General features: G+C 62.8%; 90 protein-coding genes, 2 tRNA genes and 1 pseudogene (1 of these 93 only partly in view). 63 read left to right on the top strand and 30 right to left on the bottom strand.

The features are described from left to right. Positions 1-86: 86 nt before the first annotated feature. Positions 87-1034 carry a tyrosine-type recombinase/integrase gene (locus tag KOR34_RS18140; protein ID WP_197531556.1) on the top strand — a complete coding sequence of 316 codons (948 nt, stop codon included), beginning with the start codon at positions 87-89 and terminating at the stop codon, positions 1032-1034. 100 nt (positions 1035-1134) lie between these two features. On the opposite strand, the gene KOR34_RS18135 is transcribed toward KOR34_RS18140, so the two are convergent. Continuing rightward, positions 1135-1217: transfer RNA gene (locus KOR34_RS18135), tRNA-Ser, on the bottom strand. A gap of 327 nt (positions 1218-1544) precedes the next feature. Here KOR34_RS18135 and KOR34_RS18130 point away from each other — a divergent pair. After that, positions 1545-1844 carry a hypothetical protein gene (locus tag KOR34_RS18130; protein WP_146566794.1) on the top strand — a complete coding sequence of 100 codons (300 nt, stop codon included), beginning with the start codon at positions 1545-1547 and terminating at the stop codon, positions 1842-1844. A gap of 10 nt (positions 1845-1854) precedes the next feature. On the opposite strand, the gene KOR34_RS18125 is transcribed toward KOR34_RS18130, so the two are convergent. Beyond that, positions 1855-2439: a hypothetical protein gene (locus KOR34_RS18125; protein WP_146566792.1), complete on the bottom strand. Its 585-nt coding sequence runs from the start codon at positions 2437-2439 to the stop codon at positions 1855-1857. Between the two features lie 600 nt (positions 2440-3039). On the opposite strand from KOR34_RS18125, the gene KOR34_RS18120 reads away from it, so the two are divergent. Beyond that, complete coding sequence (locus KOR34_RS18120) at positions 3040-3375, top strand: histidine triad nucleotide-binding protein (protein ID WP_146566790.1); 336 nt, start codon at positions 3040-3042, stop codon at positions 3373-3375. Positions 3376-3413: 38 nt separating this feature from the next. Here KOR34_RS18120 and KOR34_RS26810 read toward each other — a convergent pair whose 3' ends face one another. Further along, on the bottom strand, positions 3414-3584 hold the full coding sequence (locus KOR34_RS26810) for a hypothetical protein (RefSeq protein ID WP_197531555.1): 171 nt from the start codon (positions 3582-3584) through the stop codon (positions 3414-3416). 336 nt (positions 3585-3920) lie between these two features. Between KOR34_RS26810 and pdxA the strand changes: the two genes are divergently transcribed. Both pdxA and KOR34_RS18110 read left to right on the top strand, forming a co-directional pair. Then, positions 3921-4946, top strand: a complete 1026-nt coding sequence (gene pdxA, locus KOR34_RS18115) for a 4-hydroxythreonine-4-phosphate dehydrogenase PdxA (protein WP_146566788.1) — start codon at positions 3921-3923, stop codon at positions 4944-4946. Positions 4947-5045: 99 nt separating this feature from the next. Further along, on the top strand, positions 5046-5693 hold the full coding sequence (locus KOR34_RS18110) for a histidine phosphatase family protein (protein ID WP_146566786.1): 648 nt from the start codon (positions 5046-5048) through the stop codon (positions 5691-5693). Here KOR34_RS18110 and KOR34_RS18105 read toward each other — a convergent pair. Next, positions 5668-6717 carry a hypothetical protein gene (locus tag KOR34_RS18105; RefSeq protein WP_146566784.1) on the bottom strand — a complete coding sequence of 350 codons (1050 nt, stop codon included), beginning with the start codon at positions 6715-6717 and terminating at the stop codon, positions 5668-5670. The two genes, KOR34_RS18110 and KOR34_RS18105, sit on opposite strands and share 26 nt — an antisense overlap. 282 nt (positions 6718-6999) lie before the next feature. Between KOR34_RS18105 and KOR34_RS18100 the strand changes: the two genes are divergently transcribed. The 9 genes from KOR34_RS18100 to KOR34_RS18065 all read left to right on the top strand — a co-directional run bounded on the left by KOR34_RS18100 (position 7000) and on the right by KOR34_RS18065 (position 17132). Next, on the top strand, positions 7000-8286 hold the full coding sequence (locus KOR34_RS18100) for a hypothetical protein (protein WP_146566782.1): 1287 nt from the start codon (positions 7000-7002) through the stop codon (positions 8284-8286). Between the two features lie 290 nt (positions 8287-8576). Further along, positions 8577-9149, top strand: a complete 573-nt coding sequence (locus KOR34_RS18095; RefSeq protein ID WP_146566780.1) for a hypothetical protein — start codon at positions 8577-8579, stop codon at positions 9147-9149. Beyond that, positions 9146-10255, top strand: coding sequence for a DUF11 domain-containing protein (locus tag KOR34_RS18090; protein ID WP_146566778.1), 1110 nt, complete (start codon positions 9146-9148; stop codon positions 10253-10255). Before KOR34_RS18095 ends, KOR34_RS18090 begins: the two co-directional genes overlap by 4 nt. 176 nt (positions 10256-10431) lie before the next feature. Further along, positions 10432-11421 carry a DMT family transporter gene (locus KOR34_RS18085; RefSeq protein ID WP_197531554.1) on the top strand — a complete coding sequence of 330 codons (990 nt, stop codon included), beginning with the start codon at positions 10432-10434 and terminating at the stop codon, positions 11419-11421. A gap of 82 nt (positions 11422-11503) precedes the next feature. Continuing rightward, a complete protein-coding gene (locus KOR34_RS18080) occupies positions 11504-12613 on the top strand; it encodes a pyridoxal phosphate-dependent aminotransferase (protein ID WP_146566774.1) in 1110 nt (369 codons plus the stop codon). A gap of 214 nt (positions 12614-12827) precedes the next feature. Then, positions 12828-13967, top strand: coding sequence for an endo-1,4-beta-xylanase (locus tag KOR34_RS18075; RefSeq protein ID WP_146566772.1), 1140 nt, complete (start codon positions 12828-12830; stop codon positions 13965-13967). A 144-nt stretch (positions 13968-14111) separates the two neighbouring features. Then, complete coding sequence (locus tag KOR34_RS27635) at positions 14112-14540, top strand: DUF7919 family protein (protein ID WP_449301098.1); 429 nt, start codon at positions 14112-14114, stop codon at positions 14538-14540. A gap of 45 nt (positions 14541-14585) precedes the next feature. Continuing rightward, positions 14586-15299 (top strand): hypothetical protein, encoded by a 714-nt coding sequence (locus KOR34_RS18070; RefSeq protein WP_146566770.1) that lies wholly within the window; start codon positions 14586-14588, stop codon positions 15297-15299. A gap of 306 nt (positions 15300-15605) precedes the next feature. Continuing rightward, a complete protein-coding gene (locus KOR34_RS18065; protein ID WP_197531553.1) occupies positions 15606-17132 on the top strand; it encodes an arylsulfatase in 1527 nt (508 codons plus the stop codon). A 62-nt stretch (positions 17133-17194) separates the two neighbouring features. On the opposite strand, the gene KOR34_RS18060 is transcribed toward KOR34_RS18065, so the two are convergent. After that, complete coding sequence (locus KOR34_RS18060) at positions 17195-18337, bottom strand: YceI family protein (RefSeq protein WP_146566768.1); 1143 nt, start codon at positions 18335-18337, stop codon at positions 17195-17197. Between the two features lie 239 nt (positions 18338-18576). Beyond that, positions 18577-20289 carry an amidase gene (locus KOR34_RS18055; RefSeq protein WP_197531552.1) on the bottom strand — a complete coding sequence of 571 codons (1713 nt, stop codon included), beginning with the start codon at positions 20287-20289 and terminating at the stop codon, positions 18577-18579. Positions 20290-20492: 203 nt separating this feature from the next. Between KOR34_RS18055 and KOR34_RS18050 the strand changes: the two genes are divergently transcribed. Continuing rightward, the gene (locus KOR34_RS18050; protein ID WP_197531551.1) at positions 20493-21626 is read left to right on the top strand and encodes a sialidase family protein; all 1134 of its coding nucleotides are present in this window, start codon (positions 20493-20495) and stop codon (positions 21624-21626) included. Positions 21627-21721: 95 nt separating this feature from the next. After that, positions 21722-22300, top strand: a complete 579-nt coding sequence (locus tag KOR34_RS18045) for a DUF998 domain-containing protein (RefSeq protein WP_146566763.1) — start codon at positions 21722-21724, stop codon at positions 22298-22300. A 6-nt stretch (positions 22301-22306) separates the two neighbouring features. Here KOR34_RS18045 and KOR34_RS18040 read toward each other — a convergent pair whose 3' ends face one another. From KOR34_RS18040 to KOR34_RS18000, 9 genes are all read right to left on the bottom strand, one after another. Then, complete coding sequence (locus tag KOR34_RS18040; RefSeq protein ID WP_146566761.1) at positions 22307-22501, bottom strand: hypothetical protein; 195 nt, start codon at positions 22499-22501, stop codon at positions 22307-22309. Between the two features lie 249 nt (positions 22502-22750). Beyond that, on the bottom strand, positions 22751-25141 hold the full coding sequence (locus KOR34_RS18035) for a M56 family metallopeptidase (RefSeq protein ID WP_146566759.1): 2391 nt from the start codon (positions 25139-25141) through the stop codon (positions 22751-22753). Then, positions 25138-25551: a BlaI/MecI/CopY family transcriptional regulator gene (locus KOR34_RS18030; protein ID WP_146566757.1), complete on the bottom strand. Its 414-nt coding sequence runs from the start codon at positions 25549-25551 to the stop codon at positions 25138-25140. Before KOR34_RS18030 ends, KOR34_RS18035 begins: the two co-directional genes overlap by 4 nt. Positions 25552-25744: 193 nt before the next feature. After that, a complete protein-coding gene (locus tag KOR34_RS18025) occupies positions 25745-27061 on the bottom strand; it encodes an NCS2 family permease (RefSeq protein WP_146566755.1) in 1317 nt (438 codons plus the stop codon). Positions 27062-27158: 97 nt separating this feature from the next. Continuing rightward, on the bottom strand, positions 27159-28391 hold the full coding sequence (locus tag KOR34_RS18020) for an Nramp family divalent metal transporter (RefSeq protein ID WP_146566753.1): 1233 nt from the start codon (positions 28389-28391) through the stop codon (positions 27159-27161). After that, positions 28388-29431, bottom strand: a complete 1044-nt coding sequence (locus tag KOR34_RS18015) for a DUF2891 domain-containing protein (protein WP_146567283.1) — start codon at positions 29429-29431, stop codon at positions 28388-28390. The genes KOR34_RS18020 and KOR34_RS18015 overlap by 4 nt, the downstream gene beginning before the upstream one ends. Positions 29432-29990: 559 nt before the next feature. Then, positions 29991-32357, bottom strand: a complete 2367-nt coding sequence (locus KOR34_RS18010) for an efflux RND transporter permease subunit (protein ID WP_146566751.1) — start codon at positions 32355-32357, stop codon at positions 29991-29993. Positions 32358-32437: 80 nt separating this feature from the next. Beyond that, positions 32438-34432 (bottom strand): redoxin domain-containing protein, encoded by a 1995-nt coding sequence (locus tag KOR34_RS18005; RefSeq protein WP_146566749.1) that lies wholly within the window; start codon positions 34430-34432, stop codon positions 32438-32440. Between the two features lie 255 nt (positions 34433-34687). Then, positions 34688-35854 (bottom strand): AraC family transcriptional regulator, encoded by a 1167-nt coding sequence (locus KOR34_RS18000; RefSeq protein ID WP_146566747.1) that lies wholly within the window; start codon positions 35852-35854, stop codon positions 34688-34690. A 192-nt stretch (positions 35855-36046) separates the two neighbouring features. On the opposite strand from KOR34_RS18000, the gene KOR34_RS17995 reads away from it, so the two are divergent. Continuing rightward, positions 36047-37348 carry an aspartate aminotransferase family protein gene (locus tag KOR34_RS17995; RefSeq protein WP_197531550.1) on the top strand — a complete coding sequence of 434 codons (1302 nt, stop codon included), beginning with the start codon at positions 36047-36049 and terminating at the stop codon, positions 37346-37348. A gap of 32 nt (positions 37349-37380) precedes the next feature. On the opposite strand, the gene phnX is transcribed toward KOR34_RS17995, so the two are convergent. The 3 genes from phnX to KOR34_RS17980 are packed head-to-tail and all read right to left on the bottom strand — an operon-like array spanning position 37381 to position 39970. Then, positions 37381-38202 (bottom strand): phosphonoacetaldehyde hydrolase, encoded by an 822-nt coding sequence (gene phnX, locus KOR34_RS17990; RefSeq protein ID WP_146566744.1) that lies wholly within the window; start codon positions 38200-38202, stop codon positions 37381-37383. Positions 38203-38227: 25 nt separating this feature from the next. Beyond that, positions 38228-39385 carry a TIGR03364 family FAD-dependent oxidoreductase gene (locus KOR34_RS17985; protein ID WP_146566742.1) on the bottom strand — a complete coding sequence of 386 codons (1158 nt, stop codon included), beginning with the start codon at positions 39383-39385 and terminating at the stop codon, positions 38228-38230. A gap of 9 nt (positions 39386-39394) precedes the next feature. Beyond that, on the bottom strand, positions 39395-39970 hold the full coding sequence (locus KOR34_RS17980) for a phosphonate degradation HD-domain oxygenase (RefSeq protein WP_146566740.1): 576 nt from the start codon (positions 39968-39970) through the stop codon (positions 39395-39397). A 373-nt stretch (positions 39971-40343) separates the two neighbouring features. Between KOR34_RS17980 and KOR34_RS17975 the strand changes: the two genes are divergently transcribed. The 5 genes from KOR34_RS17975 to KOR34_RS17955 all read left to right on the top strand — a co-directional run bounded on the left by KOR34_RS17975 (position 40344) and on the right by KOR34_RS17955 (position 51089). Then, on the top strand, positions 40344-41996 hold the full coding sequence (locus KOR34_RS17975) for a hypothetical protein (protein ID WP_146566739.1): 1653 nt from the start codon (positions 40344-40346) through the stop codon (positions 41994-41996). A 198-nt stretch (positions 41997-42194) separates the two neighbouring features. Continuing rightward, positions 42195-46562: a hypothetical protein gene (locus tag KOR34_RS17970; protein WP_228714691.1), complete on the top strand. Its 4368-nt coding sequence runs from the start codon at positions 42195-42197 to the stop codon at positions 46560-46562. A gap of 157 nt (positions 46563-46719) precedes the next feature. Then, positions 46720-47844 carry a DUF1559 domain-containing protein gene (locus KOR34_RS17965; RefSeq protein WP_146566737.1) on the top strand — a complete coding sequence of 375 codons (1125 nt, stop codon included), beginning with the start codon at positions 46720-46722 and terminating at the stop codon, positions 47842-47844. Between the two features lie 52 nt (positions 47845-47896). After that, positions 47897-49162: an alkaline phosphatase family protein gene (locus tag KOR34_RS17960; protein ID WP_197531549.1), complete on the top strand. Its 1266-nt coding sequence runs from the start codon at positions 47897-47899 to the stop codon at positions 49160-49162. Positions 49163-49175: 13 nt separating this feature from the next. After that, entirely contained in the window at positions 49176-51089 is a 1914-nt protein-coding gene (locus KOR34_RS17955) for a LamG-like jellyroll fold domain-containing protein (protein ID WP_228714690.1), read from the top strand. Between the two features lie 11 nt (positions 51090-51100). Here the strand turns inward: KOR34_RS17955 and KOR34_RS17950 are convergent, their stop codons facing one another. Then, complete coding sequence (locus KOR34_RS17950) at positions 51101-52306, bottom strand: phosphonoacetaldehyde reductase (protein WP_146566733.1); 1206 nt, start codon at positions 52304-52306, stop codon at positions 51101-51103. Between the two features lie 188 nt (positions 52307-52494). Between KOR34_RS17950 and KOR34_RS17945 the strand changes: the two genes are divergently transcribed. After that, positions 52495-53808, top strand: a complete 1314-nt coding sequence (locus tag KOR34_RS17945; protein ID WP_197531548.1) for a DUF5690 family protein — start codon at positions 52495-52497, stop codon at positions 53806-53808. 52 nt (positions 53809-53860) lie between these two features. On the opposite strand, the gene KOR34_RS26805 is transcribed toward KOR34_RS17945, so the two are convergent. Both KOR34_RS26805 and KOR34_RS17940 read right to left on the bottom strand, forming a co-directional pair. Next, positions 53861-53955 (bottom strand) — tRNA-OTHER (locus KOR34_RS26805). Positions 53956-54419: 464 nt separating this feature from the next. Further along, positions 54420-55241 carry a hypothetical protein gene (locus KOR34_RS17940; RefSeq protein WP_146566732.1) on the bottom strand — a complete coding sequence of 274 codons (822 nt, stop codon included), beginning with the start codon at positions 55239-55241 and terminating at the stop codon, positions 54420-54422. A gap of 363 nt (positions 55242-55604) precedes the next feature. Between KOR34_RS17940 and KOR34_RS17935 the strand changes: the two genes are divergently transcribed. The 4 genes from KOR34_RS17935 (at position 55605) to KOR34_RS17920 (ending at position 60568) form a co-directional block, all read left to right on the top strand. Further along, on the top strand, positions 55605-56696 hold the full coding sequence (locus KOR34_RS17935) for a hypothetical protein (RefSeq protein WP_146566730.1): 1092 nt from the start codon (positions 55605-55607) through the stop codon (positions 56694-56696). A 915-nt stretch (positions 56697-57611) separates the two neighbouring features. Next, on the top strand, positions 57612-58733 hold the full coding sequence (locus KOR34_RS17930) for an ABC transporter permease (RefSeq protein ID WP_146566728.1): 1122 nt from the start codon (positions 57612-57614) through the stop codon (positions 58731-58733). Between the two features lie 15 nt (positions 58734-58748). Beyond that, positions 58749-59489, top strand: coding sequence for an ABC transporter ATP-binding protein (locus KOR34_RS17925; protein ID WP_146566726.1), 741 nt, complete (start codon positions 58749-58751; stop codon positions 59487-59489). A 41-nt stretch (positions 59490-59530) separates the two neighbouring features. Continuing rightward, complete coding sequence (locus KOR34_RS17920; RefSeq protein WP_197531547.1) at positions 59531-60568, top strand: HlyD family secretion protein; 1038 nt, start codon at positions 59531-59533, stop codon at positions 60566-60568. Positions 60569-60581: 13 nt separating this feature from the next. Here KOR34_RS17920 and KOR34_RS17915 read toward each other — a convergent pair whose 3' ends face one another. Next, entirely contained in the window at positions 60582-61304 is a 723-nt protein-coding gene (locus tag KOR34_RS17915; protein WP_390620795.1) for an N-acyl amino acid synthase FeeM domain-containing protein, read from the bottom strand. Between the two features lie 572 nt (positions 61305-61876). Between KOR34_RS17915 and KOR34_RS17910 the strand changes: the two genes are divergently transcribed. Beyond that, entirely contained in the window at positions 61877-62755 is an 879-nt protein-coding gene (locus tag KOR34_RS17910) for a ThiF family adenylyltransferase (protein WP_197531545.1), read from the top strand. Then, positions 62736-63725, top strand: a complete 990-nt coding sequence (locus KOR34_RS17905) for a hypothetical protein (protein ID WP_146566718.1) — start codon at positions 62736-62738, stop codon at positions 63723-63725. The genes KOR34_RS17910 and KOR34_RS17905 overlap by 20 nt, the downstream gene beginning before the upstream one ends. Positions 63726-63829: 104 nt before the next feature. On the opposite strand, the gene KOR34_RS27555 is transcribed toward KOR34_RS17905, so the two are convergent. The 3 genes from KOR34_RS27555 to KOR34_RS17890 form a co-directional block, all read right to left on the bottom strand. Continuing rightward, positions 63830-63976, bottom strand: coding sequence for an integrase core domain-containing protein (locus KOR34_RS27555; RefSeq protein ID WP_146566716.1), 147 nt, complete (start codon positions 63974-63976; stop codon positions 63830-63832). Between the two features lie 6 nt (positions 63977-63982). Next, a complete protein-coding gene (locus KOR34_RS17895) occupies positions 63983-64297 on the bottom strand; it encodes a DDE-type integrase/transposase/recombinase (RefSeq protein WP_146566714.1) in 315 nt (104 codons plus the stop codon). Positions 64298-65494: 1197 nt separating this feature from the next. Beyond that, the gene (locus tag KOR34_RS17890) at positions 65495-66478 is read right to left on the bottom strand and encodes a hypothetical protein (protein ID WP_146566712.1); all 984 of its coding nucleotides are present in this window, start codon (positions 66476-66478) and stop codon (positions 65495-65497) included. A gap of 1086 nt (positions 66479-67564) precedes the next feature. Here KOR34_RS17890 and nusG point away from each other — a divergent pair. From nusG to KOR34_RS17825, 13 genes are all read left to right on the top strand, one after another. Then, entirely contained in the window at positions 67565-68254 is a 690-nt protein-coding gene (gene nusG, locus KOR34_RS17885; protein WP_146566710.1) for a transcription termination/antitermination protein NusG, read from the top strand. Between the two features lie 242 nt (positions 68255-68496). Then, positions 68497-69411: an exosortase/archaeosortase family protein gene (locus tag KOR34_RS17880; RefSeq protein WP_197531543.1), complete on the top strand. Its 915-nt coding sequence runs from the start codon at positions 68497-68499 to the stop codon at positions 69409-69411. A gap of 45 nt (positions 69412-69456) precedes the next feature. Continuing rightward, positions 69457-71739 (top strand): polysaccharide biosynthesis tyrosine autokinase, encoded by a 2283-nt coding sequence (locus tag KOR34_RS17875; RefSeq protein ID WP_146566706.1) that lies wholly within the window; start codon positions 69457-69459, stop codon positions 71737-71739. 109 nt (positions 71740-71848) lie between these two features. Further along, positions 71849-76429 carry a tetratricopeptide repeat protein gene (locus KOR34_RS17870; protein ID WP_197531542.1) on the top strand — a complete coding sequence of 1527 codons (4581 nt, stop codon included), beginning with the start codon at positions 71849-71851 and terminating at the stop codon, positions 76427-76429. Next, positions 76426-77109, top strand: coding sequence for an exosortase-associated EpsI family protein (locus tag KOR34_RS27550; protein WP_146566703.1), 684 nt, complete (start codon positions 76426-76428; stop codon positions 77107-77109). The genes KOR34_RS17870 and KOR34_RS27550 overlap by 4 nt, the downstream gene beginning before the upstream one ends. A gap of 34 nt (positions 77110-77143) precedes the next feature. After that, positions 77144-78019, top strand: a complete 876-nt coding sequence (locus tag KOR34_RS17860) for a sugar transferase (RefSeq protein WP_146566701.1) — start codon at positions 77144-77146, stop codon at positions 78017-78019. Positions 78020-78150: 131 nt separating this feature from the next. Continuing rightward, entirely contained in the window at positions 78151-79038 is an 888-nt protein-coding gene (locus KOR34_RS17855) for an XrtA system polysaccharide deacetylase (protein ID WP_197531541.1), read from the top strand. A gap of 11 nt (positions 79039-79049) precedes the next feature. Beyond that, a complete protein-coding gene (locus tag KOR34_RS17850; RefSeq protein WP_197531540.1) occupies positions 79050-80294 on the top strand; it encodes a TIGR03087 family PEP-CTERM/XrtA system glycosyltransferase in 1245 nt (414 codons plus the stop codon). A gap of 59 nt (positions 80295-80353) precedes the next feature. Continuing rightward, the gene (gene pelF / locus KOR34_RS17845; protein WP_228714689.1) at positions 80354-81472 is read left to right on the top strand and encodes a GT4 family glycosyltransferase PelF; all 1119 of its coding nucleotides are present in this window, start codon (positions 80354-80356) and stop codon (positions 81470-81472) included. A gap of 209 nt (positions 81473-81681) precedes the next feature. Next, positions 81682-82110, top strand: a complete 429-nt coding sequence (locus KOR34_RS17840) for a hypothetical protein (protein ID WP_197531539.1) — start codon at positions 81682-81684, stop codon at positions 82108-82110. Between the two features lie 6 nt (positions 82111-82116). Continuing rightward, positions 82117-83016, top strand: a complete 900-nt coding sequence (locus tag KOR34_RS17835; protein WP_146566694.1) for an ABC transporter permease — start codon at positions 82117-82119, stop codon at positions 83014-83016. Positions 83017-83053: 37 nt separating this feature from the next. Next, a complete protein-coding gene (locus tag KOR34_RS17830; RefSeq protein WP_197531538.1) occupies positions 83054-83842 on the top strand; it encodes a sulfotransferase family protein in 789 nt (262 codons plus the stop codon). A gap of 14 nt (positions 83843-83856) precedes the next feature. Beyond that, on the top strand, positions 83857-85161 hold the full coding sequence (locus KOR34_RS17825) for an ABC transporter ATP-binding protein (protein ID WP_146566690.1): 1305 nt from the start codon (positions 83857-83859) through the stop codon (positions 85159-85161). Positions 85162-85279: 118 nt separating this feature from the next. Here the strand turns inward: KOR34_RS17825 and KOR34_RS27185 are convergent, their stop codons facing one another. Next, on the bottom strand, positions 85280-85507 hold the full coding sequence (locus KOR34_RS27185) for a hypothetical protein (protein ID WP_228714688.1): 228 nt from the start codon (positions 85505-85507) through the stop codon (positions 85280-85282). On the opposite strand from KOR34_RS27185, the gene KOR34_RS27545 reads away from it, so the two are divergent. The 17 genes and pseudogenes from KOR34_RS27545 (at position 85457) to KOR34_RS17745 (ending at position 105245) form a co-directional block, all read left to right on the top strand. Then, positions 85457-85720, top strand: a complete 264-nt coding sequence (locus tag KOR34_RS27545; RefSeq protein WP_390620794.1) for a hypothetical protein — start codon at positions 85457-85459, stop codon at positions 85718-85720. The genes KOR34_RS27185 and KOR34_RS27545 overlap by 51 nt on opposite strands. Before the next feature lie 70 nt (positions 85721-85790). Further along, positions 85791-86582 carry an FkbM family methyltransferase gene (locus KOR34_RS27540; RefSeq protein ID WP_146566686.1) on the top strand — a complete coding sequence of 264 codons (792 nt, stop codon included), beginning with the start codon at positions 85791-85793 and terminating at the stop codon, positions 86580-86582. Positions 86583-86637: 55 nt separating this feature from the next. Beyond that, positions 86638-87648: a glycosyltransferase family 2 protein gene (locus KOR34_RS27535; protein ID WP_146566685.1), complete on the top strand. Its 1011-nt coding sequence runs from the start codon at positions 86638-86640 to the stop codon at positions 87646-87648. Continuing rightward, complete coding sequence (locus KOR34_RS17805) at positions 87543-88493, top strand: sulfotransferase family protein (RefSeq protein WP_315852864.1); 951 nt, start codon at positions 87543-87545, stop codon at positions 88491-88493. Before KOR34_RS27535 ends, KOR34_RS17805 begins: the two co-directional genes overlap by 106 nt. 499 nt (positions 88494-88992) lie before the next feature. After that, the gene (locus KOR34_RS27530; protein ID WP_146566681.1) at positions 88993-89934 is read left to right on the top strand and encodes a sulfotransferase family protein; all 942 of its coding nucleotides are present in this window, start codon (positions 88993-88995) and stop codon (positions 89932-89934) included. A gap of 42 nt (positions 89935-89976) precedes the next feature. Further along, on the top strand, positions 89977-91029 hold the full coding sequence (locus KOR34_RS17795) for a sulfotransferase (RefSeq protein WP_146566679.1): 1053 nt from the start codon (positions 89977-89979) through the stop codon (positions 91027-91029). Between the two features lie 42 nt (positions 91030-91071). Next, positions 91072-92304 carry an O-antigen ligase family protein gene (locus KOR34_RS17790; RefSeq protein WP_197531536.1) on the top strand — a complete coding sequence of 411 codons (1233 nt, stop codon included), beginning with the start codon at positions 91072-91074 and terminating at the stop codon, positions 92302-92304. Then, positions 92294-93508 (top strand): glycosyltransferase family 4 protein, encoded by a 1215-nt coding sequence (locus tag KOR34_RS27385; protein ID WP_146566675.1) that lies wholly within the window; start codon positions 92294-92296, stop codon positions 93506-93508. The genes KOR34_RS17790 and KOR34_RS27385 overlap by 11 nt, the downstream gene beginning before the upstream one ends. Before the next feature lie 194 nt (positions 93509-93702). After that, positions 93703-95265, top strand: a complete 1563-nt coding sequence (locus KOR34_RS17780; RefSeq protein ID WP_146566673.1) for a hypothetical protein — start codon at positions 93703-93705, stop codon at positions 95263-95265. 398 nt (positions 95266-95663) lie between these two features. Beyond that, on the top strand, positions 95664-96401 hold the full coding sequence (locus KOR34_RS27525) for a class I SAM-dependent methyltransferase (RefSeq protein WP_390620793.1): 738 nt from the start codon (positions 95664-95666) through the stop codon (positions 96399-96401). Positions 96402-96596: 195 nt separating this feature from the next. Further along, positions 96597-96839 (top strand): annotated as a pseudogene (locus KOR34_RS27520) (RIFT barrel domain-containing protein); the annotation flags it as partial. A 987-nt stretch (positions 96840-97826) separates the two neighbouring features. Then, complete coding sequence (locus tag KOR34_RS17770; RefSeq protein ID WP_146566668.1) at positions 97827-99176, top strand: hypothetical protein; 1350 nt, start codon at positions 97827-97829, stop codon at positions 99174-99176. A gap of 115 nt (positions 99177-99291) precedes the next feature. Next, positions 99292-100644 (top strand): phenylacetate--CoA ligase family protein, encoded by a 1353-nt coding sequence (locus KOR34_RS17765; protein ID WP_146566666.1) that lies wholly within the window; start codon positions 99292-99294, stop codon positions 100642-100644. A 3-nt stretch (positions 100645-100647) separates the two neighbouring features. Next, a complete protein-coding gene (locus tag KOR34_RS17760; protein WP_146566664.1) occupies positions 100648-101829 on the top strand; it encodes an aminotransferase class V-fold PLP-dependent enzyme in 1182 nt (393 codons plus the stop codon). A 293-nt stretch (positions 101830-102122) separates the two neighbouring features. Then, the gene (locus tag KOR34_RS17755) at positions 102123-103022 is read left to right on the top strand and encodes a glycosyltransferase (RefSeq protein ID WP_197531534.1); all 900 of its coding nucleotides are present in this window, start codon (positions 102123-102125) and stop codon (positions 103020-103022) included. Further along, the gene (locus KOR34_RS17750; protein WP_228714686.1) at positions 103016-104197 is read left to right on the top strand and encodes a glycosyltransferase family 4 protein; all 1182 of its coding nucleotides are present in this window, start codon (positions 103016-103018) and stop codon (positions 104195-104197) included. The genes KOR34_RS17755 and KOR34_RS17750 overlap by 7 nt, the downstream gene beginning before the upstream one ends. 25 nt (positions 104198-104222) lie before the next feature. Further along, a complete protein-coding gene (locus KOR34_RS17745) occupies positions 104223-105245 on the top strand; it encodes a GNAT family N-acetyltransferase (RefSeq protein WP_197531533.1) in 1023 nt (340 codons plus the stop codon). A gap of 305 nt (positions 105246-105550) precedes the next feature. Here the strand turns inward: KOR34_RS17745 and KOR34_RS17740 are convergent, their stop codons facing one another. Together KOR34_RS17740 and KOR34_RS17735 are read right to left on the bottom strand one after the other, a co-directional pair. Continuing rightward, positions 105551-106537 carry an NAD-dependent epimerase/dehydratase family protein gene (locus KOR34_RS17740; protein ID WP_146566658.1) on the bottom strand — a complete coding sequence of 329 codons (987 nt, stop codon included), beginning with the start codon at positions 106535-106537 and terminating at the stop codon, positions 105551-105553. A gap of 2181 nt (positions 106538-108718) precedes the next feature. Next, entirely contained in the window at positions 108719-109645 is a 927-nt protein-coding gene (locus tag KOR34_RS17735; RefSeq protein WP_197531532.1) for a polysaccharide biosynthesis/export family protein, read from the bottom strand. A 305-nt stretch (positions 109646-109950) separates the two neighbouring features. Between KOR34_RS17735 and KOR34_RS17730 the strand changes: the two genes are divergently transcribed. After that, positions 109951-110385: a hypothetical protein gene (locus KOR34_RS17730; protein ID WP_146566654.1), complete on the top strand. Its 435-nt coding sequence runs from the start codon at positions 109951-109953 to the stop codon at positions 110383-110385. A 136-nt stretch (positions 110386-110521) separates the two neighbouring features. Continuing rightward, positions 110522-110857 (top strand): hypothetical protein, encoded by a 336-nt coding sequence (locus tag KOR34_RS17725; protein ID WP_146566652.1) that lies wholly within the window; start codon positions 110522-110524, stop codon positions 110855-110857. A 22-nt stretch (positions 110858-110879) separates the two neighbouring features. On the opposite strand, the gene KOR34_RS17720 is transcribed toward KOR34_RS17725, so the two are convergent. Both KOR34_RS17720 and KOR34_RS17715 read right to left on the bottom strand, forming a co-directional pair. After that, a complete protein-coding gene (locus KOR34_RS17720; RefSeq protein ID WP_197531531.1) occupies positions 110880-112187 on the bottom strand; it encodes a TolC family protein in 1308 nt (435 codons plus the stop codon). Between the two features lie 132 nt (positions 112188-112319). Continuing rightward, on the bottom strand, positions 112320-113060 hold the full coding sequence (locus tag KOR34_RS17715) for an N-acyl amino acid synthase FeeM domain-containing protein (protein WP_146566648.1): 741 nt from the start codon (positions 113058-113060) through the stop codon (positions 112320-112322). A gap of 1717 nt (positions 113061-114777) precedes the next feature. On the opposite strand from KOR34_RS17715, the gene KOR34_RS27175 reads away from it, so the two are divergent. Together KOR34_RS27175 and KOR34_RS17710 are read left to right on the top strand one after the other, a co-directional pair. Beyond that, positions 114778-115050, top strand: a complete 273-nt coding sequence (locus tag KOR34_RS27175; RefSeq protein WP_228714685.1) for a helix-turn-helix transcriptional regulator — start codon at positions 114778-114780, stop codon at positions 115048-115050. Between the two features lie 64 nt (positions 115051-115114). Beyond that, positions 115115-115343, top strand: the beginning of a protein-coding gene (locus KOR34_RS17710) for a YfjI family protein (RefSeq protein WP_197531530.1). 1877 nt of this gene lie beyond the right edge of the window; the window shows 229 of its 2106 coding nt (coding positions 1-229); its start codon is at positions 115115-115117; the stop codon falls past the right edge of the window.

The raw sequence follows: 115343 nt of genomic DNA, 5'->3' as shown, positions 1-115343 counted from the left end.
TTCGTTGGAGGCGGGCCGATGGTTCGACCCGGGAACTGTCATCGGGATGCAAGCGCCGGCGCGACGCCGAGCGGGCTGCAGTCGAGTTGGAGATTGACCTCGCACAAAACGACCCGGACTCGCCGCGGCTATTGTGGTCGCTCTTCCGCGAGCGGTACGAGCAGGAGAAGCTGCCGCAGCTTTCGCGGAAGAGCGAGTCGCAGTGGGTGACCGCCGCCAATTGGCTGGAGCGGACGGTAGCGCCGACTCGGCTGAGCGACGTTAACAAGTCGATGCTCAGCCGGTTCACGGCGAAGCTGCGCGAGCGGGGGCTGTCCGAGTCCTCTATCCGGAGCTACCTCGCGACGCTGCTCGCCGCCTTGGGGTGGGCGTGCGACGTTGATCTCATCGAAACCGTGCCGCGGGTGCGTCTGCCACGCAAAGCCGGGGGGCAGAAGATGCGCTCGCGGCCAATTACTAGCGAGGAGTACGAACGCATCCTCATGACCGTCGCCAAGGTTCGTCCCCACGACGCGGAGGTATGGCGTCGCTTCTTGCAGGGGCTGTGGCACAGCGGGCTGCGAGTTGACGAACTGCGGCGGCTTTCATGGGAGCCGGCGGCGGAACTGTCGATCGACACCAGCCATGAGTTTCCGCTGATTCGGATGCTGGCCAGTGGGCACAAGTCCCGGCGGGATGAGTTTCAGCCAGTCACCCGCGAGTTCTGGAATCTGATCGCAACCGCCCCGCCGAATCGCCGGGGCTACGTCTTCCCCTTGCCAGGGCGGAAAGGTCAGATGCGGCCCAGCAATGTGGTTCGCGTGGTGTCCGAGATTGGCAAGGCCGCCGGAGTGATCACCGACCCCGTGAAGGGCAAGACCGCCACCAGCCACGACATCGGCCGGCGGGCTTTCCTGACCCGGATGGATCAGCTGCTGACGATTCCCGAGTTGCAGAAGTGGGCGCGTCACGCCTCGCCGGACACCACGATGGGCTACTACCACCACCGAACGGCTGTCGAACTCGGGCGGAAGGTCTGGACGGCGCCGTCGTGACGCAGAAGTGTTGCAGATCTGTTGCAACGCGTTGGGCGGCCCTCGGCGGGCTCGTTCTTTGGCGTGCTGTAAGCATCAGTTGCCAAAGAGCTTACGAGAGCGGAGGGCATGGGACTCGAACCCACAACCCCTTGCGGGGCGCCTGATTTCGAATCAGGTTCCTAGCCAATTCGGATACCCTCCTGGGAGACGCAGATTCTAGCCCGCCGGCGTGGCGCCGGCAAGAACGGGTGGGCGGGCCGGGGCGGTAAAAACTGCGGGTTGGTTCGGTTGGGGGCTGCGCCGGCCCGACAACCGCGCCGCCGGGGCCCAAATACCCTCACAGCCCGACCCGCGGCCGGCCGATTGCGCGGGCCCCGCGTTTCGGATCGGATGTGGGGTTTGCCGCGCCTGCCGCGGTTGCGACCGCCGAACGTCCCGGCGCTCGATTGCTAGCTGCCGGCGGGTCGATAGCTTGTGATGCCCCCTCGCGGCGGGCGCCTCCCTTCCTGTTTCCCGAGCTAACGACCGATGCCAGAGCAAACGATCCGGATTGTTACCCGCGGCGCCAACGGCGAGATCCGCAGCAAGGACTACTCCCACACCGACGCGGTGCTGAAGATGCACGCGCAGATCGGCGTGGACGACTGCAGCACCGACCTGGCGCTACGCGGCCTGCCGGTGTTCCGCGGCCTGATCGGCCCGATGCCGGACGGCAAGGGCGTGGTGCGGTACGAGTCGCCCGAGGTGTTCGAGACCCTCACCAAGGAGTGGGGCGCGCCGGCGCCGAAGCGGTCGCGCCGCCGCCGCACCTCCCGCCCCGCCACCTAGCTCGACGCGGCTAACGGTAACGCGACCCGCCGCCCCACGAGTTCGGTTGGTCCAGCCGTTGGCCGCCGATCTGACCGCCCGTTGGGCGCGTGGCGACCTGCACCTGGGGCTGCGTTGGCGTCGGGTTCAGCGCCGGCGCGGGGCCGACCGGCACGCGCGACACGATGGTGTCGTTGACGGTCTTGTAGGTGGCCACCGGCACCTGGGTGGTCCGCGTCTCCGGCACCCAGTTGGTGGTGCTCACCGGCACGTGCACGGTCGCGGGGCGGTGCTCCCAGCGGGTCACAGGCTCGATGGCGTGCGTCCAGTAGGGCTCGCGGAACGGGTTCCACCAGCCGCGTTGCCGCGACACCCAGCGGTGCTCGGTGACCGGCACTAATTGCGTCTGCTGGTAGGTCTGGTACTTGGTTGTGACCTGCGGCTTGTAGACGGTTTCTTCGCGGGTCTGGATCTCGGTTGCCATCACCGTCTTGGGCACCGAGGTGCGGGTGACGTTGTACAGCACCCCGTCGGCGCCGCGTTCCTGGGTGGTTTGGCCGAAGGCCGACGCCCCTGCGGGCAGAATCAGCGCGGCACAGCACAGAACAGCTCTCATGGCTCGAAGACCCTCCATGGTGTCCGAGTAGGGGGATGGACGTTCGTGTGACAAGCTCTCGGTCGCCGACGCGCGCACCACGAGCGGCTGACCCCGCCGGCAGACGCGTCTGGCCGGCGTGATCGAACGAGTGGTGGTTGGCGTCTAAAGTGTGGCGGCGTCCTCCAGATTCCCTTGCAACCGGTTATCGGCGACTCGCGTGGCCGGCAGACAGGCAATCTGTTGGTCGAAATTCGCCCAGGCGGCAACCCGTCCGGCAGCTGTCACCGGCGCCACGACCGCGGCGGGGTTTTGTCCCCTTCTGAAGCATCGATCCTTAGGGACAAAAGTCGGCCGGCGCCCCGGGCGCCGATGCGCGATTGGGACTGTATTTGTAGGGGCAGCCGATTCTGCGCCACCGGCGGCGGCGAGAGTTTTGTCCACTCGCGGGGTCAAAAGGGGACAAAACTCACCAGCGCTAGCATCGGTCGGGACTGCCGTTGGGAGCCCGCAGCTATAGACTATTGGAACCGTCGGCGCGGCCGGTTTCTACTTAAAACTCGGCGCCGGCATGCGTTTCACCGGATCCTCGTTGACCTTCCTTGCGGACGTCCCACCGACATGACCATCTTCGACAAGATCATCAGCAAAGAGATCCCCGCCGACATCCTGCACGAGGACGACCACTGCCTGGCGTTCCGCGACATCTCCCCGCAGGCGCCGACCCACTTCCTGGTGATCCCCAAGAAGCCGATCCAGAGCGTCGACCAGCTAGTAGACGACGACGCCGCCTTGATCGGCCGGATGTGGCTGGTCATCCGAGACCTGGCGCGCAAGCAGGGGCTAGCGGACGGCTACCGGGTGGTGGTGAACACCGGCGCCGACGGGGGCCAGTCGGTCGATCACCTGCACTACCACGTGCTGGGCGGGCGGGCGCTGACGTGGCCGCCGGGCTAACGCGAGAGAGGTCCGCTCAGGCGGGGCTCGAGGGCCTGCTAGCGGATATCGCGGAAGGCGTTGAAGCTCAGGTACCCCAGGATCAGCGAGCAGACCAGCATCCCGATGTCCATGGTCCCGCTGGCGGTCTGGAACGGCACGCCGATCACCAGGTCGAGGCCAAAGACCAGCGCGAACAGGCCAGCGACGACCATCCCTATAATCGTCATCACTTTGGCCATTCCGCTGTCCCGAGGAGATTGTAAGTCGTTGTTGCTCTGTCGTCGGGGCCGGGTCTCGTGAGCCGCGGCTCGGCTGGGGCCCCTCTAGCTTGGGCAACCCAATCACTCCAGTATAATTGCCCAGATTAACGTGTCACAGGTCCCCGAGGCCCTGTGGGCAAGAACTCATCGGTCTGGTCAGACCGGTTATTCCTGCAGCGCGTGTTGGCCGCCGGGCGGAGCGGGGCTGGCCGCCTCGCTGAGGCGCGGCGGCGGGGCTAGAATCGGCCTCTCTTCCAGGTTTTTCCCGTTTTCACACCGCCCTTGATCCCTGTGTCGGCTGTCATGCCCCCAATCTCCAACCCGCGGCCCCGGCTCCTAATCACGATGGGCGACCCCAGCGGGGTCGGGCCGGAGGTGGCGGCCGGGGCGTGGGCCGACCCGCGGCTGCACGCCGCCTGCCGGCCGGTGGTGATTGGGCGTCAGGAAGAGTTCGAGCGGGGGCTCGGGCTGCGGAAGGTCGCGGCGGAGGTCGTCCCGGTAGACGCCTGTGGCGAGGAGGTGTTCGACGCCGCCTCGCCGGAGCGCATGCCGTGCCTGGTGGTGGGCGGGCCCACGACCCCGCCGGGACAGGCCGCCTACCTGGCGATCGAGCAGGCCGCGCGGCTGGCCCTGGACGGGCGGATCGACGCTATGGTGACCGGCCCCATCAGCAAGGCGGCGTTGCAGGCGGCCGGCCACGACTACCCCGGCCACACCGAACTGCTGGCCGACCTGTGCGGCGTGGACGACTTCGCGATGATGCTGTACCTGCCGCCCCGCGTGGTGCCCCACACCGAACACGGCCTGGCGGTGGTGCACGTCACGCTGCACACCTCGCTGCGGAGCGTGTTCGACCAGCTGTCGGTCGAGGCGATAGCCGCCAAGTGCCGATTGGCCGATCGCGCGATGCGGGCGTTTGGCTGCAGCCGGCCGCGGATCGGCGTGGCGGCGCTCAACCCGCACGGCGGCGAGCAGGGGCTGTTCGGGGACGAGGAGTCGACCACCATCACCCCGGCGGTCGAGCTCGCCCAGCGCGAGGGGATCCACGCCAGCGGCCCGCACCCCACCGACACGCTGATGGTCCGCGCCCGGGACGGCGAGTTCGACGCGGTGGTGGCGATGTACCACGACCAGGGGCACATCGCGCTGAAGCTGCTCGGCATGCACCAGGCGGTCAACGTCACCCTCGGCCTGCCGATCATCCGCACCAGCGTCGCGCACGGCACGGCGCCCGACATCGCGTGGCAGGGCATCGCGGAAACGTCCGGCCTGCTGGCCGCCGCGGAGACCGCCGCCGACCTGGCGCGGCAGCGGAGCGGCAACGCGTGACACCGGCGCCCCGCCGCAATCCCACCCCCGGCGGTCTGGGCCAGGCAGCCAACGCCGCACGCGCCAACCACCACCCACAAGCCACCAACCACAACTGCCATGCCCTCCGTTATTGAGTTCCCCGCCGCCGACACCACGCTGGTCTACCTGATCCGCCACGGCGCCACGCCGCACAACATGATGACGCCGCCACGGCTGCAGGGGTCGGGCATCAACGAGTCGCTCACCGAACGCGGACGCGAGCAGGCCGGCCGCGCGGCCGACGCGTTGGCCAGCCGGCCCCTCGCGGCGGTCTACACCAGCCCGCTCAAGCGGGCCCACGAGACCGCCCAGATCATCGCTGGTCCGCACGGGCAGGACGCGCTGGTCGAGCCGGCGTTCCAGGAGATCAACGTCGGGCGGTGGGAGAACCGGACGTGGGCGGAGATCCAGGCCGAGGACGCGGACGCCTACGCGCTCTACCGGCAGAACCCCTACGTGCACGGCTACCCCGGCGGGGAGACCGGCCAGGGGCTGCTGGACCGCGTGACCGCTGGTCTGGAAGCGATTGTCGCCAGGCACGCGGGCAAGGAAGTCGCGGTCGTGGCCCACAGCGTGGTGAACCGGCTGTACGTGGGCACGACCCTCGGCATCCCGCCCGAGCAGTCCCACTGGACGCCGACCTCCAACTGCGGCATCAGCACGGTGCGTTACAAAGAGGGCAGGGCGAAGGTGCTGACGGTCAACGCGACCGCGCACCTGATGTAGCGCCGCCCGCCTGCGCCACCGCCACCTCCCGGCGCCGCCGCAGCATCTCCAACCGCTCGGTTGTGCGGTCCATCCAGTCGACGCCTTCGGGCAGTGTGTAGGCGAACGCCTCAGCTGGGATCGAAACGTCATACCGTGGCTGGACAAGGTCGAGCCGCAGCAGCGGCCGCCCGCTCTCGCCGTACCGCTTGTCGGCGGTCAGGCCCGCGGCGCTCAGTGGGTCGTCTGCGCCCCGGTACTCTACGCGGTAGGGGAACAGGTCCGAGGCGCCGATCGCCACCAGCACGTGGTGCGGGAGCCGGGAGGGGAGGCCCGTGTCCGCCGTGTCGGAGTCCTGCAGCAGGGTCTCCCGCTGGTCCTCGCGCCAGAAGCCGACCATCGCGTAGACCGGAGTCTTGCGGAGCAGCATCTGACGCGGCCGCTCGAAGCGGAAGTTGGCGTCGAGCGACTCCAGCAGCATCGGCAGGCCGCCCAGGCTGGCCCATAAGCCGGCGTCCAGGTTGTCGGCCGAGGCCTCGCCCGGACGGACCTGGTCGGACTGCGGGTCGCTAAGGTCCTTGCGCAGGCGGCGGAGGTCGACCCGCCAGATCTGCCGCAGCTGTACGTCGCTGGCTTCGCCCCAGCGGAGGTCGGTCCACAGGAACTTGCCGTTGGAAACCTGCAGCAGCCGCACCGGGTCGTCGGTGACCAGGCCCTGCAGCTTCAGCTGGAACTGTCGATCGCGCCCCTGGCCGAGCTGCCAGTAGTCGCCGGTGGACTCGACCGTGCGGCCCTCGATCACGCCGGTCTGCGAGGCCTTCGCCACCACCGACTCGCGGCGCTCGAGCGCGGCCAGCGCCTGCTGCAGGTACGCGTTCCCCTCGACGCCGGCCGGGCCGTTGGCCAGGGCGGGCGCCGTGGGCAGCGGCTTGGACTCACGGTCGCCAGACAGCAGCGCGTGCGCGACCGGGCCCGCGTAGTAGACCGCGAACCCCATCCCGACCAGCAGCAGGCCGTTTGTTAATTTGCGCAGGGTGCTCTTCATGTGACGGTTTTAGCGGTTTTGCCAAAGAATCGTCTTCTGCGGGGCCGACTCTTATCCCAGCAGGGAGGTCTCGTCTGTAGGACGCGATGGCCCTGCGCCGCGGACGCTCTTAGCGACGCGGATCGTAGCGGGCTTCTGCCGGCCGAGTCCACCGCATTTCGTGGTGCTGGCGCCGAGCAGAGCCTACCTAACGACGCAGTACATAGGGACTTCGGGCCTGACGCCCGACCGGCCGCTGGGCCTTTGCCCAGGGCTCAAGCCCATTTCGAGGGGGGGAATCCGATGCGCGTATCGACCTTGTTATTCAGCACGCTGGCAGCGGCCGGCCTGGCCGCGACGGGCTGCACCTGCGGCCCCGGCGGCTGCACCCAACCCGCCTACAACGCCCCTCCGGCGCAGCAGATGATGCACCCGGGCCCGGGCGTCGGAGGCCCCGGACCGGGCGTGCTGCCCGTCGGCGGCCAGATGACCATGGGCGGCGCCGGCATGGGGCCGACCTTCGGCCCCGGCGGCAACTCTGCTAGCGGCATCGAGCAGTGCCAGTATTGTCCCGATGGCGGCGCCGGCGCTGGCGGCGGGATGGGCATGATGGGCGCGGCGTCGCAGATCGCGTTCGTTGGCGAAGACGGCCTGCAGGTCTCTTGGGACGTCAGTGGCAGCGGCTTGTTCGACTCGTCGCCGCTGGTGGTGCCGGGCCGTCAGGACTTCCGCCAGGGCGCCATCTATCGCCTGAAGCTGACCAACATCCCGGGCCGCGAGGCGATCTCGCTGTACCCGACGCTGGAGGTGGCCCCGGTCACCCCGCGCACCGACGCCTACCTGGCCCACGCGCCGATCCCGGTGCAGTTCACCGAGGAAGACTTCGACCAGGTGATCAGCGGCAACTTTGTCACCAAGGTGATCTACCTGCCGGACCCCGAGTTCCAAGAGCTCGCGTTGGCCGGCGTGGAGACCCTGGTTAGCACGCGGCTGGACCCGGGCTGCGACCCGGTGGCCGAGGCCGACCGCCGCGGTTCGATCCTGGCGATCGTGCGGATTGGTAACAAGGACCTGGAGAACGCCAACCGCTACATGGGCGGCGTGACCCCGGCCGACTACGCGGGCTGCGAGCCGGGCGCCGCTGGCGCCGCCGGGGCTGGTGGTCCGATGCCGATGGGCATGCCGACCGCCGGCATGGCCCCGGCGCCGATGCCGCCGCACATGATGAACGCCATGGCCGGTCAGTACGGCATGCCGATCACCGGCACGCCGATCGGCATCCCCGGTCCTCCGCACATCCCACTGGGTGTGCCGGCCGGCCTGCGGAAGCACACCGTCACCAACCGCACCCGGGTGCACCTGCCGCCGCCGACGCACGAGTTCAACATCAGCGTCAAGCAGCGTCCCGGCATCAACTACCCGGCGCCGGTCAACTGCATGACCGTCGACGAGACCAACCGCGCCCCGCTGAAGTGCATCGGCGGCACGGTGCCTTGCCCGATCACGCAGATGAGCTGCTCGGGCGAGGACGACTGCCAGTGCGAGGGCTGCCTCGGCTACTGCGAGGACGGCGGTTGCTACACGGAGTAAACCTACCGGCCGCCGGGCGCCCGACCGCGGGCGCCCGGTGGTCTTTGAGTTGAAGCCTACACACTCTGCGAACTCTTCGAACCTATCCCATGACAACGGTCCGCCACCTCAGTCCTGCCCCCAAGCCGGGGAAGTTTGCCGCGGGCAATTTGGCGATGGCCGCGCTGGTCCTGCTGATGTCGGGAACGCCTCTCCTGGCTCAGCGACCAGACAGCCCTAGGCACTGGCTTCACGCCGGTGTCATGCCTCCGGGAGCGATTGGCGCCCAGCGGCTCCTGAGGGGCGGACCGTTGTTAGGGTATGTTCAGCCGGTCAAGGTCTTCGGCTCCGAGGGTCTGACCATCACCGCCGCCTCGGACCAGGGCTACGCCCAGAGCCACGAGGGCGCCCTGCTGGCCGGCCTGCAGGTGGGCGGGGTCTACGCGTTCTCGGTGACAAACCTGCCCAACCAGCCGGAGGCCCAGGTGTACGCCACGGTCGAGCTGATCGACCGCCTGCACCCGCCCTGCGGCAAGGAGCTGCGGTTCCCGGTGCCGGTCGAGCTGACCGACGAGGACCTGCGGCTGGCGGCCAACTCGTCGTTCGTGACGCGGGTCGTCTACGTCGAGGACCCCCGCATGGCGCTGCCCATCGCGGAGAAGGACTTCTCCGCCAACGGCAAGGGCCAGCAGTGGTTCGAGGCCGCCCCGGGCGACGACCCGCTGGTCACCGCCGACGTGCTGGGCCGCCCGATCGCCATTGTGCGGATCGGCAGCCGCATGCCGCCGCTGCCACAGCTGCCGATGCAGTTCTACGAGCACCACCAGACGCCCACCCAGGACGCCGACGTCGTCCAGACCTCGGCGACCGAGGAGGCCCGATGAGCACGCTCCTTCCCATGTGGTTCCGCGGTCTGCTGATCGCCATCGCGACGGTCATCATGTGCTCGTGCAGCGCGCCGGCCCAGTCGCAGGAGATCCAGCCGCAGCAGTGCTGCCCCGAGCACCAGGCGCCGTCCGGCTGCGACGCGTGCCGCGACGGCACGTGCGTGCCCCAGGGCGGCTGCCAGGCGTGCGGCATCCCCGGCCCGTGTGACGAGTACCTGTGCGACGGCGGCGACTACTACTCACCGGTGGGCGTCCGTTCCAATTGGAAGATCGACGGCCTGGAGCAGGAGGACACGGTCGCCCACTACGACACGCTCGGCGGCTGCGTGCTGGTCGAGCCGAGCAACCGCGTCTGCATCTACGCGCCCCGCTTCGGCGCGGTGCGGCGGGTCGTGACGCTGGTCGAGAAGCAGCAACGCAACTTTGTCGGAGTGGTGGAAGAAGACGCCTCGCTCGCGCTGGCCGCGGAGAACGAGAAGGCCACCACCACGCTGCAGAACCTGCAGCCGGTCGCCAGGATCGGCGACCTCCCGCCCAGCCTGCTCAAGGAACGCCAGCAGGCCGGCGAGATGGAGGCCCGCGTCGTCGTCCGCGAGCTGACCAACATGATCAAGCCGTACTGCGACTTCCAGGTGGTCCGCCTGGGCGTGATGGACAACGCCGAGAAGCCCTGGCTCGCCAAGAACGCGCTCGCCGCGTACACCTGGACCGGCGACCAGGAAGTGCAGGTGGTGATCGAGAAGAAGGCCACGTCCGTGCTGGCCAGCAGCCTGCAGCCCGGCGTGGTGTTCAACATCCCCGGCGGCAAGCCCTGCCTGCGGCTGATCAAGCTCGCCTCGGCCCGCGACGCGCTGCCCGGCGAGGAGATCGAGTTCACGCTCCGGTTCGACAACATCGGCACGGAGGAGATCGGCAACGTCACGATTGTCGACAACCTGGCCACCCGCCTGGAGTACGTTCCAGAGTCGGCCGAGTCGAGCATTGACGCAGACTTCTCCACCGAGGAGAACAGCGGCGGGTCGCTGATCCTGCGGTGGGAGATCAAGGAGCCCCTCGAGCCCAAGCAGGGCGGGGTTCTGCAATTCAAGGTGCGGGTCCGCTAGCGGGGCGAACCCGGGGCCGGCGGCGCGGGTCCGTCGTGCGGCCGGCGCTGCCGCGTGCTATGGGTCCATCTGCTATGGGCCCGCTTAGTACGGGCATGTGCAGACCGGCCGGCTAGGTTGCCCCTGGCGCGCCCGGTACAATGGGGGCGCCCGCCTCCCACCCCCCCGCCGCCCGCATGCCCTACGTCTTCTTCGGCATCATCTGCCTGGTCTTCGGCTCGAACTTCTACCTGATGAGCCTCGCGTCGTCGTACTACGGCCCGCTGGCCGTGGGCGCCGGCCGCCTGCTGGGCGGCGCCGCAATGCTGGTGCTCCTGTGGGGGCTGTCGGCCCGCCGCGAGTCGCTCACCAGGCGCCAGTTCGTGGCCGCCTCGCTGATCGGGTTTGTCGGGCACTCGTACCCGTACGCCATGCAGCCGGCGCTGATCGCCAACGGGCTGGAGCACAGCTTCATCGCGACGATGGTCTCGTTCACGCCGATGTCCATCATGCTGCTGTCGGTCCCCGTGCTCGGCGTGTGGCCCACCACGCGGCAGGTGGTCGGCGTGGTCGGCGGGCTGGCGTTCTTGTCGCTGCTGATGGTCGACGGCAGCTTCCGCGGCTATTCGCTCGGCGTGTTGTCGCTCGCCATCTCCGTGCCGCTCAGTTACGGGCTGGCCAACGCCTACCTCCGCAAGACGCTGCACGACGCGCCGCCGCTGGCGGTGACGCTGGTCATGCTCGGCTCGTCCGGGCTGCTGCTTGCGCCGCTGGCGGCGGCCGCGCCGCTGCTGCAGCCGCTGGGCCTCGCCCCGCCGTCGGGCGAGGGCGCCGCGGGCGTCGCCACGGCGGCCATGCTGATGCTCGGGCCGATCGGCACCGGGCTGATGATGTGGCTGTGGGTCCGCCTGGTCGCGACCCAGGGCCCGCTGTTCGCGGGCATGGTGACCTACGTGGTGCCGGTCGTGGCGATGATGTGGGGGCTGTTCGACGGCGAACGCGTCACGACCAACCAATTGGTGGCCATCGCCGGCGTGCTCGGCATGGTGGCCCTCGTGCAGTACGGCGCCGCGTCGAAACCGTCGGGCGAACCCGCGCCGGGGACGCCATCCGACCCCGAGCCAACCCCCGAGTGCCCGCACCCGCCCTGCGACCGGGAGCTTGCGTGCGCCGGCGCGTCGCGGTAGGAAGGGGCGTTCCCACCCCTGGCGGGTGGGCCGGCTGTTCTCGCGGCCTGTTCCAACTTCCAACCGCCAATTTCCAACCGCCATGCACCCCTGGCTCGCCCAACGCACCGAACTGTTCGACAGCTCCGGCATCCGCAAGGTGTTCGACCTCGCCGCGAAGCTCGAGAACCCGATCAACCTGTCGATCGGCCAGCCCGACTTCCCGGCGCCGCAGGAGGTCAAGCAGGCGGCCATCGACGCCATCAACGCCGACAAGAACGGCTACAGCCTGACCCAGGGCATCCCGCCACTCCGCGAGGCGCTCGAGCAGCAGGTTCGCGAGGACCTCGGCCAGCCGGACCGCAGGCTGATCGTCACCTCCGGCACCAGCGGCGCGCTGGCGTTGGCGCTGCTCGCCATGGTAGACCCCGGCGACGAGGTGATCGGCTTCGACCCGTACTTCGTCATGTACCCCGCGCTGACCGGCATGGCGGGCGGCGTGTTCGTGCCGATCGACACGTACCCCGACTTCCGCCTCGACCTGGCCAAGGTCGAGGCCGCCATCACCGACCGCACCAAGCTGATCCTGCTCAACTCGCCCAGCAACCCATCCGGTGTGGTGGCGACCGAGGACGAGGTCCGCGGCCTGGCCGAGCTGGCCGCCAAGCATAACGTCGCGCTGCTGTCCGACGAGATCTACCGCCCGTTCTGCTACGACGCGCCGCTCGCAAGCCCCGCCCGCTTCAACGACCAGACGCTGGTAGTCGACGCGTTCAGCAAGTCGCACGCGCTGACCGGCTGGCGGGTCGGCTGGGCGCACGGCCCGGCCGAGGTCATCGAGAAGATGACCATGCTGCAGCAGTACACGTTTGTCTGCGCCCCGCACCCGCTGCAGTGGGGCGCGCTGGCCGCGATGGACGTCAGCATCCAGCCCTACGCCGACAAGTACCGCGAGCGCCGCGACCACCTGGTCGCCGGCCTCCGCGACGCCGGCTACACGGTCCCCCAGCCCGGCGGGGCGTTCTACGCGTTCCCCAAGGTCCCCGCCAAGTACGCCAGCGCCACGGAGTTCGTCGCCCAGGCGATCGAGCGCGAGCTGCTGATCATCCCGGGCAATATCTTTAGCGCCCACGACTCGCACTTCCGCATCAGCTACGCCGCCGGCATGGAAACCATCGACCGCGGCCTGGAAGTGCTCCGCGAGCTGGCATAAGGCGGCTGGAGTCCACGCTTCAGCGTGCGCGTAAAAGTGAACGGTAGGGCGGCAGGCTGTAGCCTGAGCTCCAGCGGGCCCCGTCTTCGTGCCTTAGTGCCTTCGTGGTTCTCCCCCAGAGCCCACCTGAAACAGCGCCGGGTTTCGACTACAATAGGGCGATCCTGGCAATCTGGTGCTTCCCGTTCCTACCCCGTTTCGATTCAGGCCTACCATGCCCGCACCCCGTTGCCACGCCCGGCGCTTTGGCGCCGCGGCCCTCCTTGTCGTGTTGTCGCTGTCCACGCTCGCCCCCTCCGCGCCCGCCGGTGAGCGCTGGACCAAGGAGCAAGCCAACGCCTGGTACGCCAAGACCGGCTGGCTGGTCGGCTGCAACTTCAACCCCAGCACGGCCATGAACCAGCTGGAGATGTGGCAGGCCGACACCTTTGACCCCGAGACCATCAACCGCGAACTCGGCTGGGCCGAAGGCCTCGGCTTCAACTCGGTGCGCGTCTACCTGCACGACCTCTGCTGGAAGGAAGGCAGCGAAGCGTTCTGCCAGCGCATTGAGAGGTTCCTCAAGATCGCCGACAGCCACGGCATCGGCGTGATGTTCGTGCCGCTGGACGGCGTCTGGGACCCGTTCCCCAAGGCCGGCCCCCAACGCGACCCCAAGCCGCACACGCACAACTCTGGCTGGGTGCAGAGCCCCGGCGCCGAGATCCTCCGCGACCCCGCCCGGCACGACGAATTGAAGCCCTACATCCAGGGCCTGCTCACCCGCTTCAAGGACGACAAACGCATCCACGCGTGGGACCTGTTCAACGAGCCGGACAACCCCAACGTCAGCGCCTACGGCACGGTCGAGCTGCCCAACAAGGCCGAGATGGCCATGCTGCTGCTCGAGAAGGCCTTCGCCTGGGCCCGCGAGGTGAACCCCAGCCAGCCGCTCACCTCCGCCATGTGGTACGACGACTGGTCCGACCACGACGCCATGAAGCCGATGGACCGCTTCATGACCGAGCAGTCGGACATCATCACCTTCCACTGCTACGACCCGGCCGACGTGTTCGCCGCCAAGGTCGAGCAGCTAGAGCGGTACGGACGCCCCGTGCTGTGCACCGAGTACATGGCCCGCCCCCGCGGCAGCACCTTCGAGGCCATCCTGCCGATCTGCAAAGAGCACAAGGTCGGCGCGTACAACTGGGGATTCGTCGACGGCCGCAGCCAGACCATCTACCCGTGGGACAGCTGGAACCGCCCCTACACGGCCGAGCCCGAGCTCTGGTTCCACGATATCTTCCGCCCCGACGGCACGCCCTACCTGCCGGCCGAGGTGAAGCTGATCAAGCAGATGACGGGCGGGGAGTAGCGGTTGGTGGGTGGCAGCCTAGGTGTTGAGACGCAGGGGAAGCCGAGTACCCCAGTTGGCAACGCAACGGCTTGATCTGGAGAGCCTACTGAGCTTACAAATCCACCCGCCCTGCGAACTCACCATACAGAAAGAGTGGTGTGGATGGCCGCTGTAGTGGACTTAGAGCCTTGCTCATGCCTACCCGTGGGAGGCGTGCACATTCTAGCGGTAGGCTGGCTGGGAGCTTCCTCGCCGATTCCTACGGGCCCGACGCCTAAAGACGTGTATCAACGGCTGAAGGAGTTCTTGGTCAATCCATGGCAGCCGTTTGTCTCCATGGGCGTCCATGAGTGCGAGTTGTGCCAATTCGAAGGGGAAGCCGTGGGGAACGCGAACCTCTTCATACCGTACGACCAACGGATCTACGTCTGTCCGGCAATGATTTCACACTACATTAACGCCCACCGCTACCAGCCGCCGAGCGTGTTCATGGAGGCAGTGCGGGCGTGCCCTCCAATGCATTCGATGGAGTACAAAAAGCTGCTGGTGCAATGCAACGGGCGGATACTCTGGCAGGATGGCACCAGCTAGTTGAACAGGGGCGATGCGTACCTGACGAAGCCCTCCGCCCCTCCCATGACCACAAACCCCTACCAGTCCCCCCAGCACGACTGCTCGCGTGGCGCCTTGCCGGCGGCGGCCGGGCGGTACGCCGGCGGGTGGGGCTCGGGCGTGGTCGACCGCGACCAGCGGGACAAACTCTCGCGGGACCTCCGCCGGCTGGTCACGGGGCGGATGACCAACGACGACTTCGACGACCTCTACTTCGACGCCTACGAAGACTCGCCCGACGACGCGGTCCGCGAGATCGCCAGGTTCGGCTGGGGCCTGTACAGCAGCGACGTGTTGATGCCCTACCGGCTAAAGGGCCGCCACCGCGTCAACGGCGATGAAAAGCAGGCGGCCGCCCGGTGCGTGCTGTTCTTGCGGACCGACCGCCCCTACCAGTGGCCGCCCCCGCCGAGCGAACCCGCCCGCCGCGCCGCCTGGGCGTTGGCGCTCAACCTCGGCCTGCCGGGATCAATCGCGATGCTCGTTATCTGCCTGCCGCTGCTGCTGTTCGGCAATGACTGGCTGTTCGCCTCGGTGCTGGTCGTCCCCAGCGCAGCGGTGCTGGTGCTGAGCCTGTGGGTGCTGATCTACCAGTCCCGCGTCGAGTCACCCGCCTTGCAAGCCTGGAGACTCGCCGGCGACTGGCACGCCTGGCCGTTCCTAAGAGAGGAGGACCTAGCGGCCGAACGAATCGGCGCGACCATCGCAGATCAAACACGAGCGGCCGGTAGCGACTAAGCGGACTTCAGGAGTTTGGTCCGAGAGGATTGCTTCTCACACAGGGTCTTCCGCTTGCTGCTCTCATAGCAGAGCGAGGGAGCCCGCGAGCCTGATGTGGGCGCCCGAAGTCACTGTTTGCGGTATCGGTATTCAGCCCTGCATCGAGCGGGCAGGGCGGTTTCGGCAGGCAAGAGATTTCTGGGATCTTGCAGGTGCTCAGGACACCCCACGCCGCGGATTTAGCCTACAATACGGGTCTCATCTCCGGGCGGTTCGCCCGACGCGCGGCTTCCTCGACGACACATCTCAGAGAGCACCTGTCCCGTGAATACAGCCAGCCGATTTGCGTTTACCGTACTTACCTGCATCGTGGCCTGCGGTGGCGCCGGCGCCGCCGACAAGCCGAACATCGTTTTCATCATGGCGGACGACGTTGGGTGGTCGAATCCCAGTTGTTACCACCACGGGGTGATGAGCAGCCGCACCCCGAACATCGATCGTATTGCCAAGGAAGGGATGCGTTTGACGGACTACTACGCCCAGCCAAGCTGCACGGCGGGGCGTTCTGCGTTCTTGACCGGGCAGTTCCCAGCCCGCAACGGCCTGCACACGGTGGGCCTGCCGGGCGATCCCGCGCGGCTGAGCGACGACGACCCCACGGTCGCGGCGCTGCTTAAGAAGCTCGGGTACGCGACCGGGCAGTTTGGCAAGAACCATCTGGGGGACACCGACGCGGCGCTGCCGACCATGCATGGCTTCGACGAGTACTGGGGCTGGCTGTACCACCTGAACGCGATGGAGTACACGGCCGACTACGACTTCCCAACCGGCCCTGAGGGGGAGGCCTTCGCGCCGCGGAACGTGGTTGACTGCGTGGCCACCGAGGGCGGTGGGCAGGAGGTCAAGGACGACGGCCCCTGCCCGCCGGAGCGGATGAAGACGCTCGACGACGAGGTTACCCGTCGCACCCTCGATTTCATCGAGCGGCAAGCGGACGCGGACAAGCCGTTCTTCTGCTGGATGTGCCCCGCGCGGGCGCACATCTACACCCACCTTTCCGAGGAGTACGAGAAGCTCCTTGGCAAAGACGGGATGGGCCTGCAAGAAGTGGTGATGAAGGAGCTGGACGACAACGTCGGCAAGGTGCTCGGCAAGCTTGACGAGCTCGGGATAGCCGACAACACGATCGTCGTGTTCACGTCCGACAACGGGCCGGAGATCATGACCTGGCCCGACGGCGGCATGACCCCGTTCCACGGCGAGAAGGGCACCACCTGGGAGGGCGGTTTCCGCGTCCCGATGGTGGTCCGCTGGCCCGGCCATGTGCCCGCCGGCGCGGTGAACAACGAGCTGTTCGCCGGCCTCGACTTCTTGCCGACGCTTGTCGCGGCCGCGGGAGGGCCAGACGACCTCCCGGCCAGGCTCCTCGACGGCTACGGGGGTTACAAGGTGCATCTGGACGGCTACAACCAGCTAGACCTGCTCACGGGCAAGGGGCCGTCCAAACGCCACGAGATCATCTACTACGAGGGGTCGACCCTCCAGGCGGTCCGCTACAACGACTGGAAGGCCCACTTCATCGTGCAGAACGAGGGCTGGTTCGGCCCGAAGGAGAAGCTGGGGGCGCCGCTGCTGTTCAACCTCCGCCGTGACCCGTTCGAGAAGGCGGCCGAGGAGTCGGGCAACTACATGGAGTTCCTCGGCAAGAATATGTGGGCGTTCGGCCCGGCGAAGCGGATCGTGCAGCAGCACCTGGCGACCTTCCAGGACTTCCCTTCGCGCAGGGAGTCGGCCAACTCCAATGCGTCAGAGATTGGCGAGCGGGCCAGTGAAGACGAGCTGGGGCAGTAGCGCGGAACCAGGTCTGCCTACACTTCGGCTGCGCAGGTCGCCCAGCGCATGGTGTACGGCCGCTACTGCAGCACCGCGTCAACGGCTTGCGGCAGCTTGTCCGGGTCCTCGGCCACGTCCAGGTTGTTGAAGTTCGCCGTGACCGTGTAGTCCTTGTAGACCATCACCGTGTTCTCGACGGACGGGTCGATCTTGTACTTCTCGAGGTCCGCCTCGCGGGTCTTGGGCGCGAGGTAGCAGAGCGAGGTCAGCCGCAGCCGCGAGCCGTTCGCCATGCTGGTGACCATCACCGGCGGCGCGTCGAGCACCACGACAAACGCCTTCAGCTTGTCGTCGCTGTGCTTGGCGAGCAGCTGCTCCAGCTGCGTGAGCATCTGCTGGGTCTTGTCGCCAGACTTGGCGAACGCGACCACCGCGGGCGCCTTCATGTAGGTGCAGACCGGGCAGGCCTGCGTGCCCTTGTGGGGGCCGGACACGTGCACCGGCTCCCACGGCTCGACCTCGCCGCCGACCGGCAGACCAGAGACCGGCGCCGCCGATGTCTTGGACGAAGCGGCCTGCGCGGCGGTCGGCTTGCCGCCGCGCGTCGACGGCTGACCCACCACCACGCTCAGCTTGACCAGCCGCTCAACGCCGCCCTCGTGGCCGGCGATGCCGTGCGTGATGCGGTCGAAGTCAAACTCGCTGGTCAGCACCACGCCGCTCTTATCGACGGTGACCTTGGCGGGGAAGGTGAGCGGCTTGGTCGTGCCCATGAAGGTCAGCTTGCCGGAGATCTCGACCGTGCCCGCCTGCTTGCCGGGCTTGATCTGGGTGCTCTGGAAGCTGGCGGTGGGGTGCTCGGCGGTGTGGAAGAAGTCCGCCGCGTTGAGGTGGGTGGTGAGCTTGTCGAACTCGGTCCAGATGGAGGTGGTGTCGATCTTGACGGTCACCGACTTCAGCTTGCCGTCTTCCACGCCGAGCGAGCCTTCCCACTTCGCGAAGCCGCCCAGCCGCGGCTTGGGGTCGTCGCCCACGTGCAGGCCGATGAACTCGATCTGCGTGTTGGCGGGCGAGATCTTGGCGGCGCCGTCGGCGACCGGGACCGGCTTGATCTTCGCCTTGTCCTTGCTGAACTCCTGGGCGTGCGCCGACGGGGCGCCGCCGAGCAGCAGGGCAGCGGAGAGCACGGTCAGGGCGTAGCGGTAGAGGTTGGGGGCGTGCATCGTTGCCTTTCGAGGGACCGGTGGGAGGTGAGGGCAGGGCGGCCGCGTGGTTCCCAACGCGGCGCCCCGGCATTCTACCCAACCCGCGAGGCCCCCCAAGGTATCGCCGCATACAACCGCAGCCGTTTGCCCGCAGGCTGGCGGCAGGGCGTGCTGGTTGGACGCCAGCAGAGCAGGCGGCCGGCGCTTGCCTTGGTGGCGACACCGTACACGAGCAGCAGAGGCCACCCACGAGAGCGTCACTCGGGCGGGTCGGCAGGTGCTTGTTTGTCCTGCTCAGCGGCGGCCCGGCGCTCGGCTTCCTGCTGCTCGGCCAGGAACCGCTCGACGGGCGGGCGCTCCAGATGCCAGCCGGTCGCCTGCTGGTAGGCGTGCGCGACCGACAGCAGCTCGCTCTCGCCGAATAACCGGCCGGTGAATTTCAGGGCGCGGGGCGTGCGTCGCGCGCCGCGCTCGCGGAAGCCGCTGGGCACGCGCACGCTGGGGTGCCCGGTGAGGTTGGTGATGGCCAGGTCGTCGCCCTCCACGTACAGGTCGACCGTCTGCATCAGAATTTCCATCCGGTCGAGCAGCTTCGTCCGCAGGCGCGCCGCGCGGAGGTACTCGACCGCGGGCGTGAACTGGTGCCGCCGGAAAGTCGCTGGCCAGAGGTTCAGCCCCTCCTCAACGCCCGTGCGGGCGAACTCATCGAATGCCGCGGTGGCCTCGACGTTGAGCATCACGGTCATCGGCCAGACCGGCAGGTCGTCCGGCAGCGAGATCTCAACCAGCTGCACCCCCATGCGGCGGAGGACGTCCATCTCTGGGCGGTCGGCCCGCTCCTTGAAGTAGCCGACCCGCAGCGAGCGGAGGTCGCGCGTGGGCGGCCACGTGAACGGCTGATCCACCGCGGTGGGGTCGCGACGGTCGCTCCCGTGGATGGCGTTGAGCACCAACGCGGCGTCTTCCACCGAGCGGGTGATCGGCCCGATCTTGTCCATCGTCCAGGAAAGCGTCATGCAGCCGTCCCGGCTCACGCGGCCGAAGGTCGGCCGCAGCCCCGTGACGCCGCAGCGCTCGGCGGGCGACAGGATGCTGCCGAGCGTTTCGCTTCCCAACGCGAAGGGGACCAGGCCCGCGGCGACCGCGCTGGCGGAACCGGCAGACGATCCGCTGGAGCCCTGCTCGGGGTCCCACGGGTTGCGGGTGAACTGGTCGTACCAGTGGTCGCCCTGGGCGAGCGCGCCGAGCGTAAGCTTGGCCACCAGCACCGCGCCGGCGTCGTCCAGCCGGCGGGCGACGGTGGCCGTGTCGCGGAGCACGCGGTCCTTGAACATCGGCGCGCCCCAGGTCGTGGGGTGCCCGTCCACGGCGATCAGGTCCTTCGCGCCCCACGGCACGCCGTGCAGCGGCCCGCGGTAGCGCCCAGCGGCGATCTCGCGGTCGGCCTGATCGGCCTGGCGGAGGGCGAGCTCCTCGGTGATTGTCATCACGCAGCGGAGCAGCGGGTTGAAGCGTTTGAGCCGCGCGAGCGACAGCTTGGTCAGCTTGCGCGACGTCACGCGCCGCGTGCGGAGCAGCGCGGCGAGTTCGGTCACCGGGAGGAACGCCAGCTGCTCGTCGGTCAGAGGGAGCTCGGGCGGCGCCGCATCGGTGGGCTGCGCGTCACGCACGATCCGTGCGGCAGGTTTGAGGTACGGCGCCGGATTGAACTGCAGCGCGGGCGCCGTGGAGTAGTCGATGTCGACCTGGCGGAGGGCCTCGAAATCTCGGAGGCTACGCCGCAGAGACTCCGCGAGCTCTTCCCGCTGTTCATCGGTGTACTCGATGCCGGCGATCCACTCGGCCTGGCGGACCATCTCGGCGTTGACCGCGGCGCCGGACTCGAGCTGGGCCGCGAGCGCCCGCTGCATCACGGCGGGAATCGCGGCCGCGCCGGCAACCAGGCGCAGCAAACCACGGCGGTGCAGCATATGGGTACTCTCGGCAGATAGTTCGGGGGAGCGCCTGCGGGCTACCATTATGGCCACGCCGCCCGCCGCTAGTCCAATCGGCGGCCGGCGCCAATGGGTGGCTCGGCTTGTGATAGACTGCGGCAGGTTTGCCTGGCGTGCGGGCGGCCGGCCCCAATATGTTGACGGACGCTCACTCTAGTGAAAGTAGCGGAGTGGTGATGATGACCTGCGTGCGGAGAGCTCTGCTCGCCCTGTTGTGCTTTAATGTGCTGACTGCTGACGTCAGTAGGGCGCAGGACACGCGGCCGAGCGGTAGGCCGGATCTGCTCAGCTCGACCGACCTGTTCGTGTCCGGCGCCGGCGGCGTTCACACCTACCGGATCCCGGCGCTGATCACCGCGCCAAACGGTGACCTCCTCGCCTGCTGCGACGCCCGCCGGGCCAATCCCCACGACCTTATCGGCTCGCGGGACATCGACATCGTTCTGAGACGCAGCAAGGACAGCGGCGAGACGTGGACCGATATCGAAGTGGTCTGCGACTTCGGCGACGGCAGGCCCGCGTCGGACCCGTCGTTGATCGTCGACAGCACGACGGGCGTCGTGTTCTGCTTCTACAATGTCATGGATCAGGACCAGGCGCCCGGGGAGTTCAGGCTGTACGTGCAGCGCAGCGCAGACAGCGGAGCTAGCTGGCAGGCCCCCATTGATATCACCGATGACCTCACTCCGCCCGACTGGAAGAAGGACTTCAAGTTCATCACTTCGGGGCGCGGCATCCAGCGGAGCAACGGCGACCTGCTGCACACGCTGGTCAACCTGAAACGCGGAGTGCGGCTGTTCGGCAGTCGCGACCATGGCGAGACTTGGTTCCTCAACGACGCAGCCATCTCGCCCGGCGACGAGTCGAAGGTGGTCGAGTTGTCCGACGGCGCTCTGATGGTGAACTCGCGGGTCAACGGCAAGTCTGTGCGGTGGGTCCACCGCTCGCACGACAACGGGCGGACGTGGGCGTCGGCGGCGGATCCGCGGTTGGTGGACCCCGCGTGCAACGCCAGCCTCCTCCGCTACCGGTCCAGATCTGACGGGCGAAAGCCGGAGCGGCTACTATTCTGCAACGCGAACTCGCCGCGTGGCCGGAAGAACCTCACGCTGCGGATCAGCTACGACGATGGCCAGACCTGGAGCGACGGCAAGGTCATCGACCCCGGCCCTGCGGCGTACTCCAGCATGACCGTCTGCCCGGACGGCGGTATCGGCGTCCTCTACGAGCGCGGTGCCCAGGGCCTGCGGTTCGTCAGGCTCACGCTCTCGGAACTGACCGACAGGGCGGATAGACTAGACGACGATCGGTAGGGGGCTCAGGGCAGCAAGAGGCCTTTGATCTCGCCCTAACAGCGTTTGCGGCGCCAGCCCTTCTCTCTCCTCCACGCTCTGCTCACAGACAGCTAATGCGACTCACCTGCGCCGCGTCCGGTCTTGCTTCGGTTGTCGTCTTCGTGGCGGCGCTGCTGGTCATCGCTAGCCTGACGCCTGGGTTTGACGCCTGGCAGAGCTATGTCAGCGAGTTGGGCGCCGACGGCCAGCCTTACGCCGTATGCTGGAACGTTATTGGCTTCCTGGGCGTGGGGCTCGCGTTGACGATTTTCGGCTGGTGCTACGGCCGGCTGCTGGGCGACCGGTGGGTTTCGTCGCTGCTGGCGACGTTCGGCGTCGGTTTCGCGGTGGCGGCGTTGCCGATCGAGTCGACCGACTCGCAGACGCCGCTGACCAAGACGCACATCGTAGCGATCTGCCTGTCGCTGGCAGGGTGGTCGTTGGGGCTGGCTCGGATAGCGGGGAATCGGAGCCTCGACCACTTGACCCTCCGTCGCGCCAACCTGGCCGCAGTGCTGATGGTGGCGGCGATGCTGGGCGGCGCGGTTGGGGTGTGGTCGATGCCGGTGGCCCACCGGCTGGTGTTCGCGGTGGTGTTTGGCTGGGTGGCCGTCACTTCCATCGCCGTAGTGGCCGGCCGCGGCGCCATCTAGGCCCACTTAGGCGGTCTCAACATGGCATTGGCGGCACCAGATCGCGTTGGAAACGATGATCGCGCTCTTGGCGGTTTGGGTGAAGTACTTGGGCGCCGCGCCGCTGCGGTACTCACGCTGCGAGGCGCACTCGCCGCACACGGCGCGCCCGCAGAACTTGCATACCGCCTGGGCGTCGGTGTTGCAGATCGCACACTTCATGAACGTTGCTTTCCGGTTGGAGGCGCCGGGTTGTTCGCAACCCGGTGGGGACGCTCGCTTATTCGTTGCCCGCGCGTGCTTCTTGCCGCGGCCGTGGGAATATACGGCGCGAACCACAAGCAAGTCTCATGACACCCGGTTCGCCAACGTGAACGACGGGAAACTTCCGATCCGCACGCGCCAGGCCTGGCGCCGTGGACGTCTCGGCATGCGGTGTGCTGAGGATCGTCGCCATCGACCGGCGGCTCTCTACTCCCGCGTCACGAGCAGGTAGAGGTCATCAGCGTCGGACTCGGGCTCCTCCTGACGAAGACGCATCAAGCACGACTGACCCTCCGCGAGGGCGAACGCCGTGTCGAGCTGCTGCTTGCGCTCATCAATTTCCACAGTCGCGTGCGCCCGAAAGATCACCTGGGCGCCGCTGTGGCGGTTCTGTAGCTCCACGCTTATTTGCTTGATCGGCGCCTCGTCGGTTTGGATAGCGAATTGCCCCGTCTGACCATTGAGAGCCATGATTCGAGGCCGGGCGAGCACCTTTACCAGGCCGTTCTTAGTGAGCACATCGACAAGGCCCTCGACCAGCGTTGAGTCGCTGACGACCAGGTCGTCAGCCGCGAGCCCGCCCACCCCGCGGAGGTTCTTGTGAGGGTCGGTCACTACCCGGAGCTTGGCATTGATAACCCGGTTGTCGCCCTCAGTGGTCGGCGGGGCGGTGTCGTGGGTCGATGGGGGGAGCATGCGTGGCAAACGGGCGCCGTACGCCTCCGGCGCCCGCGCCGGTGGGGCGGCTTGCGGTTTAGCCGCCGGTGGCGATGGGTAGTCAATGAACAGCCGATCCCCAGGCCACAGCCGATAGTTAGTGGAGCTATCGCCTTGCTTGATCGCCTGGTAGTCCACCGGTTTAACGAGTCTTCTCTTCCCTTGATTGTCCGTGGCACGGTCGACCCAGATCTTGGCGTCCCGCCTGAGCCCGCCGATTGACGCGAGGGCGTCGAGCACGGTCTCGTTGCCCGTGACCGGCATCGCGGTAACGGTATCGCCGGACGGCGATTCGTTGATGATGAAATACTTCTTGCTATTGTAGGCAAAGACGTCCACCGCCACTTCGGGGGTGACCAGCAGCTCCGATAGCTTCTCCTCGATAGCCTTTTTGGCCTGTTCGATCGTCAGGCCGGTCACGTAGACCGATCCATACGCTCCCAGGTTGACCCGCCCGTCGGGGGCGACGAGGTGCTCGCCAACAATCTGCTGGGCGCCGGAGGAGAACCCAAGCGACACGCTGACCCGCGGGTCCTCAAACATCTCGCTCAGATGGTCGTGCACGGCTTCCTGGGCCTCCTCGATCCGCAGCCCGATCACCTTCACCTTGCCGTACGTGGGACCGAGGTCGACCGTGCCCTCGGGGCTGACGGCGAAGGCGTCGCCGATCGGCTCGTTCGCGTTGGTTACGCGGATCAGCAGGCCGTCGAACGGCTCGATCTTGTGGGGCGGTTTGGGGACGATCTTGAGGAGGTTGACCAGCAGCACGTCCGGCGGCTCGATAACATAGGGCTCGTCGAAGCTCCATTGTGGCTCGGGGGGATCGGCCGCGGGCGGCGCGGCGGCGGTCGGAGCAATCTGGGGTGGCTGCTCGACGGCGGCCACGCGTTCGATGCGGACGATCTGCATCAGGCCAACGATCGTCAGCAGCAACGGCAACATGATTGCTTTCATCTCGCTGGTTTCCTTCTTGGGGGATTGAAGCAGGCGTGTAACGCGCCGGGACAGCTCTCCGCCGGCTGCTCCGACGGCGCCGCCCGGGACCCGTGTGGCGAAGTCAGCGACCCGCAGCAGCGTCCCAGCGTAGTCGGTCGAGGGCTCGGCCTGCGCGCCGGCAACCCGGTCGTCGCAGGCCCACTCGCCGGCTTCGTCGAACCGCCGCACCGCGAGCCACACGAGCGGGTTGAACCATTGCGGCAACGCGAGGACCCGCACCGCCAGGTTCTTCCACAGGTCGCCACGCTCGCAGTGCGCCAGCTCGTGACGGAGTATGGAGACCCGGTCGGCCGACGTGAGCCGCGACCAAAGCTCTGTTGGCGCCAGCACCAGGTACTCCCAGGGCGCCCAGCAGACCAGCGGCCCCAGGTCATCGGTGGTGCGGAATTCGGCGGAGGCGGCGAGCGGGCTTGCGGCCCGCACCTCGCGCCACTCAGCCAGCCACTGCTGGTTGTCGGGCGACCCGCCCGGCTTGCCGTGCACAAACAGGCCGACGTAGCGGGCCAGGCCAATGGTCGCCAACGCCGCGACGCCCAAGGCCCAGGCAGCTAGGGCTGCTTTCATGGCGGCGCCGAACAGGTCAAAAGGCCGCGGCGAGGGCGTGGTCGGTCTCGTGGGGAAGTCGGGGATCGAGAGATCCGAGGCGACCGCTTCTACCGGCGCCAAGGGTGGCGGGGCGACTTGTGGCTTGTCGACCTCAACCCGCCACGTGAACGGCGCCAGCAGGCACCCCTGCGCCACGACCAGCGCCCACGCCAGCCGATGCAGCTTGGGGCTGCGGACCCGCAGCACGGCGAGCAGCATTATTGCCAAGACCGCGGACACGCTGGTGACGAGCGTCGCTCGGAGGATGCCACTGGCGAGCGTTTCCAGCAACGTGTTCATCGCTTGCCTCCCTTGGGTTTGGACTCGCGCGACCGCTGCTCGGCCTGTTCGATCAAGGCCTTTAGCTCCGCGATCTCGTCGGGAGAGATGTCGCGGCTGTTGATCAGGTGCGCCACCAACGGCGCCACCCGACCGCTGCTCACGCGCTCCACCAGCGTCTCTAGCTCACGCTCCCGCACCTCTTCGGGCGTGACCGCGGCAGAGTACTGGGCGGGGCGTTCAGCGGAACGCGACACCAAGCCTTTATCCACCAATCGGTTCAGACGCGTCTGCACCGTGGTGTAGCCGATCGGCTGCCCGAGCGCCTTTTGCGCCGCCTGGATCGTGACGGACGATTCACGCCAGAGCATCTCGAGGATCTGGATCTCCCCCTCCGGCAGGCGGGGAACCTTTCCGCGTCGTTTCGCCATCGCTGCGTCCTTGAGTGGTTGACGGCGTGCAGTATTACTACATGTGTAGTAAATTGCAAGAGAGATGTTCGATAAGGATTTTGCTGCTGCGAATCCAGAGCGGCGTGCGGAGGCGGCGGGGCGGTTTGTCGGATCGACGACTCACCGGTTCTGGTGAGCAGCCAGTCAGGCAAACGTGCTTCCCTCCGCCACCTCAACCGGCAAGCCAGAAGTAAGCCCCGAACGCCGCGGCGACGCCGACCATCAGCAGGCTCAGGTCGCCGACGCGGCCGGTCAGTAGCTTGATCAGCACGTACGACAGGAACCCGTAGCCGATGCCGTGGGCGATGGAAAACGTCATGGGGATGGTCAGCAGCGTCAGGAAGGCGGGGATCGCTTCGTCCAGGCGGTCGAAGTCCAGCTCGGACAGCTGACGCAGCATCAGGAAGCCGACCAGGATCAGCGCGGGCGCCGTCGCGCAGGCGGGGACCACCGCCGCCAGCGGAGCGAGGAATACCGCCAGCAGGAACAACAGCCCGACGAACACCGAGTGAAGGCCGGTGCGGGCGCCCTCGGCCACGCCGGCGGCGGACTCGATGTAGCAGGTCACGCTGCTGACGCCCAGCAGGCCGCCGATCGACGCACTCAGCGAGTCGACAATCAGCAGCCGCCGCGCGCCGGGGATGCGGTCTTGGTCGTCGATCAGTCCGCCCTCCTCGGCGATCGCGGTGGCGGTGCCGAGCGTGTCGAAGAAGTCGACCATCATCACCGCAAACAGCAGCGGGACCAGCTCCCACTTCAACGCGGCTAGAACGTCGGCCTGCAGGGCTACTTCGAACGAGGGCCAGCTCCAGCCCGTGGGCCAGGCGACCTGCCCAGCCGCCGCGGCGATGGCGGTTGCAGCGACAATGCCCAGCAGCAGCGACCCTTTCACTCGCCAGGCCATCAACGCGGCGGTGATCACGAGCCCGGCGAGGGCGACGGCGGTGGTTGGCTGGTGCACGACGCCGGGGGCCAGCAGCGGGCCGGCCGGCGGAGCGGGCACGCCCTGCACGACGATCCCGGCGTTCGACAGGCCGATCAGGGCGATGAACAACCCGATGCCGGCGCCGATCGCCAGCCGCAGCGAGCGGGGGATGGCGGCCAGCACCGCCTCGCGCAGGCCGAGCAGCACCAGCGCCAGGATCACGAGCCCCTCAATCACCACCAGCCCCATCGCCGCCTGCCAGCCGCCGGCCGCGGACGCGACGTTGAACGCAATCAACGCGTTGAGCCCCATGCCGCTGGCCAGCGCGATCGGCACGTTGGCCGTTAGGCCCATCAGCAGGCAGCAGACGCCGGCGGCAAGTGCGGTGCAGGCGACCAGCGAGCCGGTCGCCTGCTCGCCGACCACAGCCGCCAGGATGCCGGCGTTTACCGGCAAGATGTAGGCCATGGTGAGGAACGTTGCGCCGGCGCCACGCAGCTCGGAGCCGACGGTGGTCGGGCGGCCGAGGTTGTCCTTGAGGAGGTAGCCGAGTTGCTCTCGCATGCGTCTGATCGGGTTCCTGCCGCCTGGGAGGATGGGGGATGCGATTCTCGCATGGATCGGCGAGCGCGGGAATCGGAGTCTCCCACGGGTCGCGGCATCAACCGAGCAGCGGCGCGAGCGTCTTGGCGCCTAGCGCGAACGCGGTCAGCACCACCGCCACGCCGATCGCGTTGAGCAGCGGGCCGTTACGGTGCTCGCCCAGCAGGTCGCGGCGGTTCATGGCCGCCAGCAGGAACGCCGCCACCAGCGGCAGCAGCAGGCCATTCGCCGCCTGGGCCGCGACGATTGTTTCGGTGGGGCTCTTGCCGAGGGTGTACGCGAGCCCCGCGCCGACTAACGCGACCGCCACCGCCGTGCCCCGGGTGAGCCGCTCGCGCGCTGCTTGGCTGGCCGACGCGGGGAGCGCGCCGGCCGCGGTGAAGCCGGCGGCCAGCGGCGCCGTGACCGCGCTGGTCAGCCCGGCCGCCGCCAGGCCCGCCGCGAACAGCCGTCGGCCCCACGCGCCGAAGACGCCGGTAAGCTGCTCGGCGAACTCGCTCGGGCTGTTCGGCCGGGCGTCGGCCGTGAAGAAAGCAGCGGCAGCGGTCACAACGATCGCCATGGTGACCACGCCGCCCAGCCCAATCGCTGCGGCTGAGTCGAGCCTGGCCGACCGCAGCGCCCGCCGCAGGTCCTCACTGGCGGGCCAGCGGCGTTGGACCGCCGAGGCGTGCAGGAACAGGTTGTACGGCACGACGGTGGTGCCGATCAGCGCGAGCGCGGTCAGCGTCGAGCCTTGTGGCAACGATGGAACCAGCGCGCCGCGGGCGATGCCCGCGGGGTTGGGTGCGGCGGCCGCGGCGGTGAGCAGGAACGCCGTGCTCATCGCGAGCACAATGGCCATCAGCCCGCCGATCACGATCCGCCCCGACCCACCGACCGCGATCAGGATTCCGACGCCCACGCCGAGCGCCGCTGCGGCCGGTTGAGTCGCCGCCCCCGTCAGCACCGAGACGCCCGCGCCGGCGCCAATCAGGTTGCCGGTCTGGTACGCGGTGTTGCCGAGCACGATCGCAGTAAGCACCAGCCCAACCGACGCCCAGCGGAGCCACGCCGGTTGGATCGAGTCGCGTATCGCCTCGGCCAGGCCGCGGCGGGTGACCAGTCCGAGCCGCGCGGCCATCTCCTGCAGCGCGATGGTCGCCGCAACCGCCAACAGCAGCGCCCACAGCAGTTGGAAACCGAACTGCGCGCCAGCCCGGCTCGCCGTGGCGACCGTGCCGGGGCCGATGAACGCGGCGGCGACCAGCAGGCCAGGCCCGGGTCGCCAGCCGCGGGCGGGGTCGCTCATTGGGGCAGGCCGCTTTCGGTCAGCAGGTACACGGCGAACGTCGCGAGCCAGTGCTCGCCCTCGTAGTGCCCGCTGAAGACGTAGTCGAGACCGGACTTGGTGTGTGCGACGATCGACGCCCGCAACGCTTCGCGGCGCGGGTCGTCCGCCGGCAGGCTGGCCAGCACACCGTTCTGTGTCCACGCCCGCGACAGGTTCAGCCCGGCCAGGTGGACAATCTTAGGGTCGGTCACGTCTGACACCACGGCCGGCGTGAGGAGCGACGCGGCCGCCGAGTCAGCGCTCTCGATCCCCGGCAGGAACCGCTCGAGCCAGTCGGCGAACTCCACCTGGCTCAGCACCCGCCGCATCAGGTCGGCCTCGTTCCACGCCGGCGAGAAGAAGTCCTCGCCGGAGGGCTCGAAGCGTCCGGGGTAATCGCGGTCCGACTGGTACTTCGCCTTGGCGAACTCGACGATCTGCTGCTCGAGCCCCGCATCGCCGACCGCGCGGGCGTAGTCGAGGATCTGCGCCAGCGCGAACGCCGTGTCCGGGTGCACGCCGGTGCGGACCGGGTAGGTGAGCCGCGGCAGGTAGCCGCGGGTGAGCTCAACGATCCTCTCCTCGAGCGGGCGGAGGTTCTTGGCCCAGCGCTGGGCGGCCGGGTCGTCCCAGGTGCGGAGTTCGGCAGCCAGCCGCAGCGTCCACGCCCAGCCGTACATCCGCTCGAAGCTGTGGTTCATTTTTTCATCGAAGTAGGCCGCCTCGGCGGCGAGGCCCTCGGCGGTGAGCTGCTGGTCGAGCAGGCCGCGGGCTTTGGCGACGACCGGCGCCTGGGGCGCCGCCTTCGCCAGTCGCACGAGCATCCAGTGCCCGTGCACGGACGAGTGCCAGTCGAAACAGCCGTAGAACACCGGGTGCATCTCACGCGGGCCGAGCACGTTGTCGGGTCCGGTGATCACGTTCGAGGGCTTGTTGGGGAACTCGCGTGGGATGCCCTCGATCGCCAGTTGGGCGAACTGGGCGACCTGGTCGTCGCTGAGCTGCTGGCCGGGGAGCATCGGGCCGCCTCCTGGGGGCTGCGCCGCGAGTGGGCGGGGGAGGGTCGCGACCAGGGCGAGGGCGAACCACGGGGCGAGGATCAGAGAACGGCGGAGTATCGGGGCCTTCATGCCGGCAGTTTAGCAGCCGCGCAGCGGTTCGCGTACCACGATGGCCCCGCCGGCGCGCCGCCGCCAGTTTGTTGCTGAAACCGGCCACCCGGCGTGGTCCAATGGAGGGACGCTGGCGTGCCGCCCTGCCGTTGGCGGGACACTGCGCGCTGCTTGTCCCCCCTGACGACTGCCGGTCGCGGACCGGCGGAGGTGGGGTGCGTCGTGCCGCTATAAATCAGTTGAGCGGGCGGTGTCGTGGTGTCCGATTTGCGCGACCACAATCGGACAAAACCCCTATCGACCCTACTGAAGGAGGTTGTCGCAATGCCTTAATTCAAAAGCACTTACGAGCAACCGGGGCGGAGGTGTGCCCCGAGTTTTGTCCCCTCCGCTCGTGTTTTCGGACAAAACGATGCGGACAATACCCTGCCGGAAGCGTGTGCTGGGTCGACGCCGAGTGCTGGCGTTAGCCGGTGGGGAGGGCGCCGCTGAGGTCGGGGTCGGGGTCGGGGTCGGCGGCCGGGGCTTGTTCCTTCCACACGTTGCGGGCGTAGCGGGAGAGCAGCGCCGGCAGTGCGACCATGTCGCCGAGGATGGCCGACCCGATCGTCACGCACGCCATGGCGGCGAAGATGCGGTGGGCGGGCAGGTCGGACAGCAGCATCGCGAAGAAGCCGGCCACCAGGATGATGGTGGTCATCACCATCGCCGTGCCCACGCTCTGGAACGTATTGCGGATGGCGTCGTCGATGTCGCCGGTGCGGGCGACCTCCTGCTGAAACCGCGACAGGAAGTGGATGGTGTCGTCCACGGCGATGCCCAGGCAGACCGTGAACGCGCACACGCTCGACATGAACAGCGGCTGCCCCATCGCCACCAGCAGCGCGCCGGTGGCGACCAGCGGGAACATGTTGGGTATCACCGAGATCAGCCCGATGGTCAGCGATCGGTAGGCCAGCGCCAGCACCACCAGGATGATGAGGGACGCCACGCCGAGGCTGGTCGTGAGGTCGATCACAATCTGGTAGAGGTCCCGCGCGCGGAAGATCGGCCCGCCGCGGAGCCGGAAGGTGAACCCGGGGTGCGTGGCGGACAGCGCGGCCAGCTCACTCTCGACCCGGTCGAACACGGGGACGTACTGCGCGATCCCCTGGTCCTGGATGCGGGTCACGATGAGCGCACGGCTCTCGCTGGGGCGGTAGAAGTAGCCGCGGAGGTCACGGGGCAGCAGCGACAGGAACGTCATCTGGGTGCGTTGGTCGTTCTCGTCGCCGGGGAACGAGGCCAGCATGTTGCGGATCGACAGCGGGTGGCTGATCAGAGGCTCGGAGTCGATCAACGCCTCAGCGTCCTTGATGGCCTGCAGGATGGTCGGGTCTTGGGCGTCGAGCTGCTCTGGCCAGTCGACCCACAGCTCCAGGAACTGGATGCCGCCGAACTGCTCGTCGCAGTGCGCCAGGGCTTGGTAGACCTCGGTGTCGGCGGGCAGCTGGTTGGCGACCCGGTTGTCGGGCCGCAGCGCGAACGACACGCCCAGCAGCGCCACGGTCAGGGCGATCGACGCGCGGCTGACCGCCTTCTTGTGCCGCAGGATCCACTCCAGGAAGGGCGCGAACCTCGCCACCAGCGGCCCCACCAGGTCGCGCTCTTCGCCGTGGTGGATGCGGGCGCCCAGCGGCGTGCTGGCGACAAACGGGATGAACGTCATGACCGCCAGGAACGCGATCAGCACCCCATACATGCAGACCTCGCCGAACTCGCGGACGTAGGCGCTCTCGGCCAGCATCAGCGAGCCGAAGCCGATCGCCGTGGTGAGCGAGGTGAGCAGGCACGCCACGCCGACGTGCTCGATCGCCCACCGCGACGCCTCGACCGGCGAGTCGCCCGCGGTGCGGCGGCGGCGGATGTTGACCAGCAGGTGCACGCCGTCGGTCAGCGCGATCATCGACACCAGCAGCGGCATCACCACGTTCGACAGCTCGTTCACGTACACGCCGGTCAGCTTCAGGATGCCGAAGCTCCAGAAGATGGCCAGCATCGGCGCCGCCGACATCAGCACCACCGCCGTCAGCCCGCGGAACATAATCACCGACAGCACAAACGCCAGCCCGTAGCCGATCATGCGGAACAGTGTCTGGTTGCGGTCGAACGCCCGCTCCTGCGCGATGAACAGCGGGATCTGGCCGGTGATGCGCACCTTGAAGTCGGGGCGCCCGTCGGCCGGCAGGGCGGCCAGCGACTGCTGGATCGACTCCCGCGCGGCCTGCAGCACGCCGTCGGTGAGGTCCTCGTTGCCCTCGAGGAACAGCCAGTCGTACACGATCGGCATCATCAGCGTGCGGCCGTCGGGTGAGATCAGCTGGCCGCGGGCCAGGGCGTGGTTCACCACCCGCTCCTTGGACTGCCGGAAGCTCTCGGGCGAGGCCTCGTTGACGGGGAGCAGCGGCTCGGCGAAGCCGAACACGTTGAGCGTCGGCACGTCGTCCAGGCTGAACACGGTGTCGACGATCGGCAGGTCCTCGACCGCGGCGACCATTGCCCGCAGCGCGCGGGCAGACTCGGGGCGGAAGAGGTCGTCGCACTCCACGACCAGGAAGGCGTCGCTGCGGCCGAGGTTGAAGGCGTCGGTCACCTCGTCGGAATCCAGCAGGTCGGTCTCCCGCGGCTGATCGCCCTCGTCGCGCGCTTCCTCGATGAGGTCTGCCAGGCTGCGGACGTTCGACCGGTCGACCGACTTGGGGCGGTAGCCCTCGATCGCCAGGCCGGTCACGACCACCAGGAACAGAGCAAACAGCCAGCGGGCGCGGGCGAAGAGGTTGGCGAACCAGGTCATGCGAGCGGGGGAGAGGAGGAAGTCCGGAGAGGCGGAGCGGGGGAGGTGGCTACTAGACTTGCGGCAGGCGGGTTGTTTTCCTACACGTCACCATCTGAGTGGAGTGCGAACTCGTACACCTCGTCCTTGGTGAGGATGCGGTCGTTGTCGCGGTCGTAGCGGCCAAAGGCGAACACGCGGAACGTGGAGGGGAGCTCGTCGCGGTCGATGACGCCGTCCAGGTTGGCGTCGAACCGCTCGAAGAGCGATTTGGCGATCCGCTCGGCGCGGGCCCGGTCCTCGTCGGTAGGGCCGGCGGGCGCTTCGGCGCGGTGGGCGCGGTAGCTGCCCCGCGGCACGGCGACCTCGAAGAAGCCGATCATCATCTCTTCCCAGGTCTGGTCGCCCCAGCGGACCGCGGCGGTCGGGTCCGGGTTGGCCAGGTTGTGCTTGGAGTTGTCGAAATGGGCTGTGCACTCGAGCTGGAAACCGGGGGGGAGTTCGAGCGGTTCGGCCAGCGCATACGCGTTCTGCCAGTTGAAGTCGTAGTTGGGGATGTCCAACAGCACCTCGCGGCGGCCGTCGGGCCACACCGCGTCGAACCGGAACGACTTGCCGCGCACGTGCATGTGCGGCGACATTCCCAGCAGCTTGCCGCCCGCCGGCCAGTGCTTCTTGGTGGTCTGCACCACGTAGTCCCTCGCGCCGGGCGGGATCTCGAACTTTTCTTCGAGCGCGGCGAGCGTCACGACCTCCTCGGTCACGGCATCTGGGTCGGCGAACACCAGCCCGATGCGGGTCAGGTCTTCCTGGGGCGAGCCGGTCGGTGTGTAGTGCATCTGGAAGATCAGCTTCGACCCCGCTGGGATGAGCCGTGCGCGGCCGTCCGCCAGCAGCATCGAGCTCTGCCCCGGCACGTAGGCCGACAGCCAGCCCAGCCCGCGGCGACCCTCGCCCTCGGGGGGACTGATGAACGCGATCACGTGGTGGACCACGCCGCGGTTGCCCGGCACGATGTCCGACGCGGCAATCCACTTGTCCTCGGTGAAGCCGGGGTCGACCGCGAAGTACTGGTATTCCACAACCCCCTCTGCGGGGACCTGGAACGGCTTGTCGCTCATCGGGATCACCACGTCCGGGTCGCGGGGCAGCCGCCAGCCCTCGACGAACTCGCGTGGCGGCGGCAGCATGGCTGGGTCGCCCTGCGGGGCGCCGGCGGCGACCCAGTCGTACAGAACCTGGCGGTCCGACTCTGGCATGACCCGCGCGTTGGCGAACTCCAGGTTGTCGGAGTGGGCGTCCCACGGCGGCATCCGCTGGGTGCGGACCACTTCCTCAATCATCTCGGCCCACCCCGAGGCCTGGTCGTAGTTCTCCAGCGCGAACGGGCCGATCTCGCCCTCCCGGTGGCACTCCACGCAGTGGGTCTGCAGCACGCGCGACACCTGGTTGCTGAAGGTGACGTGGCTGGTTTCGTCGGCGTCGCGGCGGCGGCCGATCAGGCAGCCGACGGCCTCGGTCTTGGCCACGGCGACCGGCTCGTCGGTCAGCAGGCTGGCGATCGCGTCCCGCAGGTCCCGACGCTCCGGCTTGCTGCGGGCATAGCCGACGCCGTACTGATCATCGACGCGTCCCTGGTAGCGGACGCGGCGCTGCTCGTCGAGCACGAACACCTCGGGCGTCCGCGTGGCGCCGAGCGACTCGGCCGTGTCGCCGGTCAGGTCCTTGAGCAGCGGGAACTCGATCTTGTGCCGGCGGGCGTAGGCGGTCAGGTCGGCCAGCGTGTCCTGGCTGTTGGCGTCGACGCCAATGACCGTCACGCCCTGCGATTCAAACTCGTCCGCCAGCTCCTGCAGCCTGGGCCCGTACAGCTTGGCGAGCGGGCACTCGGTTCCCAGGAACGCCACCACCAGCAGGCGGCTGCTGGCGAATTCCGTCAGCGTGTGGGGCTTGCCGTGGATGTCGGACAGTTCGGTGTCCAACCGGGCCCCGGCCAGAACGCTAGCCGCCGCGCCTTCTGCCGCTTTGACGGCTGGCGTGAAAATAGAGAGGAAGACGACTACCGAGAGCAGCAGACGGAGAGCTTGGAGGGGCATCCTCAACTACCTGGCTTGGTGGGGCGAGAGGGGAGGGCGGCGGATCAGGCGCTGTGCAATACCGTCGCGGAGCGGATCGGTTTCATGCGTTCGACGAGATTATAGCGCTTTGCCGCCGCGGTGACTCCATTATTTCTCTAACGTGGGCAGCGGAACGCCGTCCACAACGCGGCGCCCGCGTCGCGAGGCGCGGGGGGAAATCGAAAGAAAAGAGAGGTTTCGTGCGCCCGCTAGCTCCGCCTGCGGCGGACGCGATCAGGCCGGTCGGGCGCCCCGCTTGCGGAAGTCTGACGGCGTGGTCTTCAGTTCCTTGCGGAACGCGCGCGTCAGCAGCTCCGGCCGGTCGAAGCCGCAGGCGGCCGCAATCCGTGTGACCGGCCAGTCGGTGTCGCACAGCAGGCAGACGGCCCGCTCGATCCGCGCGCGGCGGATCTCCTCGCGGGGGGTGCGGCCCAGGTGCTTGCGGAAGCCGATCTCCATCGCCCTGCGGCTGATGGGCACCTCGGCCAGCAGGTCTTCGATGCGGAAGTTCTCGCCGGCGTGGTCCCGAATATAGCGGACGGCCATCGCCAGCAGGTCGTCCTGCATGGCGACCTTGTCCGTCGAGTGGCGGGTCACGATCCGCCGGGGCGGGATCATGCGGTTGAACTCGACCAGGTCGCGGCCGGAGAGCATGTCGTCCAGCATCTCAGCGGCGCAGAATCCCACCTCCAGCGGGTTCTGGTCGATGCCCGACAGGGGCGGCGATGAGATCCGCGAGCTGAGCTCGTCGTGCTCGCCGCCGAGCACCGCGATGTCCTGCGGCGCCAGCAGGCCGGCCTGCGCACAGGCCTCGGTGACCTGGCGGCCCTGGACATCGTCGAACGCCAGCACGGCCGTCGGGTGGGGCAGGTCGGACAGCCACCGAGATAGCTGCTGCAACTGCTCCTCGCTGTCGAGCGCCGCGAACTCCTTCGGCTCGGGCTGGAACGCCGGGCAGGGGTAGCCTTCCGCGGCGATGGTCTGGCGGAACTCGTCGCCGAAGCGGTCGTGGTAGTTGGGGCGGAGGGTGGATCCGCAGTAGGCGAACTGCCGGTACCCCTTCCCGAGGAAGTACTCGGCCGCCAGCCGCGCGGCCGCCCGCTCGTCGCACGTGCACCGTGGGATCACGCCCTCAGCCAGCGAATACCAGGACACGTTTACCGCCGGGAACCGCAGCGACATCAGCTGCTCGGCCAGGTCGGCGTGCGTGATCCTGGCGATCACGCCGTGGCCCCGCCAGGTGGGCGCCAGCATCATGCGGTCGTACTTGCCGCGCGGCTCGATGGAGAACAGCCAGTTGCGCGCGTTGTCGCGGGCGTAGTTGGCGATGCCCTCAATCAGACCCTGCCCCCAAGTGGTGGCGGTGTCGATCAGCAGGGCGATGCGTCTTGCCTGATCCATGCTTGACTAGTCAGCCCGTGGCCGACGACGTGGCGGAGCCTTCGCGGACCTGTGTTCTATCCTGTCGTGCCAACACGCCCTGCGCAAACCTTCTGACGGTCGCCGCGGCAAGGTGGCTGGGCCCGCCCGCGAGCGGTAACGTTAGGGGGCCCAGAGTTTCGCACGAATCCTCCCCTCGAGTGTTAAGTTATCGTGAATCACCCGAGCAGCTCACGCGCCCGCGCGGCCTTCCCGGCCGGCAGCAACGGCGAGTTTAACCTTCCCGCAGAGTTGACCACCGTTGTCGCGCGGGGCGAGGGGTGCCGGCTGTGGACTGCCGCAGGCGACGAGATGCTCGACTTCTCGATGGGCTGGGGGTCGGTCCTGGTCGGGCACTCCGACCCCCGGGTCTGCGGGCCGGTTGCGCGGCGGCTCACTCAGGGGACCAACTTTGCGAGCATCACGGACGCGTCGCTCGAACTGGCCGAGCGGCTGATCGCGCTCTCCCCGGCGGCGGACCAGGTCCGCTTCTGCGCCTCGGGCACCGAGGCGACCATGTACTGCCTGCGGCTGGCCCGGGCCGCTACGGGGCGGCCGGCGGTGGTGCGGTTCGAGGGCGCCTATCATGGCGCTCACGATGTCGGTGTCACCAGCCTGTTCCCGGACGCCGACCGCGAGTTCCCCGCGGCCGACCCCTCGTGCGACGGGCTGCCCGCTGGTATCGAACACGACGTGCTGGTCGCCCCGTTCAACGACCTCGCGACCACCAGCCGGATCATCCGGGAGAACGCCAGCCGGTTGGCGGGTGTGATCATCGAGCCGCTGCAGCGGTGCCTGGCCCCCGAGGAGGGCTTCCTGGCCGGGCTCCGCGAGGTGACGCGCGAGTGCGGTGTGCTGCTGATCTTCGATGAGGTCGTGACCGGATTCCGGCTGGCCTACGGTGGCGCCCAGGAGTACTACGGCGTCACCCCGGACCTGGTCGCCTACGGCAAAGCGCTTGGCGGGGGCTTCCCCATCGGCGTGTTCGGCGGGACGGCCGAGGTGATGGAGCTCGCGGCCGAGGACCGCCTGGGCGTCGATTCGTACGTCTGGACCGCGTCGACGCTGGGGGGCAATCCGATCTCCTCCACCGCCGCGTTAGCCACGCTGGACACACTCGCCGAGGACGGCGTCTACGAGCGCCTGCACGGGCTGGGGCGCTACCTTCGCGACGGGATGCAGCAGGCGCTGCGTGACGTCGGCGTCAAAGCCCAGGTCGTCGGAGATGGGCCGCTGGCGCAGTTCGCGTTCACCACCGCCCGGCCGAGGGACTACCGATCGTGCCGGCACCAAGACAAGCCGCTGGCCCGACGCTTCATGCTCGCGCTGTTCAAACGCGGCGTGTTCCTCAATCCGATGGGCACCAAGCTGTACCTATCTTTGGCGCACGACGAGGCGGTCTGCGACCAGATGCTGGAACGGCTGACCGACGCGCTCGCGGAGGCGGCAGGCAGAGATGCAGTGACGGCTGGCTAGCGGCAGCGTTCCGACGGCGCCACGACCAGCAACTAGCCCGGCGTTTGGCCGCTCGCCAGACGCTGGTTGAGCTCTTGCACGACGCGCGGCAGTTCCGCGATCGAGTCGATCAGCAGGTGAGCGCCGGCGTCGAGCAGGCGTTGCGACGCGGCGCCGTGCCGTTGACGCTGCTCGTCAGGGCTGAGCGCGTCCCATTGATTGCGGCCCAGACCAACCTCGTTGCCGCTGGTCACCACGCCAACCGCCCACGCGCCGGCGTTCCGGCCGGCGGTCACTCCGGCCGGCGTGTCGTCTACCTTCAGCACCCCGGACATTGGGAATACGCCCAGCTGGCGGGCGTTCTCGAAGCATAGCCATGGTTCGGGCCGCCCGGGAGATACATCCCCGGCGCACACGATGGCGTCGGGCCGGTAGCCGAGCTCGGCTGCTTTGGCGGCGACCGGCTTGAGGAGCTGCTGGGTGTAGCCGGTGCTCGAGCCGATCCGCATGCCGAGCGAGCGGCAGTGTTCTACCGAGTCGACGCAGCCCTCAATCAGGTCGGAGTGCGACGTGATGCACTCCTCCTGGAGCCCGAGGAAGGACTCGTAGATCCGGTCGAGGTCGGCATCGGTTGACTCGGCGCCATGCTTGTCTGTCCAGGCCTGCTTCACCCGTGGCATGGCCAGCACCGCGTTCAGGTGTTCGCGTTTCGCCTTGCCCATGTGGGCGCGGACCTCTTGCTCGCTCACCGCGACGCCCTGGCCCTCGAACGCGGCCAGCATGGCGAGCACCGGCGCGCGGCTGCCGAAGTCGACGGTGACGCCGGCCCAGTCGAAGATGACGGCGGAGAGTTGGTTGGGGGGGCGGAACGGCATTCTGCGTGCTGTGCGTGGTGGGGGACTAAACGGCCAAGCGGCGGGCGTCGACGGGCGCCTCGCCCGCGGCGGCAAGCTTCTCGGCCAGGCCGAAGGACATCGTCATGCCGGCGCCGCCGGTGGCGATCACGATCGTGACGCCCGGCATTGGCTGGTGGACAAACTGCACCTCGGACGGCAGTGTAGCGTACACGCCGTGCCAGCGCTGGGCGATGGTCCACTCGGGCAGGTGCAGGAACCGGCGCAGCTCGCGCAGCATGAGCTCGTCGATCCGCTCCTTGTCGAACGGCGTGATGGCGTCGCCGTACTCGTGCGAGTCGCCCAGCACCACGTTTCCGTCGCCGTTCTGCGAGGCCATAACGTGCACGCCGTACTCGTCCAGCTCGGGGGTCTCGCGAGCGACGCGCTTCTTCAACGCGTCCAGGGTGCGGCAGACCCGGAACGTGGCGTAGTGCCGCAGCGTGAGCCCGCTGGCGATCAGCGCGCCCAGGCGCCAGCCATTGGGCTGAGGGATCGTCCGCATCATCTGCAGCTTGCACGCGCCAAGACCCGCTTCGCGATGCACCTCGGGAAACAGCTCGGCGATCTCCACGCCGCTGGCGACGATAATCCGGTCGAACGACCACGCCCGGTCGTGTGCGTCAACCAGCCGTGTGGGGCTCACCTCACGAACGCGGACGCCGTACTGCAGGTCGACTCCGTACTTCTCGTGCAGCCAGAGCGGCGCCCGCTGGATCACCTGGCGGGGGTCGACGGTCATCTCGGTCGGGCTCCAGAGCGCGCCCTTAAGCTCGTCGGCCCGCAAGGCCGGGCTCTTCTCGGCGGCCTGCTCGCCGCTGATCAGTTGGCACTCGTAGCCGAGCTCCCGGCTGTTGTGGGCGAACTCGCCGAGCACGTCGAGCTCATCCTGACGCGTGGCGACGTGGAGCGACCCGCAGGGGTCGCACCACAGCTTGGCGTCCGAGAGGAACTCGGTCCACAGCTGGCGGCTGCGTAGGGCGGTTGCGTGGAGGGGCCCATTGGGTTGGCCGACAGGCCACACCATGCCGAAGTTTCGCACGGACGCCCCCGCGGCCAGGCGGCCGCGTTCAAAAAGCGTTACGTTGGCGCCGCGCTTAGCCTGCTGCCAGGCGTGTGCGACTCCAACGATGCCGCCTCCTATTACCGCTACGCGGTCGGTCATGTCATAGGCTCACAGGGTGGTCGTGCTGGGGGAGGGCGCCATCGCGTCGCGGACGTACTCGAGGAAGTGCTCGAGGGGCGGCGTCTGCATCTCGGGGTCCTTAGCGAGGTCGTCCCACCGCCGCAGGCGGATCGCGTCGTCGAAGAAGGGGCTCGCCCGGAAGGAGTCGCACTCTTTGTCGCTCATCGGGCCGCCCTGCAACTGCAGGCTTAGCTCCGACGGCGGGCTGAGGGACTGGCGGTAGGCCGGTTCGGCGGCGCACAGGTAACGCTTGGCGGCCACGTGCATCCGCACCGGCTCGAGCACCGCTGGTGGAAACCGCGACGCCAGCCAGTCGGCGCCAAGTTCTTCGTGCATGTCGTCGACGCCACGGTCCGGCGCGTCGTCCGGCAGCACGTGGAGCAGGTGGCCGACGTCGTGCAGCAGGGCCGCGGCGATCAGCTGGGCCGATGCCTGCTCTTGCTCGGCCATGGCCGCGGCCTGCAGTCCGTGCTCGAGCTGCGACACCGCCTCGCCGCCGTACTGCGAGTCGCCCCGTTTGGTGAATAGTCGCCGCACCTGGTCGGCGGTCGCGCAGTCGTTCACTCGTGAATCCCCTGATGGAGCCGTTGCTGCCACGAAAGCACGAATCTTAAACACGATCGCCGCGTGAAGAAAAGGTTCGGTGCGCAAAAGGCTTGACGAAAGCTCGACCGCTCGAGTTAGCGGAGGCGCTCGGTCCGAAGTGGGCGCCGCGCCGCGTGAGGTCAAAACATCGGCGTCCGTGCGCAGGGGGTCAAGCGAATGGGTTGCGCGGGGCGCCGCGACCCGCGATTAACTGATTTCGTGCATTGACCAACACCAATTCTTCACACTTGCCGCTGAAGATCTCGGCTCGTTCAGCTCAGTCGAGCGGCGTGTTGGTCGCGCCGCGATTTCTTGATTCCCGTTGGTTCCGCATCTTTGGGGGAGACGAGTCATGTTGAGAATTGTCGCGGGCGGCTTGTTGGGCGGCCTGTTGCTAGCCGGCAGCGCAGGCGCCCAGTATGGTAAGGTGCTGTTCTTCGAAGATTTTGAGGGCGTGACCCTTGGGGAGAGCACCAATGAGCGGATCGGCACGTCGATCTCCGAGAACGTCGCGACGGAGCCCGGCACCTCGTCGATCCCCGGCGTGTGGAGCAGCGTCGGCCCCGCAGGCTGGACGCGTGACAACGCGGTCAGCACCTACCTGGGCGCCCCGACCGTCACGACCGGCGTGGCCGGCACCGGCCTGGCCGACTACGGCGTGGACGAGTGGGACGGCTGGAATTTTGCCAATCTTGACTTCTGGTCGACCGCGGCCGGCGACCAGGATCGCTCAATGTTCGGCGCCACGAGCAACGCCTCGGGCACGGTCGCCGTGGCCGACCCGGACGAGTATTTCGACCTCGGCAGCCAGAACGACGCAGTGAACGGCGGCTACTACAGCACTGCGCTGACGACCGCTTCATTCCCGGTCAGCGCCGGCGCCGTGCACGGCGTTGGATTCGACTCGAGCTGGCGCCCGGAGGCATTCGACGACGCCGCGTTGGGCGACACCTACGTCAACCTCAATAACCAGGCCGTCGAGGTGTTTGTCACCTACGACAACGGCGTCACCGGGCCGGTGATCGACTGGAACTCCGACAGCGCCAGCGGCGGCTTCAAGGCCGACGCCCCGGACGAGAACCTGCCGGCCGACGGGTCGGGCCCGGCATTCGTCGCCCCGGCGGGCGTCACCAGCGCCACGCTGACCTTCAAGCTGGCCAACGGCGCCAATGACTGGTGGTGGGCGATCGACAATGTTGAGGTCAACGACCTCACCGGCGGTCAGGGTCAGGTGTTGTTTGAAGACTTTGAGGGCGTCGCGCTTGGCGACAGCGTCAACGAGCGGCTTGCGCCCGGCGCCAACGTCACGACCGAGTCGACGGGCGTCACCAGCATCCTGGGCGTTGATTACGCCACCCAGGGCGTGGAGAACGCGTACTCGCACAGCTTCCCCGCGGGCTGGAGCACCGACAACACGGGCACACCCGGCGCCGGCGGCGGCGACGACGCCTACGGCGTCCTAGAGTGGGAGCAGTGGAGCGTCACGGATAAGGACTTCTGGGCTGAGGTCGGCGGCTCGACCCGCAGCGAGTTCACCAAGGCCTCCGGCGCGGTAGCCGTCGCCGACGGCGACGAGTGGGACGACATCGGCGACCCCGGCGACTCCGGCGACCTGACCACTGTGATGCGAACCCCGGCGATCGACGTGTCCGGCGAGACCTTCATCTCGCTCGACTTTGACTCCAGCTGGCGACCAGAGGACAACCAGGAGGTTGCCCTTACGGCCTACCTGGACGGCACTCCGCTGGAGCTGCTCCGCTGGGTCAGCGACAGCTCGTCGGACGACTACCACGCCAGTGCTGTCAACGAGGACGTGCTGCTGGTTGTCGATACGACCGGCTACTCGAGCGTTGAATTCGAGTTCAGCTACATCGGCAACGACGACTGGTGGTGGGCCATCGACAACGTCCAGGTCCGCTCCGGCGTCATCCCCGAGCCCGCGTCGGCTGCTCTGATTGTCGCTGCCCTGACTGCTGCGGGCGTGTTCACCCGCCGCATGGCTTAGGTCGAGGCGCCTAGCTTACGGGCCCCGCCGCCAGCCGGTTGGCGGCGGGGCCCTGTTTAGATTCCCCAAGCAAGTCACGTGTGAGACGGACCACCGTGTCGTAGGCACCGCACGATGCACGGCGTATCGCGAGCCTGTTGCTTGACCGCTATTCATCCCACCAGACGCTCCATCACAGCCATCATGAACATCGCCCCCATGTTTCCGCAGCGCGTAAAGAATCTTCTGCGATCGGCGGCCTGCGCGGCGGCCGGGTTGGCCTGCAGCCATGCCGGCGCAGTCGATCTCTTGTCGGAGGACTTCGAGGGCGTCACGCTCCAACCAACCGTGACCTTCGAGTCTGAGCTACGCAGCCGCGAGGCGTGGCAGGAGGTTGGCCCGAGCGGGCCCGTTGGGTGGACCGAGGTCAACCTGACCACCTCCGTAGGCGACACCGAGAGCGGCGTGCTGGAGTTCGAGGGCTGGCGGTTTGTCGACAAGCAGTGGTGGATTGAAACCGCCGGCGACCAGGGACGCTCCGGCTTTATCAGCGGGGTGGGAACGATTGCGGTCGCCGATCCCGACGAGTGGGACGACTTCGGCAACCCGGATCAAGGTATCGAAGACAACTTGCTTCCCGAGAACGGCGTTCTTGACTCAACCTTGGTGACCCCGTCGGTGTCGATCGGCGGCGTCAGTGAGCCGGTGCGGCTCAACTTCAGCTCGTCGTGGTTCGACGAAGACCAGCAGACCGCAACACTCACCGCCCGCTACAACACCGGCGACGTCGAGATCCTGGACACCTGGACCTCCGTCCCGACCGACGTGAACTTCAAGAACGAGGCTTTCGACGAGAGCCTGACCTACACGCTGCAGTCGGTCCCCGCCGGCGCGTCCGGCGTGCAGTTCGAGTTCCGCCTGCAGGGCAACAACGACTGGTGGTGGGCAGTTGACAACGTGCGTGTCTACACAGGCGACAACCCGGGCGCCGACGGCGTGTTGCGGGCGGTGCTGGACCGCGACACCGGCGAGGTAACGATCGTCAACAACACCGGCTCGGCAGTGCAGCTGCGGGGCTACTCGCTGACCTCGGACGAGGGCGCGTTCGACGAGGGGCAAGCGACGTTCCTGTCGGCTACCGACCCGGACTGGATCCAGGCGACGCAGGTCGGCGGGCAGATCAACGACCTCAGCGAGGTCCACCTGGACAACGCCACCCTCGCCAACGGCGGCAGCATCAGTTTTGGCGCCGACGTCTGGCTGCGGTACTTCGAAGAGAACAGCGATATCAGCTTCATTTACCTCCTAGAGGGCAACGATGACCAGATAGCTGGGCTGGTCGAGTTCGTCGGCAATGGCGGCCAGGCGTTCGCGTTCCTTGATCTGAATTTCGACGGTCAGGTCGACTCCGGCGACTGGACCGAGTTTACTTCGATCACCGATCAGGCCGACCTTTCGGACCTGACCACCGCCCAGGCCTACCTGAAGGGCGACCTCAACGATGACGGCAGGCTGAACGCCACGGACTTCGTCACGTTCCGCCGCGAGTTCGACGCCGCCCTCGGCGCCGGCGCATTCGTGCAGATGCTTTCCGGGACCGCGGCCCCGGAGCCGGGCGCCGCCGCGGTGCTGTCACTGGCGGTCGCCGGAGTGCTCGTCCGCCGCCGCGGTGCGGGCAGGCTGCTCGCGGCGTTGATCGTGCTGGCGGCCGTCGGGTCGTCAGCGCCGACCGCCCAGGCGCAACGCCTCAGCGACGGGGTTGGCGTCACCGAGTGGGAGGAGTGGTCCTTCGCCGATCGGGAGTGGTGGTCCGAGGTCGCCGGCGGCCAGGAACGCCAGCTGTTCACGCTGGGGACCGGCGTCGTGGCGATCGCCGACCCGGACGAGTGGGACGACATCGGCGGTCCCGGCGGCACGACCACCTTCAACAGCCAGCTCCGCAGCCCGGCGATAAATATTTCCGGCGTGGACTCGACATCGCTCAGCTTGTCGTTCGCGTCGAGCTGGCGTGACGAAGACACTCAGGGCGCCAGCCTGCAGGTGTTCTACGACGGCGTGCCGACCGAGGTGTTCCGTTGGAGCTCCGATCAGACCAGTCCGGACTTTAAGGACGATGCGCCCAACGAGATGATCAGCATCAGCCTGCCGGACGCGGGGGCGGCGACCACGATGCAGCTTGGCTTCAACCTGTTCAACGCCACCAATGACTGGTGGTGGGCCATCGACAACGTCGGCGTCGCCGGCAATACAGGCTCGCTCTTCTTCGAAGACTTTGAGAGTGTCACGCTGGGGCCGCCGATCGACGAAGATCCCGACTCCGGCGAAGCCGTCTACTCTCAGGACGGCCCTGAGGGCTGGGTGGTCAATACCGACAACTACATCCCCCCAGTGACGCCCTTCCGGGAGCGGCACGTTGGTACGATCACCCGCTTCATCCCGCCGCCGCCCCCTGCCACGCTCGAGCTGCGCGTGAACGCAACGACCGGCGAGGCGATGCTTGTCTCGGTGAGCGACGAGCCTGTGGTGCTGACCGGCTACTCGGTGACCAGCGAAAGCGGCAGCCTGGACCCGGCAGACTGGGCTGCCACCAACCTTGACGCCCGCGCCGTGGACGCCGGCGGGCCGGGGGTTGGCGACGCGTGGGACACCATCGTGGCCACCTCCGAGATTGTCTTTGAGGCTTTTCTCAACGGCGAGAGCGTGATCGGGCCTGGCGAGGCGCTCTCGGTAGGGCGGCTGTACGGTGGCCCAGGTTCGATCGAGGACCTGCTGCTGACCTACTCGTTCGTGCAGGAGGATCAATTCGGGCAGGTGCTTGATCAGTCCTCGGAGGATGTCTTTGCCCCCGCGGTGGTCAGCTACCTGACGGTCTCACTGCCCGGCGACTTCAACGGTAATGGAGTCGTGGACGCCGCCGACTACACCGTCTGGCGGGACAACCTGGGCACCGACGCGGACCTGGGCGGCAACGGCGATGAGTCCGGCGGGAGCGCCGGTGTGGTCGACGCCGCCGACTACGCGCTGTGGCGGAGCAACTACGGCCTTGGCGCTGGAGTCGAGGCAGCCGCCGCGGCGCCCGAGCCCAGGGCTGGGCTGCTGGCCCTGCTGGGGCTCGCCGCCAGCGCCGTTCGGCGGAGGGCTTCCGTCGGCGTTGCGGTGTGCATGATACTGCTCGCGCCGCTCACGTTGGTGAGCGTCAGCCACGCCCAACCGGCCGGGCCGGCGCCGTTTGTCGACCGGGACTACGGCTTTGGCGACGACGACCCCGGCGCTGTTGTTGGTCAAGCAATGAGCAATACCGATTCCCAGGGCAACGTGGTTACGTACGACGCCGCAGGAGAGCTGAACGCGAACCAACTGATCGACCTGGTCGCCAAGGCCCGCTTCAACTCCTACCCCCGGTACGCCGACACCACCGACCGCCCCGACGGGAACGGCGGCGTGGGCATCGCGCTGAACCAGACGGCGTTCGACCGCCAGTACCTTCGGACCGGCTTTGGAGAGGCGCTCAACTACCCCGAGCAGTCGCCCTCTTCGTTGGCGTCGCTGGTCAACCCGGGCGGCACCCTCAACTACTTCCGCATCAACGACCGCGGCTTCGAGTTGTGGGTCAAGCCGACCGATGTGGCCGCCGGCGAGCAGCACATTGTCATGGACAGCCAGCAGCACGGCGTGCTGATCAACGAGGACGGAAAGTTCGCGATGCGGTACGCGAGTGAGTTCGACATCGAGATCACAGTGCTCCCGGGCGACGACGGCGTTGAAGGCACCGAAGACGATGTGCTGGAGATCGGCGAGCCGATGGTGACGCCCGCCGACTACGAGACCGACATCGCCCCCGTGAACAACGAGTGGTACCACCTGGCGGTCGTGCGGCCGGCCGGGCCGGGCAACGGGTCGATCTTCTACGTGAACGGAGTCGCGGAGGCGGTCGGCTTCGGCAACTACGAGATCGAGACGGTCGTGAACATCGGCGAGGGCGACCTGTTCACCAACATCGCCGCGCTCGACGACAGCCCGCTGTTCGTCGGCGCCCGCACCGACCCCGAGACCCTCGACCGCAACTTCTCCAGCAGCACCCCCGGCGAGGACGCCTACTTCCGTGGCGTCGTGGACGACCTGGAGATGTTCGTCATGGGGCTGAACGACAACGACAACGTCGCCGGCGGCGGCGACAACTCGCTCAATGACTGGGGTGAGTGGCACCTGCCGCGCGACAACGGATACGCGCAGGCGTTCGCGCCCGCGGTTGACGGCGACCTGGATGGCGACGGCCTGGTGACCACCTCCGACGCCAGCCTGTTCGCCGAGAACTGGCTGTCCGAGAAACGGCTAGAGTCGGTTGACCCGTTCGACGGCGTTGTCTCGGGCCGCCTGGTAGGCGACCTGGAGACCCGTGCTCTGGGCGACTTCAACTACAACGGCGTGGTCGACTTGGAAGACTGGGCGATCTTGAACAACGCCAACCCCGCCGCCGGCGTGGCCGCTCTGCGGCTGATCAGCGGCGGCACAGCGCCGGAGCCGGCCACCACCGGGTTGCTGACGCTGGCGCTGGTTACGGCTGGGCAATGCCGTCGCCGGGGCTAGCTCAGCGGCGTCAACAGGGATGCGCAGCAAGTCCTCACGGCGGTAGTGGGCGCGGCGGACAATACGCGAGTCACGCCACCCCCGCAGGGACTTGTTCCACACGGGAAACCTCGCAACAACGCCCAGCAACGGGCGTTGGAAATCAAGGAGCAGAGAGATGCAGCTGTCAAACGCCAAGCGGGGAGCGACGCACAGAGAACGGGCCGCGTTCACGCTGGTCGAGTTGTTGGTGGTAATCGCGATTATTGGAGTGCTGATCGCGCTGCTGCTCCCGGCGGTGCAGGCCGCGCGGGAGGCCGCTCGCCGGTCGCAGTGCAGCAACAACCTGAAGCAGATCGGCCTCGCCTGCCTGAACTATGAGTCCAGCCGTGGCGTTCTTCCGCCCGGCACCTACCTGGGCGAGGGGAGCGCGTGGAGCGCGTTCATCCTGCCGTACCTCGAGGAGGGGTCGATGTTCAGCTACCTCCAGATCGGCGAGGACGACAACGGCAACTTCCAGTGGGCCCACCCCGGCGCCTACGAAGATGTCGCGTCGCTCGGTGAGAAGTACCAGAACATGGTTCTTTGCGAGACCGTCATCCCGGTCTACCGCTGTCCATCGATGGGTCTTCCCGAGCACCTGTACGACCTCTCGGCGGTTAGCTGGGTTGTCAACAACCGCGTGCCGGGTTCGTACATCGGCGTCGCGTCTGGCCTGATCCAGTCGCAGTACCCGACCTACTGGATCCGCGGCAAACGCTCTCCCGATGCGCCGCCGCTCTACGAAGGGGCCGATGGCGTGCTGGTCGGCGTGCACCACCAGGAGGACCGCAAGGGCGGCTCGATCGCGCTACGGAAGGTCATCGACGGCACCTCCAAGACGGCGCTGGCCGGCGAGGCGGTGTCCGACTTCACCACCGTTGAGCAGTTGGGGCAGGCGAAGGAAGCCCGCGAGGGCGACCGGAAAGATCACTGGTACGGCGGCAGCGACGACATCGACACCACGATCAGCGGCAGTGCAAACGACTTTAGCGACCCCTCTGAGTTCCTCGGCTCCACTGGGGTTGGCATGAACCTGCAGTCAAGTTCGGCGGACAACCAACGCATCTGCCGCACAGCCGCCTCGACCGAGTGCCAGTCTCTGCAGCTGAGCTTCGGGAGCGAACACAGCGGCGTTGTGCAGATGGTGTTTGTGGACGGTCACGTCCAGGCCGTTGTCGAGAGCACCGACCCGCAGGTGTGGAGCGACATGGGGAGCCGGGCCGGCCAGGTCATCACCACGGGCGGCGCCGATCGCCGTTAGACCCCGTCGACGGCCCGACGCAGTGTGAAGAGGCTTGATGAAAGTTACCTGGATGCGATCTGCGATTTACGCCTCGCTGGTGGTCTTGGCTGGCGCCGCGTGCTCCTTGGGGGCGACGAACAAGGTGCTGGTGATCGGAGTCGACGGCGCGGGCGGGCAGTACATCACCCAGGCGGACACGCCCGCGATGGACGCGTTAGCGTCGCTGGGCGGCGTGCGGTACGACTTCCTCAACGAAGGGGCATTGGTTGACAACCCGCCAGCGCCCTACGGCGCCAGCGGTGTGAACTGGTCCACAATCCTCACCGGTGTTTCAGCCACGCACCACGGCGTCTCCGACAACAGCTTCGCGGGGTCGGACTTCGAATCCTACCCGCACTTCTTCCAGCACGCGAAGCAGGCTGACGCCAGCCTCTACACAGCCTCGCTGGTCAACTGGACGCCGATCAACACCTTTATCTCGCCGGACGCGTACGCGGACCTAGAGTTCGGCTACGACTCGGGTCCTATTGATCACCAGGACATCGCCGTCCGCAACGACGCGGTTGCGCTGATCCAAAACGGCGATCCAGATGCCGTCTTTCTGCACTTCGATCAGGTCGACTCCGCGGGGCACAGCCACTCGTGGGGCAGCGAGGCGCACCTTGCTGCAATCGAGGTGGTTGACGGACTGATCGGCGATGTCATGGCCACGGTCAGCGCGCGCCCGGGCGTGGTCAACGGAGAGGAAGATTGGTTAGTGATCGTCACCGCCGACCACGGCGCCGCGCCCGGATCGTTCGCGCACACCGCCGACCAAGGCCTGCCGAACTGGGAGGTCCCGTTCATTGTGAGTGGGCCCAGCGTCGCCGACGGCGTAAGCCTCGGCCAGGGCACGCTGCGCGATGTTGCCGCCACGGCGCTGTGGCACCTCGGCGTCGACCCATTTGAAGCGGGGCTCGACGGCACGGTGCGGGGGCTGGAGGTGCCGCCTCCCAACGGCGTGCTGGGCGATGTCAATCAGGATGGCGTAGTGGCGGGAGACGGCGCCGGTCCCGCGGCCACCGACGACGTGACCGCGTTCCTCGACAACTGGCTCGTCCGGGGCGGTGGCGGCGTGGCGGACCGCTACTCCCGCGGCGACCTCAACTTCGACGGCCTCACCGACCTTTCCGACTGGGCGGTGCTAAACCGGCTCGACCCGGCGATGGGCGCCGCCGTTGCTCACGGGCTCGCCGGTGTTGGCGTGCCCGAGCACGCCGCGGCGACGCTGCTGCTACTCCTGGCGGCCGCCTCGCCCCGCCGCGCACGATTCCAGCTGACTCAAGATTGGACCTAAGGAAACGATCGACGTGTCCAATAGAACTAGTTACCTCACGATCGCCGCCGCATTAGCTTTGACGCCCCCGCTCGCCATCGCCCACAAGGGGCCCGACCCGGTTGGCCGGTGGGTGTTCGACACGCCGTCGGTTAGCGACGGGGTCTGCCGCGCCGTAATCGGCCCCGACGCCCGCATTGAAGGTCGGACCGAGGTGGTGGTCGATAAGCTGGGCCAGGCTCTGCGGTTTAGCGGACGGGGATCGGTCGCGGTGGTCGCCGAAGATGTCGTGTCCGTCCGCAACGATCTGCCTCAGCAGGCGATCACCGTAGCGGCCTGGGTTACGGTTGACGACCCACAAGAGTACGGCGGCCTGATGGGCGTCATCCAGGACAACGGCGATGCGGAGTCTGGTTGGCAGTTGGGCTACGACCGAGAGCACTTCTACTTCGCCCTCGCCACCCAAGGCGCCGACGACGGCAACGGCCATATGACCTATCTACGGGGAAAGACGAAGCACGAGCCCGGCCGGTGGGCCCACGTGGTGGGCGTGTACGACGGGAAGCGGATGGAGCTGTACGTGAACGGTCAGCTCGACGCCCAAACCGAGGAACAGTCCGGCGCGATCCTGTACCCCGAGTCGGCGCCGGTAACCATCGGTGGCTACCGCGACGCCAACGAGAACTACCCCCACAACGGCCGGATCCGTGAGGTGCGGTTGTACGACTCCGCCGCCCGCGGAACCTGGGTGAAGCACGAGTTTGAGCACAACCGGGAACTGGTCGCGCTACGGCCGGAGCGCAACGCGGCAGCAGGACGGGCGGACGCGTTCACGTTTGTCGTGCGGCCCTACCTGCAGTACGGCACGAAGCACTCGATGACCGTCATGTGCCAAACGTCCGAGCCCGGGACCACCATCGTCCACTACGGCCCGAATGCCGATTGCGATCTGCAAGCGTCGAGCGACGCCGCCAGCGAGATTCAGGAAGTCACCATCGAGGACCTCGAGCCCGAGACGCAGTACTTCTACCGCGTTGAGTCCCGCTCTGACCACGGCGAGTCGATCAAGAGCGGCGTGTCGACCTTCGCCACAGCCGTCAACGAGGACACGCCGTTCGCCTTCGCCGTGCTGAGCGACACCCAGTGGAACGCAGTCGTGGCCTCGCGCATAGCCGCTCACGCTTGGGCGCAGCGTCCCAGCTTCCTGCTGCACGCCGGCGACCTGGTCGACACCGGCGTGGACAACTCGCACTGGACACAGCACTTTTTCCCGAGCATGCACGAGCTGATCTCGCGCGTCCCCATGTTCCCCGTGCTGGGCAACCACGAGCAGAACGCGCGGAACTACTACCAGTACATGTCGCTGCCCGACCCAGAGTACTACTACGCGTTCCGCTACGGCTGCGCAGAGTTCTTCATGATCGACACCAACCGCAACGTGGGCCCCGACTCAGAGCAGTTCGCGTGGCTGCAAGAGAAGCTCGCCGAGTCAGACGCCAAGTGGAAGGTCGTCTGCCACCACCACCCGCCGTACTCTTCCGACGAGAACGACTTCGGCGACCTCTGGAAGACCAACGAGAGCACCCGCGGCCACGTCCGAATCCGCCCGCTGACCGAGTTGTACGATAAGCATGGCGTAGACATCGTCTGGAACGGCCACATCCACTCCTACGAGCGCACCTGGCCCGTCAACCAGGGCAGGGCGGTCAACACGGGGCAGGGCCCGATCTACATGATAACCGGCGGCGCCGGTGGTGGCCTCGAGACCCCGGGCCCCACGCGACCGTTTTTCCAGAACGTGGTCCGCCGGGGGCACCACTACGTGATGGTGCACGTCAACGGCGACACGCTCGAGCTCCGCTCGTTTGACATCGATGACCGGCTGTTCGACACGCTTACCATCCAGAAGAGCTCCGGCGTCGCGTCCTCGTCAGGCGGCGACGAATGATCACGCCGGAACTAGCCCGCCGCGCCCCGGTGCGCCAGCTCAAGGATCTCCCCCAGCCGCTCACGGCTGAGCCGGCGGGGGTTGTTGCCCAGCCGCACCGGGTCGATGAGGTCGAGCAGTGTTGCAAGGCCGTGGGCCGGCACGCCCGCCTCCTGCAGGCTGCTGGCGAGGCCGAGCCGCTTCAGCAGATCGGCCACCGCCAGCGGGAACCTCTCGACGCTGCTCCCCAGCTGCGCGGCAGCGGCGGCCACCGCACGCCGCACATGCTCGGCGCCGAGCGGGTGCTGGCAGTCGGCTTCGTCGAGGGCGCCGTTCGCCGCGCCGACCCAACCCAGGAACAACGCCACCGCGTGGCCGTGGGGCACGCCGTGCAGCGAGGTCAGCGGGTACGACATCGCGTGGGCCGCGGTTGTCTTGCTGAGATTGATGGCCTGGCCCGCCAGGTGGGCGCCGAGCATCATGGCGCGACGCGCGTCGGGGCGGCCTTCCCGCACGCTCGGCTCGATCGCGCCTACAATCAGCCGGGCGGCCTCGCTGGCGTACGCGTCCGATGCCGGGGTGCTTCCAGCGGCCCACATCGCTTCAAGCGACTGCGACAGCGCGTCCAGCCCACTGGTGGCGGCCAGTCGGGCTGGCATCGCCTGCACCAGTCGAGCGTCGAGGATCACGTTAGAGGGACGCACGCCCGGGTGGGCGATCGACCGCTTCCGCCCCTCCGCGTACGCGACCGCGAAGTGGGTTGCCTCGCTTCCAGAGCCGGAGGTGGTCGGGCACGCAATCAGAGGCAGCGGCCGCACGTCCGTTGGGCAATCGCCGGCCTGCAGCAGCCCGACCTCGGCTGGCAGTCTCGCGCCCAGGGCGGCCAACTTTGCCACGTCGATGCAGGACCCGCCGCCCACAGCGACCACCGCATCGGCGCCAGACTGCCGCGCCGCCTCCACCGCCGCGGTGGCGTCGGTCAGCTTGGGGTTGGGACTGAACCGATTGAAGGTCAGGCAGTCGACGGTCGAGAACCCTTGCCGAAGCAGAGTCTCGGCGCCCGCGGCCCGCGCGGCGGTTTCGTCGACGACGAGCAGCACGCTCCGCGCGCCAAGGCAGCGAAGCATCGTCGCAAGCGATCCCAACGAGTCGGCCACCCGTTGTCCCGACGCCGCCAGCAACTGCTGCGTCTGCGGAGCGAGGTCGCGGAAGGTTACGGGGAACGCGTCGCTGGTCATGGTGGGAAGGTGTCAATCCAGACTGAAAGCGTCGCCGTCACTTGCCGGCGACCGGCGTCCGGAATCGTAGGCTGCCTGAGTGGCAACCACAACCGGTCGCAGAGCGCACGGCGTTCGCTGGTTTGGCGACATACCGGCGCACCCGACGAGAAGAGATCCTGGAAGCACGCGAGAAAGGGCGCTAAGCAGTGAACTCATGGGTTGCCCGCCGACTTGAGAACGCCAGCCCGCAGGTGTTCTCCGCCTACTGCATCGCAGCGGCGTTCGGCACGTACTTCTGTATGTACGCGTTCCGCAAGCCGTTTACCGCCGGGACGTTTGACGGGGAGAGCCTGTACGGCGTCGATTACAAGACCGTCCTGGTAGTGAGCCAGGTGCTCGGCTACACGGTTTCGAAGTTTGTCGGCATCCGCGTGATCGCCGAGCTGCCGCCGAGCCGCCGGGCGACCGGGATCCTGGGGTTGATCGCGGTCGCTCACGCCGCGCTCTTGCTGTTCGGCATGACGCCGCGCCCCTACAACTTCGTTTTCCTATTTATCAACGGCCTGCCGCTGGGGATGGTCTTTGGGCTGGTGTTGTCGTTCCTGGAGGGCCGCCGGCTGACCGAGCTGCTAAACGCTGGTTTGTGCGCCAGCTTCATTGTGTCGTCGGGGTTCATAAAGTCGGTTGGCCAGACGCTGATCCTGGACACGCCGGTAAACGAGTACTGGATGCCCTTTGTCACCGGCCTGCTGTTCTGGCCGGTGCTGCTGGTGTGTGTCTGGATGCTGACTCAGATCCCGCCACCGTCACGGCTCGACGTCGAGCAGCGGTCGGAACGCACGCCGATTGGCGCCTCCGACCGGCAGGCGTTGCTGCGGCGGCACGGGATCGGCATCCTGCTGCTGGTCGCGACCTACACCATGCTGACCGTGCTGCGGAGCCTCCGCGACGACTTTGCCGTCGAGATCTGGGCGGCCATCGGGTACAGCCAGACGCCCAGCATCTTTACCCTTTCCGAAACGATCGTAATGGCGGTAGTGATCCTGGTGAACGCCGCGGCGTTCCTGATACCGTCGAATCGAGCGGCGTTCTTCACCGCGATCCAAACCATCACGGCGGGATTCCTGCTGGTCGGGGCGTCGACGCTGCTGTTCCAGCAGCAGGCGGTCGGCGGTTTTTTATACATGGTTACGTTGGGCGTAGGCACCTACGCTCCGTACGTCGCCTTTCACACAACGCTGTTCGAGCGGATGATCGCCCTGTTCCGCGACAAGGCCAACCTTGGCTACCTGATGTACCTGGCCGACGCGTTTGGCTACCTGGGCTACGTCGCGGTGCTGCTGCTCCGCAACTCGTGGAGCGGTGAGATGGACTTCCTCCGCGCGACGATACTCACCTCCCTGACGGTAAGCGTATCGTGCCTGGTGCTCGCCCTAGCGGCCTTCATCTACTTCCGCCGACAGGCCGATCGTATCAAGGATGACGAACCGCGACGTCTCGTCCCATCACCGGCCCGCTGATCGCCCAAAAGAAAACCCCACGAAACAAGGCGGTTCGTGGGGTTCTTCGGAGAGGCGCCGCCCGGATTCGAACCGGGGATGTCGGATTTGCAATCTGGACGTGGAGGACTCCAAGTCCAATGACAGACCGGACATCGAGTTGACGCCCACCTTCGGTTGCCATGAGGGTTGCACCAGCGACGCTGACCTTAGGCGTCTTACGCTCGAGCTCAAGGTGCAGCTGTCGGAGCAAGAATGCATCCGCCTGGCGGCGATGCTGCTTCAGGCGTCGGTCTCTTGAGCCTTGCCTTGGAGCCGCTTCAGAAGTCTTGTCGGGGGCCCCATCGGTTTGCGGTCTTTGTAGATGGACCCCGGGGCGCCCATGGGGCCACCGGTGGTACTTGGCGGCCGCACATGGATGCAACGAGATTGGCGCTGCCGGTTGATTGAGTCGGGCGCAATGGTATCCCAGGATCACCATTCACGTTGCACGGGCGGTCACCGCCCTGACGAAGGCAACGATGAGAAGGCGTCGCCGAGTTTGCTGGCCCCAAGACGCCTTGAGCGCATCGGGCTACGTAACCTATGCGTCAAAGGTCGGAGGCAATGGGAGAATAGCAGATTACGAATGACTACCGCTGGCGACGGCACACGCAGAACGCCATCAGGCCGCCCCAGACAACCGCCGATACCGGTTCCGGCAGGTGATACTGGACTATCTGGTCTTGCCAGTCGGGGTTAGTCAATGCAACGAGCGAGAGTTGATCGTTATGAGAGAGGCTGGAGGTTGTGTTGACATCGTTGTCGTAGAAGGCGGAGACTTCGGCCAGCCAATCGTTAGCGGTCTGGATTGCTCCCGCGAGAGAGCTCCCAGGGTTGTCGTTGCTGACGAAGAAGGTGCCCTGGTTGTCGCTCACACTCCATGATCCCGCGAGAGGCGGATCACTGAGGCTGCCTGATAGGCCCTCGTGTACGATCTCCCAGACGCTCAGTTGAAAGGCGACAGCGTCAACAACATTGCTTCCTGTGGCCCTGCCCCAGAAGTTGTCGGCGAGCAAGTCCAGCGCGCTCGCGCGGTGCTGTCCTATGTGGTAGCCGCCTGGGGCGCCGGAGATAAAGGGATCGGGCGCGTTAGCGACGGGCGTCTTGCTGTAGGTCTTCCAGCTTCCGGAAACGTACTGCGCGGGTTCGATGCAAAACGACACGAGGTCGTTGAGGGCTGTGTCGCTGTCCGGCCCGTCGATCAGATCCAGTACGGGAGCCCCACTTTGGTTTCTCGCGTGGAAGAACATCTGACCGATCCGTGCGGCCACCGAGTCGCCGTTGAAGGCGAGATTGGCGCTGACGCCGCCATTGGGCCCCACCTCATCGAACTTCATCTCGATGCTCGCGACCGCGATCGGTCCGGTTGCCAGCGATAGTACGAAGGTAAGCGCTGCGAATCGGAGGGGCATTGGAGGTCTTTCAACCGCGATATTAGCCATCTTCTGCAAAAATGCACTTTCAGAGTAGCCAAACGCAAAGTTCCTAGTCAACGTATTTGAACACGGTTTGCCGCGATCCCAGGGGGCACCTTCGACCTGCGGAGCTTTGAATCCTGGGCGAAGAGGCTCGAAAGACTCGCAAACCGGCTGTTTTTCCTAGTTTTCCCTGAGGGGCGTCTTTATGATGGGGGTGCTGCGGTTTACCGGTGTGCTGCTCGTTCAGAGCCGGTCGAGACCCCTCGACTCAGTGCAGGTGCCCAATTCTGAGTGGCGAGAACGTGCTGGGCGCGGCCGCTGCGGCTGGGTTGCCGTAACCTGGAATGAGATGACGAGATGACGAGTTCGTGGACAAAAGGTCTGCCGTTCTCTACCGCGATACTCTTTGGCGCTGCTGCAATAACTCTAGTCACCTGCGGTAGGTGTTGTGCCGGCAAGGTCGTCTTGATGGGGGATGACTGGGCCCTATCGGACTTCGCGTTCGATTCAGAATCGGGCGCCGGGTACGACCTGACCGAGTCCATCGCCACATTCTTCTCCCCAAACGTTGGCGGCGAATTCCTGGCCATCTCCGATGCGCCTCCAGTCATCCCGTTTGGACGCCGAGGAGTAAGCGGAATTGAGGTTGCAGATGCAATGAGGGCGCTCGGCCACAGCTGGACCGCGGACCCCGAAGTTGAGTTCACCCTCGCCAATCTGCTGCATTATGACGCGGTCTTCCTGACGGGAACCCTGGGGACCACGCCCGCGGCAAGCGAGGTACTTACCCAGTATGTGATGGCCGGTGGTGGCGTGCTGGTGATGGGCGGAAGTGGAGAGTTTGGCGCCGCAATGGACGAGGCACAGGCGTGGGCGCCATTCCTGGGGCAGTTCGGACTCTATTTAGGAGATGCCTGGTTCGGTGGGTCCCAAGGATCGATCGATGAGATTGCCATCGATACATTTGAGGGCGGTGCTGCTGAAGCGGTCGAGGCGATATCGTGGAGCCAAGGGCAGCTCGCCTCTGTCGCCGATGAAGCGAACCCGCGTACCCGAGTCGCGCTGCGTGGAGATTTCAGCGCAGTTGGGGGTGGGCCTCAAGGTCAAATCAACGATGTCATGGCCGTCTACCACCGACCGTTCATAGCAGGCGACTTCAACGACGACAGCGTTGTTGACGCAGCAGACTACACCGTTTGGCGGGACGCCCACGGTCACGCCGTTGTCTTGCCGGGCGACCCTACCGCCGGAGGTGTTGATCAAGCCGACTACTTAGTGTGGCGGGCGAACTACGGCTTCTCCGAGCAGTACGGACCAGGGACTGCCGCGAGTCCATCGCCCGAGCCAAGCGCGTTCCTTTGCATTGCGGGGCTCACGTTCAGCTGGGGCGTTCTTGTCAGAGGCGGGATTGCGGATACTCGATATCCCGTGAGCAAGTCGAGCATCTAAGCCGCCGACCGATCGAGCAACTTTGAGGCGAGGGAGCTCTTCGCCGGGACCCCGTCCCAGCTGCTAGGTTCTGTCGCATTGGGGCGGTGGAGTCGTACCCCCACGACCTGCTGCTCGTCGCTAGGGCCAGTCGATCTCGCGTCGGCTGCCGAGAGACGCGACGCAGCCGCAATGGCAGAAACGCGTCGACGGCGAGAGGTCGCATGCGAGACGCTGTAGGCCAACCAGTAGATTGGCCAGATGGCCCATGCAACGACCCATGGCAGCACGAGCACGGCCGCCGTGATCAACGTGACGCCGTACACGGCTGCTCTCGAGTTAATGCTCCACGAGAGAGTTCGACCTGACTCTTCAAGTGCTTCTGACAAGGAGCTGCGCCTAACGCCCTGGACGCGCCCAACGAACCACCACGGCGCGAGAGTGTTCCACTCATGTGGGTACTCGGCCTGGAAGTGGATTGCGTGCCCGCAGTGAGTAAGGGCGACTAGGTGCCAGGGGAACCAAGAGTCGAGTGTGCTCACCGCGGCGAGTCGTGCTACTCGGCCTCGAATCACGAGGTAGCAAAGCAGCAAGAAGCAGTTGCCCCACTCAATAGAAGGTCGTGTCATCCGGATGTGCTCCGTCTCGGCGCCGTCGGCTAGACCGGCCAAAGTGCGGTCCGATTTCCCACCTTACCTAGATCGGCGCTTCCGGCGCCACTCTTCGGTCGGCCAGGCGATTCTCGGCAGACCGCCGCCGCCTTCCCCCCAGTAGGACTGCCTAGTCCGGCCAAATCGCCCCCAAAAGTAGGGCTAGCTTGCCTGCAACGGAACTAGTGCTGACCCCCGCCCAATCATCTGCTATGAACGGACCGCCTTCCTACCCGTGTGACGTAGGGTTGTGCGGGCATCGTGTGCACTTTCCCTTGAGTCTTAGATGGACGAGTTGGCAACCAAAATGCTGCTGGCCGACCGCGGCAAGCTCGCGACCGCCTTGGTAGGGGTCGTGTTCGCTGTCGTACTGGTCAACGTGCAGGGGGGGCTCTTCATCGGGCTGATCAGCAAGGCGAGCTTGCTGGTGGACCAGGGGGGCGCCGAGATCTGGGTCGGTCATCGCAAGATGAACAACGTCGACTTCCCCCACGACATACCCCGCAGGTGGGTGCACCGCATCCGTTCGATTCCTGGCGTGCAGCAGGCGGAGCCTTACCTTGTAGGTCATTCTGTGATGACGTTGCCGAGCGGAGGGTTCGAGCAGGTGCTGGTCGTGGGCAGTGACAGCCGGTCATTGCTCGGTGCGGCGGGGCAGGTTGCCGTTGGCGACCCGCGCAGCATCCGCGAGCCCGATGCGGTGTTTCTGGACGTCGGCGATCTCGACAAGGTCGAGAACCCGCAAGTCGGTGAGCTGCGCGAGATCGGACGCCGCCGCGCCCGCGTTGTCGGCTATACCGAGGGAGTCCTGGGGTTCCTTGTGACCCCGTACGTCTTCACGACGATAGACCGTGCCGCGGAGTATCTGCGGAAGCCGACCGATCAGGCTTCGTACTTTTTGGTGGCGCTGAGCCCAACGGCGGACACGGGAAAAGTGCAGCAAGAAATCAAAGCCCGTCTTCCTGATGCGGAAGTAATGACGTGTGATCAGTACGCGTGGGTCTCGGTCGACTATTGGCTGCGTCGCACGGGGATCGGAGTTAGCTTCGGGGCCGCGACCGGTCTGGGGCTAATTGTGGGTCTGATCGTCGTTGCCCAAACGCTCTACGCGTCGGTGCTCGATCGGGTGCATGAGTACGCCACTCTCAAGGCGATCGGCGCCACTGAGCCGCAGTTGCGCGCGGTTGTGTTCAGCCAGGCGATGTTACTTGCCCTCGCAGGGTCGGCCGCGGGCCTCTTGGCAGTGGCGGTGGTTCAGACGCTGTGCAGTACGCCCCGTGCCCCGATTACCGTACCGTGGTGGATAAGCATTACCAGTTGCGTGCTCGTGACGCTCATCTGCCTGTTAGCGTCGCTCGCCCCATACTTTAAGCTCCGGCGAGTCGATCCGGCCATCGTCCTCCAGTAGCCCGCAGAAGTCGCAATGAGCCGTTCCACACAGGTCATCGAACGCGAACAACCTGATCGCCTCGCGGACGCGGCGGTCGTGCTGTCGGGAGTCGCCAAATCGTTCACGCGCGGCTCTGCCACAACCCAAGTCCTGCGGTCGATCGACCTTCGGATCGAACCAGGCGAGTGCGTCTACCTGCTTGGGCCGTCGGGCAGCGGCAAGACGACGCTCATGTCGATCATCGGCTGCCTACTGACGCCGGATGCGGGTGACGTGCGGGTACTTGGGCAGGACGTGCTCGGCCTGTCCTTGGAACAACGAGCCAGGCTGAGACGAAGAAGCCTAGGATTCATCTTCCAACGCTTCCATCTGATCCGAGGCCTCACAGCAATTGAGAACGTCGCCACCCCGCTGCGCTTAGACGGGCAGAACAGTCGTGACGCTGAGGAGAAGGCTTTGTGGCTCCTGGAGCGAGTGGGCATTGCCGACAAAGCGCGCGAGGCCCCGCAGCGGCTCAGTGTTGGTCAGTGCCAGCGGATCGCGGTCGCCCGCGCAGTCGCCGCCGACCCCCAACTCGTCCTAGCCGACGAGCCGACGGCGTCGCTCGATGCGGAATCCGGTAAGCAGGCGATGCGGCTGCTTAGGGAGTTGACGGTTGAAGAGGGAAAAACGCTGATAATTGTCACACACGACCACAGGATTCTTCCATCGGGCGGCGCCGCGGATCGTATCGTTTCTATGGACAGTGGCCGCTTAGTGCATTCGACAGCCTAAGCGCCTTAGCCAGCACGGATGCTACCCCAATGCTCGTCAATATGTCTCGGATCATCTTCCCCGCAGTGATGTTCACCGCCATCGCCGCCGCCGCGGCGTTGGTCGACTACCGCTCAAACGCGGACGAGATGCCGACTTCCCACGATATTGGCGTCACCCAGGCGGTGTCGGCGCCCGGAATCGTGGAGGGCGCAACAGAAGAGATTGCTCTCTCTCCAGAGGTGAGCGGGACCCTGGTCGAGCGGCTGGTCTCCGTTGGTGACCACGTTCAGAAGGGCCAGCCGCTGCTGCGGTTGGACGACCGCACCGCACGACTCAACGTCAAAGCCGCCGAGGCCGAGCTCGCTTCGGCGATTGCACAACGCGATCGCCTGGTTAACGGCGCTCGCCCTCAAGAGAGGGAAGAAGCTCGTGCCTTGCAGCGGGCCGCCGCTTCACGACTCGCGTTAGCGATGACCTCACTGACACGGATTGAGCAGCTCGAGAGCCACCGAGCGGTGCCCGAGCAGGAAGCCGACGACGCCCGGTCGGGCGTCGAGACGCTGCGCGCCGATCTCGCCGCGGCCAACGCTCGCGTCGCGTTGATCGAGGCGCCGGCACGAGAGGATGAGCTGCGGCTCGCCGACGCTCGGGTTGCCGCCGCCAATGCGGCCGTTGAGGCCGCGAGGGTAGCATTCGACAAGACGACGCTTACCGCGCCCTGCGATGCTCAGGTGCTGGACATCGACGCCGAGATCGGAGAGCTGCTAACGCCAGCTTCAGCGACGTCAGTTGCCGTGCTGTCCGACACCCGTCGATTGCGAGTGCGAGCGTTTGTCGAGGAGCTAGACGCCCCGCGTGTGACGGTTGGCTCGAAGGTCACCTTCATCGCTGACGGCCTTCCGGGTCGGACCTTCGAAGGGGTCGTCGCATCGCTAAGTCCACGTATGGCCGCCAAGCAGCTGTTCTCAGGCGCCCCGAACGAGATCTACGACACGAAGACCCGCGAGGTCTTGGTTAACGTCGAGGACGGCGAAGGACTACTGATCGGGCTGAGGGTCGACGTAACCCTTCAGTTGGCAGGGGCTCTGCCACGCTGATCGGTCGGACGAACTAAACCGCGATGCGGTTTTCACGGCGGTCGAAGCGGTTAGCCTCGACACTTCGTTCACGGCCTTCCGTAAAGGGCACGGTTTCACGTGCATTGTCTTGGACGTACAGCCGTTCGAGTTCCGCCAAGACTGCCGGCCGCAGCGGGCGGTACTTCAATTCCGTCGCGGAGTGGCGGACCGCAAAAATCCGCTTGTATGACCGCGAACCGGCTGGCGGCAGTTGCTTGAGATTGAACTTCAGCGCGACCGCCGGGCTGCCATGCACCGCTTCGTGGGGCTGCGCGCCGTCCGCCAAGTACTCCGCGCCATAGAAGCGGCAGTAGAACGGTGCGTGCCGAGGGTGGACCGCCAGGAGGATGTAGTCGAATTCTCGGTGAGCAGCACACTGGATTGCAAAACTCATCAGCTTCGCAACCGTTGCGAAGCTCGTCTCCGAACCGCCAAGCCGGTAGGCAAGGCACGACCCCTCTGCACATCGGAAACCTGCTTTTCGCAACTCCGCAATCTCACCCGAGAACGTGTTCTCCATCGGTAGCCCAAGTTTGCCGTCGTGAACCATCGACAGTGTGCATACCGGCCCACTCTCATCGACGCCGAGGAATACCTCGGTGGTTGGCAGCAAATGGTATGGGGTGATCCGCATCCTACTGGAGTTGGGGGTCGTCAGACCACCCTTGCGGTACGCGTCGTAGGCAAGGCCTAGGGAGGCCCTCAAATTGGCCATCGACGTGGCGATCTTGATCGTATCAGACTGGCGAAGGCCCGGGGCTGCAGTTGTCGCGCGCATACCTGCTCCTCGTTGTGCACGGGTAGCGGTAGCGGCGAGTCCTTCGCTCGAGAATACAAAGCCACACAGTCCGGCCTAGTAAAGCACACTTTTCTTGTGCGCTTTAACCGGCGTGCTGACGCTGCCCACAAGCTCGACTGCTCTGCCCCACAGGTGCACAGTCAAAGTTGGAGTTGAACGGGGGGGTTAAGAGAAGAGTTCCGTTTGCTCAATATGAGGCTTATACCAAATTGCCGGAATTTGTAGAGAGTAGGTGGGTCGTTTTTCGGTAAGTAGCATCACGCGAAATTACCCATAACCACAAAGGGCAGCTTGCTTACCAACCCTCCCATTGTGGTGCTGCTGAACTGTCGACCTCTTAGCCGGACTCGCAGGGTCGTCGGTTCCCGCGCCCTATATTTACCTATCTTTCCAACCCACCTTCTTGCACAAACCCGCCCAGAGAGTCAGATATGGTCTGTGATTCCGCAGTCGCGCCGACGGCCCCAATGGGGCGGGAGCAAGAGACCGTGTGGAACTACCAGCGAGCTTTCGAACGCAACATTGGGCTGATCGATGAAGAAGAGCAGCTAAGGCTGCGGAATAGCCGGGTCGCAATCGCCGGAATGGGTGGGGTAGGGGGCGTGCACCTTATGACCCTAGCGCGTCTAGGGATCGGACGCTTCACCATTGCGGACCCAGATGTGTTCACGGTCGCCAATTTCAACCGGCAGTACGGCGCCACCGTGCCCAACCTGGGACGCAACAAGGCCGAGGCCATGGCCGAAGCGGCCCTGGGCGTCAATCCGGAGTTGGACATCCGGGTGATGCCCTCGAAGGTGGGACCGCAGAACATAGACGAATTTCTCTCGGACGCTGATCTCTACGTCGACGGTCTTGATTTCTTCGCAACCGACGCCCGGCGCTTAGTGTTCGGGCAAGCGGCGCGCCAGGGTGTCTGGTCGATCACGGCCGGCCCCATCGGGTTCAGCACCGCTTGGATCACGTTTGATCCCAAGGGAATGAGCTTCGACGATTATTTTGACATGCGGGACGACATGGACGAACTGGACCGGCTGGTGGCGTTTGTCATCGGCCTGACCCCGCGCGCCACCCATCTGCCGTACACCGATCTTTCCAAGGCAAGCATCGCAGAACAGCGAGGGCCATCCGCTTCGCTCGCGTGTCGACTTGCGAGCGGCGTGCTCGCCGCCGAGGCGATTGCAGTGTTACTAAGGCCGCATGAAACCAAGCCCGCGCCGCATTTCTTTCAGTTCGACGCCTACCGAAGGAAGTTGAGCCGAGGCCGTCTCGCGTTCGGGAACCGCGGCGTTCTTCAGAGGATCAAACGTGCTGTCCTGAAGCGGCGCATTCTTGGAGGGTTTGCCGATGATCCAGGAGCCGTTTAGATCCCTTATCGAAGCCGCCGTTCTCGCGCCGTCTGGCGACAATACACAGCCCTGGCGCTTTGATGTTGAGCCGTCACTGGCGAGGATCGCGGTAAGCGTCGATGAAACTCGCGACCGTTCACCGATGAACGCGGGGCAGCGTATGGCGAGAATCGCGTGCGGCGCTGCGGTTGAGAACATCGCCCAGACCGCCGCGTTCAACGGCTTGGACTGCGAGGTGACGCTAGGTAGCGGGCCGAATAACGTGGCCATTATCAACATCGAAAGGGAACGCGTCGAAGTCTTGGCGGTGCCGCAACCCATACAAGACAGGCATACAAACCGAAGGCTGTATGATGGCCGCATTCTATCAAACGAAGAGGCGGCTGATTTGCGAAGCTCAGTCGCAAACGAGGCCGGGGTAGCGATCGAGTGGGTGACTGACCGTCAGGAGCTTGAGTCTCTTGCCGACACGATTGGTCGAGCTGACGCGGAGATGTTCAGCCAGCCAGCGATGCTGCGGGCCTTCCTCGACAATGTGCGCTTCGATCGGCCTGCAATGGAAGCGACGGAGTCGGGCTTGCCGATCGGAAGTCTGGAGGCGTCACTTGGCGACCGAATGCTACTGCCTTACCTGCATCTAGTGCCTAACGCTCTGTTGACGGCTGGCGTCTTGCAGCGCGTGTTCTTCACGAAGGCAAGGAATCTGGTACTAAGTGCCAGCGGTTTGGCTATTGTCAGAACATCTCGGGAGGAAAGTTCGGACGATGTATTGATCGGCAGAATCATGCAGCGGGTCTGGCTAGTGCTCACAGCGCTCGGGTTTCAGTCACAGCCAATGATGTCGATTCCCGTCCTCACTAATGCTCGACGGCAAGGGGCAGTTCGATGCATTTCCGTAACCGAGGAAGCCGAAACCATCCGGGCGGTCCTGAGGTTCGGGATCGCTCCGTCAGCATCGATTCAGGCGGGGCGCATGTGCTTGGTCTAGGTTTGACTGTCCTGGGAAGTCCGAATGCCAGTGATTCCGACCAGCATCGATTTCCTGTACCACCCGTGGTAAGAATTCAGTGTAGTTAACCTGGCAGCCCCCGCTTAGCGGAGTGGCTTGTTGAGGCGTGGCCAAATCAAGCTCCGGAGCGGAGTGGGGGCTGCACGCGCGAACACGTCGGGAGTCCGATACCCAAGTGAGCCGTGCGGGCGTTCGTGGTCGTAGTCGTCCCGCCATGCGGCCGTGAGCATCCTCGCCTACGCCACGATCCCGAACTCTTCGATTGTCAGGAACTCATCATGCAAGCGGCTGTGGAAGCCCTCGGCGTAGCAGTTCTGCGACGGGCTGCCCGGCTCGATGTACAGCACGCCAACTTCCATCTGCATAAGCCATCGCTGGATCGCTTTAGCGGTGAACTCCAACCTGTTGTCAGAGCGGATGCGTTTGGGCACGTCCGGCATCGCGAACAACTCTGCCAGCGAGTCGACTGCGTCATCGCTCGTGATGCTCCGGGCGCAATTAAGCGCCAGGAACTCGTGCGTGTGCTCATCGACGATCGATAGCCACTTCAGTTGTGTCCCAGGCTAGGTCTTTGTCAAACGTAAAGTCCCAATGCCCAAACGTGTTTCCTATATGCATCGCCCGTTGGCGGTTGCAGCCGTCCTCCGCAATGCCTGGTTGGCGGCGTTTATGCATCTTCTGCGGCATTTTCAGCACCTCGCGACGCTACAGCGGAGTACCCACGATTTGCTCGTCCGGAAGCCGTCCGAACGCAACAATGCCGCGATGCGGCGGTAGACGAACGCCGTCCGCCTCCGCGCCAGTTGCGGTATCGGCTTCAGCAGACGGGGCTCGTAGCCCCGTTGCTTCGGCTCGTAACGCTGACTCGACCGCGGCTGGCCAATCGCTCGGCACGCCCTCCGCTCGCATAGGTCAAGCTGCTTGCGCAGCTCGACCACCGCCGCTCGCTTCCGAGATGGGCTCAGAAATCTCCCTCCGCGAAGATCTTCAGCACCTGATTGTCGAGCAGGAGGTCCGACACCAGATGCTTCAGCCAGCGGTTTTCGTCTTCCTACTTCTTCAGCCGAATCGCCTCCCCCGACTTTGTCCCGCCATACTGCTTGCGCCAACGCTCCAGCGACGACTTACTCACCTCCAACGACTGCCGCACGGCCGCAAACCCTTGCCCGCATTCAGCATCGCGTCTGCGTCCCGCTGCTTCTTCACGATCTGCTCTAGGCTGCGTCGTCTTCTAAGCTTTGAACTCATCGTTCGGTCTCCTGGCCTAGTCGGCGGGGGAGACCCTCACAACGTGCGGATCAAGTTCTTGATAGCAGGCCAACCTGGCAAGATCGGGGGGGCCGTGTCTAGATTTTTCTGGTCCAGGAAAGAGGGGTGAATAGCAATCGGCAAAGAACCTGGTTTGAGGTTGAACATCGCCCCTACATCAGCCAGCGTTCTGCCAGAGAGAGCATGGCCATGAGTATTGTGCTTGTGCGTACCGTGGACGCAGCATTCCCGTTCGACGCTAGGGAATGGCCACCTCGCCGAAAGCCAGCAGATTGGACCGACTCTGTTCTAGTCTCCTCGGCAAACGGTAGGCCCCTACTAGGAACTTCTCTGAATTTAGGGTATCGGGCTCGAGGGCTTAGCCGATGGAGCCTTGTTCAGATGTGGGGAGCCTTGCGATGTTCCAAACAAAAAGGCCGGGGCCTGCTAGATGCAAGCCCCGGCCGAAATCAAGCACTCTAAGAATCTAACCGCAAGGATCACACGCGGTGCCTGCGAGCACTCAAAGCGGTCATGGCCAACACGCTCCAAACTAGGAAAGTCGTAGGCTCGGGGATTAGAACCTTGTTCAACGAACCTTCCGAACTTGATGCGAAACCAAAATCGAAGTCGCCACCTACGTACAGCCCAGGAGGTGGGCTGTTGGCCACGCCGGGATTGAACCCAAACTTGGTTGCGATTGCCGACACCAAAGTGGTGTTATCCAGTAGATTGTTCGCGTCAGCCAATCCCAGGTGCAGACCTCCAATGGCCAGAGGGCTGCCATTCTGATCAAGGAAATCGATCTCAAACGTGTCGCCGACAATTTGGTCGATCAGAGTCAGAACTAAACTAATGGTGCCGTTGGGCAGCACGGGGCCGGAGTTGTTGCCTCCCCCCGCAACCAGGCCGGCCGATTCGACCAAAGTCCCGTCATCAAACGTGTTGAGGTTAGAAAAATCAGCGGGCGTATAGGCGTAGTCGACTCCACCCGTCGGACCAAGGGATGGGTCCGTGCTGTCTCCAGCATCGAAGTAGATGTCGAACCGAGATAGGCCGGTTATGGCGTAAGTGTTATTCGTAAGCTGTACGCCAGAAATCTCCACCAGTGCCGTCAGTTCATGGGTCTTTCCGGCAACCCCGCCGCCGTATCTTAGCGGGGTGATGTTGCCTCCTCCTGCAGGTTCAAAGCCTGTAACCTGGACTGCAATGTAGTCCTTAAAGGTGTCTCCAGCACTGATCACGCCGGCACCACCTACGCCACCGTCCGTGAAGCCAATGAATGACCTGGCCTCGAATCCCCACTCATCAACATTAGTCAGGTTACTAATGCCTAGGCTTGCCAGATCACCTGGGGCAACGCCGTCGGCTACTGCGGCGGCCGTAAAATTGAGAGTGTAGTTGTTAAGTTCAATGGCACCTTCAGACTGAAGGCAAATGCTAGAAGCGAGTAAAGTGACACATAGTGTCGAGATTACTTTCATCGAAGTCCTCTTGAGCTGAGAGACTGAAGTTGTAAGAAAGCCAAGCTTCTCCGCCGCGGCGTGCTGAATTCTTGGACCTAACATCCAAAGAAACTTTCTTTTGCCGCGGCGACACGCCGCCCTCGCAGGGCGGATCAGCTTTGGGGCGGTCTCAGCAGCTCTAAGCCAGGAGCCTCTGGCAAGAGAAGTACGCGCTCAGCGGCATACCGCTCAGCCCGCTGGTCGTCCACGATTAGTGGGGACTGTGCAGCTAGTGCGGCCGTGGGGATGGCGATAGGGCCGCCCGATGATGAGCCTGTAGAGCTTGAGCTGCCCGAACTTGGAGCGAAATTCGCATGCTTAGGCGAGCTGCGGTCGCGGTCGGACGGAACCGATGGATGCAAAGGTTCGGAACTTGCTGACGCTGTGCTTGGCCTAGGATTCTGCTTCGGCTCAACGTCGCCCTGCAGCTGGGCGAAATCCTTCTCCAGATCGCGTGCGCTGAAGCCTGAGGGAAAACTTCCTGCGGCCGGGCCATCCCAAAGAATGCTGGCGCGGAGTTTGCCCGGACATGCTAGGAACACAACGAGGAGCATGCTCAGGAGAGCAACATCCATTTTGTGTATTCGTTGAAGCATCGGATACATTCGAGCATATTCGGGGCAGACAACTTCACTGCGGATTGTCCTCAATTCTGTGACCGAATGCAAGCAGTTTCCCGCACAAATTCTTGAAGTACTCCCTATCGAATATAGGAGGCCGGTTGTAGCGAGAGCTAGTCTCCCCAGCACTGCGGCAAGCTGGGGAACCGCTGGGCGATGACGCCAGTGTTCCCTCAATCCCTAGGCGACGATCAATCAATTCGACATGTCGCAAGTGGAGAAAACCTTTTCGATACTGCTTGCGAACTGCTTGGTGCTTGATAAGATGAGGACGCGGCTGGCCGTACAGATGGGCCTTGCCGACAGGTTTCGCTGATTCGCCTTCCTGCTCCGGCTGTTCTCTGCTTCTACCGACCCGCCGCGTCGGGAGTGGTCGCAATGTTTGGTGAGTCGCGTCTCCTCTAGATCTGCAGCTTGTTGAACCACCATCAGATAGCTGAATGGCATGGCTGAATTGGGTGACCTACCGAACGTCGCTCCAGCGGCGGATTGCGCCGGTGCTGGCTTGTCGACATCCCGATTGCCCTACTTGTTTCCGCACGACCTTCTAGCCTCAGCACCGCCGGAGTCGGCTAGCGAGCCTGCAGGCGAAGGGAGTGCGCGGTGGTGGCTTGTGTACACGAGGAGCCGTCAAGAGAAGGCCTTGTCGCGTGACCTCTTCGGTCTAGGAGTGCCGCACTACCTGCCGGTTCACAATCGCGAGGTCGTTACACGCGGGCGGTCCCGTGTCGTCGAGGAGCCGCTTTTCTCGGGATATCTCTTTATCTTTGCGGACCCTGATCTAAAGACTGCCGCGCTTACAACAAATCGGATCAGTACCGCTTGCCCCGTGGGCGACGGAGATCGCTTGCGCAGTGACTTGCTGCGGCTAGCCAGTGCTATCGCGGCCGGTGCGAGGCTATCTCTAGAGGCGAAGCTTGAGCCAGGAGACTGGGTCAGGGTGAAGAGCGGCATTCACGAGGGGCTAGAGGGTGTCGTGATCCGTCGCAAGAAACAGGCGAGGCTATTGCTGGCCGTCAATTTCCTGAAACAGGGCGCGTCGTTGGAGGTTCACGAGAGCCTCTTGGAGAAGGTTGCCCCGCCCGATCGGAGTGCTCGTTCGTCCGTCGAAATCTTGAGGAGGTGTGGCCGCTGAGCCACGTGTGTGTCCTGAGCCATGCATGCGTCGGCTCTGTGACTGTTCAACAAGCGTTAGGTTCGTGTTACGAGCAGGATGCGCAGTCAGTTGGGGCATTCCCGACTGAACCACTCGCCTCTCAGGGAAGGAGGGCAACGCCGCTGTCATCGCGGAACGTTTGCGACGCAGCGCGCAATCGAAGAGAACGGAGTGCGCGCGGGATGCATCCAAAGTCCGACGCAGTACGTATATCTGACACGATGAAGCCCACCGATCTTGAAAGCAGAGTTTCTAGTCTGTCGTTAGCAGTTTCGTCGACGCTTTTCGCTTTGCTTGCCGCCGCCCTCGTTTGGGCCTACTGGCCTGGCCTGGCTGAGATTGTAGCTGCCTGGAATCGAGACCCAGACTACTCGCATGGTTACATCGTAATGCCCATTGCGTTGTATTTCTTGTGGTCCCGGCGCGAGCAACTGCAGGTTGAGCGACTGGCGCCAAGTTGGGGTGGGGTCGTGCTGCTCTCGCTGGTCGCCGTGGTGCGCTATTACTCCGGCAAGTTTTACCTGGGCCCCGTTGACGCCTGGTCGATTCCATTGGCGCTAGGTGGAATCGTATTGCTTTGTTTTGGGCGCCAATGCTTCAGGTGGTGTTTGCCGAGCGTTGCATTCTTATACTTTATGATACCTCTGCCCTATTCCGCGGAAACATGGCTGAGCGTTCCGTTGCAGAGGATCGCGACTGGGCTGAGCACCGAGATGCTGCAATTGATTGGGATACCGGCGCTTGCGGAGGGCAACGTGATCTGGATAGGCGAGCGACCGCTCATGGTCGCAGAGGCCTGCTCTGGGCTTCGTATTTTGGTGGGGATCTTCGCTCTGGCCTTCGCATTCGTCTTGTTTTCTGGTTGGGCATGGTGGCAGAAGGTGGCTGTGGTGCTTGCTGCGGTGCCAGTTGCCATTTTGGCAAACTCACTCCGGATCGTAGTGACCGCCTTGCTGCAGGAGATGGTATCCGGCGAAGTGGCTCACCGGTTCAGCCATGACTTAGCAGGGTTTGTCATGATTCCCTTGGCCGGATTCCTTTTTTGGGCCGTTCTAGCCTATCTGGATCGATTGTTCCCGGTTCATGAAGTGATGACTTCAGCTGCGGTGGTGAAAGCCTCTCGTAAAGGAAGGTAGTTCCGTCGCTTTGCAAAGTAATCCAAGAAGCTTTCGAGAAACTCTATGAGCAAGCACGAGCATCCTACTGAGCCCAATTTTATGCTCCAGCGAGTTGACCAGTCTGGATCACCTCAGCCCATAGCGACGCAATCGAACTCTCGCCACTGGTCCGCTCCCCAGAATGCGCCTCAGCAGTTTACGCCAAAGTTCCTCGTCTGGGTCTTCCTCAGGCATTGGAAGTTGGTTGTCCCTTCTGGGCTCGTCTTGGCCGCGGCGGCAGTCTCTGCGCTTCTCTGGACGTACCAGCCCGATTACCTCGCGACTGGTTTGGTGCGCATCGAAGACACCCAGCCTTACATTGCTTTCGAAAAGGCGTCTGTTGGCAGCGCCAACTCTGCGTTTGTTCGCACCCAGATTGAGCTTATGCGGAGCCCGCTTGTGATCCGGGAAGTCTTGTCAGAGGCGAGCGTGGGCAAGGCGGAGCATCTTGTAGCGAAGCCCGACAAGCTCAAGCATATCAAGGAGAATCTCTCCATAAGACAGATCGGCGGCTCGGAGCTTTACGACGTTTCTTACACTTCACCATCTGCGCAGGAGTCGCAGGATATCGTCGCCGCCGTCATCAAGAAGTACTTCGTGTTGCAATCAGATGAGCAGTATAAGCAAGTGCAAAGGGTCGTCGACTTGTTGGAGAAGGAGCGTGTTCGACGGAAGTTGGAGGTCGATCGCTTGCAGCAGTATGTGGTTGAGCTGTCGAAAGAAGTGACCGGCAAAGACCCCTTCGGGCACAATACGCTTATGGACGTGGATAAGGCGATCAGCCCACTCGCTTCGCTCCATAGCCAACTGACTGACGTCGAGGTGCGGATCGAGATACTCCATGCCGAGATTCAGTCGCTTGAGGAATCGGAGGTTACAATTGCACCCCACGCTGACCGCGCAGGCGCGATTGACTTGGAGGTGAATATGGCGCCAGAAGTTGTGCAGCGCGAACGCGCCCTTACTGGGATTGCGGATCAGATGCGACACTACCAGCGGGTTTCTAAACGCTATGAGCAGAATGCCAACTACAAAGCGCTTGCCGAGCAGTATCAGCGATTCAAGGATGAGTTGGCGGGTTACAAGGCGAACTTGCGTCGAAAACTACTGCTCTCAACGAGGTCAGAACGCCCCTTCGGTGGTTCGACGGTGGTCGATGAGAAGCGCAAAGAGTTGGCAGCGCTTCAGATTCAGCAGCGATCTCTAAAGACTCGATTCCAGGCAGAGCTAAAGAGTGTGCAGGATAGCGGCGGCAAGGGCGCCGAATTAGAGTTCGCAAAAGCGGAGCTTGCTAGGGAAGAGAAGGTCTTCGAAATGATCGCGGCTCGCAAGCTAGCTTTGCAGACGGAGACGAATGCTCCCGCGCGGGTGCGAGTTATGGGGCCGATTGTTGCGTCTCCCACACCTGTTGAGTCCGCCCCTTGGAAGAAGATTTTCCTGGCCTGTGGCGTCGGCATGCTGGCGCCTTTTGGGCTCGTCCTCCTTCGAGAGGTTACACTTCGACGCGTCGCGGACGCCGAGCAACTGTACGAGGACACCAGGCTCCGGGTTCTGGGCGAGATTTCGGTGTTTCCCTCTCGCCGAGTTGCCGCCAACCCTCGGCGTCTTCCAAGGAGAATTCAGAAAGAGATGTACTCATTTGCCGAGTCGATTGACTCATTGCGCATGAGCCTAACTTTTTGCGCCCCTTCGGAACGGAACAGGGTTATCGCCCTTACTAGCGCCGTCTCTGGAGAAGGCAAGACCAGCGTTTCGGTGGCTTTGGCCATGAGTTTTGCCAATGCTACCGGTGCTAAGACTCTGCTAGTAGATGGCGACATGCGAGATCCGAGTATTAACGACCTTGTCGATGCAGAGCCGGGACCAGGTCTATACGAGGTTCTCTCCTCGAGATGTAGTATCTCGGACGCTATAAGGCCCGCGAAAGGGACTGATAATCTCTACGTCCTGCGGGCGGGTGATTGTGACGATTCCCCGCATCGAGTTGCTCAGCCCGCGCGGATCGCTGCGTTGGTCTCTCGACTAAGAAACGAGTTCAGCACTGTCGTGATCGATACTCCACCAGTGCTAGGCGCGAGCGAGGCACTCTCATTTTGTCGTTCTGCGGACATGACGGCAATGTGCACTTTGCGTGGGAAGAGCCGTGGACGCCAGATCAGACTTGCCCTAGATCAGCTCGAATCGGCTGGCGCGTCTGTGTCCGGTTCTATTCTAAGTGGGGTGCCGAGCTACAGCTACTCCTATGCCTACGGCTACGGCTTTCGGAATCCAACTGAGCATTCGGGCGGAATCGAGGTGAGTCGCTAAGCCAGTATGTTGGGCGACCAACTGAAGAAGAGCCGCGGATAAAATGGAAGTGGGTAATCTCAAACACTTTGAAACGAAACGCACTGCTGTGCGGGCGGGGACCCAATCGATGCGTTCAGGCGAACGCCGGCTCACGAGGACGCTGAATCTCAAGTTGCTGGTGTCTTCATGCTTGGTGTTAATGGTTCTCGCATCTGTGGGCTTCGTTCTCCACCGCTACCGGCAGGAAGAACTCGCGTCTCTGCTGGCTCAGAGGGCTGACCGATTGGCAGAGGCAGGGGAGTTGTCGAAGGCCAACTTCTACCTGCAGAAGTATTTGACTCTCAGCCCGAATGACCTGCAGGCGCGACTCAAGTTAATCGATATCGCCGATCGACTAGCCGCACAGGGGGCAGGGCGTAGTTACCTCATTCGACTGTTGGCTGAAACGATTGGGCTTCCGGACGAAGGTCTGGAGGCTGACCGTCCCAGGCTAAGGGTAATGCTTGCCGAGCAATTGTTTCTCAACGAGCAGTATCACGGCGCTTTGGACCAAATCGACACTCTAGAGCGGCAAGGCCCCATAGGACCGGATGCAAGACGCGTAAAAGCCCTGGCAACGTTAGGACTAATTCCCGCGAGGGGAAGTCTGCTTGAGTCAACGCGCCAAGCGAAGCTTGGAGAAGTGCTCCCGCTTCTCGAAGAGGCCTCTGATCACGCTCCAGGCGACGCGACGCTCGCGCTTGCGGTTGCGCAAACCTACCGGGAGTACCCGTCCTTGGCCCAAAACCAAGAGCAATCGAATCGGATCGCTGACGATAGAATCGACCGAATGGTGGCGCGTCGCGCCGGGGAGTCCGACGCGTATGTAATTCGCTATCGGTATCGAAAGCGAAATGACATCGACGGCGCCGTTGACGATCTTAGAGCCGCACTTGAGATCACCCCAGATCACTACGAGTCAAACTTGCTCTTGGGGGGAGAGTTGTTACAGCAAATTGAAAGGGGCGATCGGAGCGACGCGGATTCAGTTGCCGAGGCAAAACGACTATTCCGCACTGCCATCGAGAGCGCTCCTTCATCTCCAGGCGCCTACTACCTGCTCGCTCGACTGCACTGGCATGTGGGAGAGCAAAGCGATGCTATTGCATTGCTCCGCGATGCAGATCGAAGCATCGACCGCCGCTCGCTTGAGATAAGTTTTCTTCTGGCCAACTATCTATTATCAGAAGGTCAACTAGATCAGGCTTCTGACCTCGTTGCTAGCCTTCGAGAAGCGATTCATGCACCCGGCACCGGTGCGACTACCAATGGCCTAGCCCTGATGAACAACCGGCTTCGGCTATTGGAAGCGAGGCTGAGTTCAGGTCGAGGTGACGTATCTACTGCCCTGACTTACTACAGTACGGTTGCGAATCTGTCCAACGAACATCAGTGGGAGGAAGACGCGGCGGCTGTCTTGAATCGAGAGGCCAGTCAAGAAATGGCGCAACTTCTGGTCGGCCTCGGGCGCTGGGATCAGGTCGCGCAGAAGCTCGTCGAAGTGGCAAATCAGCTCGAAGCAGAGATTGCGCCAATTGCTCCGAACGGCAACGGCAAACGTCAACTAGTCGCCCCTGTCACACTTGAGGGCGAGCACCGCGCCGCGCGCATTCAGGCAGCGGAAGCGTACCTACGAGCCGGCCAGTACGCAGACGCGGTTCAGCAGCTTGAGATTATAGCGGAGTACACCGATTCCCGCGAAAAGACCCTTCCTCGGGAAGCCTTAGAGACTCGGTTGCTCGCCGAACTGAGTGTTCAACTCGATGCACTGCCTGCCAACCGAAGCTGGGAGGAGTTTGAGTTTCTTGCCGCTCGCGCCACGGCGGAGCTCCCCAATAGTGAGCGTGTAGCTCTCGCGTTGATCCAGCACAGTCTTGCCCAAGCCCGTGAAGGTGTCCGCTCGGGAAGCGATGTCCGGACCGAGATCCAACGCTTGACTGAGCAGTTTCCTTCGAGCCCGAGAGTCTGGTGGATTGCAGTCAACGGCTACCTTGGGATCGGTGAGCTTCTCAGTGCTGAGGAGGCAGTTGACCGTTATCTCACGATAGAACCCGTGGAAGAACTACGCGTATCGCGTAGAGTCGCGTTTCTTGTGGGTGCCGGACGGGTTCTCGAAGCAAGAAACTGGGTCGCGGCTAGACTTGTAGATGCGGACGCAGAGGAGAGGCCATTGCTGCGTCGACTTGAGATTAGGCTCCTTGCTACCGAGGAACAAAGCGACCTCGCTCTCGCAAAGGCGAAGGAGCTCGCGCACGCATCGAGCGACAAGGAATCACTTAAGTTAGCTTGGGGAGTCGCGATTGATGGACAAGATTGGGAGCTTGCGAGGGAAATTGAGCAGAGTCTCTCCAAGGCATCCGAGGTCACTCATGATGAGTTAGATTACTATCGCGCAGAACGGATGCTGGCAAGCTTCGACTTGTTGTCGAGCGATCAGCGAGACGAACTGCATCGAATTATCGGCCGTGTACGTTCCGAACGCCCAAATTGGGGGCAAGGCGCTGTGATGGAAGCACGTCTGGCCGAATCTCGCGGAGATGACGAGGCTGCAGTACAGTCGTACCAGCTTGCCGTTGCCCTAGGGAATCGCAGCACGTCGACCCTCGAACGTCTGACCCTTCACCTGTTTCGGAACGGAAGGTACGAAGAGGCACAAGAAGTCATAGACCGACTTCGCTCGACAATGGGAGTTCTTTCCCGCCACACAGAGTCTCTAGCCATAAACACCGCGTTGAAGCAGGACAGACTCTCGGACGCGAAGAATCTTGCTCTCAAGTCGGTCGCGGAGCATCCCGATGACCCTGCCAGAAAACTGTGGCTTCACCACGTCTTAATGTTGAATGGGGAATCCGGCGAAGCTGAGATCGTACTTGCGGAGGCGGCGGACGAGTTCCCTGACTCCGAGATCCTATGGAAGGCGCGTCTCGCTCACCTTGCTCGAACCAATCGTCGCGACGAAGCACTGGAACTCATGGAGAGCCTGCCACGTTCACTTCAGCAAGACACGCTGGGGAGATCGCTGGCCCTCGCAAGCGGTTACGAGGTGCTAGGCGAATTCACCCGGGCTCGGACTTTTTACCAACAGGCGCTAGAGGTTAGTCCGAGGAATGAAGCGGCAAGACTGCGGTACGCGAATCTGCTTCTCAAGTCCGACGCCGTAGCAGCACAAGAGCAGTTCGAAGAAGTGCTCCGGCTGCATCCAGAAAACGCCGAAGCGAGACGCAAGCTAGCGGCATTGCTCGCCGCTACCGGTGAGCCCTCTGCCTGGCAGCGGATCGACGGTTTACTCGCGGCCGCAGAGGATTCGTCAGGCCATCTAGATAAGCGACTGCGGGCGATCCTGCTTTCGAAGCGTGGGAAGACAACGGAAGAGCGGGCGGAGTACTGTGCACTTGCAAGACGGATCTTGCTTGAGATCGTTGAGAGTAGCGATTATTCCGGTGACGATATCGACAGGCTCTTACTCGCAGGCACCTACGAACAAGAGGGTCTGCTAAGTGATGACCCAACATACTTTGAGCTGGCTCGTTCGCAACTGAGCTACTTGCGAAGCAGGGTTGATGGTAACGAGAAGTACGCGGTTCTCTATCTTGGCTTCCTCCTTCGGTCGATCGATGCTCTCAAGACGATGGAGAATGCCGAGTCGGTGCGCGAGGCATTCATCCGTGACGCCCGGAGCGTACTAGAGGATCGAGGAAGGAGTATTGCGGCGTCTGACGCCGCTGGTCCGATGGATCGACTGACGCTCTTGGGGTTAAGGGCAAGGCTACTGAAGTCGGAGGGCAAGCTCGATGAGGCGCAGTCGGTCATTCAAGACTACGCAAGCCAAGAGCTCAGCAACGAGGGGGATAAGAGCATTCGGGCTAGACTTGTGTTAGGACTGGGGGCGATTTACTCGTCGATCGGTGCACACGCAGAAGCCGAACCTTGGTACCGGGAACTCATGAAGACTGCGCCAGGCGCCGAGCTATTAGTCTCAAAGTCTTTGTTCCAGCAGGGGCGTTCCTCTGACGCTGTCAAGCTCTTTCTTGATGGGCAGGAAAGTGTGCTGTCCCCAACCAGAGCAGCGACATTGGCAAGCCTCCTCAGTGTTTCCAACACTGACGCCAGTGCCTTTGAAGAAGCTTGGCCAGCAGTGTCTGGTGCGCTCGAAAAGCACAAGGACGACGTTGATCTATTGATTTCGGTTGCTGTGCTGGAAGTAACTCGAGGTAATCAGCAGGAGGCAATTCGATTGTTCAGACGTGTATTAGGTAGTGACCCAGACAATACGCTCGCACTCAACAACCTGGCGACTCTCCTGGGGGAGAGGGAAGCAGATAGGAAGGAGGCACTTAGGCTCATCAGCCACGCCATGCGAGTATCCGGACGCAGCCCTGCTCTGTTGGACACTCAGGGCACAATTCAGCTTCAGAGCGGCAGAGCAGAAGATGCCATTTCGTCGCTCGAAGAATCCGTCGCGTCAGTTGATGTCGATCCTCGGTATTACTTCCACCTCGCAGCAGCTTATTGGAGAGGCGGGAAGCCGGATAAGGCAATGGATGCACTTGAAGAGGCTCGTAGACGCGGGCTCGACAAGACGGTGCTCACTACGGCGGACCGAGATCTTATGCGAGAACTCGAGGCTGGTCTGGGCGTAGCCCGCCGAACGGGAAAGGAGGCCGCATGAAACCGCAAGAGTATGCTGCGCCCAAGTCTGTCCTAAGGGTACGAGTCGCTGCGACTGTATCCGGTTTGATCGCAATCGTTCTGGGCGGTGTGGTGCACGGTCAGTTTACCCATCGGTGGGGAGGGGGGGCTGACGTTGCGGCCGCGGCGGCTGTCTTGGATCGGTTTCCGGAGGCGTTCGGTGTTTGGCGGCGCGAGTCGGACGATCCGATGGACGGTGATGTTCTCGATACTCTGCAGTGTTCGAACTACGTGCGCCGAACCTACCTGAACTCCGAAACGTCAGAGAAAGTACGCGTTGCAGTAATCGTGGGGCCAGCAGGGCCCACCGCGGTGCATACCCCCGAGATCTGTTACTCAAGCAGAGCGTTTGCAATCGACCAGAGCCGCACCAAGCAATCAATCAAATCGGACGCAGCTTTGCACATGTTTTGGAAAACAGTCTTCAAGTCGCGTCAGCCAGGCGGACCGCGATTGATCGCGTACTACGGATGGTCTGATGGCTCAGCCTGGGAGGCATCCGAAATGCCACGGTATCAGTTTGGCGGGAGCCCCTTTCTGTACAAAATTCAGCTCGCTGGAGAGCCGCTTATGGATCTTAACGGCGAGCAACGAGATCTTTGCTATCGATTCCTTGAAGATCTTATAGATTCTGGTTGGGCTACATCGGTGAGTAACTAGGCGTGTCGGGAAGACTCAAGCACAGGGTGCAAGCATGTCAGCTACAACGGAAGCGGTTACGTTGAGCGCGGTTAGAGAGGGAGAGGCCTGCTCCAAGGAGGTATGTGCTACTCCATACGCTCTCAGAAAGCGGCCGTTTGTACGTGTCATCGGAGTTGTCATCGGCGTGCCCCTTGCCCCGATAGTTCTGCTCCTTGTATTGCTGGTCCGCCTCACCTCGTCGGGACCAGGGCTGTATCGGCAGCGCCGTGTCGGTTTGCACGGTGAAGAATTCACTATCTACAAGATCCGATCGATGCGCCAAGACGCCGAGACGCTTTCCGGGCCCGTCTGGGCGGCAAAGAAGGACGCTCGCGTAACACCTCTTGGCCGGTTCTTGCGGTACTCGCACTTGGACGAACTTCCCCAAATACTCAACGTCATCCGTGGTGACATGGACTTCGTCGGGCCGCGTCCAGAACGCCCTGAGATCGTTGAGGACCTAGTACCGTTGGTGGATGGCTACCAGAATCGGCATGTCGTACTTCCCGGGATAACTGGATTGGCACAGGTTAATCTTGAGCCGGACCAAGAGATCGAGTGTGTACGCAAGAAAGTAGCGGCTGACCTGCACTACATCGAGAATGCAAGCCTCTATTACGATTTGCGACTATTGTCGGCCACCATACTCCGAGTTCTGGGGCTTAGGTATCAACATGGGGCGAGGCTGCTTCGGGTCACCCTTCCGCGATCGATTAGAGGCGGTGCTCAACAGCCGAATAAGTGTCAGCCCGCAGAGGTGTCGCGTCCGGATATGCTCGATGATACGGTAGCGGTTCAGGCACTTTGCGACACCATTGTCGATAGATCTCTCGGTTCGCTAATCGACGACGAAATCGCGGCTAGATCCGAAGTTAGGGTGCCGCGTTAGCCGAATCGGCGACCTAACGTTCGGCGTGAGCAGGGCAGCAAAAGATGACGGATGGAGTCGATACTTGGTGGGTCAGCCAAGCGATCTTTGCAGACGATCCACTGTCGCCCCGATAGCATTCTACAAGGCACTTGAACATAAACGCGCTCAGCTTCGACATCGAAGAGTATTTCCACGTCCACGCATTTAGCGACGTGATACTGAAGCGGGATTGGCATCGTTACGAGTCTCGGGTAGTGCCGTCGACGCGGACAATCCTCAGGATCCTCAGGACCCACCGTACTAAGGCGACCTTTTTTGTGCTGGGCTGGGTCGCTGAGCGGTGGCCGGATCTCATCAAGGAGATCCATGGCGAAGGACATGAAATTGCTAGCCATGGGTACGAACACGACGCGGTCCACACGCTGACAGCTAAACAGCTTGCGGTCGACCTGCTGCGCGCGAAAGAAGCAATCATTGCCGCATGTCCAGCAGCGGAGCTTGCGGGCTACCGAGCCCCATCATTCTCAATTGACCGCTCGATGTCATGGGCCTTCGATGAACTGAACGCTGCGGGCTTCAAATACGATTCCAGCGTGTCGGCCGCATCGCTCCATGATCGCTATGGAGATCATCATGCTCCCCGGTTTCCCTACGAAGTCGCGCCAGGGATCCTTGAGATCCCCACCAGCACAGTCAGGCTGTTTGGTAAGAACTTGCCCGCTGTTGGCGGGGGGCACTTCCGGATAGCTCCGCTTGATATCTCGCGTCGCGCTATCCGACGCATCAATCGCGAAGGTCACTCGGCCGTCATCTATCTCCATCCATGGGAGTTTGACACGGACCAACCCCGCGGCCATGGAGCACACTGGAAGGCTCGCTTCCGACATTACGTGAATATTGGAAAGACGGCCACCCGGTTAGAGAGGCTACTCCAGGAGTTTCCGTTCGGGAGGATGGACAATGTCTTTGCTGAGCCGATATCGAGAATCGTCGTTTCGGACTGCTCGTCGGCAGCCAATCAAGCAGAAGCTGTCTAGGTAGTCGAGCGTTGAAGAAGATCCTGTTTTTGACACACCGCGTTCCTTACCCTCCAGATCGCGGAGATCGAATCCGATCGCACCACCTGCTGCGGTTTCTCGCCGGCCGCGCTGAAGTGTCGCTTGGTTGCGTAGCGGAACATCCAGTCGCTGGAGGGGTCATCGGTGAATTGCAGAAGCTCTGTACGCGTGTTGCGGTTGAGCCAACATCACCTAACAGCCGGGTTGTGCAGGACGCCATATGCTTGCTGACCGGACGCTCTGCTACCGAGGGGCACTTCTGGAGTCACCGACTTGCGAGGATTCTTAGTGACTGGGCGCAGGTCGATAGATTTGACTTCATCCTATGTTTCTGCTCAGGGATGTATCGCTATGCCCGGCTGCCCAAGCTGAGGGATGTTCCTACGGCAGTCGACTTGGTTGACGTGGACAGTTTGAAGTGGGCAGATTGTGCGATCGGCGCTGCGTTTCCCCGGTCCTGGCTCTACCGTTGGGAATCGACCCGAGTGCAGAAGCTGGAGCGTGAGATCACACGCCACGCCGATCGAGTGTACATCATAAGCCGGGACGAGAAGCAACTGCTGCAACAAGCGGTCGGGTTTGAGAATGCCCGGGTGGCTTCTAATGGCGTTGATCTGGGGTACTTTACCACAGATTTTGTGCAAGAGAGTTGCCGTTTGAGTTGCTGCTTTGTTGGCGTGCTTGATTATCTGCCAAATGTCGAAGCGGTCGTCTGGTTTGCCAACGAGGTTTGGGGGCTCATTAGAGAGAGGCATCCCACCGCGGAGTTTAAAGTGATTGGACGGAGCCCGTCGCAGGCAATACTGCGGCTCGCTTCTGCGCCAGGCGTGAGCATTTGCCCAGATGTCCCTGACGTGCGGCCCTATTTGAGGGAGAGCACGGTTGCAGTAGCCCCGCTACGTATCGCCCGTGGCATTCAAAACAAGGTCCTTGAGGCGATGGCTATGGGGAAGCCCGTGGTGGCCAGCCCGGAAGCCCTAACCGGCATCGAAGCGGAGCCGGGTTGTGATCTGCTGGTCGCGTCTCACGCATCAGAGTGGGTGCAACAGGTCGACTACTTGTTCACGAATCCGGAGTCTATGCAGACTCTATCGCGCAGAGCGCGGCGCTTCGTCGAATCTAACCATGATTGGTCGACATGCCTCTTGCCGTTTGAGGAACTGACGGAGTCTAGCGACGTTGTGCTGAAAGACTCATCACCCAAGACGCGGCATCCGCTCAGCGCATCATCATAATGACAACCGCCCTCGAAGAACCGAGATTGCGAGATGGCCGCGTGCAGCCGGAAACGCCCTTGCAGATCGGTTTCGTGATGCACACGATGCAGGTTGCCGGGGCTGAAGTGCTAGTCGCCGAGATGGCTCGGAGGCTTGCCCCGTCGATCGAAGCGACGATTATATGTCTGGACGAACTCGGACGACTTGGTGCACTGCTACAGGATGAGGGCATCGATGTTATAGCCTTGGGGCGACGACCTGGCATTGACTTGCGTATGCCTGGCCTAATATCGAGGATCGTCCGAGAGCGCGGTCTGCGGATCTTGCACGCTCACCAGTACACCCCATTCTTCTACGCCGCGCTAGCCAAGCTGCGAGGCGCCAAGGCGAAGGTGATTTTCACCGAGCACGGTCGCCATTATCCCGATGTAGTGAGTTGGAAGCGGAGGTGGGCGAATAGGTTGTTGCTGAGCCGCTTCTCTGATCTGACTACTGCCTGCTGCCAGTTTGCCGCGGAAGCGGTAGAGAAGAAGGATGGATTCGCTAGCCGGAGCGTCCGGGTCGTGCCGAATGGCATCGACCTCAACGAGTTCTCAGCACTTGCTGTCCCACAGGATCTTGCTCGTCAAAGACTAGGCCTCGATCCCGATCTGCTATATCTGTCCATGGTCGCTCGGTTTCATCCAGTAAAGGACCACGAGACGCTAGTCCGAGCGTTCGACAAGGTTTCGAAGGCTGAACCTTCCGCCCGCCTGCTCTTGGTTGGAGAGGGCCCTGAACGCCAGCGGATCGATTCCCTGGTCGCCGAGTTCGGCTTGTCAGACCGAGTCGAGTTTACTGGCGTTCGAAGCGACGTAGCCGCAATCCTCTCCGCCAGCGACTTGTTCGTTCTGTCGAGCGTAAGCGAAGCGGCGTCGCTTACGCTGCTAGAAGCAATGGCGTGCGGCACGCCGGTTGTCGTGACCGATGTCGGTGGCAACCCAGAGATCGTCCGATACGGACAAGATGGGCTGCTCATCCCGAGGGGAGATTCCGGGCGAATGGCGAATGCTATAATCCAGTTGCTGCGCGATCCTGAACGGCGTCGAGAGATGGGCGTCGCTGCCCGCCGACGCGTAGCCGAGGAGTATGACTTGGCCATTAGCCTCCAGCGGTACGTCGCACTCTACGAACAAGTACTGGGGCGACACGCTTGAAAGCCCTCGCCCAACATCTCTGCAGGGCAATAGCTCTCGTGCCGGTCACGGTTGCCCTGCTTCAATACACTCTTTGTCGGTTGATGCGTGGTAAACAAAGGGCCTTTGAGTCAACCTGCGAGTGGTTATCGCTATGGCCTGGGTCGAGCGGCGTCTTGGTGAGGAACGTATTTCTTAGCTACACCGCTTCTCGCTGTGACCACAACGCCGTGATCGGCTTCGGCGCCCTCTTAAGCAAGCCGGGTATCGCAATTGGTAGCCATGTCTACGTCGGCCCTCGCTGCCACCTCGGGCTTGTGACGCTCGAAGATGATGTGTTGTTAGGGCCGGCTGTGCAAGTGACTAGTGGGCCACTGTCGCATCGTTTTGACCGGCTCGATCAGCCTATTAGGAACCAGCCAGGCGACAGTCAGCGCGTGACGATCGGTGCGGGCGCCTGGATTGGTGCCGGCGCGATTATCATGGCAGACGTGGGGGCCGGCGCGGTGGTCGGCGCGGGAGCAGTGGTGGCCCGTCCGATCCCCGCGTTAGCAGTTGCAGCCGGGGTTCCCGCGCGCGTAATCCGCAGTCGCAGCCAGGATCCTGATACAGCAAAACGCCCGTCAAGTTTTCATGACCGTTTGATCGAGGCCAACTAAGAACGCATGTCCACCGACGTCCTAGCTGCCGCCACCGATTTGGAATCCGAGCCCCCCGCACCCGCCGGCGATCTCGTGGCCGTTTCCGAATTCGTGACGGTAATCGAGCGACGCTCCGGATGGCGGCTTCTCGACTGGAAGGAATTGCACGCCTATCGTGACCTCTTTCGGTTTCTTGTCTGGCGCCAGGTGAAGGTCCGCTACGCACAGAGCGCTATCGGCATCGGTTGGGCGATCATCCAGCCGGTCTTCTCCATGCTCCTCTTCACGGTTGTCTTCGGTAAACTCGCGAAGGTTAGCAGCGATGGCGTGCCGTATGCGCTGTTCAGCTTTGCCGCGCTGGTCCCCTGGACTTACTTCTCTAACGCGCTCACAGATGGCGTCAACAGCCTAGTAAGTGAAGCCAATATGCTCAGAAAGGTGTATTTTCCGCGGATCCTCATGCCACTTTCGGCTGTAGCGGCCAAGCTGGTCGACTTCACCATTGCTATGGTTTGCCTGGCTCTCCTTATGGCGGCCTTTCAACATCTGCCTCCGTGGCAGTGCGTATTCGTACCACTATTGGTAGTGCTCATGGTCGTGACTGCCGCCGCGGTCAGCATTTGGCTCACCGCACTGGCGATCCAGTACCGCGACATCAAGCACGCGATGACTTTCGTTGTTCAGCTGGCAATGTACGCATCGCCGGTGGTCTACCCCACGAGCCTTATCCCCGATCAGTATCGATTGCTGTACGCCATTAATCCAATGGTTGGCGTGATCGAAGGATTTCGTGCCGGTCTGCTTGGCACTCAGCCCATGCCATGGAGCCTGATTGCCATAGGCGCCGCCGTAGCGTCGGCGCTGCTGCTCACCGGGCTGGCGTATTTCCGAAGCAAAGAACGGGTGTTCGCCGACGTCGCCTAAATCGATGGCAGAAGTTCGAACCACTCGAGCGACCCCGGTGCAGCCTACATTTCTAGGTATTGGGGTTCAACGTGCCGCTACAACTTGGCTCCACAACCGCCTGGCTGAGCACCCAGAGATCTTTGTGCCGGCCGAAAAAGAGATCCAATTTTTCAACCTCGAAGATCACCAGTCCAAGGGGCTTGCCTGGTATCTGTCGCACTTCCACTCCGCCGATCGCGAATCGGCAGTAGGCGAAATCACACCCACCTATCTGCACGAGGCAGATCCGAGGGAGGTGGCTGATATGTTTCCTGGTCTGAAACTAATCGTGGTTCTCCGAGATCCGGTCGACAGAGCATTCTCAGCGTTCACCCTGGTTTCGCATAGATTCCCAGGCAAGTCCTTCGGTGATGTCTGTCATCGACCTTATTTTTTCGGCCACAGTTTGTACGCCGACAAGCTGCGCTTGTGGGCGGATGTCTTCGGCTGGGACAATCTTTGCGTACAGCTATATGAAGACATTCAGGACAGGCCGCGCGACGCGCTTAGGAAGTTCTTCCAATTCCTCGGCGTTGATGCCGATTTTCAGCCAAGTGGCGTTGAAGAACACATCAACCGCATCATCTATCCAGGCCTCCAGAGCAGGCTCGACACGCTGCGATTGGGATGGGCCAAAGAGATCGTAAAACGCACGCCTATCGGAGATTGGATCCGTCAACGCCATATCCGATCGATCGGTGGAGCGGGTAGGCAGATCCGCCACAGACTAGTCGCCAACTTTCTCGGCGACATCGAAGAGACCGAGAAACTAATAAACAGAGACCTTTCCTCGTGGAAGTCGTAGCACGAAATAGCTAGATGCCAGCCCCCGCGATCGCCATCGAGAGTATTTCTAAGGTTTACCGCATTGGCGCCAAGGAGGAAGTGCCAGACACACTCACTGGGGCTGTTGCCGGCGCCATCCGCTACCCTTGGCGCAATCTCGTTCGGCTCAGACAGTTGACCAGCTTTCGTGACGACGACAGGGGCGACGACGTGCTATGGGCGCTCAAGAACGTGTCGTTCGATGTCAAGGAAGGAGAGGTGGTCGGCATCATTGGCCGCAACGGTGCGGGCAAGAGCACGCTCCTGAAAATCCTTAGCCGAATCACCGAGCCGACCAGCGGCCGCGCGATGATCCGCGGCCGTGTGTCGAGCCTGCTGGAAGTAGGCACCGGATTCCACCCTGAACTGACGGGGCGCGAAAACATCTATATGAACGGAACGATCCTCGGAATGACTAAACGAGAGATCGATCGCAAGTTCGACGAGATCGTCGAATTCAGCGGAGTCGAGAAGTTTCTGGACACTCCGACGAAGCGATATAGTTCTGGAATGCAGGTCCGACTAGCGTTTGCAGTGGCTGCAAACTTAGAGCCGGAAATACTGATCATAGACGAAGTGCTGGCTGTTGGAGACGCGGAATTTCAGAAACGGTGCTTGGGGAAGATGCAAGATGTTGCGCGAAGTGGTCGCACGGTGCTCTTCGTCAGTCACAACATGGCGTCGGTCTTGAACCTCTGTTCTCGCGCGCTGGTCATGCACAACGGTTCACTGTCATTCGACGGCCGTCCTGACGAAGCGATCGAATCACACACCGCCGTGAGCACCGGAAATCGAGCTTCGATAACCAGTATGAGTGACTGTCGCGAAGCGTGGTGCCGACCTTCGATCCAATCTGCTCGTATTATTGATTCAGGTGGCAGGTACCACCAAGTCCCGCTCGGGGGTGGTATTGAGGTCGAGATGGAATTCTCCAACCCGGAGGTCCCGCTGCGTTCTCCAGTCATGGGACTCGTGTTCAGTCACATTACGAAAGGTGTGGTGGCTGGTGTTAATACACGGATGACCGGGTTCTCTGCCAATGCGAAACCTCGCGCGAGTGGCAAGTTCAGTTGCCGCATCCCAAAGCTCCCATTTCTGCAAGGGGCCTACGAAGTAGATGTGTGGCTAGGGGATGGGGCGACTAACATTGACGTGTTGAAGGGATACCTGTCATTCGAAATTGCTGGCACTGACTACTATGGGTCGGGAAAACTACCAATTCCGCATATGGGAACCGTAATGTTGGATGCGACTTGGCGCCTAGAGCCAGATGTAACGTGTGCACTGTTTGAGGATTGAGGGTGAGGTGTTGGGGCTAATCTGGAGACTTATCGAGAAGCTGCAGGAGCAGGCTCGTCGGCATCAGCAGACGATGACACCACGACTAGATGTTGCGTCCTACAAATTCATTCATCCATCAGTCGTGTTTAACACCCGCAGTAATGGCGAAATCGTAGTCGGAAGTCGCGTGCGACTTGGAGTTGGTGTCGTCATTGATACCTGCGGCGGAAGAATCGAAATCGAAGATGGGGTATTCATTGGGCCTTATGCCGTGCTTTATGGGCATGGAGGATTGCGAATAGGCCGCGACACTATGATTGCCGCGCACACAACGATCATACCGGCAAACCACCGGATTGGGCATTCGGGTTCTATTGCAGGGAACGGGGTGGCGAAGAAAGGTATCGACATAGGCCAGGGCTGTTGGATCGGTTGCGGCGTGCGAGTGCTGGACGGAGTATCAATCGGTGACCGGTGCGTGGTAGGTGCAGGAGCCGTAGTCCGAGATTCGATCCCAGCACAGAGCGTTGCTGTAGGCGTTCCCGCGCGGGCGATAAAGGATCTATCTGAGCAGTGAGGGTTTCAGGGTTCGGCAAGGTCTCTTCGAACCTGTTTGACTATAGGAAAAGCAGTAGGTGTCTTGTGCAATGAGCTCTCTTGTTAACGCTTGGCGATCTTGCCGCCGCCGTCTCTACGAACTTGTGCGGGTCACAAAGACGGTGAAGACTCAATCTATCGTAAGTGCCTTGTCTGGTCTCGTAGCCGCCGGCGGGGAAACCCGTGGAGCCACGCTCTTGCATTTGAGAGGATACCCTGACTCAATCATACTGCGAAACGGATCGAGCGATTTCGACGTTTTTCGCCAAGTGTTTCTCTTAGAACAGTACGAGTGCCTTGAGTCCAACGACGTAAGGTACATCGTTGACGCTGGTGCCAACGTCGGACTCACAAGCTTGTACTTCCTCAATCGGTACCCACATGCCCATGTAATTGCAATCGAACCAGATGTTCAGAACTTCGATGTTGCAGCGAGGAACCTTCGGGCGTTTTCGTCACGTTGCCATATCGTGAATGCAGGCATCTGGTCCGAAGATACAACGTTGGCAGTAGTACGCGGAGATTATAGGGATGGCCGTCATTGGGCGACGCAAACTCTACCAAGAGTCGATGGGAACGACGAAGGAATCCCAGTTTTTCATCTGCAGACACTGCTCAACCGATACGGGTTTCCCAGGGTAGATCTTCTGAAGGTGGATGTCGAAGGAGCCGAAGACGCCGTGTTTCGGAACGGCGATACCTCGTTCTTGAAAACGACGTCAAGTTGTGCGGTCGAATGTCATGGACCAGAGTGTACTGAAGCATTTGAGTGCGCAGCAGCGCGTTATGGATTTCGCTTGCGCCGTGTTGGGGAACTGAGCTTAGCGGAGCGACCAGCATAGTGTTGCTGCAACCAGCAGTTATAACTTGCCTAGGTCCAAATCCCGAAAGTTACGTATGAGCACGCCGCTCGTGTCTGTGTACATTCCGACGTTTAACAGAGCTCATTTAATTGAGGCCTCAATCAACTCGGTGCTAGAGCAGACTTTCACGGATTGGGAGTTGATAATCGTCGACGATGGTAGCAGCGACAATACCAGGGCTGTAGTAGAGGGGCTTACGAGCCACGTCGCTGGACGAGTTACTTACTCGCGGCATGAGAATCGAGGGCTTTTCTACTGCCGCAACCGAGGTGCAGAGCTAGCAAGGGGTAAGTACGTGGCGCCTCTTGACAGCGACGACGCGTGGCGACCTTATCACCTTCAAGCTTGTGTTGACGCACTAGAAAGCAATCCAGAAGTGGATTGGGTTTACGGTTCCTTGAGACGGGTGGACTCGATTTCTCGAGAAACGCTCGTAGAGAACAAATTCTACAGTGATGATAGGCCTCGCCCGTTCCTCGAACTGAACGTGCGTCGTGTAGGTGAAGTGAATATCTTCGACGATGCTTCGACGCTCGAATGCGCAATTCTCAATGGGTTAGAGTGTAGCCAGCAAACGTCGCTAATTCGCAGATGGGTTCTCGATACTGTACGGTTTAGTGGAACCTATAGAGTTTGTGAGGACCAGCAGTATCCTATCCGTGCACTACTCGCGGGTGCGCAGCTAGCGTACATCAATGACGTCCATCTCGAGTATTCAGTGCACACCGATAACATATCGAATGCATCGAGTGCTAGTTCGATCTCCAAGGCGATAGACAACGAGTGCGAATTGATCGAGCTCTTTCGAGATATTCAGTCGGTTCCGGACCTTCCGGTTCATCTGCATTCTGCAGTTCGTAAGCGGCTGTCTCGTGAGTATTTTTGGAGGTTAGGATACGGCGTCTACTGGCGGCATCGGCGTTATCGTTCGGCATTCAAGTGCTTTCGGCAGGGGCTGAAGTACCGACCATTGCACCTCCCGTACTGGAAGACCTATCTCGCGTCCTTGGCAAAGTACCCCTTCTTAGCGATTCAGAGCAATTGATTGTGCGTGCTGAATTAGACGCGTCTTCGAAGCTAGCCGCCTCCTCTTATCCGCCCGCGTTCATCGTAGGCGCAATGAACCGGTCTGGCACCAACTTTCTCGCAGACATCATACAGCTTCTCCCAGGGTGGGAGCTGCCTGCTTTAACGGAAGATTACTTGCTGGAACACTCGGACTTGCTGGTCGAGTATGTGAATCGAAGTGACAACAGATGGAAGACTCGCATCAGTGCGGAACAGCGTAGTGCGGCGGTTTCCTACCTTGGGCGTGGCCTGCTCGAGTTCATTCGTCAGCATTGCGAGAGTAAGCACACGAGGCTGATCATGAAGACGCCTCGACCGTGGGGGATTGAGAACTTTGATTTGTTGTTTCCATCGGCAAAGCTCATCATCATTGTTCGCGACGGTCGTGACACGGTAGAGTCCGCTTCCCGCAGCTTCACATACGCGCCGCCTCGTCACTGGATGAGGCAGTGGAGGAACGGTGCGAAAACGCTTCTTGAGTTTATGGCAACTCATCGGGGGGCGGCAGGTAAGAATTGGACGTTTGTTCGCTATGAAGATCTGGTAGAACATCCACGCCGGTGTATCCCGCAAATCCTCGCGTTCTTGGGAGTGGACGATGGGGAGTTCGATTGGACAAAGTTCGACATGCTGCCGCTTAGGGGGAGCTCAACACATCGAGGAAGCAAGCGAGCACTCCATTGGGAGCAGGTTCCGAAGCCGGCGGGCTTTAGACCAATTGACAAGTGGCGTGCCTGGTCATGGTGGCGAAAGGCACAATTCAAGTGGATTGCCGGGAGAGAGCTGATCGACTTCGGTTATGCCACCGACTACGGATGGTAGGAATGAGTCTCATAAACGCAAGCGTCTACGACTCCGCTTTCTCGCTAGATGCTTGGGAGGTGAGTAGTCGCTTGAAGTCGCGGTTCTCGTTTGGTTCCTCGCAAGCTGTGCTCGCGCAAGTATTTCCTGCTTCTACAGTCGGGATTCGCTTAAGTCCGCGGGAAGAGTTGGGTAAGGGAATGTCACTCACAAAGATTCGTGCGTGCAGTTGAGGTGCAACGATGAGTTTCTCGTACAGGAGCCGCATGGAGCAGCGAGGAGAATCGTATTGCTCGTGATCAGCTCGTGCGATTGTCAGCTGTCGTTAGAAGTCATGAATTCTTTGTCTAGGAGCCGCTCATTCTCTGTGATAGCCAGATGCGTTCGACTCTTTAACGGAGCAGTCGAGGTGCGAGTGCGAAACAGTTGTGTTGCTCTCCAGCAATCAAAGACGCTGGCAGCTAGATCGACGGGCTGGTGGCGGTCTGGGCAGTAGTACTTTACTTGTTGACGGTTTGAATTGAGCCCCGCCTTACTCATAACTGGTACGCGCCGGTCAGGAACGACGCTTCTATTCCAGGCGCTGTCCGGCTCCACCGGATTGTGGTGTCGAAATGAGCTGCATGAAGTGCACCGTCTGTTGTTTAGTGGAAGCTGCAGCGTGGGAGAACTTAGTGAAAGGCTGGACGGGCTAGGGCTGGGGGGGGCCTCAGCAACACTCTCGGAGATTGCGTCGCCTGTGCAATTGTTTGACGCGCGTATGTCACAGGCGGCGGCCGATGCCGGCAAGCCGAGGTGGTGCCTAAAAGACCCAGAGGTATCCCATTATCTGATCGACTATGCGGAGTCGATGCCCAGCGTGAAGTTCATCATAATCGTTCGGGATCCCCGCGCTGTTGCCAGGTCTTTTCTGGAGCGTGGAACGAGCTGCAACTGGTATTCGGCGGGCGAGCGCTGGGCCGCTGAGGTGCAAGGGCAGTTGGAATTCCGGCAACAGTATCAGAATCGATGCCTGCTTCTCCGGTACGAAGACCTCGTAAAGGCGTTTGCCAACGAGCTGCAACGTGTTTGTGACTTCGTGGGGTTGCCGATGGAAGAGGCAATGATTCGGTATCATGAACGGGATAGTGGAATCCGGATTCATGAGGGCAATCGGAACGTTCGCCGCCCGCCAGATCCGTCCATTAACGAGAAGTGGCGAGAATCTCTTAGCGGTCGGCAGCTGGCCAACGTCGAAGCAGCAACGGCGGAAGTCATGACCCAGCTAGGTTACAAGCCAGAGTCGAGCGTCCCGGGGCCATCGGCTCTTAGAAAGGAGATGTACCGTTTGCACAACCGCCTAGTGTGGGAGTACAGATGGCAGCGGGCGTCCCGCTGGTATGGCATTCGAAGGCGATGCTGGTCATTCGTAGGCAAGACAGCCACTTGGGATCTTAGCAGTTCACATGGGAAGTTTCGCTAGATCGATGTCGGTCCGAAACGCAATTGAATGTAGGCGACGCCCATGTTCAGGACTGTAGTCAGACGCATCGCGCAGTGGGGGCTCGAGCGAGGAGTCATGAAGGCGGCTCTTCAGTCCAGCCTGACGGCGCCGGCGGAGGTTCCTCCAGGGTTCCAGCCGACGGGTTGGTCAGGCACGATTGATCGCCGGGCTTTTCCTGAGGCAGCTCCGCCAGCAGCTTTCATAACCGCGCGATTCCGTAGCGGTTCGACGCTGCTATGGAAGCTTTTGCGCGAGCATAGGCAACTCACAGCGTACTACGAGCCATTAAACCCACGCAGATGGTTCGATCCCGCGGCTCGGGGCCAACGCGTCGACAACACCCACCGCGGGGTTGAGCAGTACTGGGAAGAGTACAACCGGTTTGCAGGCGTGGAGGTGCCTTGGGAAGAATGGTGGTCCTCGAGAGATCTCTACCTTCCCGCAACGGTGCCTGCCCACACACTCTATGAGTACCTCAGGCTTCTGGTCGATGAGGCGCCGGGTTTTCCCGTGCTGCAGTTCAACCGGCTTGACTTCCGGCTAGGTTGGATCGCCAGCCGATTTCCCGACGTATTGCTGGTTCACCTTCACCGGGATCCGCGAGATCAGTGGATTTCAACATTCCTTAGGCAGAAGCCGGTGCCGACCACGGCTACAGTTGCGAACTTTGCGAGGTCGGACGAGTTTTACCTGGTCTCCTGGGCAAACGATTTGGCACGATACATACCACTATTCGCCGAGGTCAAGCAGCTTCACCCCTATGAATTGTCCTACATCGTTTCAAGGTTGTCCTTCGTATTCGCATCGAATCATTCTGCCTATGACGTGAGCTACGAATCGCTTGTGTCTGAGCCTAGGGCGGTGATGAAGAGCTTGGGCGATGTCTTTAAGTTAGAGGGGATGGACCAACTGCCTGGCATAGGTCAAGTGAGCACCAGGAGCGTCGGACGGTGGAAAAGCTATGCCGACGCGTCTTGGTTCGAAGAACGCGAAGCCCGCTGTGATGAACTAATAGATCAATGTGTGTTGGGGAGGGGATCCACTGCAGTGCGTGAGGGATTGAGAATCGGTTAGATGGGGCCAGTTGTTGTATTTACGCTGCTCACCTACGTCTGTATGAAGTCGCTGCGTAGCCCGCATGTCGGCGTGATTGGGTACTACGGCTTCGCCCTCCTTCAGCCGGAGTGGAACTGGCGGTGGAGCCTGCCCCCTGGATTCCAGTATCAGAAGTTCATCGCGGCTAGCACGCTAATCGGGTTCTTGGTCGTAGGTTTCCAAGGGAATCAGTTCGTTGGAATCGTCGCGCGATCGTCTCTCGCGATTGGGGGATTTCTCGCTCTAGCATTCATCAGCGCAGCTTCTTCTATTGAACCGGACGCTACCGCGTTCTACATGGACAATCTCTGGAAGATAGTACTGATGGCGGTGCTGGGCATAAGACTGATAGACTCACCGGGCAAGGTGTTAGCGCTGATGTGGGTTCTGGTGCTCGCTCAAGGCTACAACGCCTACCAGATTAACCTAGAGTACTTTGAAGACGGGCATAGCTCCTACGCTTATCGGAACTTTGGCGACAAGGGTGATAACAATGTCTATTCGATCCTGACCGTTCCTCTGATTGCGTGTTCGCTTTCCCTCGCACTCTACGCAGAGCGTGGATGGCAGAAGGCCGTTGCCGCGACAATCGCCTTGCTTCAGGTCCACGAGATTATGCTGTTCGAGTCGCGTGGGTGTATGCTTGGCTGCTTGCCAATGCTGGCCGTGTTTGTGTGGCTGATGCCGAAGACTCGCAGGACGGTCACAGTACTTGCCGCAATGCTGATAATGGGAGCGATCCTTGCAGGGCCCCCAGTGGTCGAAGAGTTTGCATCAGCGTTCGCGGAGGAAGGCGAGCGCGATTCGTCTGCGGAGGGGCGCTTTGGTCTGTGGCAAGCAGGATTCGAAATCACCAAGGACTACCCAGTACTTGGCGTCGGTCCGTATGCTGGGCAGTATCTGGTGCCCGCTTACTTTCCGGGAGGGTTAGACCAACACGCGAAAGGGCTTCACAATCTGTTCTTCGAGATCAGCACAGGCTGTGGCCTCCCAGCCCTTGTCTGCTACTTGGCCTTTTTCGCATACCCAGCGATTGCCTGCTACGGAACTGCTCAAGCAACAAACGCTGATCGATGGCATCGCTGCGCCTCACTGGCGGTAGTCCCAGGCCTTGTTGGCTACTGGACATCGAGCATGTTCTCAAGCGGAGCTTTGTCTGAAAGCTCTTACGCCTGCGCGGTCGTTGGCGTGTGTGCGACAGCTATTGGTGGGCGTATGTTAGAGGAGGCGAGGGCTGAATACGATGGCACCTGAGGCCGAATCCAAAAATGGTGGGAGGCGGAAGATCGGACGGGTCCTAGTGATATCCGAGGTCTTCCCACCGCAGATAGGAGGGAGCGGGCGTTGGCTATATGAAGTGTTTTCTCGCGCATCCTCGTTTGAGTCAATTCACGTCCTGGCACCGCCCCTAGCTTCGCAAGGCGCTGTAGACGAGGTGTGTCCCGAGTTGCTTGCAGTGTCCAGGACATACCGGGTGCCTGAGGACGCAGGTTTCTTTGTCCCTCGCGGGATGATTGCCTACGCCGGACTTGTCTGGGAGGTGGTGCGACTTCACCGATTGCACCGGTTTGAAAGAGTCTATTGCGGAAGCTGCGTGACTCCGGGGTGGGTAGCCTGGTTGGTAAAAAAGGTGTTACGGATTCCCTACGTCTGTTTCGTTCACGGAGAAGAGGTGTTTTTTCCGGAAGACGAGCCGCCTACAGGTTTGCTCAGCAGCCGTCAGTTGAGGTTTCAGATGCGGCTGATTGTCAGTTCAGCGGACCGTCTGATTGCCAATAGCAACAACACGGCGCGGCTCCTTGAGGAATCTTGGGGCGTTCCATCTGAACGCTTGCGGGTTATGCACCCTGGCGTTGACGCTAGTCACTATGTGCCGACGGAGTATTCTCCATCCATCAGGGCGAGGCTGGGGTGGTCGGGTAAGCAAGTAGTACTAACGGTGGGCAGGCTGCAGCGGCGTAAGGGGCACGACATGATGATACGCGCTATGCCGCGTATCCTTGAGTCGGCTCCAGATGTGCTCTACGTTATTGTTGGCAATGGTGGCGAACTGGACTATTTGCGGAGTCTCGTCAACGAATGCGGCGTTCAGGCATCAGTGGTCTTTCGTACGGACGCTTCAGACACGGAACTCTTGCAGATGTATCAGCAGTGCGACCTTTTCGCTCTGCCGAACCGTCGAGTTGGCGCTGATATTGAGGGGTTTGGCATAGTGCTCCTTGAGGCCCAGGCATGCGGGAAACCAGTTGTTGCTGGCCGGTCGGGAGGTACGCGCGAGACCCTTAAGGAAGGCGTGAGCGGAGTTCTCGTCGATTGCGGCGATCCCGATTCGATCGCTAGAGAAGTGCTGCGAATGCTCGCTGACGAACGGCGGTTGGTCGCGATGGGCAATGCCGCTCGTCAATGGATAGAAGGTAACTTTGATTGGAGCAAGCTTGCATGCGAATTACTCAACTAGTGACGCGATCTTTCTTGACCACAACGATGACCGACAGTTGGATGCTACGCTCGATTTCGCTTTGCGGCCGCAGCCTTTGATAGCAGGAGTGGCGAGCACGGTACAGAACAAGCCACCGCGTATCCGTAGCTTAAGCAAAATCGAGGTTGCAGACCCTGGGCACGGTGTTTGCTCGCGACAGAAGGAGAGTCGACATGGTTAGCTATTTCACGCGAGTGGTGTTGAAGATTGGAGTACTGGCGATATCAGCTTGTTGGCTTACGGCAAATGCATACTCGCAAGAGCATCTGATTGGAGCAAAGAACTTAAAGCTTGTTGGTGGTTATCGTGTGCCGCAGCTAGCAGTTGGCAGTAAAGGTAAGAATACGCGGTGGAGCAGTGGAGCTCTAAGTTCCCGACGTGTTGACGGTGAACTACGGTTCTTCATACATCACCACATGCATACCGGGCTGATCTACGAACTTCGGGCAGACGGAGCGGTTGGTGCCGCTGGTGACCCCAATGATTGGCCTCTGCTGGACCCCGTGCAGAGTTGGGAGACTTTTTCAGACGTCGAGAATAACTACTTTAGAGGCGGTCCACGGGGGGTCCTTTGGGATGAATCCAGTGGCAAGCTGATAGTGTCTGCACGGTCATGGTATCGAAATCCCGATACCCCAGACTGGCTTTTAACGATTGACCCTAAGAGTGGAGCGAGAGAGCGATACATACCGTCGGTGTCACATCAGATCTACGGGGCGGGGTTCACTCGGGTTCCGACGCAGTGGGCTGAGCGGCACGTATCTGGACAAGCAATTGGGATCGCCGCGGGTGGCTACGACACCCTTAATTCGTCTCTGGGGCCGTCACTGGCGACCATATCCCTTGAAGACATGGAGGCACGGGAGATTCTGCACTTTCCCGTGCATGGTGGGCGTGAAAAGGTTGAATTGCGAGACCCAAACTATTTTGGACGCTATCTGCAAGACAAAACCGGCGGCGCCCTTCAGTGGTCGTTTCCAGCGGAGAACGGTGTTGGCTATTGGCAGGCCGAAGAAGTGAATGGCGGACCGGCTTGGGTGGAGCATGACGGCCTCTCAGGTCTGCTCTACGCGGTTGCTACCGGGCGAGGCACTTTAGACTACCGAGCGCAGACAAGCCTCTTTACGGTAGCCGATCCAAAGAAATTCTACTCTCCCGAGGGAGCACCCAACCGCGGAGCGAGCAAAGATACTGAGTTCGCAAACGATCCGCCCGGTTATGAAGCATCAGTCCTCTACGTCTATGATCCAGATGATCTCGCGCGCATCGCGAGTGGTGAACTCAAGACTTGGGAAGTAAAGGGAAGCCGATTTGAGTTCCCGACGCACGGCATTCATGGACGCCCCATGGGTATGGAATGGGATGCTGAACGCGAGAGGCTGTACGTGTTCTTCAACGAGGCGTGGGGCACGCGACCCGGAAGTAGATTTTTTCCCGTGATTGCCGAGTACGAGATTGTCTCCAATATCGACTTCCGTCCGGGCGACTTTGACCGGGATGGCCAAGTTGACGCGAGAGACTTTATCTTTTGGCGAATGAGTAGAGGACAGTCCGTGACGCCTGGAGAAGGTGCGGACGCGAATTGGGATGGCTTTGTTGATGAGGCTGACTATGTCGAGTGGAGAGCTGCGCTATACGAGAACTCAGGTGCCGTCGTAATTCCTGAACCAACCGTTGCGGCATTGTCTGTGTTCGCCGTAGCCACACTGTTACTTAGTCAAGTCTTTAGCCGCTAGTCGAATGAAGAACTCGAGAAACTCCTGTGACATTATCCAAGTTGAGTGAAGAAGGGATCAAGCGACCGCCGCTGCCGAGAATGGACCAGAATTCCAGTGGGCGCAATCTCGCAAGTCCAATCCACTAGATTGGCCTAGCGCAGCCCGTAAAGGTCGCGAGGCATTTAGATCGAGTCTGTTTCCAGGGCGACTCGCGCGAACTATCTGCTTCCTCTTGCTGTGCCCTTCGTCACCGGTCCGATCAGGCTTCCAGGTTTGGGTGATTTCGGCGCGCTTTGAGACGTGTTGTGCGCAGCCATGTTTGAGTCCGTCCGCGAAGGAGTTGTAGGCGAAGCACTGTCGACGGCATAGCTTCGACTCCTTCGCACTATTCGGACATTTAGTTGAAGAAGCCCGCGATGCTCGCAAGCAAGTACGCCGAGATACTTCAGGCCTATCGTCGTGGCGATTCTCGCCACGTAGTCTTCCGTAAACTCGTGGAGTGCGACCTTACCGCTAATCGAGGTGGTCAAAAGCCAGTTACTCTACTCGACATTGGGTGCGGTGCTGGGTTCGACAAATCGCATGCCTCGCAACTCGAGTTGGCCAAGATGTGTGACGAGTTTTGGGGGGTCGAGCCTGATGAGTCGGTGCTGCCGCCAGCCTGCTTCGACAGGGTCTATAGGGATTGCTTCGAGTCCGTCGATATTCCCAAAGATTCCGTCGATGTAGCGTACGCGGTCATGGTCCTCGAGCACGTTTCGGACCCTAGTGCATTTTGGCACAAAGTTCGGGGCGTGTTGCGGACTGGCGGTGTTTTCTGGGGTTTCACAGTGAACTCGCGTCACGCTTTCGCTCTTGCAAGCAGTGTCTTGGGCCGGCTGAGGCTGAAAGATTGGTACCTGGATTCGCTCCGCGGATCCAGAGGCGTAGAACGCTACGAGAACTATCGAACGTACTATCGTTGCAATACGCCCGAACACATTCAACGGCACGCCGCCGGATTCGAGTGCATAGAGTGCGATACCTTGCACCGCGTAGGGCAGCTGGACTACTACATCCCCAGCTATATGCGGTGGGTATCTCACGCTTGGGATCGACATACTATTCGATCAAGCCGGCCTGGGTCTGTCTTGGTTGTGCGCGCTCAAAAATAGGCGCAGAGTCCCCGCATCGCATTCTCTCGATTTGAGTTCAACTCAGACAACGGGCCTGGCCAAAACCGATCACTCAACCCTAGCAATGTATGTGGTTCGTAGGGGGCGTCCTGTGCAGCAGTCTGACGTTGCGCGGAACGAATTGTCCTTGCGGCCACAACGCTACTGCTGTCCTGCAATCTTGCACGCTGACCTATGAGAGAGATGCCCGAGCTGTCGCAATCTGAGCCGACTGGAGAGTGCAAGCCGACGGAAACTTCGTTGTTCCGTATGCCGATTCTAGCTAATCGGATTCTCAGCGATGTCTCTTGGCCGTGTTCCCTGGGTGTCCCGCTTCCGTTGGGTGCGACGCATAGTGTCGAAGAACTTCGCCTGGAGGATGGCAAAGGCAAGCCGAAAGGTGTCCAGTGCAGGTGCCTCGCGCGATGGCCTGATCAAAGTCTCAAGTGGGTGCTCCTAGACTGGATAGACAACGGATCGAGCGCCACCCTGGTTGCCGGGGAGCAACAGCGCAGCGAAGGTGGCGATTTGCTTGAAGGTGTCGTGCGGTTAGGGGAATTGTCCAATGGGGTGGAAATTGTGTCGCCCTTTCGGACGATCAGGCACTATGTTGGTGAGAGTCTATCCCAAGGTATTGCAGTCCAAATTGAAACGTCAGGGGCTCTTGCCTGCAGCCCGAGAGTTGATACGGTCGTTCCCATTGACCGTGGTCCTCTACGTGCGCGACTTCGGCTTGCGGGAAGGTGCGTCGACCGGCAAGGGCAGGGGGACCTCCGCTGGAGCGCTGAAGTCGACTACTGGGCTCACGCCGACCTGCAGCGTTGGCGATTTACCTTACACAACCCACGACGCGCGCAGCACGTGGGAGGAATCTGGGAACTCGGCGACCACGGCTCGGCATTATTCGACCGAGCGCGGCTTCGAGTCGCAGCCGAGCAAGTCTGCAATTACGCCAGTGTCTCGACAAGTCCGACCGATCCCGTGCACGCAGCCGAATTAGTGTCTGTCACGCAGTACTCGAGTGGGGGGGAGGCGTGGGATTGTTCCAACCACATCGATCGCGATGGACGTGTCAGTACTAACTGCCGAGGCTATCGAACAAGAGTAGGCGATGAACTCAACGAGGGCACGCGGGCTGACCCGATCGTGAGGCTACACAGCGGTCGTTCGCCGGTTATCGGAGTCTACCAAGAGAAGCTCTGGCAAAACTTTCCAAAGTCGCTTGAGGCCGACCGAGATGGGATCACTCTAGATCTGTTTCCCAAAGTTGAGTCAGGTTGCCACGAGTTGCAGGGCGGCGAGCGTAAGACCCATACGTTTTGGATCGCTAGAGGCGACGCCGCGATAGTGGGTGGACTTCTCGACGCGGCACGGCAACCGCCGCTCCCACGAACATTGGATAGGCACGTCGAAAGCACTTGTGCAGTGCGGCATCTTACTCCCCTGTCAGAAGAGACCTGCGATGGCTATGCCGCGCTTGTCGATAGGGCCATCGATGGCCCCTCATCGCTGTTTGCCAAGCGAGAGGCGATCGACGAGTACGGCTGGAGGCACTTCGGCGACGTGTACGGCGATCACGAAGCCGCATTCAGCGAGCCGGATCCACCGCTCGTATCGCACTGGAACAATCAGTACGACCTGATCAATGGCCTCGGTGTCCGTTACATGAGGGGTGGCGACCGCCGGTGGTTCGAGTTGATGGAGGACATGGTTTGGCACGTGTCCGACATTGATGTCTATCACACAGACGAAGACAAGCTCGCCTACAACCACGGGTTGTTCTGGCACACTGTCCACTACGTCGATGCAGGCAAAGCAAACCACCGGAGCTACCCGACCGGGACCGTAGGTGGTGGTCCATGTGCTGAACACGCCTACGCTCGGGGTCTCATGCTCTACTACTACCTCACGGGTTGTGAAGCCATCCGAGAAGTGGTAGTTGAGCTCGGTGACTGGGTACTCTCGCTGGAAGATGGCTCAGCGACACCTTTCCGATGGCTCTCGTGGGCTCCCACGGGGCTTAGCAGCGCGAGCGGAACGCCCGACTACCACGGGCCTGGGCGCGGGCCGGGAAACGCAAGCGAGACACTACTGGCGGCCTTCGAGCTGACCGGGGACCGGAAGTACATTGAACGCGTTGAAGAGTTGATGTACCGCGTGATTGACCCTCGCGACGACCTGGATGCGCTCGACCTACTGAATGCGGAATGGCGTTGGTACTACAACTTGTACCTGCAGGCCCTCGGTCGGTACTTGGAGGTCAAGGTAGATCTTGGTGAGATCGATCAGCAATACGCCTACGGCCGGGCTTGCTTGGTCCACTACGCCACCTGGATGGCCGATAAGGAGTATCCGTACCTCGACAGGCCCGAGATCCTTGAGTATCCGACTGAGACCTGGGCGGCGCAAGACCTAAGGAAGAGTGAGGTCTTCCACTACGCGGCAAGGCACGTCGATTCAGACTTGCGAAGAACGTTTCAAGAGCGGGGAGCTTACTTCTTCCACGAGTCTGTTTCTACGCTTTCTGAGATGCCCACCGCTCACTTCTGCAGGCCGCTGGCGCTACTCTTGGGATGCGGTCAATCCTACGACTGGTTTCGGAAGAACGTTGACTCCTCTCCGTTGCCGGAAGGACCAAAACTCGACCTTGGTGTGAGAAGGAGGTTTGTCCCCCAGAAGAAGCAGGCGATCCGCCGTGCAAAGCTTCTGGCGGGCGCCGGTGCATTGGTCGTTCTGGTCGCCGGGAGCCTCGGCCTCTACAGCTACATGTGGTAAGGGCGTGAAATCCCTATTCGTTGAATCCCTCTTCCTTCCAAACCTGCAGCGAGCGTCCAGGAGCAATGCATGGACTCTGGCGAGAGAGATCGATTGCAGGCAGACGGCAACTGAGGTGTCGCAGTTGCAGCGCGAGAAGCAAGATCGTCTTGTGCGTTGCGCGTCGGGTGTTGAGTTCTGGAAGGAGCGTCTCGCGCTCGCCTCGCAGGCGGGAGATTTGGAAACTGTTGACACAGGCCGAATCCCGCCCGTCAGCAAGTCAGAGCTTGCGGCGGCGTTCCCCGATCGTGCGATCCACCCATCTTCGCCCCAATCGGACCTCAGATTTGCCGCCACACGGGGCACCACGCAGCGGATGATCTGCGTCCACGACTTTGCCAAGCGTGACGCTATCCGCGCCGCAAACATCGTGACATTGCGTGCATCGGGCTACCGCTTGGGCATGCGGATGGTAGAGATACCGCCCGATATCTGCGACGTTGTTTGCGGGGAGCAAGGGGAGCGAGACGAGGGGGTGCTTCGACACCTTCTAGGGATTCTTCGGTACAATCGCTGGCGAGACGCCAACACCTACCGTGATCTGCGGGGCCTCGTAGAGCGCAACTGGGTCTATAACCGCAAGACCTATCCGCCGTTTGGGGCGGGGGGCAGTCATCCAGGTACGGCTCGACTTGACTACTATATCGACAGGCTTCAACGCGACAGGCCGTTTTTGTTGAAGGGCCTGACGACGTACCTTTACCAGATTGCCCAACGGGTACTAGAGCGTGGACGCATCGACCTTGAGATTCCGGTTATCAAGCCGCTGGGCTCGGGCGCGACGCCACACATGCGCGAAACGCTCGAAACTGCTTTTGGCGGAAGATTCTGGGACGACTATGGAAGCGCCGAGCTGGGGTCCGTGGCTTTCTCGTGTGGAGATTCTGACGGCATGCATGTGCTGGAGGACCTGTTTATCGTCGAGGTGCTAGACAGCCAGGGGGCCCCGACGCCGCCAGGCGAGGTCGGTGAGGTGGTGGTGACTGATCTGGCGAACCACGCTATGCCGCTCATCCGCTATCGTGTGGGCGACCTGGGGCGTCTATTGGAAGGCGAATGCCAGTGCGGTAGGCTGTCGCGCCGGCTTAGGGTGGAGGGGCGCCTGCAGGACGCGCTGCGCGATAGTCAGGGGAATTGGGTCACAAGCAACGAGATCGCCGAGCACATATACAGGCTTCCGTGGGTCGATCAATTCCAGCTCGTCGAGCGCCGCGAGGACTTGCTTGAAATAACGGTCGTCATCCGCCAGGGGCTTCGGCCCGACGAGGGGCAGCTGTCTTCCTACTTCCGCGATCGGCTGGGTCGAGAAGTGCGTCTGCGAATCCGGACCGCCAGGAGTATCAGCCCGGAGCCGGGCGGCAAGTTCCGCTGGGTCAAGGCGTTGCCCGCAAAGCCTCTTACAACGGCCGGCGCCGTCAACGCGGGATAGAACGTGCTCAGTGTCCGCGACGATTTCCTGGCGTTCACTTGCGACCCGACGTTGGTCTACCTGGACAGCGCGGCTACCACGCTCAAGCCGCGCTGCGTCGTCGATGAGGTTTCGTGGTGCCTCACCGAAGGAGCGTCGGCCATCTACCGCGGGGTCCACCGCCGAGGCGTCGAGTTGACCGCCCGCTTCGATGATGCGAGGGCCACCATCGCCCGCTGGTTTGGCGTGGCCGACGACGAGGTGGTCATCACGACCGGCGCCACGGGCGCCATCAACCTTGTGCGGAACGGTTGGCCCGATCTCAACAGCGTCGTGACGACGATCGTCGAACACCACAGTAACCTGTTGCCGTGGACGAACGTGCAGTCCTGCCGGACATTGCCGTGCGACCCGTGCGGGCGGGTCTCCGCGGAGGACCTCGACAAGGAGCTGTTGTCCGCTCCGGCCGATCTGGTTGCCGTGTCGCACGTAAGTAACGTCTTGGGTGTGATCCAGCCCGTCTCCGAGTTGGCGGAAGTCGCCCATAGGCACGGGGCCCTGCTGCTTCTGGACGCGGCGCAGAGCGCGAGCCACCTGCCGGTTGAGCCAAACTTGTGCGGCGCCGACTTCATCGCCTGCAGCGGCCACAAAATGCTGGGTCCCAGCGGCGTCGGCGCGCTGGTCGCCACGTCGGAGGCGCTAGCGCGACTGAAGCCAATCAGCTGGGGGGGCGGCATGGTCGAGTCGGTTAGCCCCGATGACGTGCGGCTGCAGCCTGCCCCTCGACGCTTCGAAGCAGGCACGCCTCCGGTGGAGTCAGTGCTCGGCTGGGCCACGGCGCTCGACTACCTCGAATCGATTGGTAGGGAGAATCTAACTGAGCACACAAGGGCGCTGACGCTTGCCGCGATTAAGAGATTTAGCGGTGTGAGAGGGGTCCGCGTCCACGGCCCCGCCGATGTAGAAGAACAATTGGGCATCGTCTCGCTCTCGGTAGACGGGTGGGAGTCCCACGCGGCCGCGAGGGTCCTGAGCCAACGCGGCAATATCTGCGTCCGGTCCGGTTTCCACTGCGCTGAACCCCTACACCAGCGGCTCGGGCTGCGGCCGACGCTGCGGCTGAGCTTCCAGGCGTACAACGACCATTCCGATATCGAGAAGGCCTGCGCGGTCATCGAACAGCTCGCGCAGACGCAGATCGGATGACTGACCAAGCGGAAGCACAACCCGCTTGGACGCAGTCAGGGAATGCCGTGAAGTCTCTGGTAGTCTTCTCGGACGACTGGGGCCGTCACCCTTCTAGCTGCCAGCACCTGGTCAAGAGGCTGCCGGCAGACTGCGAGGTGCTGTGGGTAAACACAATCGGCACCCGCGCACCGAAGGTGGACCTTTCGACGGTTTGCCGAGCCGCAGGAAAGATCCGAGAGTGGGTCGGCGGTGACCAGCGGGGCAGTGATCCAGCGTGCACAGAGTCGGGCCCCTCCGTGCTAAGCCCGCTCATGTGGCCTTGGTTCAGCCGCCCCGCCGACCGATGGATTAATAAGAAGATGCTCGTCCGTGCGGTCAACCAGGCCGCGGCACACCTTCCGCGCCCCCTGGTGGCGGTCACCACCCTCCCAATCGTCGCAGACTTGACGGACTCGCTCGACGTCGACAGCTGGCTATATTACTGCGTTGACGACCTCTCACTTTGGCCCGGCCTGGACGGCACAACGCTTAGAGAGATGGAATCGAAGCTGGTTGAGCGGGTCGACCACGTGGTGACTGTGAGCCAGACGCTGCAGCAACGGATGGGCGAACTGGGGCGAGAGTCAACGCTGATCACGCACGGCGTGGAACTCGACCTGTGGAAGGCTAGTGCTATTGAACCACCAGTGGCAAGGTCCGGCCCGTCGGCGCCGCAAGCCGTCTTTTGGGGGTTGATCGATGGGCGGCTTGAGACCGAGTGGGTCCTGGCGTTGGCGGACCGTCTTGACCGCGGGTCGGTCGTGCTTGTAGGCCCGATTGAGACGATCGACAAGCGTTTGCGGTCGCACCCGCGTGTGTCGACTACCGGCGCTGTTGCGTACGAGAGCTTGCCCGGGATTGCCCGTTCCGCTTCGGTGCTAGTCATGCCCTACAAGGACCTGCCGGTCACCAGGTCGATGCAGCCGCTGAAGCTCAAGGAGTACCTTGCGACTGGGCTGCCGGTGGTTGCGCGTGACCTGCCGGCAACCTCTGAGTGGTCAGACTGCCTCGACCTCGTTTCGACGCGGGACGACTTCGTCGATGCAGTCGCGAATCGAATCGACGGTGGGATCTCCGCGGCACAGGCCGCCGCGCGGGTCCGCCTGGAGCAAGAGGGATGGGAGGCGAAGGCTAGGTCCTTCCTCGTGGAGATCGAGAGGGCCGCGTGCTGACCGAACCAGAATCAACGTCGGGCCGAAGCGTCGCCACGGGGTCCGCGGCCAAGATGCCGATGGTTCTCCACCCGCGGGTCGTCACCGGGTCGGGCGGCGGCCCGGACAAGACCATCCTCAACTCGCCTCGGTTCTTGCGTTCCCTGGGATACGACTCCGCGTGCATGTATCTTCGACCGCCAAACGACCCGGGTTTTGAGGCGATCCGAGCCAGGGCCGAAGAATTGGGCGCGCCGCTGGAAGAGATCGACGACCGGGGCGCCGCCGACTGGCGCGTGCTGTCCCGCGCACTGGAGGTGTGCCGACGGTTAGATGTGCGCGTCTGGCACGGCCACGACTACAAGACCAACCTGATGGGCCTCCTGCTGCGGCGGTGGCGGCCCATGCGTCTAGTGACCACCGTGCACGGATGGGTCCACCACACTAGCCGCACGCCGCTCTACTACAAGCTGGACCGCTGGGCGCTCAAACACTATGAGCGAGTCATCTGTGTGTCGCCCGATCTGCTGGAAGAGTGCAGCGAGATCGGCGTCCGGGAGGACAGGCGACTGTTGATCGAGAACGCGATCGATTGCAAACAGTTCCGGCGCCGCCGCAGCCCTGGCGAGGCCAGGCAGGCACTCGGGCTACCGGCCGATGGGTTCCTGATCGGGGGGGTGGGGAGGCTTTCTCCGGAGAAAGGATTCGACGTGCTTGTTAGGTCGGTTGCCCGACTGCACGTGCTGGGTATGAAGCCAATGCTCGCGATCCTTGGCGACGGCGACCAACGGACGGCTCTGCAGTCGCTGATTGACACGGCCGGACTCGGTGCGCACGCTAGGCTAATGGGATTCCAGTCCAATACCAGGGAGTGGTTCGAGGCGATGGACCTCTTCGCGCTCAGCAGCCTGCGTGAGGGCCTGCCGAACGTGGCGCTCGAAGCGATGGCGGTCGAGACGCCCGTCGTCGCGACGCGCGTTGCTGGCGTGCCGAGGCTGATCCAGGACGGCCGCAGCGGTCTGATCGTTCCTATCGGGGACGAGGAGGCGCTGTCCGGGGCGATTTGCCAGCTCATCACGGACCCCAGGATGCGGGCGGATATTGCCGCCAACGGGCGCCGAGTCATTGAGGACCAGTACAACTTTTCGTCGCGGATGGAAAAGATTCGCGACGTCTATGCATCGTTGGGGGTATAGAGCGACTCTGATGACGGTGCAAGAGATGAATGACCGAGGCGATCAGCCAACCGACCCCGCGCTGGCGTTTGCGACGAGCATCTACCACCACCCGGCGTGGGAGGACGCGTGCGGTGTGTACGGGCTCAAGTTTCACGCCCTGCGGTCAGAGCTCGATGGTGCAGCCCGCGGGTTCCTGCCGCTCGTGCAGCAGTCTTCGCCACTGTTTGGCCGGCGTCTGATCTCTCTTCCTTGGGTTGACGAGGCGGGCGCCGTTGGTGCCCCCGATGCTGTGGCGTCTCTGTTGGATCGGGCGGTGGGACTGGCCGGCGAGTTAGGGACCGGCTACTCGGTGATCGTCAAGCAGCCGCTGACGCTGGGCGGCGGTGACCTCCCCCCTGGGTGGGCTCGCCAGGGGGGCGCGAAGGTGCTGATGCGGCTGCGCCTGGAGTCGAACGCGGATGCGTTGTGGGGCCGACTCTCGCCGAAGGTGCGAAACCAGGTCCGAAAGGCGGAGCGGTCGGGGCTGGTCACCGAACGGGGCGGCGCCGAGCTGCTGGAAGACTTTTACTCGGTCTACTCTCAGAACATGCGGGACCTGGGGAGCCCTTCCCACTGCCTCAGGTTCTTCCAGACGCTCGTCGCCGGGCTGGGAAGTTGCGCGGAGGTCTACTGCATCAGGCTCCAGAGCAGGGCGGTGGGAGCCGGGATCGTGCTGCACAACGGCCGGTCTCTCGACATCCCGTGGGCCTCGAGCCTCCGCGAGTTCAACCCGCTGTGCGTAAACCACGGAATGTATTGGGCCGTGCTGAAGGACTCCTGCGATGCCGGTCACGAGTGGTTCCATTTCGGACGCAGCAGCGTTGGGAGCGGTCAACACCGCTTCAAGAAGCAGTGGGGGGCGGAGGAGGCGTCGCTCGCCTGGTGGGGCCACTCGTTGAAACAAGCGGAAGACCAAGACCCCGGCGCGGCTGGCGAGAAGTTTGGTTTGGCCCAGCGCGTCTGGACTAGACTTCCGCTGTGGGCGTCACGACGGATCGGGCCTCTCATCGTCCGGCACGCACCCTGACTGAGCTTGGCCCACGTTAGGTGCCTGAAGCATCGTTCCGCCTAGAGCCCGCACATCCTGGCTCATTTAGGTCCGATGGCTAGAGCGAATCTGAAATCGCCATTCTGCCAGCATTGCGAGATGGTGACCTGCGCCCAGTAGTGAATTCATTGTTAGTGTAGCATCTCAGCCAGCTCCTTCGTGGGACGCAGCCGAAACGAAGGGAGCTGGCTGGGTCGCTTAGCGGGCGTAGCGGAAGCGATGTCAATAGTCTCGCGATACCATGCATCCTGCAGAAATTGCCGAATGAGATCACCGAGTTCGAGTCAGACCTTGATCTTTGCCGCAAATGGGAGATTGTCGCGGTACCATCGGACCGTTCTTGCAATACCATCGTCCAGCGAGACCTCGGGGCGCCATTCGAGTAGTCGCGCCGCTTTGTCGATGTTGGCCCACGTGACCTTCATGTCGGCGCGGTGGAATGGATGGTGCTGGATGACGGCCTCTTTGTCCAGTTGACGCTCGATCTTGCCAATCAACTCAAGGAGCGTGACCGGGTTGTTACCGCCGCCCAGGTTGATGATCTCGTACCCCAGTGGCCGTGACGCGTCGATGGTGCCTCGGGCGATGTCATCCACGTAGGTGAAATCTCGGGCCTGGGAGCCGTCGCCATAGACTTGGATGGGGTCGCCCTGGTCGATCCATCTGATGAAGCGGAACACACTCATATCGGGACGGCCGGCAGGCCCATACACAGTGAAGTAGCGGACTATCGACACGTCGATGCCGAACAACTGGTGGTACGTATAGGCGAGGACCTCGGAAGCCTTCTTAGAAGCGGCGTACGGCGAGAGCGGCGTGTTGACCGGTAAGGTCTCGATAAAGGGCATTGGCTGGCCTGCATAGAGCGACGAGGTCGACGCCAGCACATACTTCTTAGTCCCGTGCCTGCGAATTGCCTCCAGCAGGTTGAGCGAGCCGACCACGTTCGTGGAGAAGTAAACGTGAGGGTTCTCAATGCTGTACCGCACTCCCGCCCGCGCGGCGAGATTGTAGGCCACACTAAACGCGTGCTCGGAAAACAGCTTATCGACCGCCGGCTTGTCCTCGATGTCGATTCCTACAAACGTGAAGCCTTTCCGCGACCGTAGTCGGTCTAGCCGGTGTAGCTTAAGTGCGACGTCGTAGTAGTCGTTGAGGTTGTCTACACCAACTACCGGTACACCAGCGTCGAGCAGTAGGTCGGCCGTCCGACTGGCAATGAGGCCGGCGCACCCGGTGACCAGGGCGGACGAGGCAGATTCATCTTCCACGGTGGAGCACCTGTTATGGAATGGACTTAGAGTGTCGCCGCGACGATTGCATGAGTACGTTAGTTGACGCGGTTAGCGTGGTAAGGTTCGCACGTCATGCCGCTTGCGGCTGAGTGTCGCTATACGCTGACCTATTCAATACTACACTCAGTGCCGTAGATAGCCATACTCAGTGACGGAGACGACTCTTCCGACCATGGTTCGGGTAGGCCCCGGAGGGTGGCGTCAACTTGCGCGCGAGCATCCGCTTCGCCGTAGCTGCGGTCAGTCATCGCAAGATCCTGCGGAGCGCCGGCTTTCTGGGTGTCAACTCGCGGAGCTATATCATGCGCGAGACGGTACTTGTAGCGAGAAATGCTACTTGACGATCGCCTGCCAGCTGCGTGGCAAGGCGACTTACCTCTTGCATGTAGCCCCAGTCGCTCATTAAAGGAGCCAGATCAAGTCTCCCCGCGTGACACTACGTTGGGGCAATCGAGCGGATACATCCGGGTCGTATCAGTTTGCTAGGTCCAAGTCTTCCTACCGAACTGGGAGGTTAACCGGAGGATGCGAGGTACCCACCGCATCCTGTTTCCTCCGACGTTCATGTACATCGATTGTTGGCGAATTGTCGCCTTACCGCTGACAACATCCAGACTCGGCGGCCACCGAAAGAATGGCGGACTGGCTCTGTAGAGAACCTGCGTTCTGTTGGCGGATCATGGTGTGTCTAGCAATCGCCATCAAGCCTAGCTCGTGGCGTTGTCGTCGGATGCTCCGGTCGGGGATGTGAAGGGCTCTTGCGGCGTTTGATCATCAACATAAGGGGGCGGCCTGGTCCATTCGTCGGTAGCGGCGCTTCGCCACCTTGTTCGTCGGCCGACCGTGCATGGCAGGCATCATAGAGCTAACACGGCACACCTCACGGGCGTAGCAGTTGTTGGCCACGGAGGGTAGCCGGCGTCGGCTCGGAGGGCGTCATGCCTCCCCGCTGTCGCGCGTTGTTGAGCAGCGGCTGAAACTAGGCCACGTAGGGCCGGGGGCCTCGCTCGGGCGCGAAAGCTAGGATGAGTGGGAGTCGAAATTGCAGATGACGCTCAGCTTAGGAGTGCGGCGGTAGACCATCACTTTCCAGGGGCGTCCGTGCACTCAAGGCTTGTCGAGTCGACGCGGACAGCGAAGCCATTTCGTCAGGTGGCCGAGGATCGATGAGTCCAGCGGCCGCGCCAGAGAAGCCGAGAAGCAGCTGGTCGTCCGCGTTCCGCTTGGTGAATTGTGGAGGCTCCTTTAGCTCAATCGCGTCACGCCGATCGCGGCTGTCACGTAGGTTCGTCGCCATGCCGCGATAGTCGGTTCTGAGGAGCTCTCTAATCACCAGCTAGGTGAACAGGTGGTGCTGCGTGAACTTCTTCGGCCTTCACCGGGGCGAGTACGCCCGCAGCTCGCCCTGTGCGACTCGCAACGCAGCCGCTGGTGACTTGTTCGTTGTCGCCACGCAACCTCTACGAATGTTTGCGACGAAATTGCAGAGCTCGCACACTAGAGATTGCTGAAATGCCTCGCGGGCTCACCTCAGGGGATGTAGTCACGCGGTCTTCATGCACCGCCGCTAGCAAGGGCTGGACCAAGGTTTTTTTTTTCCGGCGGGCTGAACAACAGCGAATGCCGGAACTCAGTCAGGTCTGGCGACCGGAGGTCGTTGACTTCAGGCGGGACCTCGCCGTTCGGCGGCGCTCCCGGTATCACTTCCGGCGCCGGGGTCGGCGCTTCGGGGGCGATATACTCTTGCCGCTTGGGTGTAGGCGTCTGCAGTTCCGTGGATGAGGGGATCTTCTCGGCGGTGTTCGGATAGACTGGAGGGGCGACGTGAGTCGCGACGCTAAAGTCAGCCGGAGGTCCCCCGCAACGCTCGTCGCGCCAAACGGCGGCTGGGGCCGGCCACGGCCGCCAGCAGGTCGGCTTGTGACCGTGGTAGGCCTGATCCGTTCCGCACGGCGTGTCGAATACGGCGTCCTCGCCCCAGCACCAGCAGTGCTTCTGGCGAATGTCAGTGGGGCACTTGGACTCTTGCACGCGCTTGGTGATCAAGCCATGCCGACAGCCACAGGCCAACAATAGCAACGACAATATAAGAAGGTGATGTGCGCGCACGGTATTCAAGGCAGTGACTGCTAGCCGGGCTTTGTACCCGATCCATTGCTAGAAGCCGCCGCCAAATCCTCCATTGTTTCGACCTTCGAGTTGCCGCACGGTTGAGGTACCCAGTAGGGTGACGCCAAACACACGCTCTAGCGGTGCGAAGATCTTTGCCATCTTCGTATCGAACGCCATCAGCTTGTCCTCCGAGACATATAGCCTGTCTCCTGGCAAGAGCTGGTAATTGGTAGTCACGTCACCGCGCTGCGTGATCGCGAGCCAATCGACCGGCAGCACTTGGTCGCCGCCGCAGGAGTTTCCACCGGGGCGGGCGACCCACATGCGTGTACTGGAGGTCGATTGGAGCCCCTGGATCTGACCGATCGCGTCAATGACCGTCTCGTTGCCACGTGTGGGGAGGATGACGACGCCGTCGCCCAGCCCCGCCCCCTGCGTCACGACATAGAAGACCTTGCTGTTGTAGCCAAGCACATCGAGGCTAATCTTCGGGTCTTCCAGGTAGGTCGATAGGTGAGCCTCGAGCTTCGCTCTAGCCTCGTCGATGGTTAGCCCGACCAGCTGAACCCGGCCGTATGTCCCCAAATTGACCCGACCATCTGGCGCCACAAGGTGCTCACCAGCGATCTGCTGCTGGGCGCCGAGCTGGCTGAGCGTCACAGAGACCTTTGGCGCTCTGTAGGCTTCATTTAAGAGCCTGTCGAGGTTAGCCTGCAGCTGTTCGGCGCTCATCCCAGCTGCCTGCACGGCCCCTAATTCAAAGCCCAAATGGATGGTGCCATTGGGTTGGATAGTGTACTCGCCCGTAATCTGTTGCTCGGGCAGCAATCCCTGGGCGGCGATCGCAACGACGTCCAGCGGCTCTAGCTGGTATGGGGACCTGGGAACCAGGCGGATCGCCTCAATCTCGAGCACATCAGGCGGCTCGATGATGTAGTCCGGCAGAACTACCTTTGACAGCTCCCGCGGCACGCTTGGCGGCACACAGGGCTGGGGACCCCCCGGTTTGGTGCCTGGGTAGACGACGTGGCACCCGGCGCTGGAGACTAGAGCTGCCAGTGCGAGGACCATACGGGCTGTTGATTGCCTACCTGCCACGGCTTACCTGTTTTGGAAGCGGCTTAGGAGCGTTGGTTGACCCAGAAGTACGAAAAAGATCAACCCCTGCGGGTCCTACATCGGGACGAATGGTCACAATCCTTAATCGCGAACCTCAAATAAGCCGATTCTTAGAGCTGGATAGCTGGCTATTCAATGCATGCAAGGGGATCAGAGACATGAGGTGTGATCAGGAGAAGAAACGGTTCGGAGGCAAGGCACTCGTCAAAGTGCTCGCTGCGCTGGTGGTCTTTGCGACATGTGTGCCTATGGTTTCCGCCCAAGGTCCGCAGCGCTACCAGCCCTCACGGCCGACTGTCAGCCCCTATATGAACTTGCTGCGGCGGAATGCATCGCCGGTACCCAATTACTACTCATTCGTGCGGCCGATGCAGCGTCAAGCGGCCTTCAACCAACAGCAGGCGACCTTCAATCAACAGCAGATCCAGTTTCAGGTTCGGCAGAACGCGGAGAACCAGCAGCTTCAGGCCGACCTCATGAAGGCGGGAGTCGCGGGCCCCGTATCGGGAGCGTCCGCGTGGTTTCAAAATCCTGGGTCGCGGTCGACCTTTCTGAATACCTCGCAGTACTTCAGCCGTGCGGGTGGACGCTAGATTGTGCAGCGATCCGTAGCCGTTGGTTGGCGATTCGGCGTAGCCCGCCGGAACTGAGTGACCTATATTTCCAGTAGGGGAGGGTGTTTCTGCTAGGCGACACCGATATGGGTGGGTCGGTGGAAGTGAGTTACTTATGAGGGATCTCCCCAGCTTTTCCATCCTTACCTCACTCGCCGTGGCTGTCGCTGCATTCGCGAGTTGGCAGACATTCCACGCCGATCCGGTGTCGACGAAGGCAATGTACGGCATTCTGGCCCTGCTGCTTTCATTCTTAGTTGGGCTCGCTCTCGGAGAACGGTCCAAGTCGGCCTACTGCAACCGCATCGTCTTGGCGAATCGCCAATTGGGCGATCAGAATCGCGAACTCCTGCGAGTCAATGCGTCGCTCCTCGAGAGAGTCGGGGAGAGTCACGGCGAAGCCGCCCACCTGTCGGGCGAGCCGGAGCGGAGTTTCGAGACTTTTGAGTAGGTTGCAGCGTTGCGTTTGCGGGTCACTCTACGACGTGCATCGCCGGCCCGAGCAATCCTGCAACAAATCGAAGCTGTATTTGGCTTAGGATGCGGTTCGTACGGGCGTAGGTCATTTGAGTTCGGGCCTCGACCAGCCGCGCTGTGGCGGTTTCTAGGTCGGATTCAACCACAAGTCCCTGCTCGTAGCGTTTCTGCATTGATCGATGGTACTCGAGGGCGAGCGTAAGGCTCTCTGCGGCGAGCTGCTCTGCACTGAGCGCTTGGCTCCGAGCATTCCAGGCTTGCAACACCTCGAGTGCGGCCTCGTTCTGACGCTCGCGTAAGGAGGCGGTCATTGCCGAGGCCCGGCACCGCGCGGCTTCTGATTGCTCGCGTTTCTGTCCTGCATCGAAGACGTTCAGGTCAACGACGACCCCGGCGCTGGCGATGCCCTGCGGCGACTGGAACCGGTTCTCCTCGAAGTCGTAGCCGACCTCGGCGGTAACCTGCGGCTTCTTGGCGGCCTTCCAACCGGCCGCGTCGTGTTCGTGCATTCGCACCATTCGCACCAACTCGAGGATGTCTGGGCGGGTGGTCTGGGAGAGCTCGGCCAACTCGGCGCGGGTCTGGCTCAACGGGGCGAGATAGGGCTCCGCGAGCTCAACCCGGTAGTCCAAGGGGCGTCCGAGAAGCTGGTTGAGCTCGGCGACCGAGTCCTGCTGAGAGTTCCTCGCCTCGACGAGTCGCTGCTGCGATTCCAGCACCAGAACTCGTGATTCGAGCACCCGCTGGTCGGTTGCTAGCTGCTGTATCGACCGCTGGCGGGTATCCGACGCGATCGCCTCTGAGCTCTTCAGCAGGCGGCCGGCGGCGATCAGTTCGGCGTCGGCCTGCAGCACTCGCACGAAAGCGTCGGCCACCGCCATGCGGAGCTGCATCTCCGCCCAGCACGCTGCCTCGCGTGAAGCGTGCTGACGAGAGTGCGCGGCCGCCGCAGAACTCTCTAGCCGCCCCGCGGTCCATAGGGGCACGTTAACCCGCGCGGCAAGGTTGGCGGCCTGCTGCTGCGCGTAGGGCAGACGGAACGAGCTGAAGCCCAGTTGGGGTTGGCTGCCGACGAAGCTCGGCTCGCTGCTCCGAAACGTGTAGCCGGTCTTGATCGATGCGGACGGCGCCAGCTTGGCCTCGGCAGCCAGGGCCTCGCTGCCGGCCGCTTGAGTCTCAAGTCTGGTGGCGGTGATCCCGGGATTGTTCGTGGCCGCCGTCCGCCACAGGTCCCACAGAGTCTCCGCCGCCGCGGGCTGCGCGGCAGGCCAGAGGATCAGCAGGGCGAGAAGGGCGGAACGCATGGTGGAGCCGTAGGGCGCGGGCGTGATACGGGGCGTATCGCGCATTATCGGCACTACAGACGCCAAACTCGGCCGCGGCCGTTGTTTCCGGCAGGATTTGCCTAGCTGCCCGGCTTGACCAGCCTGATGCTATCAGGCTGCCACGTGGGGAGAGCTCTCAGCGAACTCCCCCACACACCCCTCCGCGATTCGCTGGAAGTATTCCCAGTCGGCCTCGGGGTGCGGTGTTGGTGCGAGGGCGGGCTCCGAAATCGGTTCGCTGAAGAACTGCGTCCACACCTTGGGGTACTCCTCGCGGAGATTGATAAGGTCGACGCGGAGCGGGACCGCCGGGTTCCCTTTCACAAGCGGGTGGTCCCGCTCGTCGCCCATCAGCTGGAATCCCATGCGGCGTTCATACAGTTTGGCGTGGCGGGGGTGGCAAGCGATCCACAGGTCGTCGACGCCGTGCCGCAGAGCGAATTGGGCCATCAACCGGCTCAGCTCTGAGAACAGGTCGAAGAACCGCTTAGGACTTAGCCGGCGGTCGGCCAGGCAGCATACCTCGGCCAGCCGTCGACCGCTCGCGCGGTGCCTGCCGATGACGTCCGGGTAGATCGATTCCATGGGCAGCCCCAAGGGCGAGTCGACAACGACGGTCTGGGTGCTGATAACGCGTTCATCGTACTTGGCGACGAATACCTGCGATGTGTCGAGGAGCTGGTGCGGCATAATCCTCAGGCCCATCGGATGGGGATCGCTTAGGTCAGCTCGAACGTACGAATCGTGCACCAGGGTAAACGCGCCCAGGTAGTCGTCGGTCGTGCGGGCGAGTTGCAACGAGATGTTGTCACACTTCGAAAACGTCAGGCTCTCAGCGTCTACTGTGTTCATGAGGTGAAACAGTCTCCTGGCGACCGCGAGCCGGCGAAACGGCCCACGCCCAATCGAGGTTCTATAGCCAAGCACACGTTGCTAGGCAGTCGTTAGAGTGCCGATGCCTCGCGGCGCGCGGCAGGTTGCCCTGTAGACGACGGGAAGCGGAAGATGAGTGTGGTGAAAAGGAGCAGAGCATGCGCGATACACACCCGCTCATCTGAACCCTAGTTCACTCCAGGTGAACGTGCCGAGAATCTGTCCTTGCGGCGATGTCTGGGAGTCCCCTTGCGACGATTGTATCGGCCGCATCAGTTGCAGCGATCGCAGAACCGGGCGACCTGCAGGCGCCTTCACCGCGATCTTCGTTCTCGGCATTTGGAGCGGCTCCATGGAAGGTTACGCACTCAGCTACCGCCTCGACCCTTCTGCCGCCGAGCCGAAGGTGACGCCACGGCACGCGAGACAGCCGACAGGTGCCCGATGGCGTATCGACGGGCAGGTCGCCTTGTAGTTCTGAAGTAGTGCTCAAGAGCGACAGGGGTTGAGCAGGCAGGTTTGGTTGTTGGAGGGCTTGCCCTCAACAGGGCGGGGCCTTCGCCGGCGGTGACCTCTGTTCGCTGAACGGAGCCTTGCCTTTGCTCTAGGATGAACTCGCAGCACCTATTCCACCTGCCGTTCTACCGCGACAAGGTTCTACGGAACTCCGGATTTCAGGGAATCTTGGCAGTTGTGTAGAGGTTTGCTCCCCGTAGGTCGGGCTATTAGCAATTCCGGGCTGCTAGTGGATCTGATCGCAATCGAGGCACAACGGTAACTCACGCTTGGACTACGTCATCGTCAGGTGGCTTGGTGCGGCGCCCGCGCTGGTCGATTGGTCGATGCTGCGTGCATGGTGTCACCGTTGTCCTCCATGCAGAGGTACGACCCTACTCTCAGTGAAGGAACCCTACGGCAGGCTCCAGCGAGGTGCGTGCAGTTGATTGTCTCCGAAGCTCCGGGTGTGGCGGTCCTTGCGTCACTCCGTGGGAACGCCCCCTTATTGACGCCTAGAACCGTGAATCACTCTTGGGGTCTGGAGATTCCCGCGAACCAGTTCGGCCAACTGCGATCACGGCCGGCTACGGTGGTTGGAGACCGCGTATCGCCCCTCGACCCACCATACAAGGCAGAATCCGATGACGCGAGCTTGTCTTGAGTGCAGGCACTGGTTGTCCGGAGAGCACGCTCGATTGCACCTTCAGCACATCGCCAGTGACTTGTACCGAGGGTTTGAGGTCCGGTGGCTAGTCCTAGTAGCAGCCCCCTCTTGTGGAGTGGTTGCTGGCCCCATTAGGTGAGCCGGGGAAGTTTTTTTCTTAAAGAAGTTCCCATGGTTCCCATTCTGTTGGGGGAGGAACCTACGTGCGATCACCTTGACAGTCTCGTTCAGCGCTCACCGAGCGAAGCAAAATGCGAAGCAGTGCGACGCATTGTTAGGCGTTAGAGACGCTAGAATCACCTTGATCGGCAGCCTCGGGTAGGTAAGATTTGCCCCTCGTCGGAACGACGCACTTGCGACGTCGTCAAGAACGGCTCTAGGCCTTGGTAGCGCGGAGGCCTTGTCCGCATCGGGTTGATTCAGCGCGCGGCCATTGGTCAGGCCGCTTCTAATCGGGTCGCCATGAGGGCGACTAACTCCAGGAGGAGGCTGGCGGGATGGAATCTTGCCGAGCTCCTGAAGCGAGATTGTGGAATGCATTCGGACGACAAGCCAAGCGACGGCGGTCAGCAACCGGAGAGGTTCTGCTCTCCGGAAGACAGAGATCTTCGAGAGTTCTACGACGTCAACGAGTGTGCCGCTCGGTACGCTGTCTCGCCGTCTACCTGGCGGCGGCTGTCTGACACCGGCAAGGCGCCGCAGCCTCGCGAGTTTGGCCGCCTGAGGCGGTGGCGGATCTCGGAACTCGATGCGTGGGACGCCGCCGGAAACAAGCCACCAGGACTTAAGATGCGTCGGCGGTCGTAGCGGTGCGGTGTGGCAAGGACGGTGGGCAAGTAGCGCACCAGTGATCGAATTACAGGAGTTCTACATGGATGACGGCAAGAGACTCGAAACTCCCTCCTCAGCAGCAGGCGCCAATCCTGTCTCCCCCTCAGGGGCCCGCCAAGAAGGCGACAAGAGGCCCCTTCAGGAGCCCCGCAAGTGGGACGCGACACGTGACCTTCCACCGCGGACCGTCGCCGAAGGCAGCGCGGAATGGGACGTGAGGTTTGACAAGGCAGGGCTGGCCGCAGCCCGCGCAGCTGAGGCTGCTGCCT

Source organism: Posidoniimonas corsicana, assembly GCF_007859765.1.
Lineage (GTDB): Bacteria > Planctomycetota > Planctomycetia > Pirellulales > Lacipirellulaceae > Posidoniimonas > Posidoniimonas corsicana.
The sequence above is the reverse complement of the archived record's forward strand: the minus strand, read 5'-3'. Positions and strand labels throughout refer to the sequence as shown.

Bases quoted from the DNA above. Each gene is read 5' to 3' on its own strand.
- KOR34_RS18130 (WP_146566794.1), top strand. From the start codon at position 1,545: ATGCCAGAGCAAACGATCCGGATTGTTACCCGCGGCGCCAACGGCGAG.
- KOR34_RS18125 (WP_146566792.1), bottom strand. From the start codon at position 2,439: ATGAGAGCTGTTCTGTGCTGTGCCGCGCTGATTCTGCCCGCAGGGGCG.
- KOR34_RS18120 (WP_146566790.1), top strand. From the start codon at position 3,040: ATGACCATCTTCGACAAGATCATCAGCAAAGAGATCCCCGCCGACATC.
- KOR34_RS26810 (WP_197531555.1), bottom strand. From the start codon at position 3,584: ATGACGATTATAGGGATGGTCGTCGCTGGCCTGTTCGCGCTGGTCTTT.
- pdxA (WP_146566788.1), top strand. From the start codon at position 3,921: ATGCCCCCAATCTCCAACCCGCGGCCCCGGCTCCTAATCACGATGGGC.
- KOR34_RS18110 (WP_146566786.1), top strand. From the start codon at position 5,046: ATGCCCTCCGTTATTGAGTTCCCCGCCGCCGACACCACGCTGGTCTAC.
- KOR34_RS18105 (WP_146566784.1), bottom strand. From the start codon at position 6,717: ATGAAGAGCACCCTGCGCAAATTAACAAACGGCCTGCTGCTGGTCGGG.
- KOR34_RS18100 (WP_146566782.1), top strand. From the start codon at position 7,000: ATGCGCGTATCGACCTTGTTATTCAGCACGCTGGCAGCGGCCGGCCTG.
- KOR34_RS18090 (WP_146566778.1), top strand. From the start codon at position 9,146: ATGAGCACGCTCCTTCCCATGTGGTTCCGCGGTCTGCTGATCGCCATC.
- KOR34_RS18085 (WP_197531554.1), top strand. From the start codon at position 10,432: ATGCCCTACGTCTTCTTCGGCATCATCTGCCTGGTCTTCGGCTCGAAC.
- KOR34_RS18080 (WP_146566774.1), top strand. From the start codon at position 11,504: ATGCACCCCTGGCTCGCCCAACGCACCGAACTGTTCGACAGCTCCGGC.
- KOR34_RS18075 (WP_146566772.1), top strand. From the start codon at position 12,828: ATGCCCGCACCCCGTTGCCACGCCCGGCGCTTTGGCGCCGCGGCCCTC.
- KOR34_RS27635 (WP_449301098.1), top strand. From the start codon at position 14,112: ATGGCCGCTGTAGTGGACTTAGAGCCTTGCTCATGCCTACCCGTGGGA.
- KOR34_RS18070 (WP_146566770.1), top strand. From the start codon at position 14,586: ATGACCACAAACCCCTACCAGTCCCCCCAGCACGACTGCTCGCGTGGC.
- KOR34_RS18060 (WP_146566768.1), bottom strand. From the start codon at position 18,337: ATGCACGCCCCCAACCTCTACCGCTACGCCCTGACCGTGCTCTCCGCT.
- KOR34_RS18055 (WP_197531552.1), bottom strand. From the start codon at position 20,289: ATGCTGCACCGCCGTGGTTTGCTGCGCCTGGTTGCCGGCGCGGCCGCG.
- KOR34_RS18050 (WP_197531551.1), top strand. From the start codon at position 20,493: ATGACCTGCGTGCGGAGAGCTCTGCTCGCCCTGTTGTGCTTTAATGTG.
- KOR34_RS18045 (WP_146566763.1), top strand. From the start codon at position 21,722: ATGCGACTCACCTGCGCCGCGTCCGGTCTTGCTTCGGTTGTCGTCTTC.
- KOR34_RS18040 (WP_146566761.1), bottom strand. From the start codon at position 22,501: ATGAAGTGTGCGATCTGCAACACCGACGCCCAGGCGGTATGCAAGTTC.
- KOR34_RS18035 (WP_146566759.1), bottom strand. From the start codon at position 25,141: ATGAACACGTTGCTGGAAACGCTCGCCAGTGGCATCCTCCGAGCGACG.
- KOR34_RS18030 (WP_146566757.1), bottom strand. From the start codon at position 25,551: ATGGCGAAACGACGCGGAAAGGTTCCCCGCCTGCCGGAGGGGGAGATC.
- KOR34_RS18025 (WP_146566755.1), bottom strand. From the start codon at position 27,061: ATGCGAGAGCAACTCGGCTACCTCCTCAAGGACAACCTCGGCCGCCCG.
- KOR34_RS18020 (WP_146566753.1), bottom strand. From the start codon at position 28,391: ATGAGCGACCCCGCCCGCGGCTGGCGACCCGGGCCTGGCCTGCTGGTC.
- KOR34_RS18015 (WP_146567283.1), bottom strand. From the start codon at position 29,431: ATGCTCCCCGGCCAGCAGCTCAGCGACGACCAGGTCGCCCAGTTCGCC.
- KOR34_RS18010 (WP_146566751.1), bottom strand. From the start codon at position 32,357: ATGACCTGGTTCGCCAACCTCTTCGCCCGCGCCCGCTGGCTGTTTGCT.
- KOR34_RS18005 (WP_146566749.1), bottom strand. From the start codon at position 34,432: ATGCCCCTCCAAGCTCTCCGTCTGCTGCTCTCGGTAGTCGTCTTCCTC.
- KOR34_RS18000 (WP_146566747.1), bottom strand. From the start codon at position 35,854: ATGGATCAGGCAAGACGCATCGCCCTGCTGATCGACACCGCCACCACT.
- phnX (WP_146566744.1), bottom strand. From the start codon at position 38,202: ATGCCGTTCCGCCCCCCCAACCAACTCTCCGCCGTCATCTTCGACTGG.
- KOR34_RS17985 (WP_146566742.1), bottom strand. From the start codon at position 39,385: ATGACCGACCGCGTAGCGGTAATAGGAGGCGGCATCGTTGGAGTCGCA.
- KOR34_RS17975 (WP_146566739.1), top strand. From the start codon at position 40,344: ATGTTGAGAATTGTCGCGGGCGGCTTGTTGGGCGGCCTGTTGCTAGCC.
- KOR34_RS17970 (WP_228714691.1), top strand. From the start codon at position 42,195: ATGTTTCCGCAGCGCGTAAAGAATCTTCTGCGATCGGCGGCCTGCGCG.
- KOR34_RS17965 (WP_146566737.1), top strand. From the start codon at position 46,720: ATGCAGCTGTCAAACGCCAAGCGGGGAGCGACGCACAGAGAACGGGCC.
- KOR34_RS17960 (WP_197531549.1), top strand. From the start codon at position 47,897: ATGCGATCTGCGATTTACGCCTCGCTGGTGGTCTTGGCTGGCGCCGCG.
- KOR34_RS17950 (WP_146566733.1), bottom strand. From the start codon at position 52,306: ATGACCAGCGACGCGTTCCCCGTAACCTTCCGCGACCTCGCTCCGCAG.
- KOR34_RS17940 (WP_146566732.1), bottom strand. From the start codon at position 55,241: ATGCCCCTCCGATTCGCAGCGCTTACCTTCGTACTATCGCTGGCAACC.
- KOR34_RS17935 (WP_146566730.1), top strand. From the start codon at position 55,605: ATGACGAGTTCGTGGACAAAAGGTCTGCCGTTCTCTACCGCGATACTC.
- KOR34_RS17930 (WP_146566728.1), top strand. From the start codon at position 57,612: ATGGACGAGTTGGCAACCAAAATGCTGCTGGCCGACCGCGGCAAGCTC.
- KOR34_RS17925 (WP_146566726.1), top strand. From the start codon at position 58,749: ATGAGCCGTTCCACACAGGTCATCGAACGCGAACAACCTGATCGCCTC.
- KOR34_RS17920 (WP_197531547.1), top strand. From the start codon at position 59,531: ATGTCTCGGATCATCTTCCCCGCAGTGATGTTCACCGCCATCGCCGCC.
- KOR34_RS17915 (WP_390620795.1), bottom strand. From the start codon at position 61,304: ATGGCCAATTTGAGGGCCTCCCTAGGCCTTGCCTACGACGCGTACCGC.
- KOR34_RS17905 (WP_146566718.1), top strand. From the start codon at position 62,736: ATGATCCAGGAGCCGTTTAGATCCCTTATCGAAGCCGCCGTTCTCGCG.
- KOR34_RS27555 (WP_146566716.1), bottom strand. From the start codon at position 63,976: ATGCTCACGGCCGCATGGCGGGACGACTACGACCACGAACGCCCGCAC.
- KOR34_RS17890 (WP_146566712.1), bottom strand. From the start codon at position 66,478: ATGAAAGTAATCTCGACACTATGTGTCACTTTACTCGCTTCTAGCATT.
- nusG (WP_146566710.1), top strand. From the start codon at position 67,565: ATGGCTGAATTGGGTGACCTACCGAACGTCGCTCCAGCGGCGGATTGC.
- KOR34_RS17880 (WP_197531543.1), top strand. From the start codon at position 68,497: ATGAAGCCCACCGATCTTGAAAGCAGAGTTTCTAGTCTGTCGTTAGCA.
- KOR34_RS17875 (WP_146566706.1), top strand. From the start codon at position 69,457: ATGAGCAAGCACGAGCATCCTACTGAGCCCAATTTTATGCTCCAGCGA.
- KOR34_RS17870 (WP_197531542.1), top strand. From the start codon at position 71,849: ATGCGTTCAGGCGAACGCCGGCTCACGAGGACGCTGAATCTCAAGTTG.
- KOR34_RS27550 (WP_146566703.1), top strand. From the start codon at position 76,426: ATGAAACCGCAAGAGTATGCTGCGCCCAAGTCTGTCCTAAGGGTACGA.
- KOR34_RS17860 (WP_146566701.1), top strand. From the start codon at position 77,144: ATGTCAGCTACAACGGAAGCGGTTACGTTGAGCGCGGTTAGAGAGGGA.
- KOR34_RS17835 (WP_146566694.1), top strand. From the start codon at position 82,117: ATGTCCACCGACGTCCTAGCTGCCGCCACCGATTTGGAATCCGAGCCC.
- KOR34_RS17825 (WP_146566690.1), top strand. From the start codon at position 83,857: ATGCCAGCCCCCGCGATCGCCATCGAGAGTATTTCTAAGGTTTACCGC.
- KOR34_RS27545 (WP_390620794.1), top strand. From the start codon at position 85,457: ATGATTGCCGCGCACACAACGATCATACCGGCAAACCACCGGATTGGG.
- KOR34_RS27185 (WP_228714688.1), bottom strand. From the start codon at position 85,507: ATGCCCAATCCGGTGGTTTGCCGGTATGATCGTTGTGTGCGCGGCAAT.
- KOR34_RS27540 (WP_146566686.1), top strand. From the start codon at position 85,791: ATGAGCTCTCTTGTTAACGCTTGGCGATCTTGCCGCCGCCGTCTCTAC.
- KOR34_RS27535 (WP_146566685.1), top strand. From the start codon at position 86,638: ATGAGCACGCCGCTCGTGTCTGTGTACATTCCGACGTTTAACAGAGCT.
- KOR34_RS17795 (WP_146566679.1), top strand. From the start codon at position 89,977: ATGTTCAGGACTGTAGTCAGACGCATCGCGCAGTGGGGGCTCGAGCGA.
- KOR34_RS17790 (WP_197531536.1), top strand. From the start codon at position 91,072: ATGAAGTCGCTGCGTAGCCCGCATGTCGGCGTGATTGGGTACTACGGC.
- KOR34_RS27385 (WP_146566675.1), top strand. From the start codon at position 92,294: ATGGCACCTGAGGCCGAATCCAAAAATGGTGGGAGGCGGAAGATCGGA.
- KOR34_RS17780 (WP_146566673.1), top strand. From the start codon at position 93,703: ATGGTTAGCTATTTCACGCGAGTGGTGTTGAAGATTGGAGTACTGGCG.
- KOR34_RS27525 (WP_390620793.1), top strand. From the start codon at position 95,664: ATGCTCGCAAGCAAGTACGCCGAGATACTTCAGGCCTATCGTCGTGGC.
- KOR34_RS17755 (WP_197531534.1), top strand. From the start codon at position 102,123: ATGTGGCCTTGGTTCAGCCGCCCCGCCGACCGATGGATTAATAAGAAG.
- KOR34_RS17745 (WP_197531533.1), top strand. From the start codon at position 104,223: ATGAATGACCGAGGCGATCAGCCAACCGACCCCGCGCTGGCGTTTGCG.
- KOR34_RS17730 (WP_146566654.1), top strand. From the start codon at position 109,951: ATGAGGTGTGATCAGGAGAAGAAACGGTTCGGAGGCAAGGCACTCGTC.
- KOR34_RS17725 (WP_146566652.1), top strand. From the start codon at position 110,522: ATGAGGGATCTCCCCAGCTTTTCCATCCTTACCTCACTCGCCGTGGCT.
- KOR34_RS17720 (WP_197531531.1), bottom strand. From the start codon at position 112,187: ATGCGTTCCGCCCTTCTCGCCCTGCTGATCCTCTGGCCTGCCGCGCAG.
- KOR34_RS17715 (WP_146566648.1), bottom strand. From the start codon at position 113,060: ATGAACACAGTAGACGCTGAGAGCCTGACGTTTTCGAAGTGTGACAAC.
- KOR34_RS27175 (WP_228714685.1), top strand. From the start codon at position 114,778: ATGCATTCGGACGACAAGCCAAGCGACGGCGGTCAGCAACCGGAGAGG.